Here is a 110,389-nt window from a genome sequence, read left to right on the forward strand (position 1 = left end):
CCGGCCGCCCACGTGATCGAGAAGGCCGACCGCTCTCCACATCGCTCATCCACCGAGAGGATCATCATGAGCTCTATCGCTGCTTCGCCCGGTATTTCCGGGACCGCGTCCGCACTGCGGCGGCTGTACTTCGTCCGGTTTGCCTTCGCCATCGTCTGGGCTCTCGCGATGTTCACGACCGCCTCGGCCCTGGGTCCGCTCGCGGTCGGTCTGCTCGTGCTCTACCCGCTGTTCGACGTGGCCGCCGCCATCGTCGACGCCCGCGCCTCGCGCGCCGCCGGATCACCTGCCCTGCTGTACGTGAACATCGCGGTCAGCCTGGTCACCGCCGTCGGCGTGGCCATCGCCTGCGCGTCCGGCATCCCGGCGGTGCTGCGCGTGTGGGGCGCCTGGGCGGTCGTGGCCGGGCTGGTCCAGCTGATCGTGGGCGTCACCCGCCGCAAGATGGGCGGCCAGTGGCCGATGATCATCAGCGGCGGCATCTCCGTGCTCGCCGGTGCGTCCTTCATCGTCGGCGCCTCGGCGGACAGCCCGACGCTGACCAACGCGGCCGGCTACGCCATCCCCGGCGGCATCTTCTTCCTCATCTCCGCCTTCCGCCTCGGCCGCGCCGCGAAGGGGAACTGACATGGACGGCAACACGTACGACGTCGTCGTCATCGGGGCCGGCCCGGTCGGGGAGAACGTCGCCGACCGGGTGGTGCGGGGCGGGCTCAGCGCCGCCGTCGTCGAGCGCGAGCTCGTCGGCGGGGAATGCTCCTACTGGGCCTGCATGCCGACCAAGGCGTTGCTGCGCAGCGCGGCGGCGTTGCGGGCGGCTCGTCAGGTGCCGGGAGCGCGCGAGGCGGTGACCGGCGGTCTCGACGCGGCCGCGGTGCTGGGCCGCCGGGATTCCTTCGCCGCGCATTGGAAGGATGACGGTCAGGTCGGCTGGCTCGATTCGGCTGGAATCGCTCTGCACCGGGGGCAGGGCCGGATCGTGTCGGCGCGCGCGGTCGAGGTGACCGGCGACGACGGCGTCCCGGGCACGTTGACGGCCCGGCATGCGGTGGTCATCGCGACCGGAAGCGGCGCACTGCTGCCGGACGTCCCCGGTTTGCGCGAGGCCGCGCCGTGGACCAGCCGGGAGGCGGCTGCCGCGAGCGCGGTCCCCGGCCGGCTCGCGATCATCGGTGGTGGCGTGGTGGCGTCGGAGATGGCGACCGCCTTCGCCGCCCTGGGGTCCGCGGTGACGATGCTGGTGCGTGACGGTGTGCTGCCGCTGGCCGAGCCGTTCGCCGGCGAGCGGGTCACCGAGTCGTTGCGGGAGGCCGGTGTGTCGGTACGCCTCGGTGCGGAGGCCGCATCGGTGCACCGCGACGAGGCCGGGACGGCGCACATCACGACGACCGACGGCGAGCAGCTCGAGGCCGACGAGGTTCTGGTGGCGATCGGCCGGATGCCGAACACCCAGGACCTCGGTCTCGGCGCCGTCGGCCTGATGCCGGGTGCCTGGCTCACGGTGGACGACACGCTGCGGGTGCTCGGGCAGGACGGGGCGCCGATCGGTGACGGGTGGCTGTACGCCGCCGGTGACGTCAACCGGCGGGTGCTGCTGACCCACCAGGGCAAGTACCAGGCCCGCGCGGTCGGCGACGTCATCGTGGCGCGCGCGAAGGGCGAGGCGGTCGAGGACGGCCGCTGGGGCCGCCACGTCGCCACGGCCGACGAGCGCGCGGTGCCCCAGGTGATCTTCACCGAACCGGAGATCGCGTCGGTGGGGCTGACCGCGGCCGCGGCGGAGGCCGCCGGGGTACGGATCCGCGTCGTCGACCACGACCTGGGCGCCGTCGCCGGATCCGCCCTGCACGCCGACGGATACCGGGGGCAGGCCCGCATGGTCGTCGACGAGGACCGGGAAGTGATCGTCGGCTTCACGCTCGCCGGCCCGGACGTCGCAGAACTGCTGCACGCCGCGACGATCGCGGTCGTCGGCGAGGTTCCGCTGGACCGCCTGTGGCACGCGGTTCCGGCGTTCCCCACGGTCACCGAGGTGTGGCTGCGGCTGCTGGAGGCGTACGGCCGCTGACCGCCGGGCCCCCGGCGTCACGCAGCCATACGAAGAATCAAGGGGTGACGCTCGGCCGCGCAGAGCGCCTTCGGTGATGCTGATCGCCTATGGACCGATCAGCCCTGCGCGGTTATGTTGCGAGGGCGTCAGGCAAGCTGTCAGGCCGACGCCAGGGAGCACCATGACATCATCTGAGAGGACCCGCGCATGTGCGGCATCGCAGGATGGGTGGACTTCGAACGCGACCTGACCGGCGAGCGCGCCACCGCCCTCGCCATGACCGAGACCATGAGCTGCCGGGGCCCCGACGACCAGGGCCTCCACCTCGGCCCGCACGCCGCGCTCGGCAACCGCAGGCTGGCCGTCATCGACATCGAGGGCGGCCACATGCCCATGACGGCAGAGGGGCCGGCCGTCATCACCTACAGCGGCGAGGTCTACAACTTCGGTGAGCTGCGCGCCGAACTGGCCGCCAAAGGCCACCGCTTCCGCACCAGGAGCGACACCGAGGTCGTGCTGCACGGCTACCTGGAGTGGGGCGAGGCCGTCGCCGACCGGCTCAACGGCATGTACGCCTTCGCTCTGTGGGACGAGCGCACCCAGGAGCTCCTCCTGATCCGCGACCGTATGGGCATCAAGCCCCTCTACTACTACCCCCTGCCCAACGGCGTGCTGTTCGGCTCGGAGCCCAAGGCGATCCTGGCCAATCCGCTGGCCCCGCCCGTCGTGGACCTCGACGGTCTGCGCCAGCTCCTCAGCCTGGGGAGCGTCCGGCAACGCCCCGTCTACAAGGGCATGTACGAACTGCCTCCGGGCCACCTGCTGCGCGTCAGCAGGCAGGGCACCCGGCTGCGCCGTTACTGGGGGCTGGACGCCCGCGAGCACACCGACGACCTCGACACCACCGTACGCACGGTGCGTGAGCTGCTCGAAGACATCGTCAGCAGGCAGCTCGTCTCCGATGTCCCGCTGTGCAGCCTGCTGTCCGGCGGCCTTGACTCCAGCATCATCACCGCGCTGGCCGGCAAGCACGGCCGGATCCGCTCGTTCGCCGTGGACTACGCGGGTTACGCGGACAACTTCCAGGCCGACGAGCTGCGCGGCGACCCGGACGCGCCGTTCGTGCGGATGCTGGCCGAGCACGTCGGCTCCGATCACACCGACATCGTCCTCGGGCCGGACGAGCTGGCCGACCCGAGGCTGCGCGCCGCCGTCGTGCGCGCCTGGGACGTGCCCCACTTCGTCGGCGACATGAACTCGTCGCTCTACATGCTGTTCCGCGCGATCCGCGAACACTCCACGGTGGCGCTGTCGGGCGAGTCCGCCGACGAGGTGTTCGGCGGGTACGCCTGGTTCCACCTGCCGCAGGCGGTCGAGGCCGACACCTTCCCATGGCTGGCCATGGTGATGCGTGAGCAGCAGCCGACCGACATCCTGGACAGGTCGCTGAAACAGCGGCTCGACATGGACGCCTACACGGCCGACGGCTACCGTACGGCGCTCGGCGAGGTGCCCCACGTGGACGGGCAGGACGACCGCGAGCGGCGCATGCGCGAGATCTGCTACCTGCACCTGACCCGCTTCCTGCCCTTCCTGCTCGACCGCAAGGACCGGATGAGCATGGCCGTCGGGCTGGAGGTGCGGGTGCCGTTCTGCGACCACCGCCTGGTCGAGTACGTCTTCAACACCCCGTGGTCGATGAAGACGTTCGACGGCAGGGAGAAGAGCCTGCTGCGCGCGGCCGGGGCCGACCTGTTGCCCGAGCCGATCCGGCGCCGCGTCAAGGCCCCGTACCCGGTGACCCAGGACCTGGGCTACGAGCAGGCGCTCCGCGCGGCGCTGCGCGAGGTCGTCAGTGACAAGGAGGCCCCGGTACTGCCGCTGCTCGACCCGGCGGCCGTCAGCGAGGCTGTCACGGCCCCGCCCGAGAAGGTCACCACCACGATGACCCGGTTCGGCCTGGAGCTGGCACTGGACCTGAACGTCTGGCTGAGCGCCTACGGCGTCCGCCTGGATCTGTAGGGGCGGACGGGCCGGACGACATCCAGCGATCACCTGCCGCCTTTGGCGACTCGCCGCAGGTCAGAACGTATCTCAGGCGGGTACGTTCGTCCTGTCCGCTGTTTCACCGCTCGCGAGGACCCGTCATGCAGGCCATCACCGTTCGAGACCGCGCCGCCGGCCTGGCCGGGCTTTCCCTGACGGAAGAGCCATATCCGCACGCCGCCGAGAACGACGTCGTCGTCCGGGTGCATGCCGCAGGGTTCACCCCCGGAGAGCTCGACTGGCCGGGAACGTGGTCCGACCGCGCGGGCCGTGACCGGACGCCGAGCGTGCCCGGGCACGAGGTGTCGGGTGTCGTCGCCGAGTTGGGGTACGGAACCACCGGCCTGACCGTCGGTCAGCGGGTGTTCGGGCTGACCGACTGGGCACGCAACGGCTCGCTGGCCGAGTACGTGGCGGTGGAGGCCCGCAACCTCGCGCCGCTGCCGGCCGACGTCGACCACACCGTGGCCGCCGCACTGCCGATCTCAGGTCTGACCGCGTGGCAGGGACTGTTCGACCACGGCCGCCTCGCCGCCGGTCAGACCGTCCTGATCCACGGCGCCGCAGGCGGGGTGGGTTCCATCGCGGTGCAACTCGCGCGCGAGGCGGGAGCCCGGGTGATCGGCACCGGCAGGGCCACCGCCAGGGACACGGCACTCGAGCTCGGCGCGGATGCCTTCCTGGACCTGCAGGCCGACCCCCTGGAAGATGCCGGCGAGGTCGACGTGGTGTTCGACGTGATCGGCGGTGAGCTCCTGGACCGCTCGGCCGCGCTGGTACGCGCCGGCGGCACCCTCGTCTCCATCGCCTCGCCACCCACGGTCCGGCCCCCGGACAGGAGGATGATCTTCTTCGTCGTCGAGCCCGATCGCGCCCGACTCGCGGACCTGGCCCAGCGGCTCCGGGACGGACGGCTCCGCCCGATCGTCGGGGCCGTGCTGACGCTCGCCGAGGCGCCCTCGGCGTTCGCGCCCGCCCAGCGCGTCCCCGGCAAGACGATCATCCGGGTCGCGGCAGCCGAATAGCCGGCTACGTGCGCGGCCGCCGGGTAGCCGGTCTCTGCCCACGCCGCGCTGCCGGCCCGGCCACACGGCAGGGTCGGCCGCGCAGTTCGGCGCGGCGCGGCCTCGGGCGGCTCGACCTGCGCCTGAACAGACCATCGCCAAGGCTTGAATTCGCCCTCGATAGGCATCGAATCGCTTGGGCAGCGTACTCGAGCAAGTCCACTCCGCCTGGCCGGGACGCCACGCCGAGGCAAGCGGCTGTCCGCGGTGGTGTGGCGCGTCGGAGCGGCGAGCCCTCAGGGCCGGAGGCTGGGAGGCCTCGGGATCGTCCTGTCGGCCTCAAGGTCCCAGCGGGATAGGAGAGACGTCATGATCCGACGACGGTTCACCGGTGGCATCCTGGCTGCCGGCATGGTGGCCACGGCCGCCGCGTGTGCTCCCGCAGCGGAGCACGCGACCGGCAAGGCGCAGGGTGCGGCCGAGGTGCCGGTCGCCGTCACGGTTTCGCAGCCGCCGTCCGAGACGCTCTCGATTCTGTCGGAACAGGCGCTTCCCAATGTCAAGGGCAAGACGTTCACCTCGGCGATCGCGGCCTTCCCACCAGGTGCGCGTGCGGTGCCGCACCGGCACGGCGACAGTTTCGTGTACGCCTACGTGCTCGCAGGCACCTTTCGCAGCCAGATCGGTGGGGAGCCGGTGCGAACCTTCCATGAGGGCGAGCATTGGGTCGAGCCTCCGGGTGCCCACCATGTGCTCACGGAGAACACCAGCCAGACGAAACCGGCGAAGCTGCTGGTCATCTTCATCTCCGACACAGGAGACAAGATCAAAATCGATGACCCGCCGGGATAGTCCACCGCACGACTGGTCTCAGCCCGACAACCGACGGAGCCCGCCGCGCGAGCACCGGAGTGTCCGATGTCGTACGACAACCTGCTGATCGTGCTGGCGGTAGCCGCCGGCGTCCCGTTTCTCCTCGCCATGGTGCCCCGCCTGCCCGTACCCGGCCCGGTCCTCGAGATCGTGGCCGGTGTCGTCCTTGGCCCGGCAGTGTTGAACGTGGTGGCGGCGGACACCACCGTCCAGTCATTGTCGATCATCGGCCTGGGCTTCCTTCTGTTCCTGGCCGGACTTGAAATCGACCTCCGGCGACTGCGCGGGCCGCAGGCCCGGCTGGTCGGCGCCGGCCTGGCCGGCACGGTCGCGCTGGCCGCGATCGTCGGCTTGTCCCTGTACGTAGCGGGGCTGGCCGAGAGCCCCCTGCTGATCGGCACTGCTCTGGTGGCCACGTCCCTTGGATTGCTGGTTCCCATCTTGAAGGACGCGGGCGCGATCGACCGGCCGGTCGGCCAGCTCACCATCGGCGGAGCCTCGGCCGGTGAGATCAGCGCTGTGGTGCTGCTGTCGCTGTTCTTCTCCGAGCATTCGTCGAACCCCGGATCCAGGCTGCTGCTGCTCCTCAGCCTTTTGGGGCTGGCGGTGCTCATCGTGCTGGCGTCGATGCAGGCGGAGCGCTCCATGTGGCTGTCCCGAGCCGTGGAGATGCTGGCCGACACGAGCGCGCAAATCCGGGTCCGCCTGTCGATGCTCCTCGTCGTCGGGCTGTCCGCGATGGCCTTGCACCTGGGGTTCGAGGCCATCCTCGGCGCCTTCGTCGCGGGAGCCGTGCTCCGGTTGATCGACCCCGACGCGGAACGGTCCCATCCCCAGTTTCACATCAAGCTCGAGGGTTTGGGCTACGGATTTCTCGTCCCGGTGTTCTTCGTGACGAGCGGCATCCAGTTCGATCTCGGCGCCCTGTTCGCCGATGCCGGGACGGTGGCGCTGGTGCCGATGTTCCTGGCCGCGCTGCTCCTGGTTCGCGGGCTTCCGGCACTGGTCTACCGCGCTGCCGGTCTCTCGCACGCGGAGGTCATGGCCAGCGGACTCCTGCAGGCCACCTCGCTGCCGGTGATCGTGGCCGCGGCGACGATCGGCCTGAAGCTGGACGCCATCCGTCCGGCGAATGCCGCCGCGCTGGTGGCAGCGGGCCTCCTGTCGGTGGTGGCGTTCCCCTTAATGGCGTTGCGGCTGCTGAGCCGTTCCGACCACCCATCCCCTTAGATGAGCAGGCCCTGCTCACGTCCTTCCCCACCGTTCTTCATCTATTGAGTGAGCGGACGAGCTGTAGAGGAGCTGAGCAGGCAGTTGCCGCCGGCGCAGCAGAGCTGGGTGCAGCACATCACGGCCTCGGGCCAGGGGTCGGTGGCGCAGGGAGTGATATTCGGTCGCTCTGTCCGCGGATGAACACGTGGAGCCGGCCGTTGTACGCGATCGCCGTCGGTGCGAACGGCGTCCGCCAGCCGCCGGGAATGGGCCTCCAGTGTGCGACCCTGCTCCCAGGCGTGGCGGACCACCAGAGCGTGCCGGCCCCCACGGAGGAGGCGCTCCTGATTTCCGGCGGCTGGCCGCGACGGATCCCGTCGCGAACCGGCCAGACCTGGCGCTGGGGCTCATGGGCCATGCCGCCGTGCGCGCGTCCGCCGGTCTGGAGACCGGCTGCATGCCCTCGGGTTGTGGGGGGCTAGCACCAGTGGGCCGAGCTCCTGGACGAGGTCGGCCGCCACGACGACGCGGCCGGGCTGCGCCGGCAGCTCGACAGCAGCGGCGCGAGGCCGGGCTGCCCCCGCAGATCGACTAGCAGCGGCGCGAGGCCGAACGCCTCCTGGACTCATGACCGGAGCGCCAGGTAGCGGCCGGTACGAATGCACGATCCAAGCGGTGCGGGCCCCGGCGACTCCATGCCGCTGGGGCCCGCGAACGAGGACGACGGCGCTCGTTCTCAGGTCAGAAGCCAGGCTTTCTCCGGACGGAATGCTCCTCCGCCCGGAGAACAGCGCACGTTACGCCTGAGGAATGCCTACGTCTGGGAAACTCAGCCGCGAACCGTGACGCGGTCTCCCTTGGGAGGGCTGACCGGCGAGTGATCGGCGAAGTACGACGCCAGCGCACCCCGGTCGTCGGGCCCGTTGTGCGCCACGCTGTTGTTGGGCCACTTCCACTGCGGGAACCCCTCCCAGCCGCCGGCCAGGATGTAGTTCGCGGCGACCTTGATCACCTGAGTATCGGTCACCGGCGCGCCGTTCAGCGTGATCTCCGTGATCTTCCCGTCCGTCAGGGTGTAGCGCAGCCCGGCGGACGGGGTCAGCACCCCCCGCTCCTTGCTCGCGTGCCCCAGCAGCCACTTGAGCTGGGAGCCGTTCATGGACCAGGTGTCGACGTGGAGCCCGTTCGGCTGCGTGGCATACAGCTGCCCGTACGTGACGGGCCCCTTCTTGATCTCGGCGTTGGGCGAGCGGACCGCGTACTTGCTGACCAGGGCGATCTGCGCGCCGGACACGGGCTGGACCGATTCGAGCATGGCATCGGCCACCAGCTCGGCCAGCGGGCCGCCGCCCCAGCTGTCGCGCTTGATGTCGCCGGCGGCGTCGCCGATCCGAGCGCTCTCCTTCGGCCCGGCGCACTCGAAGTAGTAGATGATGTTGGTCTTGAGCTTGCCGGCCTGGTTGAACTCGATCTGCACCGAGTACGTGGTCGACTCCTGGTCCCAGCTCAGCGTCTCGAGCACGGCGTTGTAGACGGGGCCGTGGTCGGCCGGCACGTTGAGCGTCTTCCAGTCCTTGGCGCCGACGAGGCGGTACTGGATCGACTGCGCACCCGCGGGGATCCCCTCAAGCCGGCCGTGGAGCTTGAAGGTCAGCGGGCACTTCGACGCGGTGGTGCGCTCGAAGGCGATGCGGGCCTTCTGCACCAGATTCGGGAGCGGGGTCCCGGTCGGAGTCGGAGTCGGGGACGGGCTCGAGGTCGGGCTCGGGCTCGACGTGGGCGTCGGCGTGGCGTCGGACGTGACGTACTCGACGGAGGTGTTCACGCTGTCGAAGACGTCGCCGGTGCTCTCGTCGCCACCGTCGCAGGTGACGGCGAACGACGCCTTCTTGGAGGTCTTCGTCGCCGGGCTGACCACACGCACGGCACCCCAGCCGGTGGCATCGCCATCGACCTTGAGCGACGTGGACAGGCGGATGGTTTTGACGCCCTTGCCGCCGATCCGGTACGTCTTGGTCTTGCTCTTGTCGCCGTCGCTGAAGGTCCACTGGTACTTCAGCGCAACAGGCGCCTTCACCTTCACCGTGGTGGACAGCGTCACGGTCACCGGGCAGGTGCCCGTGTGTCTTTTCGGCGACGCGGAAGCGGCCCCGAAAACTATCGATTGCGGTGCGGCCTGTGCACCCGATGCGAACGCGCCGGAAGCCAGGGCGACAACGGCCACCAGTGCACTGATCCGGCGCCCGGCCCTAGTTAACAGTCTCACAGGATTCCTCTCATTGATCTTGGCCGAAGAATCCTGGCAGAGTTTTATCACCGTAGAATAACAATATTGTGCGCCGCAAAAAGGAAATGGGCGTTTCCGCAATGGCCCGTAAAGGCGTGCCATCGGCGGACGGGCGGCCGCGCGGTCGTCGTCACCCGCGCCGAAGACCAGAACCCCCGCGAGTCACGGCGCAATCTCCCGCATGCTGTTCAGACTTTCGGCCCTTCCAGGCCTGATCATAGGGGATGGTGGCCGCCCTCACGGCATGCACCGTGGCGCCCGTCTCCTCGCCCTCCGCTACCCCCAGCGTCCGGCAGGCGGCTCAGCCGACCCCCTCCCCCTCAGAGGTCAGCCTTTCACCCGGGGTGCACCGATACCACGCCACCGAACTGAGGCCGGGCGACTGCATCGATCCCTTACCTGACGACTTCATGGTGACGGTCGTTCCATGCGATCGGCCGCATGTGGCGGAGTTCGCCACCATCTATGTCATCCCCGATGGGCCGTTTCCGGGGATGGGGGATATGCAGCGCCTGACCGAGAACGGGTGCACGCCGAGAATGCGGCTGGTGGAGAAGCGGAAGGACGAGGTCATCGTGAGCGGCCTGGTGCCTTCGGCGAAAGACCGGCCTCGGTATAGGACGATTTACTGTCTCGCGATCGCCGCCGACCAAGGATCGTCGCTGGTCGGGCGGGTCGTTCAGTAGTGCGACATGCTGCGTTGGCCACAACCCAGGACAACGATTGCACTGGCCTGCGCCTGCTGCTTCATTCGAACCGGCGGTGCTCACCATCGAGAGCGTCCTGACCCACCGGGCTATCGTCGGCCGCGGCTCACGTCTCCTGCCGACGCCTGTTCCGGCTTCGACGCCGGAGCCTGTGGCTGCACCGGCTACGGCCTGGACGCAACCGTGCCCACGCTGCCGCTCAGCATGAAGAACACGCGCGGTCGCCCGGCCCCGAGTTGGCCGCCGGCGCGACCGGGCCGGCCATCCGGCCCGGTCGCGGAGGTGGATCAGCCGGGCGGCACGGCTCCGTTCTTGGAGACGGGGACGGCCAGTTGCGCGGCGCCGGTGAGCCTGAGCTCCTCGGGGGGCAGGTTCCCCAGCACCGGGTTCAGGTGTCTCAGGGTCAGCGGCACCGGAGAGATGGCCGGGCTGCCGATGTCGAACTTCTCCAGGTCGATCCAGCGTACGACGCCGAGCACGTCCGGCGGGATCTCGTCACGGGCCTTCTGCACCGGGACGCAGAGCTGGCGGGCGGCGGCGACCTGGACGGTGCTGGTGGGGATCTGGTTGACCAGCACGGGGTTGAGCTGGGTGAGGGTCAGGGGCATGTTCATGGGCGGGTTCGGCTGGTGCCCGTAACACAGCAGGTCGATGTGCGAGATGACCCGCAGGATGTCCGGGGCGGGGACCATGCCGTTCTTGGCGACCGGCACGCACAGATGCTGGGGCGCGTTCAGCGTGACGCTGATGCCCGGCACGTTCTGCAGGACCGGGTTCAGGTGGCGCAGCCCCAGATTCCGGTTGATCGAGGGCCCGGTCACCCGGTAGCACGACAGGTCGACGAACCTGATGTAGTCGAGAACATTCGGCGGTGGGATGACGTTGTTCTTGGCCACCGGGACGCAGAGTTGCTCGCGCTGGCCCAGCGTGACCTGCACGGTCGGCAGGTTGCCGAGCACGGGGTTGAGGTGGCGCAGCACCAATGTGGTGGCCGGCGGCTGGTACGAGGTGGTCTTGAAGCACTCAAGGTCGAGGTTCGACACGAATTCCTTCGGCGTCGGCAGGGCCAGGGCCGCTGCGGGCGGCGCGACGAGGAATGCGGCGGCGAATATCGCGAGGCCAGCGGATAAGAGACGCCTTATTGCGATTCTGCCGCGGGGATTTGGTGTGCCCTTTTCGTCCATACGCCCTCCAGAGCCGGATTGTTTGCTTCGACTGTGCGCGCGTACATCCAGCTTGACAAGGCTTGTGTCCGCAACGTGCCACGGTTTTGAAAGCACGCATGTTCGGCAATTTAGAGCGGCCTATAATTTCAGTCGAGCACCGTGCCAATTCCTCGTTCCGCCCGCTATTGTTCGCCGCTCGGCCCATTCAGCCCGCGCGCTGTCGGACCCGTACGGGGACCAGCCGCCGGTCGTGCGGCGGGTGAGCCGGTTCAGGGCCAGAGGAAAGAGGCGGAACGGGACTTAGAGAAGGGCGCGGATACCGCTGGGGCCGGCCCACCGAGATCTTGTTGCGCTCGATGGTCCAGCAGTCGTTCGCGTTCTCGAAACCGACCCCACTGATTCAGATCGGCGAGCCGGCCGGGAGCTCACCTTCGCCGCAGCGATCCGCGACCTGTCCCGAAGTCAGCGGGGCCATCTCGGCCGAGGAGTGGCCGACCTCCGGCCTGGCCACTACCGTGCCTCTTCAGTCAGCGTAGGTGCGGGCGTCATCGGAGGACGGCTGGAACGGGCCGTACCCACCGGAAACCGCGGTCAGCCGGCCGACGGTGGTGACCCAGGGCGAACGCCGGCCGGCGGGATAGTCCGTCCCTCAGTGGTGGGGCAATTGCGGGTACACCACGAGGAAGAAGACGACGAGGGCCACGACGGCGAGGATGACCTGCGTCCCGAAGCTCAGGTCGTCATCGCCGCTGTCACGGCGGGCACGCCAGTCTTCGCGATCGCGTCTACGCGATGACTCGTCGGTGGAACGCCGGACCATTTCACGCTGTTGGTCTATCCGCCGCGAGCTCTCCCGCTGATAGTCATCGAAAGGCATCTGCTCACTCCTCCTGAGTTGCACCGCCTGGACGGACCGACACGGAACGTCATCACTTGGTAACGATAGGGCTGAAAGTCGCCGAGGTGTAGCCCCCGATTCGACAGACTCGCCCTTCGAAAGCGACCGTCTTCACATCGTTGCCATCAACGACCGGCCACCCCAGCCTTCGGAGGCACGCTCTGATCGCGGCCGTATATCCGCAGACGGAAGCTCCACTGTCCGGAGTTGTCGGACAGATCGGGGTCGTGACCCCGAACAGCAGCCGGACGGGCAGGGCGTCGGCCCAGAGCATGCATCCTCCGAGGGCCGTCGCCTGCACGGGATCGCCCACCCAGCCGGCCGGGTTGTTGTTGAAGCGCAGCACGGCCGGGTACTGGGCCAGGCCGGGGAAGGGCCATCCCCGCGGCGCGGCCTGCCCGTTGCCGCCGGGGCCGAGGCTGCCGCCCTCCCAGTCATCGGGATCCACTCGTGAACTCATGTCCGGGACGATCTGGAACACGTCACCCGGCTCGATGAAGTTGCCCGGGTTGCGGCCGACGGGAACCCCGCCTCCGCCGTTGCCCCAGACGAGCAGGTGCGGGATGTCGTGGTTCGCGACCTGACCCTCGGCACACCGGCGCATCGCATGGGCGGGGCCGGCGTGGGCGGGCACCGCCGTCACCGCCGTCAGCGTGGCGGTGACGAGCAGCACGGCCTGAAGTGGCAGTTCACGGCGGGTGGACTGGTGTAGGAGGACGGCGCAGGAGCAAGGCCCGACCGAATATGGTTCGTCCCGGCCGTTGGACGACAGCTAGGGTGTCTGCCATGCGGGACGAGGTCTACCACTACAACGAGGAACGCTGGCAAGCCCTTGTGGAGGCGGAGGCGTTGTTCACCCGTCCTATGCTCGACCTGGACGCGGAGAAGGCTCAGGCCTATCTGGGCCTGGAGAGGCTGGGCATCCCCGGCGATCTGGCGGGCCGGAAGGTGCTCTGCCTGGCGGGAGGAGGCGGGCAGCAGTCTGCGGCCTTCGCTCTGCTCGGAGCGGACGTGACGGTTCTCGACATCTCGTCCGGGCAGCTGGAGCGGGACCGCTTGGCCGCCGAGCACTACAACGTCGGCATCCGCACGATCCAGGGAGACATGCGAGACCTGTCGGCCCTCGACGACTCCTCGTTCGATCTGGTCTGGCATCCGTACTCGCTGACCTTCGTCCCGGACTCCCGGATCGTTTTCCGCGAGGTCGCGAGAGTGGTCGACGAAGGTGGCTACTACTACCTGATGTGCGCCAACCCGTTCTTCTCCGGGCTCACTCACCACTCGTGGAACGGGGAGGGCTACACGCTGAAGCACCCCTACACGGACGAGGCCGTGACCTGCTATCCCGACCAGGACTGGGTCTATAGCCGCAAGCCGGCCGGTCGCCACATTCGCGAACCCATGGAGTACAGGCAGACGCTGAGCCGGATAGTCAACAGCCTGATCCGGGAAGGCTTCATGCTGACGCTCCTTTCTGAGGTCCGAGGTGACTACCCGGGTGCGGAACCGGGCAGCTGGGCGCACTTCACGGGGGTGGCTCCGCCGTGGCTGGAATTCGTCTGGCAGTATTGCCCGGCATCCTCGGAAGGTGAGGGCGTCCGGGGGCACGGGTGACCGCGAACCACGAGGCGGACTTGTCGCGCCCCTTGCAGGGCACGCGCACATCACATGCTCACCGGCTCGGACTGTCCCGAATGCCCGCACGTCGGTCGGCTGGACACGCCCGGGTGCCGTCGACCAATGTGGCGCCGGCGGCCCGAACAGGCCCTGCGCCGCGCCGGACGAGACGCCCCTCCCCTCCCCTGCCCCGCGCCGCGCCGGACGAGACGCCCCTCCCCTGCCCCGCGCCGCGCCGGACGAGACGGCTCTCCCCTGCCCCGCCGCTCTCACCGCTTGAGCTTGAGCCTCTTCCCCGACGCACCCGGGAACACGGCGACCAGGTGCTGCTCCTCTCCCGAATCGTCGACCCGTACGTAGACACGGAGCCGGTAGCGGCCCTTCCCCGCGATCGCCAGGTTCGGCATCGGGGCACCCGCGCCCACCTCTCCACCCTCGCCCATCTCCGGCACGGTGAGCCGGCCGCTGCGGCTGACGATCGACACCTCGTTGACCTGATCCCACCCGGCCGTCCGCTGTGGCGGCGCGGTGCGGAAGGCCTTCACAATCAGGCACAGATCAACGACGTCTTCGAGGTGCCCGACGAGCACCGCGCTGCCGGCCACCCCGATGAGGGTGCTGTCGTCGTAGACCTTGTCCATCGCCTGCTCCGCCGCCTCGTCGGCCGCTTCGTCCTCTGGGTCGTGAACCAGATAGCCGGGATCGCCGTCGACGAACAGGAAGTATTTGGCCGTGGCCTGGACGACCCCCTTCGTCCGGGGCCACGGTCGCGGCACTTCGCGTTCTCCTCGGCGATGTAGGCGTCGTTCGCCGCCTCCGCCTCCGTGGTCGACCGCAGCAACTCGGGACGGGTTGCGCCGACGATCTCCGGGCACACGTAGACGAGGTCCCACGGGTCCGCGCCCCAGGCGGGCCGCGCGCTCCCGGCCCGCGTCAGAACCGCCTCCTGCTCGTCGCGCTCCTCTGTACGGCACAGCTGCCGCCCGTACGCGAGGATCGCCTGGTCCGACAGGCTGTCCGGGAACATGGGCGGGACCCCGCCCTCCGTGCTCCGCGCCCGGCACAGGAACGCGGCGTCGCGTTCGGCAGGTTTCAGGTCGCCGAAGCCGGGCCGGTCATAGCAGTCAGTCGACCAGCCGGTGTAGGTGAGGTGCGCGGTCTGCTCCGGCTGGATCATTGCGATGATCGGCAACACGGCCACTGCCGCGACCGCGACGCGGATCACGCGCCGCCGCGCGGGCGCAACGTCCGCCGGGCGGCCCTCCGCGGGCATTTCGCGGGCGGTCGCCGCGATCCACACGGTGCTGACGAGCCCCACCGGCGCCTGCGCCTGCGCCTGCGCCTGGCCGACTCGACAGGCCGGCTCTGGGTGATGAGCGACAATCGCCACATCGCTCTGGACTCTCGCGCGCACCGCGCTGACCCGGGAAAGGGCACCATCGCGGTCTACGACGTCAGCGGTGTGGTGAGTCAGCCTGGTCGATGAGGGGTGGCTCGCGCCTTGGGCCCACGCGTGATCGATGTCCTCACTCTGCGTCCGACTCAGGAAATCCTCAGGTCACGGCACACCCGGGCGTAGCCGTGATCAATAGCGCATGCGACCGTAGCGCTGCAACAGCGCGCTGCCGAGCCGGAATGAATGACGGAATGGACTGGCGGCCGGCGCCGCCTTCAGCGGCGTGACCGGCCGGCGGCCGCGCGGCCGCGCCGATCCGGGCCAGCCACTCGCCCTCGTCTCGTTCGCCGACGTCGCCGGACGGCCTCGGCCGGCTGCGCGAAACCGTGGGCCTGCTTACCGACGGCCTGCCGTCCCACCTGTCGTACAAGGAGCGCGAACCCTTCCAGCCCCTGGCCGGGCACGGCCTCTAGGACCGGCGGGCGGGGAACGCGCGACGGCGCGCCGCGACCACGACCGCCAGGGCCGCCGCCACCAGAGGCAGCGAGGTCCACGGCAGCGCGCCCGCCCCGGCGCCCTCCAGCACCAGCCCGCCGGCCAGCGACCCGGCCGCGATCCCCGCGTTGTACACGGTCGTCTGCATGGACGTGGCCGCATCCGCGTTCCCCGCCCCGGAGGCGTCCACCAGCGCCGACTGTAGCAACGTCGGCACGCCGCCGAAGGCCGCCCCCCACAGCGCGACCGCGCCCAACGGCGCCCACCCCGGCCCTCCTGAGACGGCCAGCACCGTCATGGCCCCCGCCACCACGGCCAGCACCACCACGAGCGTCACCCGCGGGAACCGGTCGATCGCCACCCCGGTGACCCAGATGCCCACCACCGTCCCGACCCCGAACACGAGCAGCACGACACTCGTCCGCCCCATCCCGGCGAAGGCCACGAACGGCGCCAGGTACGTGTACATCGCCTGATGCCCGACCAGCACCAGCACCGTGACCCCCAGGATCGTCCGGACGCCGGGCAGCACCGCGACCCGCCGCAGCGGGACCCGCACCGTGGCCGCCTCGCCGGGAAAGTCCGGCACCTTCCACAGCACCCACCCCACCAGCGCGACCGCCACGACCGCCAGGCCCAGGAAGGCCGTCCGCCACCCGAACGCCGAGGCCAGCGCCGCGCCCGCCGGGATCCCCGCGCACAGCGCCACCGTGATCCCCGCCGAGACGATCGCGATGGCCCTCCCCCGCCGCTCCACCGGCACCATCCGCGCCGCGTACCCGACCAGCATCGCCCACAGGATCCCGCCCATGACGCCGGCCAGCACCCGCGCCCCGAAGGTCACCGCGTAGGACGACGAGACCGCCGTCACCGTGTTGAACAGGGCGAACCCCGCCAGCGTCCCCACCAGTACGGGCCGGCGCGGCAGCCCGCGCAGCAACGCCGTCAGCGGGATCGCCGACAGGGTCGAGGCCACCGCGTGCCGTCACCAGGAACCCGGCCCGCCCCTCCGGCACCCCCAGCGCCGCGCCGAGCTGCGGCAGCAGCCCCGCCGGAAGCAGCTCCGTCATCACCGCCGTGAACGCCGCCGAGAACAGCGCCAGCAGTCCCGACCAGGGCATTCTCCCGACGCGGACGGCGTCGGTGATCGTCGCACCAGACATGTCGACTATGCTGAAACGTTCACATCAATGTGAAGGCAAGCCGGGAGGAGCCACCGTGAGAATCGGCGAACTGTCGCGACTGACGGGCGTGCCGACCCGCATGCTGCGCTACTACGAGGAGCAGGATCTCCTCAGCCCCGAGCGCGCCGACAACGGCTACCGCCATTATCCGGAGTCGGCCGTCTACCGGGTACAGCAGATCCGCGGCCTGCTCGACTCCGGCCTCACCACGGAGATCATCCGTCGCATCCTGCCGTTCCTGAACAAGCCCGACGAGATCCACCTGCATCCGCAGTGCCTCACCCCGGAACTGGCCGACCTCCTGGAGGCCGAGGCTAACCGCATCCAGCAGCGCATCGACTGCCTCTCCCGCAACCGCGACGCGATCCACGCCTACCTGGCGGCCGTGCGATCCTCCTGAGTCCAGCGCCTTTACAATGTAGATCATAAGCTGATCGACGGCGGCTCGTTGATCGAAAACGCGGTGTGGCGCTGCGCCCATCCCCCAAGATCGCTACGTATAGTGATCTCCGATGTCACTTCGTGATTACAGGGGGAGATCATGAGGAAAAGCCTCATCGCCGTCGGCGGTGCCCTGCTCACCGCGACCGCGCTGTACGGCGGCGCCGCGCCCGCCACGGCCGACTCGGACTGGAAGCACCACAACTCGAAGCACTGCGGCCTCGGGGTGGACGACGACATTACCTATCACCACGTCACCGACCACGGCGTGTACGCCGGCACTCGCGACACCAAGGCCTGCAAGGGCGGCGGCGGCTGGAACTGGTCGTGGGACCCCCACTGGAAGCACCGCAACTGGCCCACCAGCGGCAACGGCAACTGGGTCGGCAGCTGGCCCCGGCACGGCTTCCATCACGACGACTGATCAAACCCCGCATCACGCGCTCGTCCCGGTGCCCACCACACAGGCAACGGGACGAGCGCGTTCAGCCTCCCTCGCCGGCACGTCGCCGTCCGGCATCGCCGCCGTGCCCGCCCCGGCCGGTTCGGCGTTGCGGGGACGTTGCCGCCATGCTGGGACGATGGATGATCCACTGAGCTGGCTGGCACAGGACGCCGAATCAGGGCCTCTCGCCGTCCGCGAGGGGCAGTTCCACCGGGTCGTGATCGGCTCGGACCGGGTCTTCTGCCTGCCCCGCACCGAGGCGGCGGCCGCCCGGCTGCCCCAGCGTGCGGCCATGCTGCGCGTGCTCGCCGGGCTCGGTCTCGGCTTCCGCATTCCCCGGCCGCTGTTCGAGGGCCCGGGCGAGGCTCCCCGACCGCTGTTCGAGGGCCCGGACGAGATACCCCGGCCGCCGTTCAAGAACGCGAGCGAAACTCCCCGGCCGCTGGTCGACGGCGCGGGCGAGATACCCCGGCCGCCGTTCGAGGGCGCGGGTGAGGCGCCGTACCTGGTGCTGAGCCGGGTTCCGGGTGCGCCGCTGGAGGACGGCGTGCTCGACGATCCGGCGGTGGCCGCGGCGGTGGGGGAGCAGTACGCCGAGCTGCTCGCCGAGCTGGCGCGGGCGGGGGCCGACGAGCGGGCGCGGACGGGGCTGCCGTGGAGGCCGGAGGACCGGTGGCGGCGGTTCGAGGCGGATGTCCGCGCCGAGTTGTTCGGGCTCATGTCGGATGGGGGACGCCGTCGGGCCGAGCGGGAGCTCGCCGCGGCCGCGGACCTCCCCCACGTCGCCACGGCGGTCGCGCACGGCGACCTCGGCGCCGAGAACGTCCTGTGGGAGATCGACGGCGGGCGGCCCCGGCTCAGCGGCGTGATCGACTGGGACGAGGCCGCCATCGGCGACCCCGCCGAGGACCTCGCCGCCATCGCGGCCGGCCACGGCGACGCGTTCCTGGACCGGGTGCTCACGCTGGGCGGCTGGGCCGACGACGGGACGGTGGCCCGCATCGCCGCCATCCGCGGCACGTTCGCCCTGCAACAGGCGCTCGACGCGCATCGGGACGGCGACGCGGAGGAGCTGGCGGACGGCCTGACCGCCTACCGGTGAGCCCCGCCCACGGGTGGGAGGGGTCAGGTTCGCAGGCGGGACGAAGGGGTGGCGGAGGAGGTGGGGCGGCCGACCCGGGCCAGGTGGAGGAGGGTCCGCGGGTCTGCGACGCCCAGCCGGTCCGCGAGGGTCCGCCTGGTCGGCTCGCAGTCGATGATCTGGCTCAGCGGATGTGTGGCATAGCCGTGGGCGGACAGGGTGAGCCAGTGCCGCATCAGCACGCGTCCCAGCTCCAGCTCGTCCTCGACCGCCCCCACCAGCACCAGGACGTCCCCGTCGTAGTCCAGCAGGTCACGCGAGGCCCCGGCCAGCACCCTCGGGAGGCCCAGCGGGCGCAGGGCCGGGTAGAGGGCGAGCGAGGCGCGCAGGCCGATGGCCTCCGCCCTGCTGAGGGACAGGGCCCGGTCGGTGAGGCCGTCGAGCAGGTAGCGGCGGTGGCGGCGGGTGAGCCGCAGCCAGGCGCGCAGCTCCCGCGTCACCTCCCGGTCGCCGAACTGGCGCAGGTCGGCCGCGTGCAGCAGGTCCGCGAGGTCGCCGCAGGCCAGCCGCCGCATCCCGGCGAGCTCGGCGACCAGGGAGTCCGGCAGGCGTCCCGGGTGGTACTCGCCGCGGTTGGCCCCGCGCGCCCGCACGTCCGCCGTCGTGAAGGGCGTCCGGTACGGCTGCGCGGCGGCGTACAGGACGCCCACCCGCCGCGGCCCCGGATCGGGACGGAAGCCGACCGACAGGCCGGCGTCGGCGCAGACGATCAGGCAGCACTCCACGAACGCGCCCAGGCTCAGGCGCAGGTCGCGGCCCGTGGGGTCGCTGATGGGCAGGGCGCGGGACGGGTCCCAGCCGATCTCGGCCCCGTCGGCCGTGTAGGTGAGGGTCCAGGGCTGGGTGTTGTGGGCGCTGGGGGCGCGCCAGAAGTCCGGCTCCAGCGGCCGCAGCCGGTCTTTCACGCCGTCAGGCCCTTCTCGTAGAAGGTGTAGCCGTGCAGGGGGCGGCCGCCCATCGCGGTGTACTGGGCGGCGGAGCCGGGGTTCGTCCGCTCGACGTACGTGCTGCGCAGCGCCCGGTAGCCGCCCCGGCGCAGCCCCTCGTGCAGCTCCCGGGACAGCAGCCGCATGTAGCCGTGGCCCTGCTCCCCGGGGACCGTGCCCTTGATGATGAGCACGGCCTCGCTGCGGTAGCGGGAGCGGGTGGCCAGCAGGCGGAGCTGGTGCAGGAGGTGGAGATTGCCCCGGATTTTCGCGATAAATCGCGAAATGTCGGGCAAGCACAGCACGAACGCGACCGGCCGCTCCCCCTTCGTCAGGTACAGCAGCAACGACTCGTCCAGCAGGTACGCCAGCCCGTCCGTCTGCGCCGCGAGCTGCTCCGCCGAGATCTCCGTGTAGTAGCCGAGCTGCGCGAAGCTGGCGTTCAGCATCTCCCGCAGGATCGGCAGCTGCTCCGCCACGCGCCGCCGGTCGCCCCGGTGCACGCGCAGCCCCTCGGCCGCGATCCGCCCGTCGTCGAACGCGAACACCGGCTCGTCCGGCACCGGACAGATCCAGGTGTCGGACTCGAAGCGGCGGGCGAAGCCGTGCGTCTCGTACGCGATGGGGTAGTACGGGTGGTTCCAGGCGCTGTCGATGAAGCCGCGCTCGTCGAAGCCGGAGGTGATGACGCCGCCCGACTGGTTGGGCAGCAGCGACACCGGCCCGAACACCGCATCCTTCCCGGCGGCGCGCCCGGCCGCGAGGATGCCGTCGAACAGCTCCTCCGCCGCCTCCTCCGCGAACTCGGTGAGCCCGAACAGCTGCGTGGCCCGGCCCAGCTTGGCGTCCAGCGCGGCGTCGGTGTGCAGCGTGGTCCGCGCGACCACCCGCCCGCGCCGCCTGAGCAGGAACAGCTTTACCCCTTGCCGGTGCCACGTGCGTACCTGCGCGTGCAGCGGCGGGATGAAGCGCGGCTCGCCCGCGTAGACGCGGTCGGTCAGGGAGAGGAAGTCGCGCAGGTCGCGGCGGCTCTCGACGGGATGCAGCGTCACCCGCGCCTCACCCGGGGACCCTCGCCGTCACCCGCGGACAGCTCCGTGGACAGCGGGGTGAACGTCTCGATGTGCGCCATCGGCCCGCCCTCCGCGCGCCAGATCCCGTTGCTGTAGCCCTCCGGCTCGGCGTTGTAGAGCCGGATGTAGCCGCCGGTGGCGTTCCTGGTGCCGTCCGTCACCCACTGCATGAGCTTGCGGTGGTGCCGGCTGCGGGCGAAGCGCAGCAGCGCGTCGCGGTCCTCGAAGAACGCGAGCGTGCCCAGCGTGAACGGGAACTCCCAGTAGACCTTGTGCCAGCAGTAGCCGCGCATCCGCTTCATGTCCCGCACCATGCGGAACCACGTCAGGGTGAGCGTGAATATCGACAGCGGGCCCCGGTAGCGGGTCGCGCCGACGAACATCGCCGTCGCCCGCCCCTGCGGCGGCGCCTTGCTGAAGTCCGTGGTCCTCATGCGTCCTTCACCAGGTAGACGTTCTTCATCTTCGTGAAGCCGGCGAACGGCCCCTCGCCCGGGTCGAAGACCTTGACGCGCAGGTCGGCGGCCGTCGGGTCCTCCTTGAGCGACTCGGCGAAGTCGCGCGAGACGGCGCCGAGGTGGGCGACCACGCCCTTGCGGCAGATCTCGGCGAGCTCGTCCCGGTCGGCAGCGCCTGGGCCGCGCAGCTCGATGTTGATCACCGGGCGGTACTCCAGGCCCGGCAGCTCCTCCAGCGACAGGCAGAACCGGTTGATCGCGGCCGCGTACGGGTTGCCCTGGTAGAGGCCGTACTCGACGTCCTGCGGATACAGGTTGGCCCCCATGTAGGAGATCGTCGAGTCCTTGCGCCCGAACAGGAACAGCAGCGGCAGGTTCATCCGCTCGTCGGTCCAGGCGCGCTCGTACTCGTCGGCGCCGAGCGCCCGCCTGACGTCGGCGAGGGTGTGCAACCTGGCCTCGTCGCCGACGTTGTAGCGGAGCTTGGGCTGCAGGCAGCTCTTGGTGTTGATGGTGCACAGCAGCTCGCCCTGGCCGTTGACCTCCAGGAACGTCTCCAGCGGGTTGTAGTGGAAGATCATCGGCAGCCGCTGTTCCCCCGGCCCGAGTAACAGCTCGCGCAGCCGCTGGTCGCCGGCCAGGCGCTTGCGCAGCCACACGCTGAACCCGCTCTCCGCGCCCATCCCGATCGTCAGGTCGCTGGCGCCGTAGCCGGAGCGGACCTCCTCGAAGCGCTCCTCCAGGTAGTCGCGCAGCGCCTCGGTCATGCCCTCGCCGCCGACCATGCCGCGGATGCGGTAGTCCCGCCACGGGAAGCCGCTCTCGTCCAGGCGGTCGCGCAGGTGCTTGAGGAACGGCGGGTACGCCGCCACCACGTAGTCGTAGCCGGGCCCGAAGTGCTCCAGCGTGTCGGCGATCTTCTCCAGGTCGGGGCCGGTGTTCTTGACCATCGCCACGCGCGCCATGGCCGTGCCGGTGGTGGTGCCGGTGGCCCAGGCGCCCATCGAGTACGCGTTGATCACGAACAGCCGCTCGCCGGGGAAGACCAGCTCGATGTAGCCGGCCGCGTTGCGGTAGATGCCCTTGAGCTCGCGCGGCCCGCGTACCCAGTTGTACGGCTTGCCGCTGGACCCCGATGACTCGTCCACGATCACGCCGGGCCGGTGCAGCCTGCCCTCCTGGCAGCGGCTCTCCTCGTCATAGACGGCGGCGTAGTTCTGCTTGCTGGTCTCGGGGAAGTCCGCCAGCCTCCTGGCGTGCTCGGCGCCGTTCGCCCGCAGGAAGTGCCGGTAGGCGGGTACGTCCACGGCGGCGAACTGGCAGGCCAGTCTGGCGTGCCGGGCCGCCAGCCAGTCGAAGGCGGGGTGGTAGCTCCGGGCGACGAGCCGCCAGATGGCGGGGTGCATCGCGCCCAGCCGGTACGCGCCGGTCAGGGACCAGGAGTAGGCCTGGAGGCGGGCCCTCCGCCAGCGCTGGCGGAGGGTGAGCGGCCCGAGAGCCGGGCTGAGGCGGGTCATGAACGGTGAGACTAGTGGGCCGGATAGAAGATCGCTTTACGCCCACTTTCATCGGTTTTCTACCTTCCCTATTCTTCCCTATTCTGTGCCATCATAGGGAGCGATATGGAGCATTACACCGTGGAACAGGTGGCGACCCTGCTGGGGTTGCACGTCAAGACCGTGCGCAACTACGTGCGCGACGGGCGGCTGCCGGCCGTGCGGATCGGCAAGCAGTACCGGATCGCCAAGGAGGACCTGGCGGCCTTCACCGGCACGCCGCTCGGCGCGCCCCGCCGCGCGGAGGTGTCGAGCATCGTGCAGATCGACGGCATCGCCAGGGGCGACATGGACCGGGTCAGCACGATGGTCATGGCGGCGCTGGCGAGCCGGCCCCATGGCCTGCGCGTGGAGTTCGTCTACGACGAGGAGCGCGAGCACCTGAAGGTCATCGTGCTGGGCGGGCTGGAGGAGAGCGCCCAGGTCCTGAGGATCATCGACGCGCTGGTGCGGGAGTGAGGCCCATGGGCGGGATCCACACCTCGCCGGAGGGCGCGCGGGCCGTCGAGCGGCGCTACCGGGAGCTGCTCGAGCGCTGGCCGGTGCCGTACGAGCACGTGCGGGTGCCGACCGGACACGGGGAGACGTTCGTGGTGGTGTGCGGCCCCGCCGGCGCGCCGCCGCTGCTGCTCCTGCACGGGTCGGGCACCAACAGCGCCATGTGGCTGGCGGACGTCGCCACGTGGGCACGGCGGTTCCGGGTCCACGCGGTCGACCTCATCGGCGAGCCGGGGCTGAGCGCGCCGTCACGCCCGCCGCTGGAGCCCGGCCTCTACGCCGGCTGGCTGGCGGAGGTGCTGGCCGGGCTGGGCGTCGAGCGGGTCTCGATCGCCGCGGTGTCGCTGGGCGGCTGGATGGCGCTCGACTTCGCCACCCGGTGGCCCGGCCGGGTCGAGCGGCTCGCGCTGATGTGCCCGAGCGGCGTCGGCCGGCAGCGGTGGCTGCCGCTGCTGGGGGCGCTGCCGCTGCTGGTCTTCGGCGGGGAACGGGGCCGCCGCCGGGCGATGCGCCTCGTCCTCGGCCCCGCCGCCGGTCCCCCGCCTCCTGACGACGACTTCGCCGAGTTCGCGCTGCTGATCCACCGCAGTTTCCGGCCGCGCCGCGGCAAGCTGCCGATCTTCCCCGACGCGGCCCTGGGCCGCCTCACGATGCCGCTGCTGATGATCGCCGGAGGCCGCGACCGGATGCTCGACTCGTACGGCACCCGCCGCCGCCTGCTGCGTGCCGCGCCCAACGCCGACGTACGGCTCCTGCCCGGCACCGGCCACCTGCTCCCCGCCCACACCCGAGAGATCATGGACTTCCTGGAGACCGCACATGCTTGACGACCGCGTATACGTCTGCGACCCGCACGGCGAGCCGCTGCGCGAGACCCGCGACGCGCTCGACCTCCTCGGCGAGGCTTTCGGCAGGGGCGCCACCTGGGTGGCCGTCCCCGCCGAGCGGCTGCACGAGGACTTCTTCGCGCTGCGCACGGGCGTGGCGGGCGAGATCGCGCAGAAGTTCGTCAACTACCGCGTCGGCCTGGCCGTCGTGGGGGACATCTCCCGCTTCACCGCCGCCAGCTCGGCGCTGCGCGACTGGGTGTACGAGTCGAACGAGGGCGGGCACATCTGGTTCGTCGGCGACCTGGAGGAGCTGGCGGCGCGGCTGCCCTGAGGCGGCTCCTTCACCGGCGGCGGGCGGCCACCGCGGCGAGCATCTCCCAGGCCGCCTCGGGGCGCAGCGTCTCGTCCGGGTCCCCGTGGAACGGGTCGAGGACGACCGTCTCCGCGCCGAGCAGCCGCAGCTCCTCCAGGTCGGCCATGACCTGCTCGATCGTGCCCTCGCCGGCGCGCCGCTCCGCCGGCGGCGCGTCGGTGATCCGCAGCAGGATCCTGGGCGTCAGGGCGGGCACCGGCCGGCCCTCCTCGGCGGCGATCTCCTTCAGGCGCGACCAGTTCTCGCGCAGCCAGGGAAGGGTGCTCCTGAGCGGGTGCCAGCCGTCGCCGTAGCGCACCGCCCTGCGCAGCCCCGCCTCGCTGCCGCCGCCGACCCAGATCGGCACGCCGCCGGAGCGGTAGTCGCCCTCGTCGGCCCAGGCGGCGCGGACGGCGGCGAGGTACTCGTCGGTCACCTTGCCGCGCCGCTCGTACGCCGCCCCCAGCGCCTCGAACTCCTGCCGCGCCCACCCGATCCCCACGCCCAGCACCAGCCGCCCGCCGCTGAGATCGTTGAGGTTGGCCGCCATCCGGGCCATGAGCAGCGGGTGGCGGTACGGCACGATGAGCACCGTGGTGCCGAGCCCGATCCCGGTGGTGGAGCCGGCGAGCCAGGCCAGCGTCGTGAACGGTTCGTAGAACGGAGCGGGATACTGCTTGGCGACGTCGGAGGTGATCGCCACATGGTCGGAGACCATGAGCAGGTCGTATCCGAGCCCCTCGACCGTCCGCGCCCAGCTGCGCAGCACGTCGGGGTTGGTGCCGGGGCCGAAATTGGGGACATTCACACCTATGCGCACCGGGTCAGGTTATCCCAGCGATCATCGCGTCAGCCGCAAGCGGCTCGTACGTCCGCAAGGAGGCCCGCCGCGGCGTTGATCGTACGGGCGATCTCCTCCGGGGTGCGCCCCACCTCCGCCAGCAGCGCCTGGGCCCGCTCGCCGAAGCCGGGCGGGGCGGAGGGGAGCCGGGCGGCCGAGGCGACCATGCCCTTCTCGTTGATCAGCCAGGCGCCGTCGGCGGCGTGCAGGGCGTGGCAGGCGACGCCGACGGCGCGGAAGAGCGCGCCGGCCGCGTACGCCGGGTCCTGGCCCTTGGCGCCGTAGCCGCCGATCGTCAGGGCGAAGTCCGCCTCCCACAGCCCCCTGATCAGGGCCTGGCGCAGCGCGGGCGGATATTCGTCCGCGACGTCCCGCCGCAGGGCGGCGAGCTCGCCGGCGGGGTCGGCGAGGACCCGGCACAGGGCGACCTCGCCGGCGTAGGCGTGGGAGTAGAAGCCGAGGGGGTGCCCGACCTGGAAGCCGATCTCGTAGCGTCCCTGGCGGCAGTCGTCCCAGACGCGGTGGACGCGGTCGAGGTCGCGGTAGATCCAGTCGACCCGCCGGCCGTCCACGGTGAGCCAGCCGCCGCCGTCCACCCACGGCCCCCAGCCGCCCGGCTCGGTCACCTCGGTCGGCTCGCCCGTCACCTCCCGCGCCAGCGCGCGCAGGCCGGCCACGTCGAGCGGGCCCCGGTAGTAGAGGCCGAGGTCGATGTCGGAGTCCGGCCGGTGCGTGCCGCGCGCCCGGCTGCCACCCAGGACGACGGCCACCACGCCGCGCACCTCGGCCAGTCGGGCGGCTATGGCGTGAATGTCCGGTTCCTGCACGCGTCGATCTTAGAGCTTCTCGATCCGAGGGCGTCAAAAGTCGTCCGGCGTCGCCCATTCGCCCGACTCCACGAACCCCTCACACCCGTCGTGCTCGAACCGGACACGACCGTCGAACGGGGAGGCCGCACTCGCGCAGACACCGTAGTCGAGGCCCAGCTCCCCGGCCAGCGGGAACCAGAACCGGCAGCCTCCGCACTGCTCGGCATACCAGGACTCCCGATAGCCGGGATCCTCGGTCCGCCGGTTGCGGTCCCTCACCCACCGTTCGTGGATCCTTCCCTGCTCGTCCTCGTCGCTGCCCGCGTGGCCGGGAATTCGCATCGTCTCCCCATCTGCGTGCGCCCCGCCGGCGGCGCGCTAGGCTTCTAACCTCGCACAGAACGGCCGTCACCGGCGTCCTGTGGCCTTGAGCCGGGGCGTCCATGCTGTTCGGCCGACCGATCGCGCGAATGGCGAGGGACCCATGAAGTACATGCTGATGATCTACACCAACCCCGCCGCCCAGGAGGCGATCGCCGGTGGCGTCGACGAGGTGATGGCGGAGGTCGACGCGCTGATGAAGGAGCTGCGCGAGAGCGGCGAGCTGGCCGGCGGGATGGCGCTCGACGGCCCGGCCGCCGCCAGGACCGTGAAGGTGCGCGACGGGGCGCCCGCGATCACCGACGGGCCCTTCCTGGAGGCCAAGGAGCACCTGGCCGGCTACCTGATCGTCGACTGCGCCGATGCCGAGCGGGCCACGGAGATCGCCGCCCGCTGGCCGGACGCGCGGCTGTGCGCGATGGAGGTGTGGCCGGTCATCGACGAGTTGGCCTGACCGGCGGGAAGACGGGTGTGCGGGGCGGCGGGAGATGAGCGGGCCGGGCGTCGGGGGGCGGGTGTGAGCGAGGTCGAGGGGCTGCTGCGGGAGCTGGCGCCGCAGGTGCTGGGCGTGATCGTACGGCGGTACGAACAGTTCGACCTGGCCGAGGACGCCGTGCAGGAGGCCCTGCTCGACGCGGCCGTGCAGTGGCCCGAGCAGGGGCTGCCCGGCAACCCGCGGGCCTGGCTGATCACGGTCGCCGCGCGCCGGCTCATCGACCAGGTCCGCAGCGAGCACGCGCGCCGGAGCAGGGAGGAGAGCGTCGCGGTCAGCGTTCCGGCCGACGAGTTCACGGCCGCGGCGCCCGGCGAGGAGCGGCCCGGCGATCACGACGACACGCTGACGCTGCTGTTCCTGTGCTGCCACCCGTCGCTGTCGCAGGCCTCGCAGCTGGCGCTCACGCTGCGGGCCGTGGGCGGGCTGACGACGGCGCAGATCGCCAGCGCGTTCCTGGTGCCGGAGGCGACGATGGCGCAGCGCATCAGCCGGGCCAAGCAGCGCGTCAAGGCGACCGGCGTGCCGTTCCGGCTCCCGCCCGAGGGCGAGCGGGAGGAGCGGCTGCGCGTGGTGCTGCACGTGCTCTACCTGATCTTCAACGAGGGCTACACCGCCACCTCGGGGCCGCAACTGCTCCGGGCCGAGCTGACCGGTGAGGCGATCAGGCTCGCCAGGGCCGTGCGCCGGCTGCTGCCCGGCGACGGGGAGGTCGCGGGGCTGCTGGCGCTCATGCTGCTCACCGAGGCGCGCCGGCCCGCGCGCACCGGCCCCGGCGGCGAGCTGGTCCCGCTCGCCGAGCAGGACCGGAGCCTGTGGGACCACGGGCTCATCGAGGAGGGCGTCAAGCTGGTCAGCACCGCCCTGTCCACCAGCGCGCTCGGCCCCTACCAGCTGCAGGCGGCCATCGCCGCCGTGCACGACGAGGCGCCCAGCGCCGAGGAGACGGACTGGCCGCAGATCCTGGCGCTGTACGGGGTGCTGTCCGGCCTCGACGACAACCCGGTGGTCAAGCTGAACCACGCGGTGGCCGTGGCCATGGTGCGCGGGCCGCGGGCCGGGCTCGACCTGCTCGACCGCCTGGCCGCCGACGAGCGCATGGCCGGGCACCACCGGCCGGCCGCGGTACGCGCGCACCTGCTGGAGATGGCGGGCGACGTGGCGGCGGCGGTGGAGGCCTACCGCGAGGCGGCCCGGCGCGCCACCAGCCTGCCCGAGCAGCGGTACCTGGAGAGCCGAGCCTCCCGCTTGTCCTGACGACGATGGCGAAGGAGCGCTGAGCGGGTCGATCGGGCGAGCAGTGGGCAGGGGGCGGTCGTGAGAGTCGTCGTGCTGTCGGACACGCACGCGCCCAGGCGCTGGCGTTCCTGCCCGCCCCGCGTCGCCGAGCACCTGCGCGGCGCGGACGTCATCCTGCACGCGGGTGACGTGTGCGTGGCCTCCGTGCTGGACGAACTGGCCGCGTACGCCCCCGTCCACGTCGTGAAGGGCAACAACGACGGCCCGGACGTGGTGGCGCCGGAGACGCTGGAGCTGACCCTGGACGGGCTGCGGATCGGCATGATCCACGACAGCGGCCCGGCCAAGGGGCGGCCGGCCCGCCTGCGGCGCCGCTTTCCCCAGGCGGACCTGGTCGTCTTCGGCCACTCGCACATCCCGCTGGACGAGTCGGGCGACGACCTGCGCATCTTCAACCCCGGCTCCCCCACCGACCGCCGCCGCCAGCCGCACGGCACGCTGGGCCTGCTCACCATCGAGGACGGCGTCCTGACCGGCGCCGAGATCGTGCCCGTCACCTGACGACGTCGTCACGGGCCCGCCCCTGGTGGGTCCCCGGATCAGCCCGGCCGTACGACCGGCGGTGTAGTACGGGTGGCGGCGGCCCGCCGGATCGTACGTCCCGCGGCGTACCCGAGACGGAGACGGCGGGCGGATTCTGTCGCCCCCGCTTGCGAGGATCCTCGGGACTTAAGGGCCGCGGTAAGTCCACGGGAACGAAGCCGTAAGCGCCCTCCCGCACAGTGATCTCAGATCGCAGGAGAGAAGGGCCGAGAGATGAGCCAGCCGTACACCATCCAGGACGAGATCACGCTCCCCGGGTTCGCCGGGACCGTCCACCTGCCGGGCGAGGCCGGGTACGAGGAGCTGCGCCGCTCGCTCAACCCGCGCGTGGACGCCCGCCCGGCGCTGGTGGCCGAGGCGTACGGCGTGGCAGACCTGCGCGGCGCGCTGCTGGCGGCGCGGCAGCACGGGGTGCCGTTCGCGGTGCAGGCGACCGGGCACGGCACGCACGAGGCGTGCGACGGCGGCGTCCTGGTCAGGACCTCCCCGATGGCCTCGGTCCTGGTGGACCCGGACCGGCGGATCGCCCGGGTGGGGCCGGGGGCGCGCTGGGGCGAGGTGGTCGCGGCCGCCGCGCCGTTCGGGCTGGCGCCGCTGTCGGGGTCGTCGCCGTCGGTCGGCGTCACCGGCTACACGCTCGGCGGCGGGCTCGGGTGGCTGGCGCGCAAGCACGGGTTCGCGGCCGACAGCGTGGTGCGCGCCGAGGTGCTGCTGGCCGACGGCCGGCACGTCGTGGCGAGCGCGGACAGCCACCCCGAGCTGTTCTGGGCGCTGCGCGGCGGCGGTGGCGGGTTCGGCGTCGTCACCTCGCTGGAGTTCCGCCTCCACCCGGTCGAGCGGGTGTTCTCGGGGTTCGCCTACTTCCCGATCGAGGCGGCGGCCGAGACGCTGACCGCGTACCGGAGCTGGATCGAGGACGCCCCCGACGAGATCAGCACGGCGGTGGTGCTCAGGCGGATGCCCGAGGACGCGCCGGAGCCGGTGCGCGGCAGGCACGTCGTCATGATCAAGGTGGTGCACGCCGGCGCGGCCGAGGAGGCCAGGCGGCTGCTCGCGCCGCTGTGGCGGGCGGCCGGCAGCGCGACAGGCGGGGCGCTGCTGGACGAGACGCGCCCCAGCACGTACGCGGCCACCTCCATGGGCGGCACGCCCAACCGGCACATGGACATGTTCGAGACGGTGCCCGACGAGGTGATCGGCACGCTGGTGCGGGCCGCGCAGCACGCGCAGACCATCGAGATCCGCCACTGGGGCGGCGCCATGGCCCGCCCGGGTCAGGACGCCGGCCCGGTCGGCCACCGCGGCACCAAGCTGTCGGTCATCGTGGACACCGTCGTGCCGGGGCTGGCGGAGGAGCTGCGCCCCCACGCCGGCGGCGGGACGTTCCTCAACTTCCTGGCCGACCCCGCGAGGACGGCGGCGGCGTTCACGACCGGCGACTTCCGGCGGCTGCGCGAGGTCAAGCGGGCCTACGACCCGGACGGCTTCTTCCGCGTCGGCCACGTCACCCGTTGAGCGAGCGGTACGCGGCTCCCGGTGCCCGGGCGGCAGGCGGTGGACACCGCGCCCGTCTCGTCCGCCCAGCGCTCGATCTCGTCAGCCACCCGGTCACCCGGCTCATCGAGAAGCGCTGGGCCAGGTGCGCACGAACGGGCCGAACGGGGACAGATCCAGGGCAAGATCGTGCCCCATGCGACCGGCCGGGTGTGCCGAGGCCGGGCCTGCCTCTAGCATTTCGCAGATGACCACCTACGACGATCCTGACGCGTTCGAATACCTGGACTTCTCGGCTCTGCCGCCGCGCCAGCAGCGGATCCTGGCCATGATCCGGGACTGGGTGGTCAGGTACGGATATCCCCCGGGCACTCGCGAGATCGGCCAGGCGGTCGGGCTGCGCTCGTCCTCCTCGGTGTCCAAGCACTTGAAGAGCCTGGAGGAGAAGGGGTTCCTGCGCCGGGGCGCGACGATGACCAAGCCGATCGACGTGCGCCTGTTCCTGCGGGCCTCGTCGCCGGAGCCCGCCGGCGACGTGGTGAGCGTGCCCGTGGTCGGCGACATCGCCGCGGGCACCCCCATCCTGGCCGACGAGCATGTGGACGACACGCTGACCCTGCCCCGCGACCTCACCGGGCGCGGCACCGTGTTCGCCCTGCGCGTGCGGGGCGACTCGATGATCGACGCCGCGATCTGCGACGGCGACATCGTCGTGGTCCGGCAGCAGCCCGAGGCCCACGCGGGCCAGATCGTCGCCGCGATGATCGACGGCGAGGCCACGGTCAAGGTGTTCCGCCGCCGGGGCGGGCACGTCTTCCTCGAACCGCGCAACCCCGCCTACGACGTCATCGACGGCGACGGCGCCGTGGTGCTGGGCATCGTGGTCTCGGTCCTGCGCAGCGTGTGAGCGCCCCGTCAGGCGAGGACGGCAGGCTTGAGCACCTCCTCGCACCACTGGCGGAAGGTGGTGGGGGTGCTCGCCCGAGGCGTGCGGACGACGCCGTTGTCGAGGCCGGCGTCCTTGGCCCGCGCCATGTCGAGCATCCCCTGGGCCATGGCTTCGGACATCCCCGACTCCACCAGCCCGGCCTTGAACGCCTCGCCCGACAGCTGCTCGAAGCGGATCGGGCGGCCCAGCACCTCGGACATGATCTGCGCCATGTCCTCGAAGGAAAGGTCCTCGGGGCCGAGCACCGGGACCTCCTCGACGCCGCTCCAGGTGTCGTCGAGCAGCAGCCCGGCGGCGACCGCGGCGATGTCGCGGGTGGCGCAGCTCGGAGCCTTGTGGTCGCCGGAGATGGGCGAGGTGAACATGGACCGGTTCCTGATCAGCTCGATCTGGCGCAGCAGGTTGTCCATGAACGACGGCATCGCCAGCGCCCGGTAGCTCACGCCCGTGCCGGCGATCAGGTCGTCCATGGCGAGGGAGGCCGTCACGTACCCGGCGCTCCCTGCCACCGCCGTCCCGCGGCCCAGGGCCGAGACCCCGACCACCCGCTCGACCCCCTGGGCCACGATGGCCTCGCACGCGGGGCGGCTGAAGCCGGCGTAGGCGGCATCGACGCTCGCGGAGCGACGGTCCGACGGCACCAGCCAGAAGACGGTGCGGGCGCCGGCGAACGCCTTGGTGACCACGTCGAGGTCGCGGTGCGAGCCCTCGACGACCTCGGCGTACGCGCGCACCGCGGCGGGCAGCCGGGCGGGGTCGCGCGCGATCACCCTGGTGGGTGCGCCGGCCGCCATGAGGCGGTCGAGGACCTGGCGGCCGATCTTGCCGGTGGGCGTGGTGACGACGATCATGAAAGCCCCCTGGAGGGAAGTATTGACGGGAAGGACGGGAGCCCAGTCAACCCGGCGCCGCGGCAGACCTGAAGGACCGATCCGATCACCATTGATACTGTCGAGGTATGAATGACCTGGAGGTCCGGCAGCTCCGCTACTTCGTGGCCGTCGCCGAGGAGCTGCACTTCGGGCGCGCGGCCGAGCGGCTCGGCATGGCGCAGCCGCCGCTGTCGCGCGCGATCCGGGCCCTGGAGCGGCAGCTGGGCGTGCCGCTGCTGGTGCGCACCACGCGCCATGTCGCGCTCACCCGCGCCGGCGAGACCCTGCTGCGCGACGCCCGGATCGCGCTCGACGCGGTGACGGCGGCCGCGCGGCGGGCCCGGCACGCCGGCCGCTCCGACCCCGGGCTGCGCCTGGCGCTCAAGGCCGACTACGACGGCGGGCTGCTGCCGCAGATCCTCGCCGCGTACCAGCGCGAGGCGGCCGCCCTCCCGGTGGAGCTCGTGCTGGGCGGGAAGGGGGAGCAGCTGGCGGCGTTGCTCGACGGCCGCGCGGACGTCGCCCTGGTGCCCGCCGCTGTTGACGAACCCCTTGACGTACGTGGCCTGGACGTCGAACCGCTGCTGACCGAGCCCCGGCTGGTCGCGCTGGCGGCCTCCGATCCGCTGGCCGCCCGCTCGTGCCTGCACCTGGCCGACCTGGCCGGCAGGATCCTCCCCGACGGGACGCCCGCCGACGGCCGGGAAGCCTGTCCGGCGACGGCCGGGATCCGGCCGAGACGCCTGGACCTGGCAGAGATCTTCAACCTGGTCGAGGTGGGCAGCATCGTCTGGTTTCCGCCGGCCTCGGTCGCGCCGCGCCACCCCCGGCCCGGCATCGCGTACCGCACGGTCAGCGACCTGCCGCCGCTCACCCTCACCGTGGCCTGGCCGCACCACTCCCGCTCACCGGCCGTCGCCGCCTTCGTCCGCACCGCCACAGCCGCAGCCGCAGCCGCAGCCGCGGCCGCGGCCACAGCCACGGCCACGGCTCAGGGACGGCCGTAGCTGCTCCCCTACGCGGCCGGGCGGAGGCGGGCGGCGGCCGTGACGCTCAGCAGGGTGCGGGCCAGGGCATCCGTCTGGCGCAGCAGCGGGGCATCGGCGCCTGGGCGGGCGAAGCCGTCGATGCCGGGGCCGCCCGCCGTCCACGGGCCGAGGGCGAAGCAGCGGGGGTGGACGGCGCCGGTGCGGGCGACGAGGCGGCGGTCCGGGAGGCGGACGTCGAGGAGGCCGGCCGCCTCTCGGCACTCGCCCCGGGCGAAGAGCGCGCCGAGCAGCGGGTCGGTGCTGCGGGCCACGGTCGGCTCCGGCAGCCGGGCCTCCACCAGCGCCCGCGCCTCCACCGCGCCGGGCACGCTCGTGCTGACCGCCCGCCAGACCCCCGCCCGCTCGTCCCGCCCGATCCGGATGCCCTCGCCCAGGAACGTGACCACGCCGGCCCGCGCCAGCGCCCGCAGCTCGGCCAGCCGGGGCGCGGGCGGGCCGCTGGCGAGGTGGTTGTACAGGCCCTGGAACCAGGGATCCGCCGGCACCACCGCGCGCAGCGCGTTCAGGCCGTGGATCAGGGCCAGGTCCGCGCTGTGCGCCGGGTCGGCCCGCCGCTCCAGGTCGGCCGTCAGGTAGCCGGCCATCCAGCGCCCCAGCCCGGCCAGGTCGCCGAAGCGCATGCCGCGCAGCGGCCGTTCCAGCCGGTCCAGGTGCAGCCGGTCGGCGAAGCGGGGCACGGATCTGGTGATGAGCGCGCGCAGCTCCTTCCCGCCCCACTCGGCCTGCGCGAAGGCCGGCTCGAACGCGTCCCAGCCCGTCCGCGTGCGTGCCGGGTGCCCGTTGAACAGCTCGAAGTAGTACGCGTACGCCAGCTCCTTGGCCACCGCCCGCCGCAGCTCCCCAGCGGGCGTGCCCGGGGTGACGAACCTGGGCAGGCCGGGCGGCGGTGCGGCGAGCCGGTAGCCGGCCTTGGCGTGGTGCGGCACTCCCCTGCGCGACCCCACGTACAGCCGCGGCTCCGACCCGCCGGGCACGTAGCGCAGCTCGCCACCGTGTTCGGTGAAGCGCCCGCCGCGTCCCGCCGTGAGCAGCGCCATCAGGTCGACGAACGCCAGCCCGGCGCCCCGTACGAGCACCGGCTCCCCCGCCGGGATCGCGCCCGGGTCGAGGTCGGCGGCGTACCCGGTGGGCAGGTAGGCCAGGCCGTGCCGGGCGGCGAAGTCGAGCTCCTGCGCCTCCGGCGGCGAGGGCAGCGCGCCCTGGTGGCCCTGCGCGAGCACCACCGCGTCCACCTCCAGCGCTCCCCCGCCGGACAGCTCCACCCGCTGGCCGCCGCGCACGTCGGTCAGCCCGACCGCCGTGGCCCGGTGCAGGCGCACCCGTACGTTGTGCGGTGCGGTCCGCACCACCTGCCCGAAGGCGAAGGAGAGATAGCGGCTGAGGACCGGGCGCGGCGCGAAGTGCCCCGGCTCGCTCCCGAGCCACTCGGCCAGCGACGGCCCGGGACGGAGCGGGCCCTCGCAGCGCACCTACCGGTCGATGGAGGCCGTGATGTCGGCGGCCGCCGAGTTGGCCCACAGCAGATCGGGCTGGCCCGCGCGCCAGACGCGGCCCGCGCCGTGCGGGTGGGGGTCCACCACGTGCACGTCCAGCACGTGGTCCCCGAGCAGCTCGGGGGCGTTGGCGCAGATCCGCTCCACGATGGACGTCCCCGTGGGTCCGGCCCCGATCACCGCGACAGCGCTCACCCCGGCCCCGCCCCGCTCTCCCGTGATCACGCGCCGCACCGCCCCTCCCGCCCGGACCGGGGTCCGCCTCCTTCGGCGGAGCGCTAATACCTATCATAACAGTAGGTATTACAGGAAAGATCGTCAACCCGGCGGCGGGCGGACCGTTTCGTGCGGGATCAGGCGAGCCAGCTGCCTGGCGTTGACCTGTGCGTTGTCGCGGTAGCAGTTGTTCATGAGAATGTGTGTCGTGTCGGCGTCATCGGCCAGTCGCCCTAGCCGGGGCGCCCATTCCCGCAGTTCTTCCTCGCTGTAGAGATAGCCGAACCGCTCGTGGACGTCGTGGCTGGTCCATTTCTCCGAATGGCCGTGGAAGCGCACCACGGCCAGATCCGCCGTGGCGGCGAGCACGGGCGGGATGGAGTCGGGGTACCCCTGAGGCATGTCCACACTCACGTACGCGAGCCCGTAGGAGGTGAGGAAATCCAGCGTCTCAGCCTGGTTCGCCTCGCTCATCCAGGTGTGGTTGCGAAATTCGACGGAGATCCGCAACGGGGCGCAGCGTGCCTTGCACTCCAGGATGTACTGCTTGTTGCGCTTGCCGATCGGGAACCACCGCGGAAACTGGAAAAGGATGGCTCCCAGCCTGCCCGAGTCGTGCAGCGGCGCCAAGGCCGTCAGGAACCTGTCCCACAGCTGTTCGACGGCACGTGGGTCCAGGTCGCGGAGGTAGAGGTTCTTCTTGGTGTCGCCAAGGCGGTCCCGGAGGTCTTTGGGGAGCGCCGTCGGCTTGGCCGGATGCTGGGTCAGCAGCGAGAACGCCTTGATGTCGAAGACGAATCCCGCCGGCGTGCGGTCGCGCCAGAGGGAGACCGTGCTCTGTGGGGGTGGCGCGTAGTAGGACGAATCCACCTCGACCACGGGGAACCGATGGGCATAGTAGGCCAGCCGCTCCTGCGCGGAGGTGACGTCGCCGGGATACCACCCCGACTCCAGCAGCGTCTTGTCGGTCCACGAAGCGGTGCCGACCAGGATACGGCCCATACCCAGCCCGTACCCGGACGTTCCCCATTCGAGACGCGATGACCGGCCGCGCCCTGCCGCACAAGTGATCCCGTTCGGCTACGAGCCGTAACAGAATGGAAGGCGCGCCAGAGCCCTGCGCGCGGTGTTCGGCGAACGAAGGGACCCCATGGATCCACTGGCTCCAGGCGATCCACGTCAGATCGGACGGTACCGGCTGGGCGGCAGGCTCGGCGCCGGCGGAATGGGGGAGGTCTTCTGGGGGCTGTCACCGTCCGGCCGCGCTGTCGCCGTCAAGCTCGTACGGCATGAGCTGGGACGCGACCTCGAGTTTCGGCGACGGTTCGCGCAGGAGGTCGAAGCGGCCAAGCGCGTCAGCGGCTTCCACACCGCCCCTGTGGTGGACGCCGACCCTGACGCCGTCCCCCCGTGGCTGGTCACCGCATACGTGCCGGGCCCTTCCCTCAGCGCCGTCCTACGCCTTCACCACGCGCTGCCCGAAAGCTCTTTGCGCATCCTCGCGGCCGGCCTGGCGGAGGCGTTGGAGGCCATTCATCGCGCCGGAGTCGTTCACCGCGATCTGAAACCCGCGAACATCCTGCTGGCACACGACGGCCCGCGCGTCATCGACTTCGGCATCGCTCGCGCGCTGGACGCGACCTCCCCCACCCAGGCGAGCGCGGTGATCGGCACTCCCGGCTTCATGGCCCCGGAACAGGTGACGGGCGGCGCCATCACTCCCGCCGCCGATGTCTTCGCCTTCGGCCTGGTGCTGTGCCACGCGGCGGGCGGCCTCCCCTACGGCGCCGGCCATCCGGCCGCGCTCCTTCACCGTGTGGTGACGCAGGAACCCGACGTCTCCGCGTTACCGCCCTCCCTGCGTGACGTGGCCGCGCGATGCCTGCATCGAGACCCGGACCGGCGGCCGAGCCCTCACCAGATCCTCGACCTGCTCGGAGACAGCGCCCCCGTGCGGGACTGGTTGCCGGCGCCTGTCGGCGATCTGCTCTCCCAGCACGCCCTGCCCCAGCTCCGAGCGAGCCCGTCCCCCACCCTGATGGCACCCCCGGCCGTGCCGGATCCCCAGCCCGGACGCGGGAAGGTGGGCACCTGGATCGCCGTGCTCGGCCTGCTCGTGGCCTTCTTCGCCCTGATCAACCCCTCGGTGCGCGATCAGCTCCTGGCCTTGATCAACGGACTGGCCGGGCCCTGACCCCTGCCGCTTCCGCGGTCTCTCAGGGGCGCTCGTCCGGCGGCAGGCAGACCGTGAGCGCGCCCGCGGCGGCCTTGGCCTTGATCCGGGTGGTGGCCTCGCGCTCCCCGCCGTCGAGCTCGTACGTCAGCGGAACCCCGAAGCGGGCCGACACCTTCCTGGCCCGCGTGATCCGCACGAACGGCGAGTCGTCGGAGCGTCCCGCGGCCATCCTGCCGATCACCCGTCCCCATTCGAGCGGCCCCTTGGCGGTCGAGACGCCGACCTCCAGCCAGCCGTCGTCCGGCCGCGCGTCGTCGAACGCCTTGACGCCGCCGGCGATCGTGCTCACGTTGCCCAGCAGCAGGCAGCTCGCCCGGCCCTCGAACCAGGTCGTCCCGTCGATCTTGATCTTCATCGGCACGAGCGGCTCGCCGACGTGCCGGACGGCCGCCTTGACGTAGCTCAGCTTGCCGAGGCGCTTCTTGGCCCGCCCGCCGGCGTCGGCGATCATTTCGGCCTCGAACCCGGCCCCCGCCATCACCGCGAAGTGCTCGCCGTTGAGCACCCCCAGGTCCAGCTTCTCCCGGCGCCCGTGGAAGCCGATCCGTACCGCCTCGTCGAGGTCGGCGGGGATGCCGAGGTTGGCGGCGAACAGGTTCGCCGTGCCCGCGGGGAGCACGGCCATCGGAACGCCGGAGCCGGCCATCACGTCGGCGCAGCGCTGCACCATGCCGTCTCCGCCCCAGACGAACACCAGCTCGGCGCCCTGATCGAGGGCTTGCCGGACCTTCTTGGGCGCCTTCTTGCTCTTGGACACCTCGTACCACAGGAGGTCGCCGACGCCCTCCTCGGTGATCAGCAGGCGTAAGCGATCCAGGCCCGCGCCGAGGATCTTCTTGCGGTGCGCGACGACGGCCACGATGGGGGACATGCGTTCCGGACTACCCCGGGCACCGGATTTCAGACAGAGGAATCGATCCCGCCTGCCGGGGTAGCCGTGCGCGAATGAGCATCCATGGCGACCGCGTACTGGGATTGCGACTGACGCTCGCCGGCCTGGCGGTGGCGCTCGTCATGATCCCGTTCACCCTGCTGCTCATCGTGGCCAAGATGCCGGTCGACGGACTGGACGCCGAGGCCGCGCGGCAGCTGCACGAGTACGCACTGGCCCATCCAGAAGTGACCAGATTCCTCATGGTGTGGACGGATCTGTTCGGACCGTGGCCGTGGCGGATCGCGGTCATCGCGTACGCCGTCTGGCTGCTGCACAAGGGCGCGCCGAGGCTGGCGGCCTGGGCGGTCACCACCATCACGGTGGGCGGGCTGCTCGGCCTGGCAGTCAAGATCGTCGTGGCCCGGGCCAGGCCGCACCTTCCGGACCCCGTCGCGCTGGCGCCGGGCGACTCCTTCCCGTCGGGCCACGCGATGAACGCGACGCTCGGCGCGGGAGTGATCGTCCTGCTCCTCCTGCCCATGCTGCCTCGATGGGGGCGGGTGGTGGCGTGGGCCGTCGCCTGCTTCCTGGCGCTGTCCGTCGGCTACACGAGGATCGCGCTCGGCGTGCACTGGGTGAGCGACGTGGTCGCCGGGATCGTGCTGGGCGTGGCCGTGATCGCCGCGACGGCGGCGGCATTCGAGACCTGGCGGCGCGAGCAGGGACGCGTGCCTGTCTCGCCGCCCGTCGAGGGAGTGGAACCCGAGTTCGTGAGAGCGAGCGATGAGCAGAACTGAGCAGGCGAAGCACTACGCGTTATCGATCTTGCTGCCGATGATCGTGATGGCCGCGGTGACGTACGGCGTGGGCAAGGCGATCCTGGCCTGGCCCACCGGCGAGGCGTCGGTGAGCCGGAGCCTGGCCGCGGGCCGGACCCCGCTGTGGAACACGCTCACCGACTTCGGCAGCAGCCTGTCGGACACCCCGTACATCGTGGCGCTCACCGCGATCGCCGCGATCGTCTTCAGGCTGGTGTACCGGCGCTGGCGCGAATCGATCTTCCTCGTCGCGGCCGTCTGGAGCCAGTCCCTCATCTTCCTGGCCACCACCGAGGTCGTCGGCCGGCACCGGCCGCCCGTGCGGCACATCGACCCGGCCCCGCCCACCTCCAGCTTCCCGTCGGGACACGTCAGCGCCGCCGTCGCGTTCTACTGCGGGGTGGCGCTGATCCTGACCGCGCACGTCCGCAACAGGGCCCTCCAGGTGCTGATCTGGGTGCTCGGCATCGCCGCTCCGCTCGCCGTCGCTCTGTCGCGCCTGTACCGCGGCATGCACTTCCTCACCGATGTGCTCTGGGGCGTGCTGCTCGGCGTGGGCTGCGTCGTCATGGCCGCCCGGGCGATCCTGTACGCGCGCGAGCGGCGCCGGCGCTCAGAACTCGTTCGATCGGCGTAAGCGCGGGGGCCGCCCGTCGGGGTCCACGACGACCCGGTAGAGCGGCATGGCCAGCGCCCGGCGGACGCGGCCCAGCCCGGGGCTCGGATGCCGGCGCAGCCGTCCCGGCGGGCGGGGACCCCGGCAGCCGCCCTCGTGCCAGGCCTCGAGCCGCGCGGCGGACTCGGCGAACGCCTCGAACGCGCTTTCCGGGTCGAGCAGATCGTCCAGGTCGCCGGGGTCGCGGTCCAGGTGCTCGGCGGCGAGCGTGAGCCGCAGCTCCCTGGCGAACCTGCGGGCTCCCGAGGGCGGACGCGGATCCGGCTCAGCGTCAAGCACGGCGCAGCTCAGCTCGGAGTCGAACGTCCACGAGCGCAGGTTCACGTTGTCGGAGCCGACGCTCGCCCACACGTCGTCGACCACGCAGACCTTGGCGTGCACGTACACCGGCGTGCTCCGGTGGTTCTCCAGATCGTAGATCGCGACCCGGCCGTCGCCCGCGCGCATCAGCCTGGCCAGCGCCTCCGACCTGCCGATCAAGCTGGCCGGACCGGCCAGCCAGCCGTCCTGGTCGGGATGGCGGGGCACCACGATGATCATGCGCAGGCCCGGCTCGCGCTCCAGCGCCTCGGCGAACGGCTCGACCACCTCCGTGGACCACAGGTACTGGTCCTCCAGGTAGACCAGCGATCTCGCCCGCGCCAGCACCTTGCGGTACGCCCTGGCCACGCTGCGCTCGCCCTCCGGCGCGAACGGGTAGGCGTGGCGCAGGTGCGGATAGGTCCTCAGCAGCTGCACGGCATGCGTCCCGGCCGCCGCCGGCGGGGGGCCGGGCTCTGGCAGCGGCGGCACGTCGGCCATCCGGGTCATGCGGTCCCGCAGCCGCCTGAACGGCTGGCGGGTCTCCGGCGCCGGGTCCTCCCAGCGCTCGCAGAAGACCTTCTCCACCTCGGCCACGGCCGGGCCGCTGATCGCCACCTGGACGTCGTGCCACGGCGGGCGTTCGCCGTACGCGGTGGGCATCGGCGCCGCCTGGGGATCGCCCAGGTGCTCGGCGTCGTCGCGCCGGCTGTGGCACAGGTCGATGCCGCCGACGAACGCCACGTCCCGGTCCGGGCCGCGGTCATGGCGCAGGACGACGAACTTCTGGTGATGCGAGCCCCCGCGCCGCACCCGGGTGTCGAGCAGCGCCTGCCCGCCGGCCGCCTCGATGTCCTCGCCGAGGTGCCGGTTCTCGGCCGAGCTGAAGCGCAGGAAGTCCAGGTGCGAGCGCCAGATCAGCCCCCGGACCAGGGCTCCCCGCTCGGCCGCCCGCGCCATCGCGGTCGCCACCCCGGGGCCGTCCGGCGTGAGCCGCTCGTCGGGGTCGCCGCGCCAGTCGGAGAACAGCAGCAGGTCGTCCTTGCCGAGACCGTTGACGCACGCGGCGAGCTCGGCGAAGTAGGTGGCGCCATGCACGAGCGGGCGCACCAGGTTGCCCTCCGTCCAGGGCGCGAGCCTGGTCGCGTCGTTCCCGCGTTCGGGGCCGGTGAGGAACCAGTCGTCCAGCCTCATGTACGCCGCCAGCGGGCCTCTCCGAAGCAGTATCCGGCGAACAGCAGCAGCCCGAGGGCCACCACCGCCAGCAGCCAGGGCCCGGCCGGCGTGTCGGCGAACGCCCTGAGCGTGGCGTCGATGCCCCCGGCCTTGTCCGGGTCGAAGGTGATGGCCGCCTGGACCACGAAGACACCGGCCAGCCCGGCGATCAGGCCGCGCGCGAGGTAGCCGGCCAGCCCGAGCCGGTCCATCACCGAGCCGGCCCGGCTCGGCATCGGCCTGAGCTCCTTGCGGAACTCCTTCTTGACGCCGAACCGGATCCAATAGACGCCGAGCGCGACGACGCCGAGCCCGATCGCCCCCACGATGACCTGCCCCGCGGGCAACGCGAGCAGCTTGCCCGTGAGGTCCTGGGTCCGCTGGTCGTCGGAGCCGGCCTTGTGCTTCAGCAGCATGGTCAGCAGCGCGGCGCACACGAACACGTAGACCGCGACCCGGCCGGCCGGCTCGACCCGGTCCTTGAGCCGGTGGGCGCCGAAGACGGCCTCTGACGCCTGCCACAGGGCCAGAGCGGCGAATCCCACGGCCATGATCCAGAGGATCACGGCCCCGAACGGCAACGACGCGACCGTACTGATCGCCCCGCTCTTGTCGGCCTGCCGCCCGCCGCTCCCAAACGCGATCTGCACGGCCAGCACGCCGATCAGCCCGTACAGCACGCCGCGGCAGACCAGCCCGACCCGCGCCAGCTTGTCCATGGCGGGGCTGTTCGCCGCCTGTCTCGCCTTCGCTTCGGCTTCGGTCATGACTCCTCCCAAGAGCTCGCCCGAAACCGGCGAACTGCCCTGAATTCCGCGCCCTAGACCTTCACCCGGCGCGACCGGCCACGGGACTGATCGAGATCGCTCGTCCAGCCGGCGTCGGCCGCGGAGTACCGTTGATCGACGGGCCGAGCGGCCTCGAACGGGGGTGACGTTGACCGAGAGCGAGCTCGAACGGCACTTACGCGCGCACCCGGCGGTGACCGAGTGCGTCGTGGTCGAGGGCGAGCAGATGATCGCCTACGTCGTGGCCGGTGAGACGGACGGGGAACGCGTCAAGGAGTTCCTGGCGGAGTTGGTGCCGCGGCGGCGGCTGCCCGAGGTGGTCGCGGTGGTGCCCGCGTTGCCGCGCACGCCTGAGGGCGAGATCGACCTCGCGGCGCTGCCCCTGCCGGTGGCGGAGGAGCAGCGGCCCGCGGGCGGCAAGGGCGGCTTCGCCACGGCTGGGAGCGGTTCGGGGCTGGTCGGGGGCACGCTCCTGTTCGGCTTCTTCGCCTTTGGGACCACCAACATCTTCTGGCCCTATTCCACCGACCTGTCCGATGTGCCGCTGCCTTGGGCGGCGCTGTTCTTCGGGCTCTACCTTTTCGAGTGGCTCTCGTTCGGGCTGGGCGTGATGGTCCTGCTGCGGGGCCGCTCGGCGCTGGCCCGGCTGGGCCGTTCCGCACCGCTGACCACGGCGGCCTGGCTGGCGCTCGCCTGGCTGCTGCTGGCGTGGTGGCCGCAGGACAACTCCTACCGCCTGGCCGCCAAGACCGACTGGCCGCAACAGGCCGCCCTGGTCTACGGGTTCAACATCACCCTGATGGTCGCCGCGGCGGTGCTCGTCCTCTTCTTCGCCGGACGGCGGCGATGAGCACGCGGCCGGGGCCGGGTCAGACGAACATGGCGCCGAGCGCCTCGTTCGCGGTCCGCACGGCCCGCTCGGCCTCGTCGAGTTCCCGGACCGTCCGGGCGGCGAGCGCGATCCCCAGATAGGGAATGGGGTCGAACGCGGCGGTCGGGACGGTGACCACGAAGATCGCACCGAGCTCCCGGCAGCGCGCGGCCAGCCGCGTGACGTGCTCGCGCAGCGCGGTCGGCGGCAGCCGGGCGGCCAGCGGCAGGCAGTCCAGGGTGCGCACCAGGTGCCCGGTGCCGTGCAGGCCGTCCAGCGCGCTCTGAATGGTGAAGGCCGCGCTGGGACCGGTGAGCCGCAGATTGATCTCGGTAGGCGCCAGCAGGCCCGCCCGGTCGGCCACGTAGTCCACGTCGTACCAGCCGCGGTAGCCGTGGCCGGCCAGCGCCGCGCCCACGGCGGCGCCGAACGCGGCCGCGGTCCGCGCCTGCGCGGCGGGCAGCGTGCCGGGGCCGACGGTGACGCCCTGGTAGCGGGTTCCGTCGATCGCCATCGCCCCCGTGCCGACCGGGTGCACCTGCCCGTCGGCGGCGATGACGGCGTCGAACGTGGGGTTGGCCACGCCCGCGACGTACTCCTCCAGCAGCAGGCCGCGCACCCTGCGGGGCGGCGGGGACGTGGTCACGACCTGGGTGCCCGTTCCGCCCACCCCATACTCTTTTTTCAGCACATAGGGCATGGCCGCCCCTCTCAGCTCCCGGCGCGCGGCGATCCGGCGCTGCGCCGCGATCCGGATCCCGCGATGGTCCGCAGCCAACGTGCGGAAGAGCTCGTGGGAGCCACGTTTGGACTCGAAGCGGCGGATGCACTCCAGCACCCCGGCAGGAGCGGGCCGGATCCGGTCGAGCGCGGGCGTGTGGCCCCACGACAGCACCGCCACCTCGGGCGAGACGAGCTCGGGCAGGTCCGCGAGCGCCGCCGACACCCGCCCGTCCGCCGCGATCCCGCCGTGTACCCGCACCTCGCCCCAGCCCAGCGTCTCGGCCAGGTGCCGGCCCCACCACTCCGGTACGGGCAGCGGCAGCACGATGAGGGCCGGCCGCGGACTGGCGAAGGCCGCCAGGCAGGAGTAGTGGTCACGACCGGCCGGCATCCCGCCGAAGGCGGCGTTGAATTCGGCGGCGTTGCCGACATGAACGGCGGGCAGCCCACCCGTCCGGGCCTTCACCCACGACGGCTCGGCGCTCATCCGGTCAGGAAATCCCATGGATCACCTGATGTGCAAGGCTCGGCGGCTACCGGACACCATGGGAAAGGTCGTCAACCCGGCTGCGGACGCGGGCCTCGGCGGTCCTGGCCAGCGCCGCGCGGGCCTCGGGCCGCCTGCCCGCGGGCGGCAGGGGCGGTACGGGGGCGAAGAGGGTCACTTCGACGACCAGCTCGCGGGTCGCCGCCACCCGGACGATCGAGGCGAGCAGCGAGTCGTCACCGACGTAGGAGGCGCGGGTCGAGGTCGCCGTCCCTTCGCGGTAGCGCAGCGTGGCCGGGCGGACCGCGGCGCCCGTGTCGACGGCCGCCTGGAACACCGCGGGCCGGAAGCGTCCCATCCCCCGCCCGCACCACGTGGTGCCCTCAGGGAAGGCGACGACGGTGTCGCCCTCCCTGAGCGCGTCCGCGACCGCCGCGACGGCCGAGGGCAGCGCGGAGAGCCGTTCCCGGTCGATGAACAGCGCCCCCGAGCCCCTGGCCAGCGTGCGGATGACCGGCCACTCGCCGATCTCGCGCTTGGCCAGCGGCCGCGACGGCAGCGTGGCCGCGAGGACCAGCGGGTCGAGCCAGGACACGTGGTTGGCCACGACCAGGGCGCCCCCGCCCGAGACCGGCGGGGCGCCGGTGACCTCGATCCGGATCCCGAGCGCGCCCAGGAGCAGCCGCGCCCAGGCCATGGTCAGCTTCGCCCGCCACGCCGCCCGTGCCCGCCCCATGAGGGACACCGGCACCCCGGCGAGCACCACGACGAGCGCGGCGCAGAGCCGGGCGGCCAGGAGGAAGGCCCCGGTCGCGCGGGCGGCGGACGCCAGGCAGGCCTGCGCGGTGCACGGGCCGGACGGGCGCCAGGGGTCGAGGGCGGCCGCCGGAGCCGGCCCCAGGACGTCGGCGACCGGGTTCACAGCGGCTCTCCCAGGAAGTGGCGCAGGTAGCGGGTGTTCACGCTGGCCATCGAGAGCAGGACGAAGAAGTCGGCGGTGCCGAAGTCCCGGTCGTGCGCGGGCGCCCCGCACACCCACGACCCCAGCCGCAGGTAGCCGCGCAGGAGGGCGGGCGGCACGAACCGGTCGGAGCGCACCGCGTCCCGGGGACGCCACGGCGCGCGCGGCGTGACCCGGTACTCCTCCGGCCCGAGCGGCACCCGCTCCACCACGGCGGCGGCCACCGCGCCCCCGTCGTCCAGCGGCACCGAGCAGCAGCCCGCCAGCCACTGGTGACCGCCGGAGACCATGTAGCGCGCGATGCCCGCCCACATCAGCGCGACGACCGCGCCGCCCCGGTGGTCGGGGCGCACGCAGGTCCGGCCGGCCTCGACCAGTCCCTTCCTGATGGGCGCGAGCCTGGCCAGGTCGAACTCGCCGTCGGAGTAGAGCCGTTCCGTGCGCCCCGGAGGAAGCAGCCGGTAGGTGCCGACGACCTCGCGGCCGTCGCGCACGAGGAGGTGGTCGCAGTAGGCGTCGAACCTGTCCACGTCGAGGCCGGAGACCGGGCTGTCGAGCCGCGCCCCCATCTCCTCGGCGAAGACCTCGTGCCGCAGCCGCTGCGCGGCCTGGACGTCGGCGGCGCCGGCGGCCATGCCGATCGTGTAGCGACCGGTGTCAAGAGAGATCGTCATGGGCGCGGGTCCTTCCCTGAAAGCGTCTCACGCCTATGTCGACATGCGGAAATGACGGCTGAGCCGCACAGCGGGGTCAGCGAGGCGACCGCGTGGTGAACCTCGCACGCGCGCGACAAATCGCTTTCTTCGCCGGCCCCCGGTTCACTACACTCGCCACTGATCATCGACGAGGGAGAGGAGTACGGCCGTGCGCCACAGCACCGCTGCCGTCGTTCCCCCGTCGCGCCACGAGGTGATCCTGGTGTCTCCGTCGTCCCGGTGCCGGCTGCGCGGCCGCCACTGGACGACGCCCTGACGACACCCGCCTCCTGGCCTTTCGTCAGGGGAATCGCGCCGTCCTGCTGAAGAATCTCCCGAAAGGGTCTTGGGCCGTGCGTCCCCGAATACCTGACAACTCCCTTGCCATCGTCCGCAATCTCGGCATCCTCGCCCACGTCGACGCCGGCAAGACCACCGTCACCGAGCGCATGCTGTACCTGGCCGGCGCCACGTACAAGCGCGGCGAGGTGCACGACGGCACGACCGTCACCGACTTCGACCCCCAGGAGCGCGACCGCGGCATCACGATCTTCGCCGCCGCGGTGAGCTGCTCGTGGGACGGGCACCGCGTCAACCTGATCGACACCCCCGGCCACGTCGACTTCTCCGACGAGGTGGAGCGCTCGCTGCGGGTGCTCGACGGGGCGATCGCGGTGTTCGACGCCGTCGCGGGCGTCGAACCGCAGACCGAGTCCGTGTGGCGGCTGGCCGACCGGTACGACGTGCCGCGCATCGCGTTCGTCAACAAGCTCGACCGGGCCGGCGCCGACCTGGACACCGCCGTCGAGTCGATCCGCCGCCGGCTGCACAAGGCCCCGCTGGTGGTCCAGCTGCCGATCGGGCAGGAGGACCGGTTCACCGGGGTCGTCGACCTGGTGCGGATGCGTTCGCTGGCGTGGGCGGACGGGGCCTGCTCCGCAGGGCCGGTGCCGGAGGACCTGCTGGCGCAGGCGCGGCGGCGGCGCCGGGTGCTCGAGGAGTCGGTGGCCGAGCTGCACGCCGGCGCGCTGGAGGAGTTCTGCGCGCGGCCGTCGATCTCCGACGAGACGCTGGCCGGCGCGCTGCGCGACCTCACCCACAGCGGCGCGGGCCTGGTGGTGCTCTGCGGGGCGGCCTACCGCGACCGCGGGATCGAGCCGCTGCTCGACGCCGTGGTGGCGTACCTGCCGTCGCCGCTGGACGTGCCGCCGGTGCGCGGCGTGGACGGCGCGGAACGGGCCGCCGACCCGGGGGCGCCGCTGGTGGCGCTGGCGTTCAAGGTGAACGCCACCGCCACCGGACGGTTGACCTACGTGCGGGTCTACTCGGGAACGATGCGGAAGGGGGACACGATACTGGTCACCGGGCTGGACACCGGCGCGGGGCGCACCGAGCGCGTCAGCCGCATCCTGCGCGTGCAGGCCGACCGGCACACCGAGGTGGACCGGGCGGTGGCCGGGGACATCGTCGCGGTCGTCGGACTCAAGTCGGCCCGCCTCGGCGCCACGCTGTGCGCGCCCGGCGCGCCGCTGGTGCTCGAACCGCCGGGCACGGCCGAGCCGGTGGTGTCCGTGGCGATCGAGGCCCGCAGGAGCACCGACGCCGACCGGCTGGCCTCCGGGCTGGCGCGGCTGACCGAGGAGGATCCGTCGCTGGCGGTCCGCACGGACGCCGAGACCGGGCAGACGCTGCTGTCCGGGATGGGCGAGCTGCACCTGGAGGTCGCGGTGGACAAGCTCCGGCGCGAGCACGTCCTGGACGTCGCCGTGGGCCGGCCGCAGGTGGCCCACCGGGAGAGGGTCGTGCGCGGCGTGTCCGGGCTGCTGTACCGGCACGTCAGGCAGGACGGCGGCGCCGGGCAGTTCGCCCACGTCGTGCTGGACGTGGAGCCGCTGGACGACGGTTTCGAGTTCGGCTCGACCGTCGTCGGCGGCCGGGTGCCGCGCGAGTATGTGCGGGCGGTGGCGGCCGGGTGCCGGGACGCGCTGGCCGACGGCCCGCTCGGCGGCCACCCGGTGACCGGCCTGCGGGTCACGCTGACCGACGGGGCCACCCATCCGAAGGACTCCTCGGACCTGGCGTTCCGCACGGCCGGGCGGCTCGCGCTGCGCGAGGCGCTGCGGGCCGCCGCCATGGAGCTGCTGGAGCCGGTGGTGGAGGTCACGGTCACCGTGCCCGACGACGCGGCCGGGGGTGTGCTGGGCGACCTGGCCGCCAGGCGCGGCCGGATCTCGGGCTCGTCGGCGCGGGCCGGTGCGGTGGTGATCACCGCCGTGGTGCCGCTGGCGGAGGTGTTCGGGTACGCGACCCGGCTGCGCAGCCGTACGCAGGGCCGTGGCACGTTCACCACCAGGCCCGCCGGTTACGCCGCGGCCAGGTAGCGGGTGGCCCCGTCCGTACGCGGGCGGGGCCACCCGCCTCGAACGAGATCCACACGTCGGGCGGCAGGCCGGGCCGGCACCCGCCTGGCCTCCTCGGTCCAGTCGTCGCCGGCGAGCTCGGTGGCCACCGCCGCCAGAAGGCCACGGCGCCCGCGTTGGCGTCCTGGAAGGCGACCTCCCAGGGGCCGGGGTACCGGGCGACGACCTCGCGCGCCGCCCGCAGGCCGATCCCGGACCTGCGGGGCGCTCGTCGCTCGTGATCAGGTACGCGGCCCAGCCGGGGTCGTGGAAGGCGGAGTGGAGGCGGTCGCTCCTGAAGGTGCCGTCGGGGTGGGGCAACTGGCCCCAGAACTCCGACATGTCATGACGGAACATCAGCCAGAGGCGCCCCATGGCGGCTCGGTCGGATCGGCCATAGTGGGACGCATGAGGTTGCTGGCCGGGGTCGACGTGGGGACCACGCATGTCAAGGTGGGCTTCTTCGACGAGCGGGGCGGCTGCGTCGCGGCCGTGCGGCAGCCGACCCCGCGCGAGCTGCCCGCCCTCCTCGCCGCGGTGACGCGGGCGCTCGGCGAGTGCGCCGAGCGCGCCGGGCGGGGGCCGGACGCGATCGGGATCGCGGGCATGGCCGAGACCGGCGTGCCCCTCGCCCGCGCGGGGCGGCCGCTCACCCCGCTGCTGTGGTGGAACGACCCGCGGGCCGCGCGGGAGGCCGCCGAGCTGGGCCGGGACGCGGCGGCGCTGTACGCGCTGACCGGCCGCCGCGCCGACCCCAAGGCGCCGCTGGCCAAGTGGCTCTGGCTGCGGGCCCACTCGCCCGAGGTGCTGGAGTCGATGCGGTGGTGGGCGCACGTGCCGGACGCCGTGGCGTACGCGCTCACGGGGTGCCTGCGGACGCACGAGACGCTGGCCGCCCGCACCCTGGCCTACGACCTGGAGGCCGGGGGCTACGACCCGGAGCTCCTCGCGCGGGCCGGGCTGCGTACCGGGCAGCTGCCGGCTCCGGCCGGGGCCGTGGAAGCGGCCGGGCCGCTGACCGCGCAGGTGAGCGGGGTGGCGGCCGGGGTTCCCGTGGTGATCGCGGGCCATGACCACGCGGTGGGCTCGTGGGCGGCGGGGGCGCGCCGTCCCGGCGACGTGGCCGACTCCCTCGGCACGGCGGAGGCGGTGATGGTGCTGTCGGACTCCCGCCCGGACGCGCGTACGGGACTGGCCCTCGGCATCACGACCGACCCGTCGCTGGACGGGGCCCGCAAGGTGGTGGTCGGCGGCCTGCCCACCAGCGGCGCCATGCTCGACTGGATGCTCTCGCTCGTGGGGAACGGCGCGGGCGGGTACGCGGCGCTGCCCGGGCTGCTGGGTGCGGTGCGGTTGCCGACGGGGATCGTGGTGGAGCCGTACCTGCGGGGCCGGGTCGCGCCCGCGCCCGACCCCGCCCGGCGCGTGACGGTGGCGGGGCTGGGGCCCGAGCACACCCCGGGCGACCTGCTGGCGGCGGCCGTCGAGGGCACCTGCCTGCACGCCCGCTGGATGCTCGATGAGCTCACCGCCGTCACCGGCACCGCTCCCGAGCGCCTCGTGGTCCTCGGCGGGCAGGTCAGGATCCCGCTGTGGATGCGGGTCAAGGCCGCGCTCTCGCCCGCCCCGGTCGAGGTGGTGCGGTCCGGCGACGCGGTCTGCGCGGGCGCGGCGCTCATCGCCGGGCAGGCGGGCGGGTCGCTCGACGACGTGCCCGTGCTCCCCCGCGATCGACAGCCGCCCGAACCCGATCTCGCCGCCGCCTACGTGCCCCTCTACGAGCGCTTCCTGGCCTCGGCCCGCGACCGCGGAGTCGTCGAGAGCGACCGGCGCGTTGCCCACGATCGCGCTGACGACCGGGGCCTCAGGTGACGCGCAGGACGATCCGGCCGCCGGCCGCGCCTGCCGCCTGGCGCCTCCAGGCCGATCCCGCCTCCGCCAGCGGCACCACCTCGTGGGCCACCGACAGCCGCCCCCGCGCCGCGTGTTCCGCGATCAGGGTGATGGCCTCGGCGCGCTGCTCCCGGGTCAGCTCGTTGTTGGTGTAGCCGAGCACCCGCAGCGACCGGCCGCGCAGGGTGGAGGAGTCGAGCGGGCACGTCTCGGAGGCCGAGCCGCCGAGGTTGACGAGCCTGCCGCCCGGCCGGAGGGTGCGGGCCGCCGCTGCGGCCGGAGCGCCGAAGAGCGGGTCGAGCACCAGGTCCACCGGCCCGTCGCAGGCGGCCGAGAGGCGGGCGGCGAGGTCGGCCACGTCCTGCGTGCCGAGCGCCACCACCGCGTCCGCGCCCGCCTGCTCCGCCCGTTCCCGGGCTTCGGGAGAGCGGGCGGCCGCGACGACCCGGCGCGCTCCGGCGAGGCGGGCGAGCCGCACGGCCGCCTGGCCCACCACGCCGCCCGCGCCCAGCACCACCACCTGCTCTCCCGCCGCCAGCTCGCCGCGCCAGGTCAGCGCCATGTGGGCGGCCACGGCCGACAGCCCGAGCGCGGCGACGGCGTACGGGTCGGCGCCGGCGGGCAGCTCCACCAGGTCCTCCGACGGCACCACCGCCAGCCCCGCCATGCTCCCGTCGCCGGGCGCCATCCCGGCCGTGGTCGGGAACCACACGGCCCTCTCCCCGGCGGTGCCGACGCCCTGGACGCCGGGCACGTAGGGGACGGCGGGCGTGCCGAAGTAGGAGGCGCCACCCGCGCACAGCAGGTCCAGCGGCGTGACCGGGGCGGCACGCACGCGCACCAGGCTCTCCCCCGGCCCGGCCACCGGCACGGGGACGTCGCCGACCACCGGCGGCCGGCCGCACGTCTCGATCCGGGCCGCGCGCATCCGGCCGCGGTCGCCGGTCTCGGTGGCGGTCATCAGGTCGCGATGTCCGGGTACGGGAGCCGGAAGCCCGCCAGCCGCCGCGCGTACTCCGTCTGGAAGCCCAGCGGCGGGTGGTCGCGCTCGAACATCGCGATGAACAGGGTCAGCGTGAGGAACGGGTGCGCCCCCAGCTCGAACAGCTTCGGGTAGTCGTGCGCGGCCAGCGCCTCGCGCTCGGCGTCGTCGAGGCGCAACCAGGTGGACGACTCGCCAGTGTGGCAGCCGAGGATGCGGTTGGCGTACTCGGACTCCCACCACTCGACGGTGGCGCGCGGCTCCTCGCGGTAACGCTCGACCAGCTCCGGATCGCGGTCGACGGTGAAGAGGAACTTGTTCAGCAGGTACTTGCTCATGAAGCGCCTCCGCTCGGATACCAGGTGAAGTACGCCTCCATGGTGTGGAACAGGTCGTACGTGTCCACGTAGTCCGCTTTGCGGCCCTCCCCCGCCACCCCCATCATCAGCATGAAGTCCATGAACCCGTGAGTGGCGTTCCCCGGCCGGTGGAGGCTGTCCAGGGTGACCTCCGACAGGCAGCCCTCGAGGTCCCCGGTGGAGATCCACTCGACGGCCTTGCGGTCGAACTCCGGGTCGGGCCCGTGCGGCCCGAACTGGCGCGGCCCGCCGAGCTCCAGCGACAGGTGCCCGGTGCCGATGACCGCCACCCGCCGGTCCGCCGGCCAGGACTCCACGAGCTGCCGGATCGTCCGCCCGAGCTGCACGAACCGCTGGGGACGCGGCAGCGGCGGGGCGAAGATGTTGGTGTAGACGGGCACGATCGGCAGGTCGGCCTCGGGGCGCAGGGTGATGATCGGGCACGTGATCGAGTGGTCGATGCGCAGCTCGTTGCTGAAGGCGAGGTCGAAGCCGGCGTCCAGGCCCTCGCGCAGGATGTACGCCGACAGGTCCTCCTGGCCCTTCAGCACCATCCGCGGCAACCCGAACTCGCGTTCCTCGTTGTAGAAGTTCGCGTCGTAGAAGGGCGCCTTGCCGACCAGGAACTGCGGCATGTTGTCCAGCCACAGCTGGTGGAAGTGGTCGGAGCCGACCATCACCAGCACGTCGGGCCGCGCCCTCGTGAGGGTCTGCCTGAACGCCTCCACCTTGCGCACCCACTCGTCGGCGAACGGCGGGCGGTCCTCGCCGGTGGAGGTGCTGGCGCGGTAGTAGAAGGGGTGGTGGGTGGATGCGATGACCGCGACGAGTTCAGCCATGCGTACCTCCGTTGGCGGCATACGGCTCGGGCGGGACGGGACGGTTGTTGAGGTCCACCGAGAGGAAGATGTCGTTGGCCACGGGACGGCGCAGCTCCTCGGCCAGCTGCCCGATCAGCCCGGCCGTCCTGGCCAGCAGCGCGAAGCCGCGCAGCAGCTCCAGCGGCAGCCCCAGGTCGGCCAGCGCCGCGCCGCACGCGCCCGCCCCGTTGAGCGGCAGCCTGCGGCCCAGGACCTGGGGGTGCACGCGGCCGACGGCGGCGAACAGCGACAGGTGCGGCCCGGACAGGCCCTCCTCGGCCGCGATCTCGAACAGCCGCGCCGTGCGCGGGTCGCCGTCCTTGTGCACGTGGTGTCCGAGGCCGGGGATGCGCCCGCCCGCCGCGCGCCGGGCGCGCACGGTCTCCAGCGCCAGGGCGTCCCAGCCGGCGTCGTCGGCCGGGAGGGGGTCCGTGGCCCGCAGCACGTCGGCGAGGAAGCGGCCGCAGTCCTCGGTGACGCCGAGGAAGCGGGAGCCGCCGCCGAGCAGCCCGGCGGCCAGCGCTCCCTGGACGGAGTCGGGCGCCGACAGGTACGTCAGCCGCGTCACGATCGCGGTGGGCGTGAACCCGTGGTCGGCCAGCGCGGCCAGCACGGCCTCGAACACGCGCACCTCGCCGCGGGCCGGGCGGCGCTGCGTGGCCAGCCAGAACGCCAGCTCCCCGAAGCCCACCTCGCCCATGACGTCGGCGGCCAGGTCGTGCCCGAGCAGCGTGATCGTCTCCGGGGAGGACGCCCCGAGCGCGGTCGGATACTCCTTCGGCTCCCCGCCACGGCCGCCACCCTTCTCGACCGCCTCATTCGCGTTCCCGCCGCTCACGAGCGCGCCTCTCCGGCGGGGCGCGCGGGGGCGCTCTCGGGGGCCGGGCCGGAAGCGCCGGAAGGGCTCGCGGCCGGCTCGGTGAGCCACTTGCGCAGCTCCGTGCCGTGCTCGTCGAGCTCCGGCGGCGGCAGCCGGTAACCCGCGGGCGTCCGCGAGAACCGGATCGGATGCCGCGTCGTCGGCACGGCCCGCTCCCCCTCACCCACCACGACCACCGGTTCGAGCCCGAACCGCTCGGCCACCGCGAACCCGCCGTCGATCGTGTTGATCGGCCCGCTCGGCACCCCCGCCTCCACCAGTAGGTCGAACCACTCCTCCGCCCGCCGCGTCACGAGCCGCTCCACGAGGATCGGCTTCAGCTCCTCCCGCCGCGCCGTCCGGTCGGCGTTGCGGGCGAAGCGCGGGTCGTCGGCCACCTCGGGGATGCCCAGCACCTCGCACAGCTTGCGGAACTGCCCGTCGTTCGCGGCCGCGACGATCAGCTCGTGGTCCGCCGTCGGCAGCGGCTCGTACGGGAACACGCTCGGATGCGCGTTGCCCATCCGGTACGGCACCACGCCCCCGGCCACGTACGCCGAACTCTGGTTGACCAGCCCCGTCAGCGCCGACGACAGCAGGTTGACCTCGACGTGCTGCCCCTGCCCGGTGGCCTCCCTGTGCCGCAGCGCCGCGAGGACGCCGATGACGGCGTGGTTGCCCGCCATCACGTCGAACACCGAGATCCCGGCCCGGTACGGCGGCCCGCCGGGATCGCCGGTCAGGCTCATCAGCCCCGACATGGCCTGCACCATCAGGTCGTACCCCGGCACCCGCGCGCCCGCCCCGGCGCCGAACCCGCTGATGGAGGCGTACACGACGCCGGGGTTGCGGGCGTGCACGGCCGGGAAGTCCAGCCCGTACTTCGCGAGCCCACCCGGCCGGAAGTTCTCCACCAGCACGTCCGCGCGCCGGGCCAGCTCCCTGGCCGCCTCCGCGTCGGCGGGTTCACGCAGGTCGAGGGCGATCGACCGCTTCCCCCGGTTGACCCCGAGGTAGTACGTGGACACCTCGCCCCGCGCGGGCGGCGTCCACGACCGGGTGTCGTCCCCGCCGGGCGACTCGACCTTGACGACGTCGGCCCCCAGGTCGGCCAGGAGCATCGTGGCGTACGGCCCCGCCAGGACCCTGGAGAAGTCGGCCACCAGCAGTCCGGACAGCGGCCCCTCAGGCACGATGAAACTCCCCTTCCCGCGTCCGTTCAACGGACAAATGTCCGTTGAGCCGAATCCCATCACCGACGCGAGCCCGCGTCAACCGTCTTGACACGTACACCAACGCTCATCACAGTGGCTGTGACCGTATAGCGGACAATCGTTCGCAAGGAGCGTGCGCCATGAACGAGTTCGAGGCCGGACGGCCCGTGATGCTGCGCGGCGGCACCGTGCTGCCCATGTCGCCCGGTGGGAGCAGGCGGGCGCTGCCCGGCACGGACGTCCTCATCGCCGGGGACCGGATCGCCGCCGTCGGCCCCGAGCTGGAGGTGCCCGAGGACGCGGTCGTGATCGACGCGTCCGGCGGCCTGGTCATGCCGGGCATGATCGACACCCACCGGCACATGTGGCAGACGGCGCTGCGCGGATACGGCGCCGACTGGACCCTGACCCAGTACTTCGTCTGGTTCTACCTGGAGCACGGCAAGCTGTTCCGGCCCGAGGACATCCACGCGGGCAACACCCTGGCCGCGATCGAGGCGCTGGACGCCGGCGTCACCACGGTCGTGGACTGGTCGCACGGCCTGCGGACCATCGACCACGCCGACGCCGCCGCCGACGCGCTGGAGTCCGTGCCCGGCCGGCACGTGCTCGCCTACGGCAACATCCAGCAGCCGCCCGCCGAGTGGACGGCCGCGCCCGAGTTCCGCGACTTCGTGCGCCGGCGCGTCACCGGCGGCGACATGCTCGGCTTCCAGATCGCCTTCGACGTGCTCGGCGACCCCTCCTTCCCGGAGCGGCCCGCGTTCGAGGTGGCCCGCGAGCTCGGCGCCGCCGTCACCACGCACGCCGGCGTGTGGGGCGCCACCAGCGACGACGGCATCCGCCTGATGCACGAGCACGGTTTCATGACGCCGGAGACGATCTACGTGCACGCCGCCTCGCTGTCGGCCGACTCCTACCACCGCATCGCGGCCACCGGCGGCTCGATCTCGGTCTCCACGGAGAGCGAGCAGAGCGCCGGCCAGGGCTACCCGCCCACCTGGGCCGTCCGCGCCCACGGCATCCCCGTGTCGCTGTCCATGGACACCAGCGTGTGGTGGAGCGGCGACCTGTTCTCGGCCATGCGCGCCACGCTCGGCGCCGACCGCTCGCGCGAGCACCTGGAGGCGCACGCCAAGGGCGAGACGGTCACGCACTGCGGCCTGCGCGCCGACCAGGTCGTGGAGTGGGCGACCCGGGGCGGCGCCCGGGCGCTGGGCCGCGACGACCTGGGCGTCATCGAGCCCGGCAAGAAGGCCGACCTCGTGCTCATCAAGAACGAGCACTCGCCGGTGTCGTTCCCGATCCTCAACCCGTTCGGGCACGTCGCGTTCCAGGCCCAGCGCGGCGACGTGCACACCGTGATCGTCGACGGCCGAGTGGTCAAGCACGAGCACCGCCTGCTCGGCGTCGACCTCGCCGGGGCCCGCGCGCAGGTCGAGCGCACGGTCGAGCACCTGCGCTCGACGATGGGCGACGAGGCCTGGGAGAAGGGCATGAACCCGGACATCCCCTCGGCGAAGGTGCTCGACAACCCGTACACGTACACGGACTACCGCAGCAACGCCACCCACCGCCTGTGATCGGCCGCTCTGCGGACGGGCGACCGTCTAGAGTCGGAGCAACGGATTCCGAGCGAGCGAGGGCGTACATGGCACGTGGTGACACCGGACCTGACTTCATCGAGGCGCTGGCCCGCGGCCTCGATGTCATCAGGGCGTTCCAGCCGGGGCGCCCGGTCATGTCCCTGACGGAGGTGGCGACGGCCGCCGGCCTGGCCCGGCCGACGGCCCGCCGCATCCTGCTCACCCTGCAGGAGCTGGGGTACGCCAGGGCGGAGCAGGGCGGGTTCGCGCTCACGCCGCGGGTGCTGGAGCTGGGCGTCACCTACGTCCGCTCGATGGGGCTGTGGGAGGTGGCCAGGCCGCACCTGGAGCGGCTCGTCACCCAGACCAACGAGTCGTCCTCGATCGCCCAGCTCGACGGCTCCGACATCGTCTACGTCGCCCGGGTCGCGGTGCCGAAGATCGTGTCGCTCCAGGTGCAGATCGGCACCCGCTTCCCCGCGCTCCAGACGTCCCTGGGCAAGGTGCTGCTGGCCGCGCTCCCGCCGGCCGAGGTGGAGCGGGTGCTGGCCGAGCCGGGCCGCTCGGGCATCGAGCCGCGCTGGCGCCCGGACGCCAAGGAGCGCGAGGCGGCGCTGCGCGCCGTCCGCGCCAAGGGATGGGCCGCGACGGACGAGCAGCTGGCGCTGGGGATCCGGTCGGTGGCGGCGCCGCTCAGGGACGGGCTCGGCAACGTCATCGCGGCCGTGAACGTCAACGCCCACGCCGCCGAGACGTCCATGGAGAAGCTGACCGGGGAATACCTGCCGCTGCTGCTGACGACGGCCGGCGCGATCAGCGCCGACTGGGCGCTCTACCAGGCGGTCCCGCACGTGACGGCCTCCTGACGCGTGCCCCGCTCCGGCTGGGTCTTGCCGGTTGGGGCAAGTCCGCTTTGAATGTGCCCCATACGGATGATCCAGGAGGGGCCGATGCGTGGTTTACGGGCGTCCGCAGTCGTTCTGTCGATCGTGCTCACGACGTTCGTGGCCGCGGAGCCGTCCGTCCCGGCGGTCGCCGGGCCGAGCGACCCTGAGCCGGCCTCGCTGGTCACGCTCTCCGTCCCCGACCGCGCCGCGATGGAGCGGCTGGTGGCCGCGGGCGCCGACCTCACCGAGCGGGTGCGCCCGCAGGCGGACGGCAGCGTCCAGGTGGACGCGGTGGCCACGGCCGGCCAGCTCGCCGCCTACGCCGCGCTCGGCGCGACCCTGGCCCCGGGCACGCCGCCCCAGGCGAAGGCCAAGACCACCGCCGCCCAGGACCAGCTCGTGATCGAGCGGGCCGTCTGGATGAAGTCCCGCGACGGCTACTTCCTGTCGGTGGAGGCCTCCAGCAGCGCGGGCGAGGCGGCCACGCTCACCGTGACGTGGAAGGGCAGGGGCGGCTCGACCGGCCAGGCGCCGATGGTCGCGTACGTGGACGCGGGCGCGTACCTGGGCCACCAGTTCAGCACCCCGGTGCCCGCCGACGGCCGGCCGCAGTGGGTCACCGTCACCTCCGCCGGCGGCGGCACGGCCGAGGCCAAGGTCAGGGAGTGGCCCGACGGCGAGCGGCCGGACCGCGCCGGTCCCGGCTACCAGAAGGACTTCGTCACCCAGTACATGCCGCCGGCGCAGCTCAACGAGCGCATCAAGGCGCTGCACCGGCGCTACCCCAAGCTCACCGAGCTGATCACGCTGCCGTACCCGACCAACGGCTACCGGCGCCACGCCCAGGCCCTGATCGGCACGCCGCCCGCCGCCGCCGTCGTGATCACCTCGGTTGCGTACGGCTCCGAGGGCGGCAATGACCTGGCCGTCGAGCTGGTGAACCCCGGCGCGCCCGGCCGCCCCCCGCAGGTCACCGTGAACGGCAAGCTCATCACGGTCAGCCTGGCCACCGACGCCACGGGCACTCCCACCAGCACCGCCGCGCAGGTCACCGCCGCGATCAACGCCACCGCCGGCACCGGCGTCAAGGCCACCACGTACCGCGCCGACGCGGGCGACGGCGTCATGGCGCCCGCGCCCCTCACCCAGCTCAGCGACTTCCTCAACGCGCCCGCGAGCGTCTCCCGCGCGCCCGCCCGGGTGCTGGCCCTGCGGATCGGCGCGCACCGCGACGGCAGCCGCACCGGCGTGCTGGCCTACGCCCAGGAGCATGCCCGCGAGTGGGTGGCGCCCCTCGTCGTGGTGGAGGCGGCCGAGCGGCTGCTGCGCAACCACGCCCGCGACCAGGCCACCCGCAGGCTGCTGGAGCGCACCGACGTCTTCATCGTGCCGACCGTCAACCCGGACGGCGCCAACTACAGCTTCTACGACTTCAACAGCCAGCGGAAGAACATGACGAACCACTGCCCGCCACAGCAGTCCGACCCGGCGCTGCGCAACACCTGGGGCGTGGACGTCAACCGCAACTACGCCGTCGGCTCGCTGTCCGACGGGTACTTCGGCGCCTCGGCCAACTGCCAGAGCGGCACGTACGCGGGCCCCGCCGAGCACTCCGAGCCCGAGAGCCGCAACGTCATGTGGCTGGCGCAGCAGCACCGCAACATCAGGTTCGCCATGAACGTGCACAGCTACGGCGGCTACTTCATGTGGCCGCCCGGGGCGTACAAGCTCGACGGCCGCGTCACCCTGCCCAGGCCCACGGACCGGCAGGAGGCGTACTTCCTGCGCTCGGCCCGCACGATCGAGCAGGCCATCGCCGCCGAGCGCGGCACCGTCATCTGGCCGCAGCAGACCGGGCCCGTGACGGACGTGCTCTACTCCGCGGCCGGCAACTCCGCCGACGAGCTCTGGTACGAACACGGCGTCTACGGGTGGGACTTCGAGGTGGGCGCCGACCTGTGGGACCCCGCGACGCGGACGTGGCAGGCCGTGGGCTTCCAGCCGCCGTTCGCGGAGGGGCACGCGGAGGCGCTGGAGTTCGCGTCCGGGCTGATCTCGCTGGTGGGGGTCGCCGCCGACCACCGGGAACCCTGATCCGCACTCTCTGGAGGACTCCCTTGCGCCTGCCCCCTGCCCTGCTCGCCGCGCTCTTGCTGATCCCGCTCGTCCCGCAGGCGGTGTCGGCCGGCCCGGTCGCGCCCCCTTCCCCCGCCGTGCGCGACTTCGGCAACGGCCCGGAGCGGAACGAGGTCGCCGCCGACGTGCCCGAACGGGCCGACGCCCTGGCGGCCACCCAGTCCGAGCAGGCCGAGCGGCCCGGCACCCTGTCGCACGAGCGGGGCTACCCACGCCGGACCCGGCTGCCGGTACCCCCGGAGAACCCGGCCGACGCCTCGATCAAGCTGGGCCTGGTGCCCCACCACGGCATCGCGCCCCGGCTGAACGACCTCCAGCAGCGCGGCGACCGGGTCAGCGCGCAGGTCATCGGCCACTCGTACGGTGGCCGTGACCTCTACCTGGTGACCGTCACCGCGCCGGAGAGCGCCGCCGAGACGCGCGAGCAGGAGCGCATCCGCGAGCGCATCGAGAACGACCCGGCCGCCGCCGCCCGCGACCGGAAGCTGGTCAAGAGGTACAAGGCGCCGGTCTTCGTCAACGCCAACATTCACGGCAACGAGTGGGAGGGCACCGACGCCGCCCTGCGCGTCATCGAGGAGCTCGCCACCAGCAAGGACCCCAGGATCGCCGACCTGCTGGCGCGCACCCGCCTCTACTTCAACATCACCGCCAACCCCGACGGCCGCGTCAACGGCGTGCGCCAGAACGGCGCGGGCTTCGACCTGAACCGCGACTTCGTCACCGCCTCCCAGCCGGAGGTGCGGGCGATGCGCCAGATCATGATCGACGCCCAGCCGGTCACCATGATCGACCTGCACGGCTACGTCAACGGCACGCTCATCGAGCCGACCACGCCGCCGCACGGCGCGAACTACGAGTACGACCTGTTCATCCAGAACACCTACGCCAACGGCCTCGGCATGGAGGCCGCCGTGAACGGGCTGGGCTACACCGCCGAGAAGGACGGCGTGTACCCGGCGCAGATCCCGTTCCGCGACTCAGCCGAGGGCTGGGACGACTGGCCGCCGATCTTCACGCCGCAGTACGCGCCCTTCCACGGCGCGGTGGCCGCGCACACCGTCGAGATCCCGTTGCGGGTCAACGGCTCCGACTACACCCAGCAGCCGGTCGAGGAGCTGCGCCGCCGCTCCGCGATCAACACCGACGTGGCCGCCGCCGCCATCCGGGCCACCTACGCCTTCGTGCGCGACCGGCACGACCGGCTGATCGCCGACCAGATCGAGGTGTTCCGGCGGGGCGCGGCCGGGGAGCCGTCCAGGACGGTGCCGCTCGGCATCGTGCCGGGGTTCGGGCCGGAGGACGTCTACACCACCACCTTCCCCCGGGCGTACGTCATCACCGGCCGGCGCTCGCAGGCGGCCGCCGCGCGCCTGGTCGACCACCTGATCGCGAACGACGTGCGGGTCGAGCGGGCCAGGCACGCGTTCCGGGCGGACGGCAGGACGTATCCGGCCGGGTCGTACGTGGTGGACATGCGCCAGCCGAAGCGCGGGCTGGCCAACGTGATGCTGGAGGCGGGCGCGGACATCTCGCCCAGGGTGGACGCCATGTACGACATCTCCGGCTGGAGCCACGGCCTGCTGTGGGGAGCCGGCGTGGACGGCGTCACGTCCCTGCGCGTGCAGGCCGACCCGGTCAAGACCGCCGCGCCGACCGGGTCCGTGCCCCGTACGCCCGGGGCGCTCGCGCTCAAGGTGAGCGACGCCAAGGACGTCCTCGCCCTGAACGACCTGCTCGCCCAGGGCACGGCGGTGACCTGGGCGGACGGCGCGGCCGTCGTGCCCGCCTCGGCGCGGGCGGCCGCCCGCGCGGTCTCCGAGCGCTACGGCGTCGTCCTCACCCCGGCGGGCACAGCGTCCGGCGTGCCGCTCTCGCGGGTCAGGATCGCCGCGGCCGCCTCGGCCGACGAGCTGTTCACGCTGCGCGAGCTGGGCTTCGCCGTCACCCCCGTCTCCACGGCGGTCCTCAACGCGGGCTACGACTGGAGCGGCACCGACGTGCTGTTCGTCTCCAGCGGGCTGAGCTACACCGCGCTCAACCCGGCGGCCAAGGCGGCGCTCGACGCGTTCCTGACCACCGGCGGCGTGATCACCCGTGGCGGCACCGGCGCCACCTTCAACGCCGCCGCCGGGCTGCTCACCGCGACCGCCGTCGCGGGCCGCGGCGACGCCAACGGCGTCGTACGCGTGCTCTCCACGGGCGGTCAGGTGGGCGGCGGGTCGCCGGACCACTCGTTCGTGTACTCGCCGCGCTGGTTCACCGGCCTCGGGCCGGAGGTCACGGTCGAGCAGTCGTACGCGGCCGAGGGCCCGCTGGTCTCCGGCCACTGGCGGCCCGACGCCGACGGCACCGGCGGCCAGGACGCCGCCAGGGGGCAGGCGGCCGTGGTCAGCGGCAGGGACGAGCGGGGCGCGGCCGTGGTGCTGTTCGGCACGGAGCCGATGTTCCGCAACCACCCCAAGGGGCTGTTCCCGCAGGTGGCCAGGGCCCTGTACTGGGCCTCCTCGGTCACCGGCGCGGCCGTCAAGGGGTAGTGACCCGGTCCAGGAGCTCCAGGAGGTGGTGGTACGGCTTGCCGGTGGCGCGCGTCAGGCCGAGCTCGCACGTGCGGTTGACCGAGGCGTGGGCGGCGAAGTCCTCCCGCGCCACGGCCGCGGCCTCCGCCCGGGTGGCGGAGGCGGTCAGCTCGGGGTGGAGCAGGCCGCGGTCGCCGGCGAAGGCGCAGCACTGCCAGCCGTCGGGCACGACGACCCGTTCGGCGACGGTCTCGGAGACGCGGGTGATGGCGGCGTCGAGACCGAGCCGGGTCGAGGAGCAGGTCGGGTGGAGGGCCAGCGAGGGCAGGCGGCGGGCCGCGGGCAGGCGCGGAAGGAGGTGCTCGGCGGTGAAGGCCACCGCGTCGAGCACCCGCACGGCGGGCGAGGCCGCGGCGGTGAGGCGTTCGAAGCCCTCGGTGCAGGAGGCGGCGTCGCTGACGACCGGGATCCGGCCGCCGTCCGTGGCCGTCGCCAGCGCGTCCCGCACCCGGCGGCGCATCACCTCGTAGCCGTCGGTGAGGCCCTTCGACGACCAGGGCGTGCCGCAGCACAGGCTCCCGATCCCGTCGGGCACGTGCAGCCGCACGCCCGCCCGCTCAGCCAGGCTCAGCAGCGCGGCCATCGCGCCGGGGCCGCCCTCGGCCGGGGCGAACAGGGTGTTCAGGCAGGACGGGACGAAGACGGCGTCGGCGTCCTCGGCAGGGGCCGGGCGGCGGGGCGTCCCGCCCCGGGGCAGGTCGCGGCTCCACTGCGGGACGGCGTCCTGGCCCGCCACGGCGCGGGCGGCCTTGCCGGCGCCCTCGGCGAGCGAGGCCGGCGCCGCGGCGGCGGCGTCGAGGGCCAGGTCGAGGGCGCGGGTCACGCCGTTCCAGTGCTTGGCGGCGGACTTCCAGCCTGCGCGGGCGGCACGGCCGTGGCGCTCTTCGCGCAGGCGTTTCGTCAGGTCACCGGTGTTGATCAGGACGGGGCAGGCGGTGGCGCACATGCCGTCCACGGCGCAGGTGTCCACGGCGTCGTAGCCGTACTCCTCCTCCAGCCGTTCGGCGAGCGCGTGGTCCCCGGCGGCGCGGGCGGCGGCCAGCTCGCGGCGCAGCACGATGCGCTGGCGCGGCGTGGTGGTGAGGTCGCGGCTGGGGCAGACGGGCTCGCAGTAGCCGCACTCCACGCACCGGTCGACCTCGGGCTCGACGGTGACGACGGACTTGAGGTCGCGCAGGTGGGCGTGCGGGTCGTCGGTGAGGACGACGCCGGGGTTGAGCGTGTCGCCGGGGTCGCACAGCCGCTTGACCTCGCGCATCACCTCGAACAGCTCGTCGCCGTACTGGCGGCGGACGAAGGGGGCCATGACGCGGCCGGTGCCGTGCTCGGCCTTGAGCGTGCCGCCCCGGTCGAGGACGGCGGCGACCATGTCCTCGGTGAAGTCGGCGTAGCGTTCCAGGTCGGTGTCGAAGCGCTCGTTGAGCATGAAGTGCAGGTTGCCGTCCTTGGCGTGGCCGAAGATGACGCTGCGCTCGTAGCGGTGCTTGGCGAACAGGTCGGCCAGGTCGTCGCACAGGTCGGCCAGGACGGGCACCGGGACGGCGACGTCCTCCAGGAGCGCGGTGGTGCCGCTGGGGCGGGCGCCGGCGACGGTGGCGTACAGGCCCTTGCGGATGTGCCAGAGCGCGGCCCGGCCGCCCGCGTCCCTGCTCAGCCGGGCCGGGGCGGCCAGGTCGAGCGTGGCGAACAGCCGCTCGGCCGTGCGCTCGTGCTCGGCGAGCGGTTCGGGGTCCGACTCCTGCCACTCGACCAGGAGCGCGGCGTGGTCCCGCACGGTCAGCGTGCGCAGCACGTCGTCGGCCTTGGGGTCGCGCTGGGCCACCCGCAGGGACTCGGCGTCCAGCAGTTCGACGGCGGCGGGGCCGGCGGCGACGAGCTGCGGCATCGCCGCCATCGCCCGGCGCAGCGTGGGGAAGACGAGCAGGCCGGTCGTGGCCAGGCGGTGCGCCGGGACCGTGCGCAGGACCGCCTGGGCGACGAAGCCCAGGGTCCCCTCGCTGCCGACCGCGAGGTGGGCGAGGATCTGCGCGGGCGTGTCGTGGTCGAGGAAGCTGTTGAGCCCGTACCCCATGGTGTTCTTCAGGGAGAACTGGGCGGTGACGCGCCGCACCGACTCGGGGTTGCCGCGGACGCGGTCGCGCAGGCGTTCCAGGCCCTGCGCCAGCTCGGGCTCCAGGGCGCGCAGCCGCGCGTCGGCGTCGGGCGCGGCGGTGTCGACGACCGTGCCGCTGGGCAGCACGAGGACCAGCGACTCCAGCGTCCGGTACGTGTTGGCGTGGGTGCCGCAGGTCATGCCGCTGGAGTTGTTGGCGACGACGCCGCCGATCGTGCAGGCCGACTCGCTGGCGGGGTCCGGCCCGAGCTTGCGGCCGTGGGCGGCCAGCCGGGCGTTGATCTGGCGCAGCACGGCGCCCGGCTGCACGCGGACCCGGGCGCCGCCGTCGAGCACCTCGACGCCGCGGAAGTGCCGGCGGGTGTCGACCAGCAGGTGCTCGCTCACGCCCTGCCCGCTCAGGCTGGTGCCGCCGGAGCGGAACGTCAGCGGCAGCCCGGTCCGCATGAGCGCCGCCACCTGCTCGGCGCTCTCCGGCACCAGGACCGCCTGCGGGGTGAGCAGGTAGTGGGAGGCGTCATGGGCCATGCCGAGCCGGTCGGTGGCCCGCGTACGGGTGATCCCGGGCACGGCGGCCTCGACCGCCGCCAGGACGGCGGGGTCCGGGGTGGCCAGCCGCCGCTTCTCGGAACGGGTGACGCTCATATCTGTCCTTACCGGGGGCCCAGGACCTGCTGGCGCTGCGCGCCCAGGCGGTCGATGCCCAGTTCGATGACGTCGCCGGGCTGCAGCCAGATCGGCGGCTTGAAGCCCATGCCGACGCCCGGCGGGGTGCCGGTGTTGATCAGGTCGCCCGGCTCCAGCACCATGAACTGGCTCAGGTGGTGCACGATGAAGTACGGGTCGAAGATCATCGTCTTGGTGGAGCCGGTCTGCCGGCGCACGCCGTTGACGTCGAGCCACATGCCCAGGTTCTTGACGTCGGGGATCTCGTCGCCGGTGACCAGCCAGGGGCCGGCCGGGTTGAAGGTCTCGGCGGACTTGCCCTTGGACCACTGGCCGCCGCGCTCCATCTGGAAGGCGCGCTCGCTGACGTCGTTGACCACGCAGTAGCCGGCGATGGCGCCGGCGGCCTCCTCGACCGAGTCCAGGTAGGAGGTGCGCCTGCCGATCACGATGCCGAGCTCGACCTCCCAGTCGGGCTTGGTGGAGCCGCGGGGGATGCGCACCTCGTCGTACGGGCCGATGAGGGTGTTGGGCGACTTGGTGAACAGGATCGGCTCGGCCGGGACGGCCTGGCCGGTCTCGGCGGCGTGGTCGCTGTAGTTCAGGCCGATGCACAGGATCTGGTGCGGGCGGGCGATCGGCGCGCCGACGCGCTCGTCCCCGAACGCGCGCACCTGTCCGCGCGCGATCCGGTCGGCGACCGGATCGCTCAGCAGGGCGGCGCCGCCGGAGCCGAAGAACTTCTCGTCGAAGTCCGGGGTGAGGTCGCTGACGTCGACGTAGTGGGTGTCGTCCACGCGGACGACGGGCTTCTCGGCGCCGGGCGCGCCGATGCGCATCAGGTACAACGCTTTCTCCGTGTTCGGATCGGGACGGTACGGGCGAGGTTCACGGGCTCTTTCACGGCGTCTCCCGCCCGGCGACGATGCCGCGGATGGCGGGCAGGTCGTCGACGAGCGACTTCAGCGGCGTCCGGTAGGCCAGCCCGCTGACGCTGACGGCGCCGCTGGGCACGGTGGGCGAGGTCAGGTAGGCCAGGACCGCCACGCAGTTGACACCCGGCTCGTTCTCCTGGTCGTCGGCGGCGTAGCCCAGCTCGCGGATGCGCACGAGCTCGTCGTGCAGCTGCTCCACCGTACCGATCGAGCGCTCGGTCGGCTTTGCCAGCCGCCGGTCCCCCACCCACTGGCGCACCGCGTCCTCGGTGCGCAGGGCGTCGGCCAGCAGCACCTTGCCGACGGCGGTACAGTGGGCCGGGTTGCGGCCCCCGACGACGGAGGTCAGCCGGACGGCCCCGTCGGACGGGTCGAGCTTCGACCGGTAGACGACCGACGTCCCCTCCAGCACCGCGTAGTGCACGGTCTCGCCGTAGCGTTCGCACAGGGCCTGGAGGATCGGCGTGACCCGTACGTGGTCCGGCCGGGCCTCGTGGTGGGCGAAGGCCATCCGCAGGAACTCGTCGCCGAGCACGTACCGCCCGTGGCCGTGCTGCGCCGCGAACCCGGCACGGCGCAGCGACGCCAGGGCACGGTGCACCGTCGGCTTGGGGCTGGCCACCGCTCGGGCCATCTCCTCCAGGCCGATCCCGTCGGGGTGGCGAGCCAGCTCGGCCAGAACCGCCAGCACGCGGTCGGATCCGACGAGCTTGGACTCGGCAGCCATCTCGGACATGTTCCGAAGGTTAGACTATCGTTCCGAAAAGTGAAAGTTGGCCGCCTTTCTCGGGGCCCGGCCCCATGTCAGCTTGCCCCCGCTCCCGGGCTCGCTCCGCCCCAGTAACCCGCCCATCGCCGGGCGGGAGGCTCCTCATCATCTCGGAACACCCTCGGCATGCCGCCCAACCTTCAGGCCGCCTGAAGCTTGCGCTAAGCTTCAGCCACACTGAAGGTTGGAGGTAGAGGAATGCTGGAGCACGTCCTGCTGTCGGTGCACGTCCTGGCCGGCATCGTGTTCGTGGGCGGCTCGGCCGTGGCGACGAGCCTGTTCCCCCGCTACGCGCCGGTCGCGGCCGGCGGGCAGGGCGAGCCGCCCGATCCGGGCGAGCGCAACCGGGCGGTGGCGGTCGCGCTGCACCGCATCACCGGCGGTTACGCCGCCTTCGGGCTCATCGTGCCCTTGGCCGGGATGATCCTGGCGAGCGTGCAGGGCCGGATGGGCGAGATCTGGATCATCATCTCCATGATCCTCACGGCCGTCGCGGGCGGCCTGCTGACCACGCAGATCTACCCGCGCCAGCGCGCCGCGCTCAGCGAGCCCGGCGGCGAACGGCCGCTGCGCGCGCTGTCCATGCTGGCCGGCTTCTACAACCTGGCCTGGGCGATCGTCGTGGTCCTGATGATCGTACGGCCCGGCGCGGGAGACTGACCCGCCATGCGCCGGCTCGCGTTCGTCTCCGGGGCCGGCGGCTGCTCGTCCTGCGACCCGTGCGCGCCCGCGCCGGAGGCCGGACGCCCAGGCGGGGCTTCACACCGAAGAGGCTCCGTTGACCGTCACCACTCCGTCGGCGTACCGCTCGATCAGGCCGAGGTCGTGAGAGGCGAAGACCACGGCCGTGCCGCGCGTCTCCCGCAGGCGGGCCAGCAGCTCCATGACCGAGCGCGCGGTGCCGCCGTCCAGGGCGGAGGTGATCTCGTCGCACACGAGCACGTCCGGTTCGGCGGCCAGCGCGCGGGCGAGGGAGACCCGCTGCCGCTGGCCCCCCGACAGCTCGTGCGGGTACCGATGCGCGTGCTCGACGCCCAGCCCGACCTGTTCCAGCAGCTCGGCCACCCGGCCTGGCACGGCGGAGCGGGCACACCTGCGGTGCAGGCGTAGCGGGCGGGCCAGGGCGGCGGACACGGTCGCCGAGGGGTTCAGCGCGCCCATCGGGTTCTGTGGCACGAACTGCACCCTGCGCCGCTGGTCTCGGCCGCGCCTGCGGACGTCGGGGTGGAGGGCCAGGCCGTCCAGGGTGAGCGAGCCGCCCGACCGGGGATGCAGGCCGACCAGGGCGCGCAGCAACGTGGTCTTGCCCGAACCCGACGGGCCCACGACGCCGACCGCGGTCCCCTCGGCCACGTCCAGGTCGACGCCGCGCAGCACCGGCAGGCGGGCGGCACCCACGTCCGCGTCCAGACCACGGGCCCGCAGCCCCGCATCCGCGTCCAGGCCACGGGCCGGCGCTCCCGTATCTCCGCTCAAACCACGGGCCGCCACTGCCGCATCTCCGTTCGGACCACGGGCCGGCGCTCCCGTGTCCGTCACAGGCGTCCGGCAGGGCTGGACGGAGGCCCGGGCCGCCGGCGGCGGGACGGCGGCTCCTTCCGGCAGTTCCAGCACGTCGTCGGCCACCCGCTCGACCAGGTCCCGGTCATGGCAGGACAGCACCACCGCGACGTCCTGCTCGCGGGCCAGGCGGCGCAGCAGCGCGCCGATCTCGTCGCGCAGCGCGGGGTCGAGCCCGGCGGTGGGCTCGTCCAGGAGCAACAAGCCGGGTCGCCGGGCCAGGGCCCTGGCCAGGGCGACGCGGCGCTGCTGGCCTCCCGACAGCTCGCCGGCTCTGCGGCCGAGCAGGCCGGGCACGCCCGACAGCCCGACCTCGGCGAGCAGGGCGGCGATGTCGGCGCGAGTGAGGTTCGTACCGGTCTCGGCGACCAGCGCGGCCACCCGCATGCGCGGGTTGAGCGCCGAGCCGGGGTCCTGCCCCACGAAGGCCAGGCGCCTGCGCCGCAACTCGCGCAGCTCGGCCGGGCCGCAACCGAAGACGTCCACGCCGAGCACCCGCACGGTGCCGGCGCGGCGGGCCGCGCCCGGCGGCAGGGCGCCGAGCAGGGCGCGCAGCAGCGTGGTCTTGCCCGACCCGGAGGCACCCACCAGGGCCAGCACGCGCCCAGGACTGGCGGTCAGGCCGACGCCGGACAGCAGCTCAGGTCCGCCCCGCACGGCCACGGTCAGATCGGTCACGACGGCGTGCGCGGTCACAGGGCCTCCACATCCGTACGCCGGCCAGCGGAGCCGCCAGGGGTCACGGGTCCTCCCGGGTCAGTGCGCCGGCCGCCAGGTTGACGCTCATCGCCAGCAACGCGATCGCGATGCCGGGGGCCAGCACCGCCCACGGGTTGAGGACGATCCCGGCGCCGTTCTCGCGGATCATCAACGCCCAGTCGGCCGCCGGCGGTTGCGGGCCGACCTGCAGGAACGCCGCGGTGGAGACCACGTAGACAGCCGCCACGAAGCGCAGGCCGAACAGGGCGAGCACGGTGGAGCGCAGGTTCGGCAGCACCTCGCGGACGACCAGGTGCCAGGTGCGCTCGCCGCCGGCGACGGCCGCCTCCACGTACCCGGCGGCCACGACGGGCGCCGCCGCGGCGGCCATGAACCGCACCGCGTACGGCGTGCCGAGCGCCACCGCCGCGGCCACCAGCGCGATCCGGCCACCGCCCGGCCAGGCCTGCGTGACCAGCAGGATGCCCAGCACGGCGGGCAGCAGCATGAACACGTCGGCCGCCCGCTCGACGACCCGGCCGAGCGCCGGCCGCAGCGTCCCGGCCACGCCGAGGACGGCCGCGATCGCGGTCACCAGCACTGCCACGACCAGGGAGGCGAGGACCAGGTCGCGCCCGCCGTGCAGAAGCCTGCTCAGCACGTCGCGGCCCAGCTGGTCGCCGCCGAGCAGCGCGCCGTCCGCCCCGGCCGGGCCGTACGGGATCGTGATCGGCTGGTCCATGGGGTGCGGCGCCAGCAGCGGCCCGGCGAGGGCGAGCAGCGCCGGCAGCAGGGCGGGCAGGAGGCGCTTCACCGGCGCTCTCCCGCCGCCCACGAGCGGATCAGGTCGGCGGCGAGCAGTACGCACGTGATCACCACGCCGGTCAGCGCGACGACGCCGGCGATGAGCGGGGTGTCCCGGTCGGCCACCGCGCCCGCGAGCAGCGCGCCCACGCCCGGGTAGTTGAAGATCGTCTCCACCGCCACGGCGCCGCCGAGCAGCATGCCGGTGGAGGTGGCCACGCCCGCGGCGATGGCGGGCAGCGCGCCCGGCAGCAGATGGCGGGCCAGGACGCGCGTCGGCGGCAGGCCGTCGAGCACGGCCGCCGTCACGTGCGGAGCCCTGGCCTCGTCGCCGAGGGCACCGCGCACGATCCTGGCGTTCCATCCGATCTGGGGGATCGCCAGCGCCAGCACCGGCAGGACCAGCATGGTCCACGAGGCGGGGGCGCCGTCCGGGCCGGCCAGCGTCGCGGCGGGCAGCAGGCCCGACCACAGCGCGAAGACCAGCACCAGCGCCACCGCGATGACGAACTCCGGCAGCGCGAGCACCGCGGTGGCCGACGCGGAGATGACCCGGTCGGCCGCCGATCCCGGCCGCATCGCCGCCCAGGATCCGAGCGCGAGCGAGGCGACGACAGTGATCGCCAGGGCCAGGCCGCCCAGCAGCAGCGTGTTGGGCAGGGGGCCGGCGAGGAGCCCCCACACCGGCTCGCCGCGGGCCGACACCCCGAGATCGCCGGTCGGCAGTCCCGCCATCCACTTCAGGAAGCGCACGACGACCGGCTGGTCCAGGCCGAGGATGACGCGCCGCCGGGCGATGTCGGCGGCGCTCTCACCGCGATCGGCGGTAGCGTCCGCGGCGTCGCCGGGAAGCGCCTCGACGACGAGGAAGACCAGCGCCAGCAGCGCGGCGAGCAGGGCGATCCGCCGGGCGAGCAGCCCGCCCAGACGCAGCGCCGTCAGCGCGCCAGCCATACCCGCTCGAGCTGCACTCGTCCGTATCCGGGCAAGGTGGGCAGGTCGCGCACCTTCGGGCCGGCCAGGTCGATGCCGTCGGCCATGCCCCAGAGCACGTAACCGGAGCGCTCGTGCTGGATCTCCTGGATCCTGCGCAGCGACCGCGCCCGCGCGGCATCGTCCAGCGTTCCCACGGCCTGCTTGTAGGCCTGGTCAAACTCGCTGTCGCTCCACGCCGACTCGTTCTGCCCGGCACCGGTCAGCAGCAGCTTGCTGGCGTAGAAGAGCACCGAGTCGTTGGTGCCCCAGTACGTGGTGTAGAGGTCGCCCTTGAGCCAGGTCTTGTCCCAGAAGGCGCCGGAGTCCTCCTTGACGACCTCGATCCGCACGCCGGCCTCGCGCACCTGCGTGGCGAACAGGGCGGCGGACTCGGCCAGGCCGGAGATGTCCTCAGTGGTGCGCAGCTGGTAGGTCTTCGACAGGTCGAACCCGGCCTCCTGGAGCAGTTGCTTGGCCCGGTTCAGGTCGCGGGCGCGCTGCGGCAGGTCCTTGACGTAGGCGGGGTCGCCGGTGCCGAGCACGTCGTTGGCGACCTTGCCGTAGCCGCTGAGCACCTGCTTGACCATGGCCTCGCGGTCGACGGCCAGCCGGAGCGCCTCGCGGACCCTGGGATCGGCGAACGGGCTGCCCTCGGCGGTGCGCATGACGATGGGCATCGCCATGTCGTCGGGCCGGCGCAGGACCTGGACGTCCGGCCGGGTGGCCGCCGTCCTGGCGGCGACCGCGCCGACGTTGGACGCCAGGTCGATCTGGCCGCCCAGCAGGGCGTTCGCCATGGCCTGCGGGCTTTCGAAGATCTTCACCTCGATCGCGTCGAGATGGGGTTTTCCGGCGTGCCAGGCGTCGTTGCGCACCAGCCTGGCGTTGCCGTCGCGGTACCACTCCAGCTTGAACGGCCCGCTGCCCGGCGCGCCGGCCACCTCCTTGGTGTCCTTCTTCAGCACGAACGTGGTCAGCCGCAGCATCAGCGGCAGGTCGGCGTTCGGGTAGTCGGAGGTCAGGACCACGGTGCCGTCTTCGGCCCGGATGTTGTCGGCCTTGACGCCGGGCAGCCGGGCCGCGCCGGCCGGGGTCTCGCGCAGCCGGCGCAGCGACCAGACGACGTCCTCGGCGGTGACCGGCGTGCCGTCGTGGAACGTCGCGCCCTGCGCCAGCGTGAAGCGCCAGGTCTTGACGTCGGCGTCGGCCTTCCAGCCGGCGGCCAGCCGGGGCGCGGTGTTCTCGGCGGCACCGGGGACGGTCAGCGTGTCGTAGATCAGGCTGATGATCAGGTAGTCGCTCTCGTTGGCCTGGGTGCCGTGGGGGTCCCGGGTGATGGCGCCGGCCCGGCCCAGCGCTCCGATGCGCAGTGTGCCGCCGCTGACGGGCTGTTCCTGAGCCTTCGTCGCCGCGGGGCCGGCGCCCGTTCCGGCACCTCCGCAGGCGGCGAGCAACGCCATCAGGCTTGCGCCTCCGGCGGTCGAGAGAAGCCGGCGTCGACTCAGGTCCACTTTGTCCCCATCCATCATGCACTTGTGCTTAGGTTTGCCTATCCTAAAATGGAGCGGTCGCGCAACGTGACGGCCATCACTGAGCACCCGCCCGGGGACGCCGGGTGACACCGCCGGTCAAGGCCGCGCCACCCGGAGGTTGAACTCGCCCTTATCCGGCCCTCTTTATCGTTCCACCATGGGGTCGAACAGCGCGAGGTTCCCGGTGCCGGTCTCCGTGGCGCTCCTCGTTCTCGGTACGGTGATGGGCTTCGCCGCCCGCACGCCCGCGTGGACCGCCGTGGACACCGCCGTGAGCGACGGGGTGCAGTCGGTCCGGGGCCCGTGGGCGACCGCGGTGGCGCAGGTCCTGAACGTGGGGTTCGGCACGGTCATGGGCCCGCTCCTCGCCGCCGCCCTCGTCGTGGGAGTGGCCGTCTGGGGCCGCACGCGGGCCGCCGGACGCGTGCTGGTGGTGATCGCGGCCGGGTGGGGCGTCAGCTGGGTGCTCAAGACGGTCGTCGCCCGTTCCCGGCCCCCGGTCTCCGACGCCCTGGTGTTCGGCCTCGGCCCCGGCAGCTTCCCCAGCGGTCACGTGTGCCTGACCCTGTCGATCGTGATCGCCGTCGCGATCCTGGTCAGGCACACTCGCTTCCACCGGCCGGTGCTGGCCGCGGGCTTCGTGCTCGTGGCCGGCCAGATGCTGGCGCGGATCTACCTGGGAGCGCATTACGCCACCGACACGCTGGGCTCGCTCATTGTGGCCCCCGCCGCGATCCACGTGGCGTTGAACGCGCGCCGGCTGGGACTGTTCGACCACTCGCGGAAGCGCTAGAGAGCGCGGGCCACCCGGCTCATGATCAGGCGTCGAGTTCCCAGCGCTCGCCCGTCGGCAGGTCCACCACCCGCAGCTCCGGGCCCGCCAGGGCCGCCGCGTCGGAGGCGGTGCCGCCGGTGCGGAACAGCCGCGACAGCGGGTCGTGCCCGTGGGCGTCGTGCACGGGGACCAGGACCTCGGCGCCGAGCGCGCACGCCCCCGCGACGGCCTGTTCCGGCCCCATCACCAGGCGGGGCCCGAAGACGGGACGCAGCCCGTTGACGGGCAGCAGGGCCAGGTCGGCGCGGCATCGCTCCAGCGGGCCGACCTCGCCCATCTCCCCGCCGAAGAAGACGACCCGGCCGCCCGCCGTGGTGAAGACGTAGGCGTTGTTGGGCCACACGAGGGTTCGCCCGGACGGCACGACCGTCATGGACAGGCCGGGCGCGAGGTCGAGGGTCCGCCCCCACCTCAGGTGCTCCGCCCGCCGGAATCCCAGGGCTCGGGCCCGGCGGGCCATCCCGCGCGTGGGCACGTACAGCTGTGTGGAGTCTTGTGCCGGGAGGTGGCGCAGCGCGCGCAGGTCCCAGTGGTTGGTGGCCAGATTGGTGACGACGACGGCGGTGAGCGGGGGAAGGTCCTGGACGCGCAGGCCCAGCGGCTCGCCCCGGCGCAGCCACCACCGTTCGGTGAACCAGGGGTCGGTGAGGACGGCGTGGCCGTCGAGTTCGAGCAGGACGCAGGAGTTGACCACCCGCGTCATCGCAACGGTCGGCTTGATCATGCCGAAACCGTGCCGGTTAATGTACACATGAAGTCAAGCGAGGGGATGCCCATCGGAGAGCTGGCGGAGCGGTTCGGCCTGGAAACGCATGTCCTGCGCCATTGGGAGAGCGTGGGCCTGCTGGAACCCGCGCGGCGCGCGGGTGGTCAGCGTGCCTACGATCAGGCCGACCTCGAGCGGGTGGCGCTGATCCTGATGGGCAAGGAGGCCGGCTTCACGCTGGGCGAGTTGCGCGTGCTGCTGTCGGCCGCCGATCCGATGGACCACCGGGACCTGCTGCGCCACCACGTCCAGGAGCTGGAACGGCGCATCTCTCGGGCCCAGGCCGCCAAGGAGCTCGTCGAGCACGCCCTCGCCTGCCCGCACAGCTTCGCCGAGTGCGAGCACGCCCGTGAACAGATCGCCGGCCGCATCCCGGAAAACATGGATAAGAGATCATCATGACCAGACTCCCCGAACACGTCCTCGTGACCGGAGCCGCCGGAAACATCGGCCAGGCGCTGCGGCGCACGCTGCTGCCGAAGATCGCGCGGGTACGCCTGTCCGACCTCCGCGACGTCGGGCCCCTGGCCGCGCACGAGGAATTCGTCCCGGCCGATCTCCTGGACCTCGACCAGGTGCGCGCCGCCGTGCGGGGCACCGAGGCGGTGATCCACCTGGGAGGCGTCTCCGACGAGGCCGGCTTCGACTCGATCAAGGGCCCCAACCTGGAGGGCGTCTACAACGTCTTCGAGGCGTGCCGCAGGGAAGGCGTCCGGCTCGTCGTCAACACCAGCTCCAATCGCATCACCGGCTTCCATCCCGCGGGCACGGCCCTCGACGGGCAGGAGGCCGTGCGGCCCGACGGCCTGTACGGCGCGGCCAAGGCGTTCGGCGAGGCCCTGGGCAGCCTGTACGCCGACCGCTTCGGCCTCGACGTGATCTCCGTACGCGTCGGCTCCTTCGAGGAGCGCCCCAGCGAACCGCGCCACCTGCACACCTGGCTGAGCCACGACGACGCGGCACGGCTCTACGACGCCTGCCTGACCGCGCCGCCCGGCACGGGCCACGTGATCGTCTACGGCGTCTCGCGCAACACGCGGTCGTGGTGGACGCAGAACGCCGCGGCGAGCGCCCTCGGCTACCGGCCGATGGACGACGCGGAGGACTTCGCGGCCGAGCTGGGCGCCTACACCGAGCCCCACCAGGGAGGCCGGTACACGCGCTACGAGTACGGAGGATGGGCCACGCGGCCCGGCGACACCCGCTGACTGGAGTCGTTCCGCGATACGCGCTAGCCTTCCATAAAGCGGAACAGGGAGGCGAGGGCAGTGGCCGACGGGCAGTCCCCGGTGGGAAGCGTCGATCGCGCGCTGCTGATCTTGCAGGAGATCGGCAAACACAGCAGAGGCGTTACGCTCGACGAGCTCGCCACCAGGCTCGGCCTGCCCAAGAGCTCGCTGCACCGGCTGCTCGGCGCCCTGAAGCACCGGGGGTTCGCCGCGCAGCCGGAGCCCAGCGGGCCGTACTTCCTCGGCACCGAGATGCTGGCCACGGCCTTCAGGTTCTACGAGACGATGGACCTGCGCAGCCTGGTGCGGCCGCTGCTCCTGCGGTTGAGCGAGGAGTTCGCCGAGACGGTGCACATGGCCATGCTGGACGGCGGCGAGGTCGTCTACCTGGACAAGGTGGAGGCGGTGCGGACGATCACCATGACGTCTGTGGTGGGCGGCCGCAACGCCGCCCACTGCACGGGCGTCGGCAAGGCGCTGCTGGCCTGGACGTACCCGACGGACGAGGCCATCAAGGCGTGGACCGCCCAGTACGGCCCGCTGGCCACCAGGACCCGTAACACCATGACCAACCCCGCCAAGCTGGCCACCCACCTCGACCAGGTGCGCCGGCGCGGCTACGCGCTCGACCTGGAGGAGAACGAGCCGGGCGTGCGCTGCGTGGCGGTCCCCGTCTTCCTGGGCAGGACCGCGCCGGTCGCGGCGGTGAGCGTGACGGCGCTCAAGGACCGGATGCCGCCGGCCAGGATGGAGGAGATCGGCCACAAGCTGCGGCAGGCGGTCGCCGAGCAGGTCTGACGCACGCGCGTGGGCGACGGCGCCATGGCGTCGCAGAGCTATGGAATCACATTCCGCCATACGGACAGGAGTAAGGGATGAGGCTGGAGGCGGTGCCGGTCCCCCGGGCCCGGCTGGGCGAGGGTCCGCGGTGGGACGCGAGCACGGGGACGCTGTTGTGGGTGGACATCCCGGCGGGGCTGGTGCACCGGCTCGATCCGGCCGGCGACGAGCAGGAGACGATCGATGTGGGGCAGCCGGTGGGCGTGGCGGTGCCCCGGGTGCCCGGCGGGCTGGCGCTGGCGGTGCGCGACGGCTTCGCCGTCCTGGACGGCGGAGAGCTCGAGGTGGTGGCGGCGGTGACCGCCGGCGAGCGGCCGGGAAACCGGATGAACGACGGCGCGTGCGACCGCGCCGGGCGCTTCTTCGCCGGGACGAAGGCCGAGGACGACACCCCGGGGGCGGGCAACCTGTACCGGATGGATCCCGATCGCCAGTGGGAACGCCTCCTCGACGGGGTGACGATCTCCAACGGCATCGGCTGGAGCCCCGACGAGCGGCTGCTCTACTACGTCGACACCCCCGCCGGCCGGGTGGACGTGTTCGACTACGACCCGGCGACCGGAGGGGTGGCCGACCGCCGGACGTTCGCCGAGCTCCCGCAGCCCGACGGGCTCACCGTGGACGCCGCCGGGCACGTGTGGGTCGCGCTGTGGGGCGGGGGCGCGGTCGTGCGGCTGCGGCCCGACGGCGGCCACGACCTGACCGTGGAGGTGCCGGCCACCGATGTGACGAGTTGCGCCTTCGGCGGGCCCGACCTCGACGTGCTCTTCGTGACCACCGCGTGGGACGGCAGGACGGGCGGGGAGCTGTGGCGGTGCCGTACCGCCTTCACCGGGCTCCCCGCCAACCCGTACCGCGACCTCAGCCCTTGACCGCGCCGGTCAGCGCCTGGACGAAACGGCGCTGACCGAACAGGAACACGGCCAGCACCGGCAGCGTGGTCAGCACCGTGCCCGCCATGATGGCCGGCCAGTCGGCCCGGTGCTGGCCCTGGAAGGTCGTCAGCCCCGCCTGCACCGTGTAGTTGGCCTCGGAGTTGATCGCCACCAGCGGCCAGAACAGGTCGTTCCAGGCCGTGATGAACGTGATCACGGCCAGCGCGGCCATCGCCGGTCTGGCCACCGGCAGCACGACCCGGAAGAACACGCCGAAGCGCGAGCAGCCGTCGATCCGCGCGGCCTCCTCCAGTTCCTTGGGAAACGACTGGAAGAACGAGGTCATCAGGTAGATGCCCACGGCGGAGGCCAGCGACGGCACGATCAGCGCGCCGAGCGTGTCGGTCAGCCCGGCCTCGCTGAAGATCAGGAACGTCGGGATGACCGTCAGCTGGAACGGGATCAGCGCGGTGGCGATGACCAGGATCAGCAGCGTCTTGGAGCCGGCGAACCTGATCCTGGCGAAGGCGTACCCGGCCATGCTGCACAGCACGAGCTGGGCCGCCACGATGGCGCCCGAGACGATCACGCTGTTGAGGAACCAGCGCGGGAAGTTCGAGCGCTCGACGACCGTGCGGTAGCCGCCCAGGTCCACGGCCTCGGGCCAGATCGCCGGCGGGAACCGGTTGAGCTCGGCCTGGGTCATGACGGAGCTGAGCAGCAGCCACACGAACGGCAGCACGACCACCGCCGACATCGGCACCAGCACCAGGTGCCACTTGCTGGGCGGTCTCATCCGGTGGCTCCCCTCCGCCGGGCGATCAGCAGGCCCGTGACGATCAGCACCAGGGTGCCGGCGAACAGCACGTACGCCACGGCCGCGCCGTACCCGGCGGTGTTGAAGGTGAAGGCGAGCTGCCAGACGTAGTAGACGATGGTCACGGTCGCGTTGGCCGGGCCGCCCTTGGTGGTGGTCATGACCAGGTCGAAGAACTGCAGCGCGTCGATCATGCCCCAGACCGTCAGGAAGATCGTCATCGGCCGTACCGACGGGACGATGACGTGCCTGAAGGTGGCCCACGACCCGGCTCCGTCGATCGAGGCGGCCTCCAGCACCTCCTTGCTGATCTCCTGGATGGCCGCCAGGTAGATCACCACGGCGAATCCGAACCGCGTCCAGAAGAAGATCAGGGTGAGCACCAGCATGGCCTGCGACGGGTCGCTCAGCAGCCCCTGCACCGGCAGCCCGAGCTTGACGAGCAGGCCGTTCATCAACCCGAAGTCCCGATCGAAGATGTAGCCCATGAGCAGCCCGGTGGCGGTGGCCGAGACGATGTACGGCACCAGGAAGCAGGTCCGGTAGAACCCGATCCCGCGCACCTTCCTGTTCAGCAGCACGGCCACGACCAGCCCGGTGACCAGGGAGGCCGGGATGTAGAGCACCAGCAGCAGCCCGGTGTTGGCCACCGCCTGGAGGAACACGGCGTCGTCGAGCAGCGCCCGGTAGTTGGCCAGGCCCACGTTCGTGCCCGGCGTCATCAGGTCGGAGTCGGTGAACGACAACGCCAGCGCCCAGGCCATGGGCACGAGCGAGAACCCGAGGATGACCAGCGACGCGGGCCCCGAGAACGACCAGCCGGCGACGTTGTCGCCGAGCCTGCGCCGGTCGCGGGGCTGCCGGTGCCCGGTGCGGGCGGCGCCGAGCGCGGTGCTGCTCATGATCCCGGTACGGCCAGCGCGGCGTCCGCCTTGCCGGCCGCCTGGTCCAGGGCGGTCTTGGCGTCGCTCTTGCCGAGCAGCGCCTGGGCGATGGCCTCGGCCACGAACGCGGACACCCGGGGGTATCGGGTGGTCGGGGGCCGGACCCGTTTGGCGTTGGCCAGGTTCGCCGAGATCACCTCAATGCCCGGATATTTCGCGACATAGTCCTTATAACCAGGCAGCTTGGTGATCGACTGGCGGATCGGCAGCGAGCCCGTGTCGTTCATCCACTCCAGCTGCTGCTCGGCCGCCGTCAGCCAGGCCAGGAACGTGGCCGCGGCCTTGACCCGGCGCTCGTCGTGCTCGAACACCACCCAGTTGTCGGGCCCCGAGATCGTCTCGTGGTTGCCGTTGGTGCCGGGCAGCTGTGCGACGCCGTAGTCGACCTTGGCCGCCTGCAGGTCGGGCAGCACCCAGGGACCGGTCATGAACATGCCGAGCCGCCCCGACTCGAACAGCTTCTGCCCCTTCTCCGCCGGGCTGGAGTCGAGATAGACCGACTTGTCGTCCACGGCCATGTCCCGCAGCCTGCCGAGCGCCTGCTGGCCGGCGGCGGAGTTGAAGGCGGCCTTCTTGTGGTCGGGCGTGAGGATGTCGCCGCCGGCCTGCCAGAGCATCGGCCACAGGCCCCAGACCGCCTCCTCGCCGCCGCTGATCGCCCAGGTGGCGCCGAAGACTCCGTCCTCGGCGCTGGTGACCTGCTTGGCCCTGGCCCGGAAGTCGTCCCAGGTCCAGTCCGGCCCGGGCGCCTCGACACCGGCCTTGGCCAGCAGTTTCCTGTTGTAGAGGACCACCATGTTGTCGACCACGGCGGGGAAGGCGATGACCTTGCCGTTGACGGTGACGGACTCCCGCTCGCCGGCCCAGAAGTCCTGCCAGTCGATCGCCGGGTCCTTGACGATCTCGGTGAGGTCGGCCGTCTTGGGGTTCCTGGCGATGTTGGGGGTCCAGGAGCCGTACAGGTAGGCGATGTCGGGATAGGCGTCGGAGGCGAGCGCCGCGGTGAGCTTGGGCAGCATCCCGTCGGCCGTGGCCCCGCCGGACTCGGTCTTCACCTTGATGCCGGGGTGGCCCTGGTTGAACCGCGCGACCAGCTTCTCGATCGACTTGGCGGAGGTGTCCTCCTGGCCGTGCCAGATCGTGATCTCCACGGGGCCGCCGGCCGCCTGCTCCTGGCCGCCGCCCGAGCAGCCGGTGACCACCAGGGCGAGGAGCAGGGCGGCGACCGGCGCGCGCCTCATCGGACGCCCTCGGGGAGCAGGTCGCCGTGGGCGGCGATCATGTCGTCGACGAGGTCGTGGATCTGCTGGAGCGTCAGCGTGGCCGAGGCGTTCGGATCGAGCATGACGGCGTGGTAGACGTGATCGCGGCGGCCCTCCAGCGCCGCGCGCACGGTCAGCTCGCCGACGTTGAGGAACGTCCGGTTCAGCGCGGCGAGCTGGGGCGGCAGCGCGCCGATGCGGGTCGGGCGCATCCCGGCCCGGTCCACCAGGCACGGCACCTCGACGCAGGCGTCCTCGGGCAGGTTGGAGATCAGGCCGCCGTTGCGCACGTTGCCGTGCACGACCCTCGGGGTGCCGGTCTCGATGGAGTGGATGACCTCCGAGGCCAGCTCCCCGGCGGGCTCGATCTCGACGCCCTCCCCGGCGGCCAGCCGCCGCCTGGTCTCCTCGTACGTGCCGAGGTTCTCCTGCGACCACTGCAGGTAGATCTCGACGGGGATGCGGAAGTGCTCCACCTGGTCGTCGTGGTGCAGGAACCAGGGCAGGTACTCCGAGCCGTGCTCGCTGCTCTCGGTGGGGAAGTGACCGAATCGGCGGTACATCTCCACCCGCACGGTACGGCGCAGCTCCGGGTCGCGGGCGATGACCTCGTCGAGCACCGGATACAGGTCCCTGCCCTTGTGCTCGAACTTCAGCACGAACGCCTGGTGGTTGGCCCCGGCGGTGACGAACGACACCTCCTTCTCCGGCACCCCGACGAGCGAGGCGAGCCGGGCCTGGGTGTCGCGTACGGAGTGGCAGAGCCCGACGACGTTCCTGAACGCGGTCCCCTCGTAGACGGCGCGGGGGATCATCGCCATCGGGTTGGTGTAGTTGAGCAGCAGCGCGTCCGGGGCCAGTTCGGCCAGGTCCGTGCCCAGGGCCACCATCACCGGGATCGTCCGCAGCGCGCGGAAGACGCCGCCGACGCCGAGGGTGTCGGCGATCGTCTGCCGCAGCCCGTAGCGGCGGGGGATCTCGAAGTCGATGCGGGTGGCCGCGTGGCCGCCGACCGCGATCTCGTTGATCACGTAGTCGGCGCCGTCCACGGCGGCCCGCCGGTCGAGGTGCGCCTCCACCTTGGCGCCCAGGCCCAGCTCGGCGACCATCCAGTTCGCCATGGCCTCGGCCGTGGCCAGCCGCTCGGCGTCGATGTCGTGCAGGACCAGGGTGGACTCCCCCAGCTCGGGGAAGGTCAGGAGGTCGGAGAGGACGTTCTTGGTGAACTCGACGCTGCCCGCGCCGATGAACACGATGCGTGCCATGGGGCTGTTTCCCTCCATTGAGCACGGCGGGCATGGGCCCGCTGCGTGCGGGTGAGTATAACCACGCATCCACCATGCAGACCAGGATTCCATCATCCGGAAAACGATGGTTTGGCGGATATCGCTGGCAAGGTGCCTGCTCTTATGGGATTCTCAACATCAAGATCGAATCGATCACCTCGTCAACCGTGCGTTTCCCTCGTCGCGGAATAGCATTCCGCATTACGGAAGGAGTCATGCATTGAACCTCCGGACTCTCTTAACCCGGTTCGCCGTCGCCACGGCCCTGATACCGGCCTCCACGACGCTCCTCGCGACCCCCGCCCAGGCGGCGGAGTCGGCGGCGATCTGGCGTCCGCCGGTGGACAGCCGCTGGCAGTACCAGCTCCAGGGCAGCAAGGCCTACGCCGCCACCGGCGGCGTCAACGTCGACATCTGCGGGGTCCCGCAGAGCGGCGGGGCCTGCGTGCGGCCGAGCGTCTTCGACATCGACCTGTACGCCGCCGAGGAGGTCGCCGGTGACAACAGGACCCTCAACACGGCGGCCGTCAAGGCCATCCACGCCCGCGGGGCCAAGGCGATCTGCTACATCGACGCCGGCTCGATCGAGGACTTCCGGCCCGACTACCAGCAGTTCGTGGACTTTCACAAGAAGAGCGGCAACTCCCTGCTGGGCAAGCCGTTCAGCGACGAGTTCCCGAACGAGCGCTGGGCGAACATCAACAACGACAAGGGCCAGCGCGACTTCCTGCTGAAGATGATGGCGGCCCGCGTGGACAAGTGCGTCCAGGCGGGGTTCGACGGGGTCGAGTTCGACGTCGTCAACGCCCACGAGGAGGGCAGGTCGGTCACCGGCTGGACCGTCTCCCCCGCCACCCAGCTCACCTACAACCGGGCCCTGGCCGGCCTGGCCCACGACCGCGGCCTGTCGGTGGCGCTGAAGAACGATCTCAGCCAGGCCGAGGAGCTGGTCTCGTCCTTCGACTACGCGGTCAACGAGGAGTGCTTCCAGTTCGACGAGTGCTCGGAGCTGAACGTCTTCGTCAAGGCGGGCAAGCCCGTCTTCCACGTGGAGTACGAGATCTCGCCGGCGAGCTTCTGCGCCAAGTCGAAGACGCTGAAGTTCAACTCCCTGAAGAAGCCCGAGGACTACTCGCTGTACGACAAGCCGTACAAGCCGTGCAGGTAACGACGGCCTACCGGCGGATTCCGGGACACGCGCCGCAACGGCGGCCCGCGGCCCCCGTCCCGGCCCGCCCGGCACAGCGACCGCCAGCGGCCCCGGGCCCCCACGCAACATAGCGGCGGCCCGCAGCGCCCGGCCCGCCCCGTCGGCGGCCACGGCACACGGCCGCGCCGACGATCGGCCGGCCACCGCACCGCACCACCGGCAGCCGACCGCGCGGGCCGGCCGCCAACCGCAGCCCGGCCGCCCGCCATCGCCCGGTCGCCCGCCGGAGCCCGGCCACCCCTCGCAACCCGGCTCAGGGGCGCGCGCCCCACCGAGGCGCCGGAAGGCGGCGGCGTGACGTTCCAGGTCCGCCGCCGGCCCGTCGAGCCGGAGGCCGGGCGCCTCCGGCCGGGGCCGCCGCCCCCACGGGTCGCCGACTCTCATGCCTACTCCTCGTTCTGTGATACGGAATGTAGTTCCGAATCCGTGCCAGAACACCAGGAAGCAAGACCGCTGTCAAGAGCGACTTCTATTCCATATCTCGGAACGCTGGTGCACGATTCGGAATGGATGCTATTTTTGGGGAAATCTTCCGAAGGGGCGGTCCACCGATGTACCCCGAACTCGACACTCCGGCGCTCGTCATCGACCTCGACGCGGTCAGGGCCAACATCATGGAGATGGCCAAGTCGGCCGCCAAGCACGGCGTCAGGCTGCGCCCTCACATCAAGACGCACAAGATGCCCGAGCTGGCGCGGATGCAGCTCGACGCCGGGGCCGGCGGCATCACCTGCGCCAAGCTGGGCGAGGCCGAGGTGATGGCGGACGCCGGGATCGACGACATCCTGCTGGCCTTTCCCGTCTGGGGCGAGCCCAAGCTGCGCCGCCTGGCCGCACTGCGCGAGCGCGCCAGGATACGGGTCAGCCTCGACTCCCCCGAGGTGGCCGCCGGGCTCGGCCGGCTGGGCGGCCCGCCGGTGGAGGTGCTGGTGGAGGTGGACACCGGTCAGCACCGGCTGGGCCGCCCGCCCGGCCGTCCCACCGCCGACCTGGTCGCCGAGATCGCCGCCGTCCCCGGCGTCGAGGTGGTGGGGCTGCTCACGCTGGCCGGCCACGCCTACCACGCGCGTACGCCGGCCGAGCTCGCCGAGACCGCCCGCCGCGAGGGCGCCGACCTGGTCGCGACCGCCGAGCTGTGCGCCCGCGACGGCATCGAGCTGCGGGAGATCAGCGTCGGCTGCACCCCCACCGCCCGGCACGCGGCCGGCGTGGCCGGTGTGACCGAGATCCGGCCCGGCACCTACATCTTCAACGACACCGCGATGATGCGCCTGGGCGTGGCCACCGAGCAGAGCGCCGCGGCCCGCGTGCTGGCCACCGTCATCGCCAGGCCGGCACCGGAACGGGTCGTCTTCGACGCGGGCACCAAGTGCCTGACCTCCGACGGGAGCGGCACGCCCGACTGGATCAGGGCCGCGGGCCTGCCGTACCTGCACATGGAGTTCCTCAACGAGGAGCACGCGGTCGCCCACCTGGAGCCGGGGCACCACCACGAGCTGCCGGTCGGCACGCGGGCGCAGCTCATCCCCGGCCACGCCTGCTCGGCCGTCAACCTCTTCGACCTCGCCTACGGCGTCGAGAACGGGCAGGTCACCACCGAACTCCGCGTCGCGGCTCGCGGCGCGGTCCGCTGAGGAAAGGGACATCATGCGGGGACTGGCCGGCAAGCGGGTGCTGATCAGCGGGGGCAGCAGCGGCATCGGCGCCGCGACGGCCCGCAGGTTCCTGGAGGAAGGCGCCAGGGTGCTGCTGGGCGGGCTCGAACAGGCCGAGGTGGACGACGCGGTGGCGGAGCTGTCCGCGCTGGGCGAGGTGGGCGGGCTGGCCGGCGACGTCAGCGCGGAGGCCGACGTGACCCGGCTGGTGGAGGGCGCCATCGCGGCGCTGGGCGGCCTCGACGTCCTGATCAACAACGCCGGTACGGCCTGGCGCGAGCCGTTCCTGGAGATCACTCCCGGCCACTGGGACCGGATCATCGCGGTCAACCTGCGCGGCATGTTCCTCGTCGCCCAGGCCGTGGCCCGTCACCTGGTGGAGCAGGGCACGGGCGGGGTCATCCTCAACATGTCCTCCACCAACGGGCTGGGCGGCGAGGCCGACTACGCCCACTACAACGCCTCCAAGGGCGGCGTGCTGCTGCTCACCAGGACGATGGCCGTGGAGCTGGGCAGGCACCGCATCCGCGTCAACGCGCTGTGCCCCGGCTACATCCAGACCCCGCTCAACGCCTCCATCTCGGCCGGGCTCTCGGGCGACTTCGTCACGTCGTACGAACGCGACCACATCCCCCTCGGCAGGGCGGGGCTGCCGGAGGAGGTCGCGGCCGGCTACGCCTTCCTGGCCTCCGACGACGCCGCCTTCATCCACGGCACGGAACTGGTCATCGACGGAGGGCAGCTCGCGATCATGTGACTCGCCCCACGTCCTGGTCGCCGCCAAGGCGTAGCCGGCCCGCCGCACGGATGACGACGCCCCGGCGGCACGCCTACGGGCCCGTCAGCGCAGTCGAAGCGTGGCGGCGGCGTGCTCGACCCAGGCGGCGAGGAACCGCTCCGGGTCGAGACCGCCCGGCGTGTGGCCGATCATGGCCCGCAGCAGCGGATAGTAGGTCAGGGACGCCAGCAGCACGGCCCCGGCCGCCTCCGGATCGTCGACGTCGGCCTTGCCCAGCGCCTTCTGGGCGGCGATCCAGGCGGCCCCTTGGGCGTACACGCTTGCCAGCACCCCCTCCCACATGCGCTCGAACAGATCGGGGAACCCGTCGTACTCGCGCAGCATGATGCGGATGAGATCGCGGTCGCCCTCCAGCGACTCCCAGACCACCCGTGCCATGCGCTCCAGCGCCGCGCGCCCGTCCTCGTCCGCCGGCCGCCCGGCCGTGGCCGCGGCGGCGCGCCGGGCGACGGCCTCCATGTTCTGCCGCACGGCCTCCTCCAGCAGCGCCCGTTTCGACGGGAAGTGCTTGTAGAGCGCGCCCGAGCCGGTGGTCAGCCCGCACGCCGCCTGGATGTCGGCGACCGAGGTCGCGGCGTATCCGCGGGTGGAGAACAGCCGCACCGCCTCGTCGATGAGCCGCTGCCGGGTGACCCCCGGTGTCGTCCTCGCCATAGTGAGAGAGTACTCTCTTTCCATGCGAGTGTTCGTCACGGGCGGCACCGGCGCGATCGGCCGCCACACGGTCCCTGCCCTGCTCGCCGCGGGGCACACGGTGAGCGCCCTTGCCCGCACGCCGGACAGGGCGGCCGCCCTCAGCAGCCAGGGCGCCACCCCCGTCGCGGTGTCGCTGTTCGACCGCGAGGCGCTGACCTCGGCCTTCGCCGGGCACGACGCGGTGGTCAACCTGGCCAGCGCGATCCCGCCGATGAGCAAGTTCATGAGCGCCGGAGCGCAGCGCCGGAACAACCGGGTGCGGACCGAGGGCTCGGCCGCCATCGTGGACGCCGCGCTGGCCGCCGGCGTCGGCCGGGTCGTCCAGGAGTCGGTCAGCATGGTCTACCGCGACCAGGGCGCGCGCTGGATCGACGAGGACGCGCCCGTCGATCACTACCCGATGACCCGCGGCAACTTCGCCGCCGAGTCGAGCGCGCGCCGGTTCGGCCGGGAGGGCGGCGGCGCGGGCGTGGTGCTGCGGTTCGGCTGGTTCTACGGACCGGGGGCCGCGCACAGCGAGCAGATGTACGCCCAGGCCCGCCACCATGTCGGCATGGTGCTCGGCCATCCGGACGGCTACGTGTCCTCCATCCACGTGACCGACGCCGCCGAAGCCGTCGTCGCCGCGCTCGGGGCGCCCGCGGGCACGTACAACGTGGTCGACGACGAGCCGCTGACCAAGCGGGAGTATGCCCGCGCCCTCGCCCGCGCCGCCGCCACCCGCCTGTGGGTCAGCGTGCCCGGCCGCGCCGCCTACCTCTTCGGCGACCGCCTCACCTCGCTGACCCGCTCACTACGGGTCGGCAACGCCCGCTTCCGCGCGGCCACCGGCTGGGCCCCGCGCTACCCCAGCGCCCGCGAGGGCTGGCGGGCCACCGCCGCCGTCCTCGCCTCATGACGCCGCATCCCGCACGTCCTTGTTCCCGGCGATCGCACCCTGTCGCCCGCTCGCCGGCCTGGCGCGGTCGTCCAGCCGCCAGGCTCCCGCTGACGTCGCCGCGCTCGGCGTGACCAGCCGGCTCCCGGTCGCCTCGGGCCTGCCGGATCCGCGGCTGCGCCCTTGCCATCGTCCGCAGGGCCGGTGCCGGCGGGTCCGGCCGTATGGTCAAGGCCCCACCGTCTGGAGATACGTCAGCGGGCCGGGGTGCGGGGACGGTTCCACCAGAGGGACAGGGACAGGGCCGCGGTGATGAGGACGGCGCCACCGGCGGCGAAGGCGGCGGCGGTGTCGACCCGCTGGTGGATGACGGTGAAGCTGCCGGGAAGGGCGTTGAGGGCGCTCTGGAGCTGGTCGGCGTTCTCGGCGCGGTGGTAGGAGCCGCCGGTGGTCTGGGCGATCTGCTTGAGCGCGGGCTCGTCGATCAAGCGGACGTTGCGGCCCCGGTCGAAGCCGCCACGGCCGCCGAACCCACCGCCCCAGCCGCCGAAGCCGCCGTCGAACTGTGAGTTGTCGCAGACCATCGGGGCCGGGTTCGTGGTGCCGAAGCCGATGGTGAAGACGCGGACGCGGCGCAGGGCCGCCTCCTGGGCGGCGGTCCGCGGGTCGACGCCCTGAGTGTTGGCGCCGTCGGTGAGCACGACGATCGCGGCCCCGGCGTACCCTCCCGCGCCGCCGTCGCCGGGGTTCGCCCCGGTGGGGGCGACCGACGGGTCGACCTCGGCGATCGCGTCGATCGAGGTGAGCATGGCCTGCCCGATCGCGGTGCCGCGGGACACGGTGAGGCCGTCCAGCGCCTCGATCAGCGAGTCGGTGTCGTCGGTGGGAGGGACGAGCAGCCCCGCGGTGCCCGCGAAGGTGACCAGGCCGATGCGCGGCCCGCCCCGCTGCGACTCGATGAAGTCCGCGGCGGCCTTCTTGGCGGCGGTGATGCGGTTGGGGTCGACGTCCGTGGAACACATGGAGCCGGAGGTGTCGAGCGCGAGCAGGATCGTCGCCGACGTCATCGGCACCGGCACCGACGCCTGCGGTCGCGCGGCCCCGACCGCGAGCAGCGCGAGCCCGGCGATGAACAGTGCCGCGGGGATCCTCCGCGTCCACCGCGTACCGCCGGGCAGGGCGCTGCGTACGAGCGCGATCGAGGTGACCCGCACGGCGGCCCGCCGGCGGCGCCGCCGCGCCCACCAGCGGACGGCGAAAATCAGCGGGATGATCAGGACGGACAGCAGCGCCCACGGCCATGACAACGACATTCAGATCACCCGTCCAGACCGGAGCACGGTGAGCGCCGCTCCCCCGGTGAGCAATGCGAGGGCGAGCCCGATCAGGGGGCCGGCGAGAGGCAGCGGCTCGTCGGAGACGGTGAGCCGCAGATCGATCGTGTCGGCGATCCCGTCGAGCCGCGCGGTGTCGGAGGCGGGGTGGTAGGCGCCACCGGTGGTCTGCGCGATCGAGGTGAGGGTGTCCTCGTCCAGCGAGGTCTGCAGGCGGTAGCCGTCGACCTGCACCGTCGCCCCGGCCGTGGTGCCGACCCCGACGGTGTGGATGTGGACGCCCGCCTTCTGGGCCACTTCGGCGGCCGGTTCGACGGCCGGTTCTGCGTTCCCGCCCCGGTTCTGGCCGTCGGAGAACATCACGATCGTCGCCGACGGCCAGTAGCCGATGTCGGGTGCGGCGCCGTCGCGGCCGATGGTCACCTGCTTGCCGGTGATGGCCGCCAGCGAGGCCATGATGGCCGTCCCCAGCGAGGTGCTGCCGGCGATCTTCAGCCGGTCGATGGCCTTGAGCGCGATGGAGTGGTCGGCATCGGGGCGCGCGGTGGTGAGCCCGCCCTGTGCGAACGCGACGACTCCGACGTCGACGCTGTCGGGCTGCGCCGCCACGAACGCGCGGGCCGCCCGCTGCGCGGCCGCCAGCCGGGTGGGCGCGACGTCGTCGGCGCCCATGCTGTTGGAGACGTCGATGGCGAGGATGACGGTGCCCGCGCTCCGCGGGACCGGCACCATGGCCGCCGGCCCGGCGGTGGCGATCGCGAGCACGGCGACGCCGGCGATCGTCAGGCCGCTACCGAGGTACGCCCGGCGCCCGCCCGGCACGGCGACGCCGGCCGCGGCGAGCGCCGCCGTCCGCCGGCGCGCCGAGACGACGCTCGCCCAGACGAGCGCCGCCGTGACGAGCAGTCCGACAGCCAGCAGCAGCGGGGAGGACAGGGTCATGAGCCTCCTCCGTGTCCCTTGATGACCTCGGCGAGCTCGGTCATGGCGACCGGTCCCGGGTCCGGGCGACGACCTCGACGAGCGCCTCGGCCAGATCGCGGTCGGTGTCGATGCGGTGGACGGGCACCCCTGCCCGGCGCATGCCCGCCGCGAGCCGGGCGTCGCGGGCGTCGACGGCCTCGCGGAAGCGGACCCGCAACAGCGGGTCGGCGGAGTCCACGACGAGCTGCTCGCCGGTCTCGGCGTCCTCGACCACGATCAGCCCGGCTTCGGGCAGCACGTCGTCGGCGGTGTCCACGATCCGCAGGGCGACCACCTCGTGCCGCCGGGCCAGGCGCTGGAGCGAGCGCTCCCAGTCGCCGTCGCCGATGAAGTCCGACAGCACGACGACGAGCGCCCGGCGGCGCGCGAGCCGTCCGGCCGCGTCGAGCATCTCCGCCAGGTCGGTGGTGGCGCCACCGCGCGCCGTTGCGGCGGTGCGTTCCAGCTCGGCGCCGATCCGCAGCGCGTGCCGCCGGGACGTGCCGGGCGGCACGACGCGCAGCATCCCGGTGTCGAACAGCAGCGCGCCGACGCGGTTACCGCCCCGTCCGAACAGCCGGGCCAGGACGAGCGCGAGCTCGGCGAGCACGTCATGCTTGCCACGCCCCGGCCGGCCCGCCAGCATCGACGCCGACCGGTCGAGCACGAGCCACACCGTCAGCTCGCGGTCCTCGGTGAACACCCGCAGGTGCGGCTCGTCCAGCCGTGCGGTCACGTTCCAGTCGATGTGGCGGGCGTCGTCGCCGTCGCCGTAGGCGCGCAACCCGGTGAAGTCGATCCCGGAGCCGCGGTGCGCGGTGCGGTGGGCGCCCTGGAGCCGGCCGTCCAGCCTGCGGACGACCTTCCACTCCAGGCGGAGCAGGAGCTTTTCGGGGGCGCTGGCCATGGCTCAGCGGTTCTGCAGGACGACGTCGGGCGCCCGGACCGCGCCGAGCACCCTGGTGATGATCGTGTCGGCGTCGACGTCGTCCGCCAGGGCCTCGTAGGACAGCACGAGGCGGTGGCGCAGCACGTCGAGCGCGAGCTCGGACAGGTCGTGCGGCAGGACGTAGTCGCGCCCGCGCAGGAACGCCAGCGCCCGGGCGCCCGTGACGAGCGCGATGGACGCCCGCGGGCTGGCCCCGTACGTGACGTACCGTTCCAGCTCGCCGAGCCCGGCCGTCGCCGGGGAGCGCGTCACGGAGACCAGCCGTACGGCGTAGCCGACGATCGCCGGATCGACGTACACCTGCTGCGCGCGGGCCCGCATCGCGATCAGGTCCTCGGCCGTCACCATCGGCTGCGGCGGCTCGGGCGGGCGCAGCGACCGTTCGACGATCGCCTGCTCCTCGGACTGCGTCGGATAGTCGACGACCACCTTCATCATGAAACGGTCGACCTGCGCCTCCGGCAGCGGGTAGGTGCCCTCCGACTCGATCGGGTTCTCCGTCGCCATGACCAGGAACGGCTCGGGCACCCGGAACGTCTCACGCCCGATCGTCACCTGATGCTCCTGCATCACCTCCAGCAGGGCGCTCTGCACCTTGGCGGGGGCACGGTTGATCTCATCAGCCAGCAGCAGGTTCGCGAACACCGGGCCCAGCTCGGTCTTGAACTCCCCGGAATGCTGGTGGTAGACCCGCGTACCCACGAGATCGGCCGGCACCAGGTCGGGGGTGAACTGGACGCGCTGAAAGCTCCCGGCGATCGCCGCGGCCAGCGATCTCACCGCGAGCGTCTTGGCCAGCCCCGGGACACCTTCCACCAGCAGGTGACCGTCGGCGATCAACGCGACGGCCATGCGCTCCAGCAGCACGTCCTGCCCGACGATCGTGCGCTTGACCTCGAACAGCACCTGTTCGAGCGGGTGAGCGGACTCGGGGGACTTGGTCGAGGTCATGGTCTTCCTTCTCCAGACGCATCGGTCGGTCAAATACCAGGTCCCGGCGGGCCGTCGCCTTCATCACCGCCCAGGGCCAAGCCGATCGGCACCGCGAACGCGATGCCCGCGAACGCCTCGTCGCCTCCCGGATCGGCGATCGAGACAACGATCCCGATGACCAGGCCACGAGCGTCCAGAAGGGGACCGCCGGAGCTGCCCGGGTTGACGGAGGCGTCGAACTGGATGAGCCCACCCAGGTCGCGATCTCCTTCTTCGGTGGTCCGGTTCAGGCCCGACACCACGCCGGTGGAGACGCTGTAGGTCAGGCCCAGCGGATTGCCGATCGCCACCACGGGCGCGCCCACGGCCACGGCGCCGCCGAGCGTCGCCGGGACGACGATCTCCGGCAGCTTCGCGGGCTTGAGCGCCGCGACGTCGCGCTTGGGGTTCGACGACACGACGACGGCCTTCGCCTTGGTGCCGTCCGCGAACGTCACCCTGACGTCCTCGGCGTCTTTCCCCTTGGTGCCTCTGACGACGTGGTACGCCGTCAGAATCGTCCCGTCCTCGGCCGCGATCACCCCGGTTCCGAGCGACTTCCCGGCCTGGATGACCACCACCGACGGCCCGGCCCTCTTGAAGACCTCGGCCGTCGCGAGCGTCGCGCTGGGCGTCGGCGTCGCGCTCGGCGAGGGCGCGGCCCTTTCGCCGTTCCCACCGCTGCTTCCCAGCCAGTACGCCAGCACCGCCACGACGACAAGCACGCCGCCCCCGGCGACAAACCACCGAGCCCTCCCGGCCCCGGCTCGCCGAGCCTCGGCCGCACCGACCTCCTGCGGCACGTGCTCCATCGCCCCATATTCATAAAACTCAGCTCAAAGTGCCACAAAATCCACCTGAGAACTCCATGAGAACCGGCCCCGCAGCCCAACGCGCGCACGAGACTCGCGGCGCCAACCGCCCCTCAGAGAGCCGGGCCGATCGCCAGGCTGCAGCGGGTGCCCCACGTCCAGAGGGCGACGCCGGTGCGACCAACGCAGGCGCCCCACCGGCTGCCGCGAGCCGCCGCTGCGCATTTGCCGGGTGAGCGCCGGCTTTCTGGGCCCAGTGGCCTAGGGCGAGGCTGAGGGCCAGGTCGGCCACGATCTTGCCGGGGTCGTGGACCGCGCGGGAGGAGCGCCAGCGTTGCAGGCCGGCGGACAGGGCCGTGTCCAGGCCGGTGACACGCAGCGTCTGCAGGAGCAGCAGGCCACCCGCGTGGGAGAGGAGCCCGGCAGCGTCGGCGGATGCGGTGATCTTGCCGCGCGAAGCGATAGTCTTCACTTGGAAAGTGCCTTCTGATTTGGTGTGGACAGGACTCTCGACAAGCCCCATCCTCCCAGCTCAAAGGCACTTTTCTTATGTGAACGATCAAGCGTGGTGAAATTCACCGTGAAAGCCCGAGGCTAGTGCCGATGGGAGGGATGATCATCGGCCATGACGGTCGCGGGCGTTGCGGCGTGTCGGGACGGAGGAGGCGTTCCTGGCGCTCGGCCTGCTCGGACTTACGCGGGGGTGTGATGCGCCCTGACCGGCGTCTTGGCGTTGAGGAACGGTGTAGTCAGGCGCGGCGGCCTCGGCGCTGCTGCGTTCAACGCTCCGACCTGGGGCCTCTTATGGCTTGCGTGCGATCCCGCACCACTGCTCGACCTCGACCGGCAGGCTGCCGTCGTACTCTGGCTCAGGGCGCCACCGTGAGCACGAGACCCAGCCTGGTTCCACCACCTCAAGGCCGTCGAAGAACTCAGCGATTCGTTCCGGGGTCCGCAGCTTGAGTTTCGGCTGAGCGTCGATATTCCATACGCGGACCGCTTCGGCGGTGGCCTCGCCGTTGACCGCTGTGGTGGTGTTGGCCACTGCCACGTAGCTTCCGGTCGGCACGGCGGTCAGTAGCCGATCGATGATGTGCTGCAGTTCGTCGTCGTCGCTGACGCCTCGACCCCCATCCGTCAGGTATCCGCTTATCCAAGCCGGATCCACTACCCGGGGGCGCCGCTGCCCCGCTGGTGGCAGATCGAGGACGGCAAGGTCGACATCGGCGGCTACCCACCGGACCGTTCACACTTCGCGACGCTGCTGCTCATCGACCTCATCATGAACCAGTCCGACGACTGGTTCAGCTTCCCCATCGAGGCCCTCGCCGGTCACATCATCACACTCTCCGATGTCACCGTGATCGACTCCTTCGACGAAAAGTGGCAGCTGTCCCCGCCCGCCGACGGCTGGAGTCTGTTCGCCACGGAGGGCCTTGGCCCGCAATCACTGGCGGTGTGGGCAACAGCCGCAGCCCCCCTGGCCGGACCAGTCCTCGACGAAGTGACGCTTGGCATCGATGAGGACGCCAACCTCGTCTGGGCCGTCGAACAGCGCATCCGCGGCCGGGACATGCCAACTTCCGACGACCCGCACCCAGCACCGCCCGTAATCGTGAACGCGACCGGGCGGCCAAGCTTCACCTACCAAGTGGCCACACGAATTCCGCCGCGCTGGCACCCGTATCCTATTGAGGAGATCGCGGACCGTCGACGATTCGTCCAAGGCCGGGCCGCCAACCTGTCTACCGAGCACACCCCGCTGCCCGAGCCGGAGAGCGATCTGCTGCGCGTGTCCGACGTCCATCGGATCCACCAGATCGAGCCCGCCGCCATCCCGACCGATGGCGTGCGGCTGGAGCGGCGCGCGATGCTGGCCCGGCGCACCGACGGAACGCCCCTGTTGTGGACCCAGCGCCGCCGTGTCCCGCTGCTGACGCCTCCGGCCCTTAGGCTCCGCTATGACGTACTCGAACCCGAGCCTCCCGTGACGACATGACGGGACCAGCCTCCCACGTCGGCAAGGATCGACTCTACGGCTGCGCGACGTATCGCCTAGCCGCCAGGAGCCGAGTGGCGCTTCCTACCCCTACCCGACCGACCGCCTGGAGCAGGGACGGCGCCAGTTCACTCACCAAGGGCTCGATCAAGCTCTGAAGAGCGTTTCCCAGTGAGGCCGTCGAGCCAGAAACCCTGGTTGATCGGATTCCTCTGACGATCTAAGCCTTGTTGATCTCGGCCTTGGCTCGTGCCCGTGAGCTTTGTCCCTGGGGCGTCCGGTGTTGTCTGGTCTGCCCTTTTGATCACGGGGTGGTGGGGACGGATGACGCGGGCGGGCCAGGTGTATCTGGGCGTAGGCCAGCGCCACCAGCCAACTCCACCGACTCGCCTGGGCCGGAGACAGCGGGGTGTGGGCCGTCCAGGAAAGATCTCGCTTTCCGAACCGGAAATGGTGCTCGGTGGTGAAGCGGTGCCCGTACGCCCCGGCCAGCAGGGCCAGGTCGAAGGCGCCGGAGTGACCGGCCCACCACAGCCACCAGGTCTGCACGTGCGACGCTGGGGTGGGCCCGTTCGCGGCGGATCAAGGTGCCCTCCACGATGCCAGTGCCCTCCCATGTGCGGCGGGGCCGCGGCTCGGGGTGCTTGCGATGCCAGCGGCTGCCGTCCGGGGCGCCGATGCGCAACTGCTCATCGGGCTCGCCCCAGGTGCCGGGCTCGTCCAGGGCCAAGCGCGGGCCATGCTTCTTCGGCGCCACCCCGCCCCGCATCCCAGGCAAGGGCGGCGCGCCGAAGAAGGGGTGCCACCGGAATACGGCTGGCATGGGCCGCCGAGCGGCAGGGACATCTCGGACACAGGTTTTCGGACGGCGTTCGCGCAGGTGAGCTCGCCGTCCGAGAACGTACACGTTTTCTGGACAGTGAGCGGATAGCCTTGCAACACCGCAGGTCAGAGGCTCGGACGCCCGGATCTGCCGTATTCCGGCGGCACCCGTTGAACGCGTTAGTGAGAGAGGCGCTCGTGCGAAATCCGGGCCGCGTTCGGGTTCCATTTAGAGGACTGGTCCAACCGCAGCGTGTGGGGCCAAGCCTTCCGGACCCCTCGAAGAGGAAGGAGGCGGGGGCTCTCTGAGGGGTTCTTGGCGGGAGGGTCAGCGCCCCCGGCCTTCCTCTGGCGCTCAGCCTCCGACAGCTCCGCGTCGATCTCGTAGACTCGGTCACGGTCGGCGGCCGACAGCGACCGGAACTCCTCACTCTGCAGGAACTCCTGTTGGATCTCCGGCTTGAGTTTCCTCAGCAACGCGACCGCGGCGCGGTCCAGATTTCCGTCCATCACGTTCTCCTCTTGCAGGCCGGAGGATCTTGTACGTGAATCAGTGCGGACTTACTGGCATACGGGTCAGGGCCTCAGCGGCTGACGTCGTCGAGGAAACGCCGGGGGGTCATAGGTCGTGAAGGATCGTGTCGGCGGGGTCGCCGAAGAGCGGGCCGGGTGTGGCGAGCATCTGGTCGACTGCCTCGGTACGGGTGGCGGCGCGGTGCACGGCCACGCGCCCGTCGGGAGCCAGGGCCTGCCAGTGGCGGCCGGAGCGGTAGACGCGGCCCAGCTCGGTGTCGTCGAAGCCGTCGTCGATGTGCACGCGATAGGAGCCGTCAGGCAGGCGCGGCAGGTTGTCGGCCAGCGCTGCGGCGGCGAACTGCGCCGGGGTGAAGGGGCAGATCTGCCGCTCGTGCGAAGAGCGAGCGCGCGGCCTGCGGGCAGTGCGGGCCTCGGGCCCGAGGTCGGGCAGGGGTGCGGGGGCGACAAAGGGCGGCCAGCAGCGCGGTGACGACCTGCACGCGGTTGGTGCTGGCCGGTCCGGGCACCGGGCCGTCGATCGTGCAGGCGACGTCGCGGCCGCTATGGTCGCGCTGGAGCCAGCCGACGCAGCGGCTTCGCACGATGACGTCGACGGGCCTCCAGGGGCGCAGATCATTGTGACATTACGAACTGCATATGAATGATCACTTAGGGTAAGTTAAGGTGGTGGGGTGGCTTACGAACCCCCCGCCGGCCCGCTCACCCCGGGCGATTTCGACACCTCGCGCGACGTCGCCGCCGGCCTGCCGCTGTTGCTCGTCGAGCAGTGGCGCGCCTCCGCCCGCACCGACGGTGACGCGCGCCGCCTGCTGAGCCGCCACGCGACGCGCGGATACTCCGTGGTGTCCGACTCGGCGGGGCTCACCCGGCTCAGCCAGCGGCTCGGGCTGCTGGAGGTGCTGGCGCTCCTCGACCGGCCGAAGCGGATTCTGCACGCGTGCGCCAGGGCCGCCGGGGGGCGCGCGGTGGGGGTGTGGGCGGCCGACAACGCGCAACTGTTCCATCCGGAGACAGTGGAGGCATCCACGCTGCTGTCCGCCCTGCTGACGGCGCAGGACGAGATCCGGTGCCACTGCGAGGTCCGCATCGGGATCGGCGCGCACCTCGGCTCCTACTACGAGCTGTCGGGCGGGCTGTACGGGGCGGAGGCCGACGCGGTCGAGGAGTTCGCCGAGAACGACACCGAGGGTGGGGAGATCGCGGTGACGCAGGCCGTGGTGGACCGGATGCCGCACGGGCATCCCTTCGAGCTGCGGCCCAAGGACGGCGTCGGCGGCCTGGTCGGGCCCGTCCACCAGGTGCTCGACGGTCCCCGCCTCGACATTCCCGGGCTGGGCGAGGCGGGGACTGCTGAGGGGTGGCCGGGCGAGTCGGGGGTCACCGGCCAGGAGCAGCATTACCCCATCCCCTACTCCGGCGCCTTCTACGCCGATCTGCTGCTGCTCGACGCCCACCCCGGCGACGCCGAACTGGCCGGCCGGCTCGCCGCCGAGCACCTGCGCGAGCGCACGGTCGTCCTGGTCGAGCGGAGCGCCGTCCCGACCGACACGCCCGAGGTGGAGCTGCTGAGAGGACTGTCGCTGTCGGCGGCGATGCGCGACGTGGGCTTGAGCCTCCTGCCGCCCGAGGGAGCCGTCGAGATCAAGGTCGCCGGGCCGCTGGGCATCTACCTGTTCGAGGAGCCCGCCCCGGCCGTGCACTTCGCGCTGGGGATGCGCACGGGGCTCGCCGAGCGGGAGATCGTGGGCCGGATCGGGGTGGCCGCCGGGCCGGTGCTCGCCGGCCGCACCCCCAGCGGCGGCTGGGACGTCGCCGGGGCCCCGGTCAATCTCGCCTCCAAGATGGCCCAGGATCTCGGCACGCCCGGCCGCGTCCACCTGAGCGAGGCCGTGCGCGATGCCTTGGGCGATCGCGTCGACCTGCCGGGCTTCGAGACGGTGCGGCGCACGGTGTCAGGGGTGGAGATGACGTACTACGTGGGTTGAGGTCCACCTGGTCCAGGGGAGGCGGGGGACGGGCTGTTCCTCAGCTACCTCACCGTGCACGGGTCGGGCGTCAACCGGGCGGACGAGGCCCGTACGACCCTGCTCATCCAGCACTGCGACCGCGAGGATCCGACCGCGGACGACGTGCACCGCTCCCGGGGGCAGGAGATGGTGCTGCGCAGGGCCGATCAGGCCCGCCACGCCTGGAGCCGCCGTCGCCCGGTCAGGCAGGCTTCTCACACAGGATCGAATGCCGGGTGATGTGCCACGCCTCCCGGCGGATGTGGTGCCGCGCAGCCCGTCCAGGCGGGCGCCACCGGAATACGGCAGATCCGGGCGTCCGAGCCTCTGACCTGCGATGTTGCAAGGCTATCCGCTCACTGTCCAGAAAACGTGTACGTTCCCGGACGGCGAGCTCACCTGCGCGAACGCCGTCCGAAAACCTGTGTCCGAGATGTCCCTGCCGCTCGGCGGCCCATGCCAGCCGTATTCCGGTGGCACCCCGACTGAGGACGGCGCAGGCCGGCTGCAACAGATAGCGATCTTGCCGGGTGATCGGGTGACGCGTCAGGGGCGTCAGCGGTGCAAAGGTGTCCAGGTGCCCTGCGGTGCCGTCCGCAGAAGCGAGGACAGGCCGGCTTCGTGGAAGGCCAGTTCCAGGTCGGCCAGTCCCTCGGAGAAGTGGGCCCAGCCGTCGTAGTGGGCCGGAATCACGAGATCCGGGTCCAGGACGGCCGCGGCGGCCGCGGCCCGCCGGCTGTCGAACGTGAGGGGGCGCCCGCCGAACTTCGCGGGTACGCGGGCCGCCCCGGCGTGGAGCAGGGCTACGTCGATGTCCGGCAGGCGGCGGGAAATCTCCGCCACGGTACGGATGGAGGCGTTGTCGCCGCTGATGTAGATCGTGGGGAGTCCCGGGCCGGACAGGACGAACCCGGTGACCTCACAGTTGACGTTGCCGTCGGCATCGCGATCGCCGTCTTCGGGGCCGTGGACGGCGGGGACCGCCTGGACGATGAGATGGCCCGCGCCGTCGCCGCGGAGCACGCGGTAGCTGTTCCAGCCGGCGAGGCCGATCGCGGGGGGACCAAGTCGTGCCGCGGAGAGCGGGCCGGTGATGACCAGCGGGGCAGTTCTGGCGAACACGCGTCCCCGCTCGTCGAAGTTGTCCGGGTGGCCGTCGTGGCTGACCAGTACCAGGTCGATCGCGCCCAGGGCGTCCTCGGCGACGGCGGGACCCGCCGTTTTCGTCAGGTATCCATGCGGCCCGGCCTCGTCGAAGGTCGGGTCGCTGACGATGCGCAGGCCCCCGATGTCGATGACAGCCGTCGGCCCGCCCAGGACGGTGATCGCACATTCCTGCCGGGGCAGCCTGGTCGTGGTCATCCGATCAGCTCGAACGGTCGCAGGCCGGTGACAGCACGGTGGGCACGCGCGCTCACGACGGGAGCTCGCTTCCGGCCTGCTCGCGCACCATGTAGTCGGCGTACCAGGCCGGCCAGTTCGGGTCCTCGGCGCCGGTGCGTGCCTCGTGCTCGCCGTGCGCGGCCGCGGCGCGGCGCAGCGCGTTCGCCAGGTCCGAGGCGGAGGCGTACGTGGTGGCCGACGGGTCCACCCGTCCCGGGAGCCGGGTGGTGACCTCCTGCAGGACCCAGCCGTTGCCGTCCGGGTCGCTGAACGACAGGAACGAGCCGTAGCTGCGGTGCTGCGGATCCGGGCCGGGCACCCGGGCGTCGGTCCCGGCGTGATGGAAGACGCCGCCGGCGTCGTGGAAGATCTCGCCCGGGCCGGCGCCGAGCCGCTTGAGCTCGTCGTACGCGGCGGCGATGTCGTCCACGATCAGGTGCAGGCCCTGCGCCGAGCCCGGCGTCTGGGACGTGACCGACGTGCCGAAGATGATCGAGGCCGGCGAGCCGGGCGGAGTCACCTGCACCACCCGGAAGTCCTCGCCGGTGGCGACGTCGGCGTCGAGCCGCCAGCCCAGCGCCGTGTAAAAGTCCTTGGCCCGGTCGACATCCGAGACCGGCACCACGACGACTTCGAGTTTCATGTCCATGACCTGCGCCTCCTGCGCTCGTGCCCAAGGCCGGCACGACGAGATCCGTGCATTCTGCGCCTAGGTGATCCAAGGAAAACTCCCTGGCCACCCAAGGTCACCATGCGTCTCGGAAGCCGGTGGAGCGTCGGCTTCATGCGTGCGCCCCCTCGAATGCGGCGGTGAGCTCTCCGGTGGTGGTGATGGCGTGGGCGAAGGTGGGACCGTTCAGCTCGTGGGCGGCGTGCATCATCTCGGGGAGGAACGCCGCGGTGGCGTCGCGCACCAGCGTGACGTGGTAGCCGAGTTCCATGGCGAATCGGCCGGTGGACTCGATGCAGGTGTTCGCCAGCAGGCCGACGAGCACGACATGGGTGATGCCGTGCTGCTTGAGCTGGAAGTCGAGGTCGGTGTTGGCGAACCCGCTCTGTGCCCAGTGCTCCCGGGCCACGACGTCGCCGGGCTGCGGCTGGAAGTCGGGGTGGAACTCCCCGCCCCAGGTTCCGCGGGCGAAGCTGTGCCGCTCCATGATGGCGCGCTGGGTCGGGTTGGGATGATCCCATGTCTCGTAGTCGCCCGGCTCCCAGCGACGGTGCGGAACGATCATCACCCGTACGCCTGCCTCCCGGGCGGATGCGATCACGGAGCGCAGATGGTCCAGCAGTCCGACCTGCTGTGCCACGGACGCCACGCGCGGCCAGATCTTGCCGCCCTCGGACAGGAAGTCGTTGTAGGGATCGACCAGCAGCACGGCCGTGTGGCGGGGGTCATACGCCTGGGGCATGGCTCCTGCTCCTCGCTCTGAACGACAGAACACCCAGGCTAAGGATCATTCTCATCATCCACAGAATCAAGAAAGCCCTGGTCAAATACCACTTTGCGCAGATATGGATGATGCTCATCATCCCGTTGCCCGGTGATTCCACTGCGCCGCTGCGCGACCCGCGGAGGCCGGGCTCACGCACGGTGGCTTCTACAAACACTTCGACTCGCGTGACGATCTGATCGCCCAGGCCGCGGCCGCCGCGCTCGCCGAAGGCTCGGCGAGGACGGAGCGGGCCACGCGAAACAACGATCAGAATCCGCGGGCCGGCCTCAGGCATATGAGAAGCAGGTCCGCGCGTACCTGGAACTCATCGCGGACCCGGACGACGGCGTCGAGGACGCCCTGGCCGAGGCGATGCTCACCCTCAGCGCCCTGGTCGGTGCGGTGCTCATGCCCCGGGCCGTGGCCGACGAGGACTTCTTCGACGAGCTCCTGCGGACAGTCACCCGGCAGCTCGAGCGATCCGCGCCAGGAACTGTCCCCACCGCTTGGCACCTCCGCGGGCGCCCGGGTCCCCGATCAGGTCCAGGTGACGGATCAGGGTCCGGACGGCGCGCCGACCGGGTCCGACAGCGCGGCCTTGACGCTCCGGCTCTGCTCGTCGGCCAGAACCTCGAACTGGTCATGGATCAGGGCGTCCATGGTCAGCTCGGCCACGGTGCCGGCGCTGATCTTCGGGGCATCGGTCCAGGCGCTGAGATCCGTGTCCACGAAACCCGCATGCACCCCGACCACCAGGGTTCCCTGTTCGCCCAGCGCCTTGCGCAGGGCATCCGTCAGCGACCACTGCGCGGCCTTGGAAGCGGCATACCCGGGGAACTGCGGCTGACCGACCCAGCACGCCACCGAGAGCATGTTGACCAGGGCTCCGCCACCGTTTCGGGCCAGGATGGGAGCGAAGGCGCGGGACACCGCCCAGGTGCCGAAATAGTTGACCTCCATCGCCTGGCGCGCACCGTCGAATGCACTCTCCATCAGCTTGGTGCTCGCACCGCCGATCCCCGCGTTGTTGATCACGATGGAGACGTCGCCCGCGGCAGCCGCGACGCTCTCCTCGTCGGTGACGTCCAGGCGCACGGGAACGACATCGGCATCCGGCACGCTCGCCGGGTCGCGGACGCCGACGTAGAGCTTCGCCGCACCGTGGTCGATGAGCGCGCGGGCGAACGCGCGGCCGATTCCGCGATTTCCGCCCGTGACCAGGGCGACCGATACTCACGAAGTCGTCTACGTCGAGATCCTGTCCACACCGGGCGGCCCGGACTTCCCGTCACGGGTGGGCGGGCGCCTTCCGGCCACGGCGACCGGGGTGGGCAATGCCATCCTCGCGTTCTCGCCCCCGGCCGTCGTGCGGGCCGTACTGGAGCGGGGGCTGCCCCGCCTCAGCGAGCGGAGCGTCACCGCGCCCGGCGTCCTGGCCCGCGAGCTGGACCGGGTACGCGGTGAGAGGGTCGCGTTCGATCGCGAGGAGTCCGGAGCCGGAATCGTCTGCGCCGCCGCTCCCGTGCTCGCCCCGGACGGCACGGCGTTGGGTGCGCTGTCGGTCTCGGGCTGGAGTTCGCGCAGGCGGATGCAGCAGGTCGCGCCTGCCGTGCACACCGCCGCCCTCGCCCTGTCCAGAGCCCTCCGTACCGCCCGGCCTTAGGCAGAGGGCACGAAGCTCGCCCTGCGCTCTCGTACCGCCGGTCAAGGCGCGTTGGCAGGAAGGCCGCGGGAGGTCCAGCCGTTGGAGGTCACTGGACGCTCCAGTCCTCCTTCCGCGGCGGGTAGGCGAAGGTTTGCGTATCGGCCCAGTCCTCTCCGACGACGCGGTAGTCGTGCGCGGCTTCGCTCGCGGGGTGGCCGCGGCCGATGTCGACCGTGTCGGCAGTCGACCAGACGCCGTTGACCTGGTGCTCCACGGTGTAGAGAAACTCGTTGAAGCCCGAGGAGGACACGCACGTGTTGACGATGGTGAGCGAGCGGCGCCCCGCCGTCAGATCCGGTGGGATGGTGACGATCTGGTCTCTCCACTTGTAGATGCTGTCCTCGAGCAGCGGCCGCCATCTTGCCGCCGGGGCTCCGTTGACCGTGATGGTGGCATGTTGCAGACCGACGCCTGCGTCCAGCCGGCGGATCAGCCGCACGCCGGTGTTGGCCGGGTTGACGGTCACGGTGAACCGGCTCGACCCGCCACGAGGGAACGCACGGCCGTCGTCACTGACGATGTGGGCGAGATTCACGACGTGGTCAGGCGCCCCTGCGGAGGCGCCACGTTGCGGTGTTGCGCTCTGGGCGATGACGACGCTCAGGGTCACCGCGGCCGCCGGCACGGCCACCGCCGCGAGCAGGGCGGCTCGGCGCCAACGCCGGCCGGTGGCACGGGGCGTCCCCGGGTCGCCGGGTGCGGTCATGACCTGGGCAGCGAGCGGCGTGTCATGGGACGACTCGACGCTGCGATTCTCGCTGAACCCAGCGGGCATCTGATTGACACGCACCCGTTCCCACGCCCGCTCCCACTCCGGGAGCTGATGGCCGGGGACGCGGCAGCCCTGGAGGAACGCCACCATCACCGCCTTCTTGGGAAAGCGCCGACCGGCCAGCATGTCGGCGCAGGTGCTGCGTGGCAGCCGCGTCCCGCCGGCCCTGTCCGCTCGTGTCTCAAGCTCTCGCAGTGACACATCGGCTCGCGCGAACTGCTCGGCCAGCAGTTTCACCAGCTCCTCGTGGCAGGTCACCGACTCGAGCCCACCCTCGGTCGCCTCTCCTGAAGGCCGAGGGTCTTGGTCGCATTGGGGGGCCTCGCTCATGCCAATCAGTGTACGAGCGATTACCGAACGTGTCCGAATCCGGCGGTGGCTGCGTCGACGCCGAGATCGCGCTGCCCGGCCGGGCCCGCAGCCGCGTGGGACTGTCACAAACGGGGAGGCCGTCTTGTCCTCACTCTGGACAATCCCTGTTCGGACGGAGGAACGCATGAGCGCTGAGCACGCACACCTGCCCCCAGGCGTAGAGGTGATCGCGACCCTGCCGGAGGCGGCGTCCCGGATCCCGGCCGGTGCCGAGGCCAGGACCATCCGGGTCACCCTGCCGCCCGGTGACCCCGGCGCGCCGCCGCACCGGCACCCCGGGCCGCTCTTCGGGTACGTGACCCAGGGCGAGATCCTCTTCGAGCTGGAGGGGCAGCCGCCCCGGGTGCTCAAGGCCGGTGACGCCCTGTTCGAGCCCGGCGGCGACGTGATCCACCTCCAGGGCGCCAACAACCTCCCGGACGCGCAGTCGCAGCTGGTGGTGACCATGTTCGCGCCGCCGGGCACCCCGATCCTGACCCTGGTCAGCGCGGAGGAGCTGGCCGAACGACGACACCTACGGGTCACCCGGCCATGATGAGCCCCGATGAAGGTCGCCCTGTCGAACCGGGTCTCGGTGAGGTGAGCCTCCGTGAGGTCGAGGTCTGAGGGTGACGCTGGTCAGGTCGATGCGCCGGCCGCGACGCGGCGGTCGTAGCGGCCCGAGGTCCGGGACGGGTGGTGCCGGTCGGGCACGCGTCCGCTCGCTGCCCCCACTGGCGAAGATCGTGGCGGGTGGCCCGTTCAGCGGCTTCGCCGCCATCGGTGAGCTGGTCGAGCACACGCTCGCCCTGGCCACCCAGCAGGCCATCACCGCCACCTCTTTGGGCCTGATGGCCGCCGCCGCCGGCTCGGCGCTGCGCCTCACCTCCACGCTGGTGGCCGGCTGCCGCCACCGGGACCTGATGGCGTCCTGCCGTACACCCTGCAGCTCCAGTCCCATGCCCTTCTGCTGAGCGGCCGCAACGCCGAAGCGCTCAGGCAGGCCACCGAGGGGCTCAAGCTCGCCGGTGACCTCGGCCAGACCCACCGGGCCGGCCCGCGGACCGTCGGCTACCACCTCTACCGCGCCTTCCCCAAGCTGGGCATCACCTCTCGGATCGAGCTGGCGGGTCTGCTGTAGCTGCCGCCGGCCGGCTGTCGCCGATCTCAGGTCACCAGGCCGTTGCGGTAGGCGTAGACCACCGCCTGCACGCGGTCACGCAGGTCGAGCTTGGCGAGGATGCGCGACACGTACGTCTTGACGGTCTCCTGGCTGATCACCAGCGTCGCCGCGATCTCGCTGTTGGACCGGCCGTCGGCGATGAGGCGTAGTACCTCCAGCTCGCGTGGGGTCAGCGCGACGCCGTTCGGCGTGTCCTCGGCGGGGCGGATCCGCGACGCGTACCTGCCGACGAGCTGCCGCGTCACCTCGGGTGCCAGCAGCGCGGCGCCGGTCGCGACGGTGCGGATGCCGTGCAGCAGCTGCGCCGGTGGGGCGTCCTTGAGCAGGAACCCGCTCGCCCCCGCGCGCAGCGCCTCGTACACGTACTCGTCCAGGTTGAACGTCGTCACCACGAGCACCTTGACGGGATCGGCCACCCCGGCGCCGGCCAGCAGGCGGGTCGCCCCGATGCCGTCGAGCACCGGCATCCGCACGTCCATCACCACGATGTCCGGCTTCAGCCGGCGGGCGAGGTCGACCGCGGCGCGGCCGTCCCCGCACTCGCCCACCACCTCGAGGTCGGGCTGCGAGCCGATGATCGTCGCGAACCCGGTGCGGATCAGCGCCTGGTCGTCGCAGATCAGGACCTTGACCGGCGCGTTCACGACGGGCTCCCCGCAGGGATGCGGGCCCGTACGACGAAGCCGCCGCCCGCCTGCCGGTCGGCGCCGAACTCGCCGCCCAGGGCCTCGACCCGCTCCCGGAGCCCGGCGAGGCCGCGCCCGCTCCCGCCCGGAGAGCCGACCCGCGAGCCGGCCCGCGAGCCGGAGCCGTCGGTGCTGACCTCCACGGTGATCTCCTTCTCGCCATAGCGCACGCGGACGGCGGTGCGGCTGCCGTGGGCGTATTTGAGGGCGTTCGTCAGGGACTCCTGCACGACCCTATAGGCAACGAACTCGGCGCTGCCGGCCGATTCCGCCGGCCTGCCCTCCTCGGTGAACTCCACCGGCTGCCCGGCCCGGCGCGTCTGCTCCACGAGCGCGTGCAGCTCGCCGACGGACGGCGTCCTGATGTCGGGGTCGTTGCCGGGGTTGAGCAGGTCGAGCATGTGCCGCAGGTCGGCGATGGCCCGCCGTCCGGTGTCGGTGACGGCGCTCAGCGTCGCGTCGAGGCGGTCGGGCGCGCCGGTCAGGTAGCGTGCCGCCTCGGCCTGTACGACCATGGCCGTCACATGGTGGGTCACGACGTCGTGGAGCTCTCGGGCGATGCGGGTGCGTTCGGCGGCGCGGGTGGCCTCGGCGATGCGCAGGCGGCGTTCGGCCTCGGCGGCCCGGGTGGAGCGCAGCCAGGACCCGATGCCCCACGCGAGGACCAACGCCAGGTAGAACAGCACGTATCCTTCCACCGGCTCGGTTGCGCCGAGCCGGTGGAGCGCGACCGCCAGCGGCAGGTACGCCGCGGAGAGGAGCACCACGGTGACGCGCCGGTGACGTTCCAGATGGGCGCCCGCGCTCACCAAAGCGATGGGGAGTGCGGTGCCTCCCAGCGCGTGGTACGCGTGGAGTTGGTCGAGGGTGAAGCCGAGTGACACCAGGACGAGGCAGACGGCCGGCCACCGCCGGCGCACGGCGAGCGGAAGGCACTGGAGGGCGACCGCCACGACGGCCAGCGCGTCGAAGGGACGGGCCGGCAGCTCGCCGATCTCCGTCCCCTTGCCCTGGAACGCCGGCAGGAGCGACGCGACGGCCAGCAGCAGCGCGAGCGGAAAATCCCGGACCGTGACGTCACACCGCTGCCACAGGTCCGGGACCCGCCGGAGATCGATCACCGGGGAAGCGTAGCGGTCGTGCCTCCCCGCGCGCTGCGCCGGAGAGGGACCACGTTGCCGCGCCGGCGGGCCAGCCACATGAACACGATCGTCAGCAGCACGCCGAACACGACCGCGTACGGGCTCGCCTCCGGCCCGAACGCGCCGCCGGTGAGCAGGGCCGGGCCCGACGTGACGCCGTGCAGCAGCCCCTCCGGCGCTCCGTTGCCGGAGACCTCGGTGCCGAAGATGCCGGCCGCGGCGAAGTTCCAGCCGAAGTGCAGGCCGATCGGCACCCACAGGGTGCGGGTGGCGGCGTAGGCGGCGGCGAGCATGCCGCCGGCCTCGATCGCGATGGCGATCGCGCCCCACAGGTTGGCGTGCGGGTTGAACAGGTGCGACAGGCCGAACAGCAGGCCGGTCAGAGCCAGCGCCGTCCACGTGCCGGTGCGTTCCTCGACGATCCGGAAAAGGATGCCGCGAAAGAGCAGCTCTTCCGTCACGGCGGCGGCGGCCATGAAGCCGAACAGCCCGGCCGCCCCCGCCACCGAGCCCAGCCCCTCGATCCGGTAGCCGCCCATGAAGGCGATGTTCACGATGACGGCCACGAACAACCCGACGCCGATCAGCACTCCCCGGCCAATCGCCGCGGCGGCGCCTTCCGCGGCCACTTCCACCGGCGCGCGACGCTCCGACCACCGCACCACCGCGGCGTACACGAACACCGCGAGCACGGCTGTGGCGGCACCGAGGATCAGGGTGAGAACACTGTTTCCCTGGACGGCGCCCACGCCCATGCTGCCGGCGAAGGCGACCGCCGCGACGGCCACCAACTGCTTCAACAGTCGCATGACGACTCCCTTGCCGAATCCCGCGGCCGAGCGCCGCGGCTACGCCGAGAACGCTAGAGATTCGACGGCCTGGAATCGTCACCGCGCGGTGGACACTCGCGGGTAGCTCGCACGGGGGACATGGACGGGCCTGGGCGGTCGAGGCCGGTGCGGCGGAGGCCGTCGCGGGGAGGGCGGTGAGGAGCATCGCGCGGACGACAGTGGCGCCGCGCACGGGGTCCGGCAGAAAAATGTACAGCTGTTGAGATTTGCCGCCTGCCCGCCTAGCCTGAGGGCGACCGTCATCGCGGACGACAGGGGATCTCGGCATGATGAAAGTCATCGGCGCGGGCCTTCCACGCACGGGCACCACGTCCATGAAGGCCGCTCTGGAGCGGCTGGGCTTCGCTCCCTGCTACCACATGGTCGAGGTGATGACCCATCCCGGCCACGTCGATCACTGGCTGGAGGCGGCGGCCGGGAAGATCACGACTCGCGAGGACTGGGACCGGGTCTTCGAGGACGGCTACCAGGCGGAGGTCGACTGGCCCGCCAGCCACTACTGGCGGGAGCTGGCCGAGGCCTACCCTGAGGCGAAGGTCATCCTCACCGTACGGGACCCGCACAAGTGGTACCCGAGCATCCGGATGCTGCTCTCCGGCGAGAACCGTCCGGAACCTTCGGACGAGATGCCCGAGCAGATCCGCCAGCTGTTCACGACCATGCAGCGAATGCGGCCTGCTCTGGACCAGATGGGACGCGCCCACTTCGGCCCCGACTGGACCTTCGGGGCCGACCTGACCGACGAGGAGCTGGTCGTGGCAGCCTTCGACCGGCACGTGGAGACGGTGAAGCAGAGCATTCCCGCGGAGCGGCTGCTGGTGTTCGACGTGCGGGAGGGGTGGGAGCCGCTGTGCGCCTTCCTCGGCGTGGACGTCCCGGCCGGCGAGCCGTTCCCCCATCTGAACGACGCCGAGTCGATGCGGCAGGCGTTCGAGCGGATGAAGGCGGGCGACATGTCGGGCTTCCCGCTGGGCCGCCCCGGTAGCTGACAGGCCGTAGTCGATAGCATCGGCCTGCGCGGGAAGAGGTGACCAGCAGTGACCGATGTCATCGAGCAGGCCGGCAGCAGTGGGCGCAAGGGCGAGCGCACCCGCCGCCGCATCCTGGAGGCGGGGCGGCGGGTGTTCGGCGAGGTGGGTTACGACCGCGCCACCATCCGGGCCATCGCCGCCGAGGCGCAGGTGGACAAGTCCTCGGTGATCCAGTATTTCGGCACCAAGGAACAGCTCTTCCGCGAGGCCCTCGACCTGCGCATCAACGTGGACGCGCTCACCGTGGACGGCGACCCGGCGGCCTCGGCGGAAAGCTACCTGCGCGCCATGCTCGAACGCTGGGCCGCCGCCCCCGACACCCCCATGGCCGTGCTCCTGCGTACCAGCCTGACCAGCGAGGAGGCCGCCGACCTGCTGCGCAGGCACATCACCGCCGAGGCCATCGACCGCATCGCCTTCCATCTGGAGGGGCCGGACTCGCGGCTGCGGGCGGCGCTGGCCGGGGCCGTCATGTTCGGCATCACCTTCCACCGCCACCTGCTGCGCACCCCGGACCTGGCCGGCGCCCCGCTGGACGACGTCCTGCGCCTGGCCGTCCCGCTCATCCGCGAGCTGCTCGCGACGCCGCCCGCCGTGCGAGACTCCTGACGACCCGCTCGGATCGGGCCGGCTGCCCGGGTCAGGTCGTGCGGGTGGTGTCCGGGGACAGGGTGGTGTCGCCGATGTCCGGGGCCTGGGCCGGTGCTCGTCGCGCGCTGATCGTCATCACGACGAGTCCGGCCAGGACGATGGCGGCGCCGACGTACAGCGGGGCGGTGTAGCCGAAGCCGGCGGTGATGGCCAGGCCGCCGAGCCAGGCGCCAAGCGCGTTCCCGACGTTGGAGGCCGACACGTTGGCGCTGGCGGCCAGCGGGACGCCGTTCGCGTGGTCGGTGACGCGGGTGATCATGCCGGGGACGCCGGCGAACCCGAAGAAGCCCAGCAGGAAGACCAGGATCACCGATGCGACGGGGCTGCCGGCCAGCAGGCCGAACGCGGTGAGCGTGACGGTGAGGCCGGCCAGGGAGACGATCAGGGTGCGGTCGCGGTCGACGTCGGCGGCCCGGCCGCCGGCCAGGTTCCCGATCACCAGGCCGCTGCCGTACACGACGAGCAGCCAGGCGACGTCGGCGCTGGTGAAGCCGGTGATCCGGGTGAAGGTGTAGGCGATGTAGCTGAAAGCGCCGAACATCCCGCCGTAACCGAGTGCGGTGGCCGCCAGCGTCAGCCACACCTGCCAGGAGCGGAACGCGCGGAGCTGGACGCGCAGCCCGTCCGGGCCGGAAGCGGTCGCGGGATGCGTGCGGTCCACCGCGCCGGCCCAGCCCGGCACCAGCGCCGCGATGGCGATCAGGGCGATCACGCCGATCACGGTGATCGCCCAGAACGTGGCGCGCCAGCCCCAGCGTTCGCCGACCAGGGCGCCGAACGGCACACCCAGGACGTTCGCGAGCGTCAGCCCGGCGAACATCACCGCCACCGCCCTCGACGCCCGCTCCGGCGCGACCATGCGCCGGGCGACGAGCGAGCCGATGCCGAAGAACGAGCCGTGGCACAGGGCGGCGACGACGCGTCCGACCAGCATCAGCGGATAGCCGGATGCGACGGCGGAGAGGAGGTTGCCGGCAACGAACAGAGCCACCAACCCGATGAGCACCGACTTGCGGGACAGTCCGCCGGTGGCGGCGGTCACCACGATCGCGCCGACCGCGACGCTCAGCGCGTATCCGGAGATCAACCATCCCGCCGCGGCTTCGGACACGGCCAGGCTCAGGCTCACCTGCGGAAGCAGGCCCGCGATCACGAACTCGGTCAGGCCGATCCCGAAACTGCCGAGGGTCAGCGCGATGAGTCCGGCGGGCATGCGCCGGCCGCCTTTTGCCTGAATTGTCACCCGAACATCATCCACCGGGACCCGATCCCGGTCAGATCGGGGACCGGCCGTCGTGCTCGGCGGCACGGCGCACCCGCTGCGGCCGGAGGTGGTGGACTCCCCCAGCCAAAGGTTCTCAGACCGGCCTCTCGTCCTCCTCGAAGCAGAGCGTGCCACCGATCTGGGCGCCCAGCTCCAGTTGGTCGTAGTAGATGCGGTGGCTGACGATGAGATCGTCCTCCACGGTCGAGACGCTGCACGCGCGCACGAGGATGGGGCGGCCGGTCGGCTCGGCCACGCCCCCTCCGGGCATCAGGTAGGCGCCCTTGTACGTGCCGCTCAGGGTGTACTCCGCCACCAGGGTGTCGCCCAGGATCGTGAGCGACTGAATCGTGCATCTCGAGTCCGGGAACGCCTCGATGAACGCGCCGTAATAGGAGGCGATCTCGTCCCGGTCCTGGCCCACCCCGTCCGGAGCGACGAGGACCGCACCGCGGCTGAAGGTGTCCGCGAGGCTGTCCGGATCGTGACGGTTGAAGGCCCTGCGCAGCCGGTCCAGCGGGCGTCGGGGATCAGACATCGACTCATTTTAATGGCCAAATGAGCAATTATTGGACCAACCCTCAGTACAGAACCCACATTCCAGCTAAAGCCTCAAAAAGGCTGAAATTCGTCAGGTGGGTTGTCCGGAATATCGGGCAGTGTCACAACTTGCCGAGCTGTCCTGTCAGAGAGTGTGGCCGGCCTGGTGCCGGCCTCGCCCGGCAACCCGCCGACGACTACGATCTCGGCCAGTTCGGAAAACGAGGAGTTACCTGCCCGGTGAAAGTCGAGACCGCCTGATGCAGGCCTTCCTCCACGCGGTGGCGATATCGGCCGGCTGCGCCCTGGCCCTGGCCCCGGCCCTGCTACCCGCCGCACGGCCCGCCAGGAGGTGGCCGCACGTCGTCATGGCGCTCGGCATGGCGGTGGGGCACCTGGGCGGCTGGTTCCTGTCCGTGGCGGTGCTCGCGCTGCTGACCGCCGGCTGGCTCTGCGGCTCCCCCTGCCGCCGCGCCGAGACCGGTCATCACATCCAGGACTTCGTGGTCATGTCCATCCTCCTGGTGCTGACGGCGTTCGGCTCGCCCCCGCTCGCCGGCGCTGCGTACGGGCACCCGCACGGAGGCGGTTCGATGGCCACGGTGGCCCTGGCCATCGGGCTGGCCTGGACCTGCGCCCGGCTCATCCGCGTCCTGCCCGGGCGGAGCGCGGATCGCACGATGCTCAGCCAGGACGTGTGCTCGGCCGGGATGGCGGCCAGCATGGCCTTCATGGCCGCGCTGGCCCTCTGACGGGTCGGAGTGTTTGTCACATATCAAGGCGCTGTCCGGTCTGAGCTGGTGCACGGCCGGACCGAGCCGGCCACCGTCCCGTGAAAGGGAGCCTGATGAGCACCGACCACGCGCACGCCCACCACCTCGACAATCCCGACAAGAGCGGGCCGCCGCCGAAGATCGACATGGTCGCCACCGTGCCGGGAGCGCCGCCCGCGCCGGAGGGGGCCGAGGCGATGACGATCCTGGTCACGTTGCCGCCGAACAGCCCGGGCGCGCCGCCGCACCGGCACTCCGGGCCCGCGTACGGGTACGTGGTCAAGGGCGCCGTCAACTTCGAGCTCGAAGGCGAGCCCGTACGGGTCGTCCGGGCCGGCGAGGCGTTCTGGGAGCCCGGCGGGGACGTGATCCACTACCAGGACGGCAACCACCTCGCCGACGAGGAGTCGGCGTTCGTGGTGACGATGTTCTGCGCGCCGGGGCAGCCGATGCTGGTGCCGGTCAGCGCGGAGGAGCTGGAAGCCCGGCGGGACCGTCGCGCGCCGCGGCCATGACCAAGGCCACACCCCACGTGCCGCACGGGCGGGTGCGGGACGCTGAGGGAGAAGAAGGCGGGAGCCGGCGCCCGGT

General features: G+C 72.0%; 110 protein-coding genes and 1 pseudogene. 52 read left to right on the plus strand and 59 right to left on the minus strand.

Annotated features, from left to right (window positions below; all coding sequences use genetic code 11):
- Positions 1-66 precede the first annotated feature (66 nt).
- From ACFKCF_RS19410 to ACFKCF_RS19435, 6 genes are all read left to right on the plus strand, one after another.
- On the plus strand, positions 67-627 hold the full coding sequence (locus tag ACFKCF_RS19410) for a hypothetical protein (RefSeq protein WP_394495362.1): 561 nt from the start codon (positions 67-69) through the stop codon (positions 625-627).
- Between the two features lies 1 nt (position 628).
- Entirely contained in the window at positions 629-2,068 is a 1,440-nt protein-coding gene (locus tag ACFKCF_RS19415) for a dihydrolipoyl dehydrogenase family protein (protein WP_394495364.1), read from the plus strand.
- A 189-nt stretch (positions 2,069-2,257) separates the two neighbouring features.
- Entirely contained in the window at positions 2,258-4,072 is a 1,815-nt protein-coding gene (gene asnB, locus ACFKCF_RS19420) for an asparagine synthase (glutamine-hydrolyzing) (RefSeq protein ID WP_394495366.1), read from the plus strand.
- Positions 4,073-4,197: 125 nt separating this feature from the next.
- Positions 4,198-5,121, plus strand: coding sequence for an NADP-dependent oxidoreductase (locus ACFKCF_RS19425; protein WP_394495368.1), 924 nt, complete (start codon positions 4,198-4,200; stop codon positions 5,119-5,121).
- A 348-nt stretch (positions 5,122-5,469) separates the two neighbouring features.
- Positions 5,470-5,952, plus strand: coding sequence for a cupin domain-containing protein (locus ACFKCF_RS19430; protein ID WP_394495369.1), 483 nt, complete (start codon positions 5,470-5,472; stop codon positions 5,950-5,952).
- A gap of 90 nt (positions 5,953-6,042) precedes the next feature.
- A complete protein-coding gene (locus ACFKCF_RS19435; RefSeq protein WP_394495371.1) occupies positions 6,043-7,203 on the plus strand; it encodes a cation:proton antiporter in 1,161 nt (386 codons plus the stop codon).
- An 811-nt stretch (positions 7,204-8,014) separates the two neighbouring features.
- Here ACFKCF_RS19435 and ACFKCF_RS19440 read toward each other — a convergent pair.
- The gene (locus tag ACFKCF_RS19440) at positions 8,015-9,262 is read right to left on the minus strand and encodes a 5'-nucleotidase (RefSeq protein ID WP_394495372.1); all 1,248 of its coding nucleotides are present in this window, start codon (positions 9,260-9,262) and stop codon (positions 8,015-8,017) included.
- A 10-nt stretch (positions 9,263-9,272) separates the two neighbouring features.
- On the opposite strand from ACFKCF_RS19440, the gene ACFKCF_RS19445 reads away from it, so the two are divergent.
- On the plus strand, positions 9,273-9,512 hold the full coding sequence (locus ACFKCF_RS19445) for a hypothetical protein (protein WP_394495373.1): 240 nt from the start codon (positions 9,273-9,275) through the stop codon (positions 9,510-9,512).
- Between the two features lie 304 nt (positions 9,513-9,816).
- Positions 9,817-10,158 carry a hypothetical protein gene (locus tag ACFKCF_RS19450; protein WP_394495375.1) on the plus strand — a complete coding sequence of 114 codons (342 nt, stop codon included), beginning with the start codon at positions 9,817-9,819 and terminating at the stop codon, positions 10,156-10,158.
- A 308-nt stretch (positions 10,159-10,466) separates the two neighbouring features.
- Here the strand turns inward: ACFKCF_RS19450 and ACFKCF_RS19455 are convergent, their stop codons facing one another.
- The 3 genes from ACFKCF_RS19455 to ACFKCF_RS19465 form a co-directional block, all read right to left on the minus strand.
- Positions 10,467-11,222 carry a hypothetical protein gene (locus ACFKCF_RS19455; protein WP_394495377.1) on the minus strand — a complete coding sequence of 252 codons (756 nt, stop codon included), beginning with the start codon at positions 11,220-11,222 and terminating at the stop codon, positions 10,467-10,469.
- Positions 11,223-11,994: 772 nt separating this feature from the next.
- Entirely contained in the window at positions 11,995-12,222 is a 228-nt protein-coding gene (locus ACFKCF_RS19460; protein WP_394495378.1) for a hypothetical protein, read from the minus strand.
- Between the two features lie 52 nt (positions 12,223-12,274).
- Positions 12,275-12,916: a hypothetical protein gene (locus ACFKCF_RS19465; protein ID WP_394495380.1), complete on the minus strand. Its 642-nt coding sequence runs from the start codon at positions 12,914-12,916 to the stop codon at positions 12,275-12,277.
- 113 nt (positions 12,917-13,029) lie between these two features.
- On the opposite strand from ACFKCF_RS19465, the gene ACFKCF_RS19470 reads away from it, so the two are divergent.
- The gene (locus tag ACFKCF_RS19470) at positions 13,030-13,857 is read left to right on the plus strand and encodes a class I SAM-dependent methyltransferase (protein WP_394495382.1); all 828 of its coding nucleotides are present in this window, start codon (positions 13,030-13,032) and stop codon (positions 13,855-13,857) included.
- Between the two features lie 272 nt (positions 13,858-14,129).
- Here ACFKCF_RS19470 and ACFKCF_RS19475 read toward each other — a convergent pair whose 3' ends face one another.
- Positions 14,130-14,636: a hypothetical protein gene (locus ACFKCF_RS19475; protein WP_394495384.1), complete on the minus strand. Its 507-nt coding sequence runs from the start codon at positions 14,634-14,636 to the stop codon at positions 14,130-14,132.
- Between the two features lie 374 nt (positions 14,637-15,010).
- Between ACFKCF_RS19475 and ACFKCF_RS19480 the strand changes: the two genes are divergently transcribed.
- Positions 15,011-15,346, plus strand: coding sequence for a hypothetical protein (locus ACFKCF_RS19480; protein ID WP_394495385.1), 336 nt, complete (start codon positions 15,011-15,013; stop codon positions 15,344-15,346).
- Between the two features lie 379 nt (positions 15,347-15,725).
- Here the strand turns inward: ACFKCF_RS19480 and ACFKCF_RS19485 are convergent, their stop codons facing one another.
- Positions 15,726-16,727: an MFS transporter gene (locus ACFKCF_RS19485; protein ID WP_394495387.1), complete on the minus strand. Its 1,002-nt coding sequence runs from the start codon at positions 16,725-16,727 to the stop codon at positions 15,726-15,728.
- A gap of 101 nt (positions 16,728-16,828) precedes the next feature.
- Here ACFKCF_RS19485 and ACFKCF_RS19490 point away from each other — a divergent pair, with 101 nt between their 5' ends.
- The 3 genes from ACFKCF_RS19490 (at position 16,829) to ACFKCF_RS19500 (ending at position 18,923) form a co-directional block, all read left to right on the plus strand.
- On the plus strand, positions 16,829-17,335 hold the full coding sequence (locus ACFKCF_RS19490) for a MerR family transcriptional regulator (protein WP_394495388.1): 507 nt from the start codon (positions 16,829-16,831) through the stop codon (positions 17,333-17,335).
- Between the two features lie 141 nt (positions 17,336-17,476).
- Positions 17,477-17,800: a hypothetical protein gene (locus ACFKCF_RS19495; protein WP_394495390.1), complete on the plus strand. Its 324-nt coding sequence runs from the start codon at positions 17,477-17,479 to the stop codon at positions 17,798-17,800.
- 157 nt (positions 17,801-17,957) lie between these two features.
- A complete protein-coding gene (locus tag ACFKCF_RS19500) occupies positions 17,958-18,923 on the plus strand; it encodes a phosphotransferase family protein (protein ID WP_394495392.1) in 966 nt (321 codons plus the stop codon).
- Between the two features lie 23 nt (positions 18,924-18,946).
- Here ACFKCF_RS19500 and ACFKCF_RS19505 read toward each other — a convergent pair whose 3' ends face one another.
- Genes ACFKCF_RS19505 through ACFKCF_RS19520 form a run of 4 tightly spaced genes read right to left on the minus strand, consistent with a single transcriptional unit; the run spans position 18,947 to position 22,936 of the window.
- Complete coding sequence (locus tag ACFKCF_RS19505; protein ID WP_394495394.1) at positions 18,947-19,867, minus strand: hypothetical protein; 921 nt, start codon at positions 19,865-19,867, stop codon at positions 18,947-18,949.
- Positions 19,864-20,940 carry a hypothetical protein gene (locus ACFKCF_RS19510; RefSeq protein WP_394495395.1) on the minus strand — a complete coding sequence of 359 codons (1,077 nt, stop codon included), beginning with the start codon at positions 20,938-20,940 and terminating at the stop codon, positions 19,864-19,866. Before ACFKCF_RS19510 ends, ACFKCF_RS19505 begins: the two co-directional genes overlap by 4 nt.
- Entirely contained in the window at positions 20,937-21,395 is a 459-nt protein-coding gene (locus ACFKCF_RS19515) for a DUF4188 domain-containing protein (protein ID WP_394495397.1), read from the minus strand. Before ACFKCF_RS19515 ends, ACFKCF_RS19510 begins: the two co-directional genes overlap by 4 nt.
- The gene (locus ACFKCF_RS19520; protein ID WP_394495399.1) at positions 21,392-22,936 is read right to left on the minus strand and encodes a phenylacetate--CoA ligase family protein; all 1,545 of its coding nucleotides are present in this window, start codon (positions 22,934-22,936) and stop codon (positions 21,392-21,394) included. The genes ACFKCF_RS19515 and ACFKCF_RS19520 overlap by 4 nt, the downstream gene beginning before the upstream one ends.
- 105 nt (positions 22,937-23,041) lie before the next feature.
- On the opposite strand from ACFKCF_RS19520, the gene ACFKCF_RS19525 reads away from it, so the two are divergent.
- Genes ACFKCF_RS19525 through ACFKCF_RS19535 form a run of 3 tightly spaced genes read left to right on the plus strand, consistent with a single transcriptional unit; the run spans position 23,042 to position 24,634 of the window.
- Positions 23,042-23,434 (plus strand): helix-turn-helix domain-containing protein, encoded by a 393-nt coding sequence (locus tag ACFKCF_RS19525; protein ID WP_394495401.1) that lies wholly within the window; start codon positions 23,042-23,044, stop codon positions 23,432-23,434.
- A gap of 5 nt (positions 23,435-23,439) precedes the next feature.
- Entirely contained in the window at positions 23,440-24,300 is an 861-nt protein-coding gene (locus ACFKCF_RS19530) for an alpha/beta fold hydrolase (RefSeq protein ID WP_394495403.1), read from the plus strand.
- Entirely contained in the window at positions 24,293-24,634 is a 342-nt protein-coding gene (locus ACFKCF_RS19535; protein ID WP_394495404.1) for a DUF4180 domain-containing protein, read from the plus strand. Before ACFKCF_RS19530 ends, ACFKCF_RS19535 begins: the two co-directional genes overlap by 8 nt.
- A gap of 10 nt (positions 24,635-24,644) precedes the next feature.
- On the opposite strand, the gene ACFKCF_RS19540 is transcribed toward ACFKCF_RS19535, so the two are convergent.
- The 3 genes from ACFKCF_RS19540 to ACFKCF_RS19550 are packed head-to-tail and all read right to left on the minus strand — an operon-like array spanning position 24,645 to position 26,647.
- Positions 24,645-25,475 (minus strand): LLM class flavin-dependent oxidoreductase, encoded by an 831-nt coding sequence (locus ACFKCF_RS19540; RefSeq protein ID WP_394495406.1) that lies wholly within the window; start codon positions 25,473-25,475, stop codon positions 24,645-24,647.
- A 29-nt stretch (positions 25,476-25,504) separates the two neighbouring features.
- A complete protein-coding gene (locus ACFKCF_RS19545; protein WP_394495407.1) occupies positions 25,505-26,323 on the minus strand; it encodes a nucleotidyltransferase domain-containing protein in 819 nt (272 codons plus the stop codon).
- Between the two features lie 33 nt (positions 26,324-26,356).
- Positions 26,357-26,647 carry a DUF3027 domain-containing protein gene (locus tag ACFKCF_RS19550; RefSeq protein ID WP_394495409.1) on the minus strand — a complete coding sequence of 97 codons (291 nt, stop codon included), beginning with the start codon at positions 26,645-26,647 and terminating at the stop codon, positions 26,357-26,359.
- Between the two features lie 142 nt (positions 26,648-26,789).
- Between ACFKCF_RS19550 and ACFKCF_RS19555 the strand changes: the two genes are divergently transcribed.
- The 5 genes from ACFKCF_RS19555 to lexA all read left to right on the plus strand — a co-directional run bounded on the left by ACFKCF_RS19555 (position 26,790) and on the right by lexA (position 31,422).
- Positions 26,790-27,140 carry a YciI family protein gene (locus ACFKCF_RS19555; protein ID WP_394495411.1) on the plus strand — a complete coding sequence of 117 codons (351 nt, stop codon included), beginning with the start codon at positions 26,790-26,792 and terminating at the stop codon, positions 27,138-27,140.
- Between the two features lie 63 nt (positions 27,141-27,203).
- Entirely contained in the window at positions 27,204-28,436 is a 1,233-nt protein-coding gene (locus ACFKCF_RS19560; protein WP_394495413.1) for an RNA polymerase sigma factor, read from the plus strand.
- A 60-nt stretch (positions 28,437-28,496) separates the two neighbouring features.
- Positions 28,497-28,979: a metallophosphoesterase family protein gene (locus ACFKCF_RS19565; protein WP_394495415.1), complete on the plus strand. Its 483-nt coding sequence runs from the start codon at positions 28,497-28,499 to the stop codon at positions 28,977-28,979.
- A gap of 255 nt (positions 28,980-29,234) precedes the next feature.
- Positions 29,235-30,536 (plus strand): FAD-binding oxidoreductase, encoded by a 1,302-nt coding sequence (locus tag ACFKCF_RS19570; protein WP_394495417.1) that lies wholly within the window; start codon positions 29,235-29,237, stop codon positions 30,534-30,536.
- 226 nt (positions 30,537-30,762) lie between these two features.
- Positions 30,763-31,422 (plus strand): transcriptional repressor LexA, encoded by a 660-nt coding sequence (lexA, locus tag ACFKCF_RS19575; RefSeq protein WP_394495418.1) that lies wholly within the window; start codon positions 30,763-30,765, stop codon positions 31,420-31,422.
- A gap of 8 nt (positions 31,423-31,430) precedes the next feature.
- On the opposite strand, the gene ACFKCF_RS19580 is transcribed toward lexA, so the two are convergent.
- On the minus strand, positions 31,431-32,315 hold the full coding sequence (locus tag ACFKCF_RS19580) for an NAD(P)H-binding protein (protein WP_394495420.1): 885 nt from the start codon (positions 32,313-32,315) through the stop codon (positions 31,431-31,433).
- A gap of 107 nt (positions 32,316-32,422) precedes the next feature.
- Here ACFKCF_RS19580 and ACFKCF_RS19585 point away from each other — a divergent pair, with 107 nt between their 5' ends.
- The gene (locus ACFKCF_RS19585) at positions 32,423-33,343 is read left to right on the plus strand and encodes a LysR family transcriptional regulator (protein ID WP_394495422.1); all 921 of its coding nucleotides are present in this window, start codon (positions 32,423-32,425) and stop codon (positions 33,341-33,343) included.
- Positions 33,344-33,351: 8 nt separating this feature from the next.
- Here ACFKCF_RS19585 and ACFKCF_RS19590 read toward each other — a convergent pair.
- Positions 33,352-35,112 (minus strand): annotated as a pseudogene (locus tag ACFKCF_RS19590) (FAD/NAD(P)-binding protein).
- Between the two features lie 84 nt (positions 35,113-35,196).
- Positions 35,197-36,096, minus strand: a complete 900-nt coding sequence (locus tag ACFKCF_RS19595; RefSeq protein WP_394495424.1) for a DUF72 domain-containing protein — start codon at positions 36,094-36,096, stop codon at positions 35,197-35,199.
- Positions 36,097-36,244: 148 nt separating this feature from the next.
- Here ACFKCF_RS19595 and ACFKCF_RS19600 point away from each other — a divergent pair, with 148 nt between their 5' ends.
- Positions 36,245-37,288 (plus strand): serine/threonine-protein kinase, encoded by a 1,044-nt coding sequence (locus ACFKCF_RS19600; protein WP_394495425.1) that lies wholly within the window; start codon positions 36,245-36,247, stop codon positions 37,286-37,288.
- Positions 37,289-37,310: 22 nt separating this feature from the next.
- Here the strand turns inward: ACFKCF_RS19600 and ACFKCF_RS19605 are convergent, their stop codons facing one another.
- A complete protein-coding gene (locus ACFKCF_RS19605) occupies positions 37,311-38,201 on the minus strand; it encodes a diacylglycerol/lipid kinase family protein (protein WP_394495426.1) in 891 nt (296 codons plus the stop codon).
- Positions 38,202-38,275: 74 nt separating this feature from the next.
- Between ACFKCF_RS19605 and ACFKCF_RS19610 the strand changes: the two genes are divergently transcribed.
- On the plus strand, positions 38,276-39,001 hold the full coding sequence (locus ACFKCF_RS19610; RefSeq protein ID WP_394495428.1) for a phosphatase PAP2 family protein: 726 nt from the start codon (positions 38,276-38,278) through the stop codon (positions 38,999-39,001).
- A complete protein-coding gene (locus ACFKCF_RS19615) occupies positions 38,988-39,659 on the plus strand; it encodes a phosphatase PAP2 family protein (RefSeq protein WP_394495430.1) in 672 nt (223 codons plus the stop codon). Before ACFKCF_RS19610 ends, ACFKCF_RS19615 begins: the two co-directional genes overlap by 14 nt.
- Here the strand turns inward: ACFKCF_RS19615 and ACFKCF_RS19620 are convergent.
- Together ACFKCF_RS19620 and ACFKCF_RS19625 are read right to left on the minus strand one after the other, a co-directional pair.
- Positions 39,636-41,192, minus strand: coding sequence for a phospholipase D family protein (locus ACFKCF_RS19620; RefSeq protein ID WP_394495431.1), 1,557 nt, complete (start codon positions 41,190-41,192; stop codon positions 39,636-39,638). The two genes, ACFKCF_RS19615 and ACFKCF_RS19620, sit on opposite strands and share 24 nt — an antisense overlap.
- Positions 41,189-41,980, minus strand: a complete 792-nt coding sequence (locus ACFKCF_RS19625) for a DUF1206 domain-containing protein (RefSeq protein ID WP_394495432.1) — start codon at positions 41,978-41,980, stop codon at positions 41,189-41,191. The genes ACFKCF_RS19620 and ACFKCF_RS19625 overlap by 4 nt, the downstream gene beginning before the upstream one ends.
- Before the next feature lie 169 nt (positions 41,981-42,149).
- Here ACFKCF_RS19625 and ACFKCF_RS19630 point away from each other — a divergent pair, with 169 nt between their 5' ends.
- Positions 42,150-42,851 carry a hypothetical protein gene (locus tag ACFKCF_RS19630; protein ID WP_394495434.1) on the plus strand — a complete coding sequence of 234 codons (702 nt, stop codon included), beginning with the start codon at positions 42,150-42,152 and terminating at the stop codon, positions 42,849-42,851.
- 19 nt (positions 42,852-42,870) lie between these two features.
- On the opposite strand, the gene ACFKCF_RS19635 is transcribed toward ACFKCF_RS19630, so the two are convergent.
- From ACFKCF_RS19635 to ACFKCF_RS19645, 3 genes are read right to left on the minus strand one after another with little or no spacing between them, the layout of a single operon-like run.
- Positions 42,871-44,100 carry a hypothetical protein gene (locus ACFKCF_RS19635; protein WP_394495436.1) on the minus strand — a complete coding sequence of 410 codons (1,230 nt, stop codon included), beginning with the start codon at positions 44,098-44,100 and terminating at the stop codon, positions 42,871-42,873.
- Positions 44,101-44,128: 28 nt separating this feature from the next.
- Positions 44,129-45,004, minus strand: a complete 876-nt coding sequence (locus tag ACFKCF_RS19640; RefSeq protein WP_394495437.1) for a lysophospholipid acyltransferase family protein — start codon at positions 45,002-45,004, stop codon at positions 44,129-44,131.
- The gene (locus tag ACFKCF_RS19645; RefSeq protein WP_394495438.1) at positions 45,001-45,717 is read right to left on the minus strand and encodes a GNAT family N-acetyltransferase; all 717 of its coding nucleotides are present in this window, start codon (positions 45,715-45,717) and stop codon (positions 45,001-45,003) included. The genes ACFKCF_RS19640 and ACFKCF_RS19645 overlap by 4 nt, the downstream gene beginning before the upstream one ends.
- Before the next feature lie 374 nt (positions 45,718-46,091).
- On the opposite strand from ACFKCF_RS19645, the gene fusA reads away from it, so the two are divergent.
- Positions 46,092-48,119 carry an elongation factor G gene (fusA, locus tag ACFKCF_RS19650; RefSeq protein ID WP_394495440.1) on the plus strand — a complete coding sequence of 676 codons (2,028 nt, stop codon included), beginning with the start codon at positions 46,092-46,094 and terminating at the stop codon, positions 48,117-48,119.
- Here the strand turns inward: fusA and ACFKCF_RS19655 are convergent.
- Positions 48,101-48,247 (minus strand): hypothetical protein, encoded by a 147-nt coding sequence (locus ACFKCF_RS19655; RefSeq protein WP_394495442.1) that lies wholly within the window; start codon positions 48,245-48,247, stop codon positions 48,101-48,103. The genes fusA and ACFKCF_RS19655 overlap by 19 nt on opposite strands.
- 298 nt (positions 48,248-48,545) lie before the next feature.
- On the opposite strand from ACFKCF_RS19655, the gene ACFKCF_RS19660 reads away from it, so the two are divergent.
- Positions 48,546-50,009, plus strand: a complete 1,464-nt coding sequence (locus ACFKCF_RS19660) for an L-fuculokinase (protein WP_394495444.1) — start codon at positions 48,546-48,548, stop codon at positions 50,007-50,009.
- On the opposite strand, the gene ACFKCF_RS19665 is transcribed toward ACFKCF_RS19660, so the two are convergent.
- From ACFKCF_RS19665 to ACFKCF_RS19685, 5 genes are read right to left on the minus strand one after another with little or no spacing between them, the layout of a single operon-like run.
- On the minus strand, positions 50,002-50,991 hold the full coding sequence (locus ACFKCF_RS19665; protein WP_394495445.1) for a zinc-binding alcohol dehydrogenase family protein: 990 nt from the start codon (positions 50,989-50,991) through the stop codon (positions 50,002-50,004). The two genes, ACFKCF_RS19660 and ACFKCF_RS19665, sit on opposite strands and share 8 nt — an antisense overlap.
- Positions 50,991-51,350 (minus strand): hypothetical protein, encoded by a 360-nt coding sequence (locus ACFKCF_RS19670; RefSeq protein WP_387569378.1) that lies wholly within the window; start codon positions 51,348-51,350, stop codon positions 50,991-50,993. Before ACFKCF_RS19670 ends, ACFKCF_RS19665 begins: the two co-directional genes overlap by 1 nt.
- Positions 51,347-52,210, minus strand: a complete 864-nt coding sequence (locus tag ACFKCF_RS19675; RefSeq protein WP_394495446.1) for an extradiol ring-cleavage dioxygenase — start codon at positions 52,208-52,210, stop codon at positions 51,347-51,349. Before ACFKCF_RS19675 ends, ACFKCF_RS19670 begins: the two co-directional genes overlap by 4 nt.
- Positions 52,203-53,069: a citryl-CoA lyase gene (locus ACFKCF_RS19680; protein ID WP_394495448.1), complete on the minus strand. Its 867-nt coding sequence runs from the start codon at positions 53,067-53,069 to the stop codon at positions 52,203-52,205. Before ACFKCF_RS19680 ends, ACFKCF_RS19675 begins: the two co-directional genes overlap by 8 nt.
- Positions 53,066-54,283, minus strand: a complete 1,218-nt coding sequence (locus ACFKCF_RS19685) for a CaiB/BaiF CoA transferase family protein (protein ID WP_394495449.1) — start codon at positions 54,281-54,283, stop codon at positions 53,066-53,068. The genes ACFKCF_RS19680 and ACFKCF_RS19685 overlap by 4 nt, the downstream gene beginning before the upstream one ends.
- Before the next feature lie 161 nt (positions 54,284-54,444).
- On the opposite strand from ACFKCF_RS19685, the gene ACFKCF_RS19690 reads away from it, so the two are divergent.
- The 4 genes from ACFKCF_RS19690 (at position 54,445) to ACFKCF_RS19705 (ending at position 61,450) form a co-directional block, all read left to right on the plus strand.
- On the plus strand, positions 54,445-55,887 hold the full coding sequence (locus ACFKCF_RS19690) for an amidohydrolase family protein (protein ID WP_394495451.1): 1,443 nt from the start codon (positions 54,445-54,447) through the stop codon (positions 55,885-55,887).
- 68 nt (positions 55,888-55,955) lie between these two features.
- On the plus strand, positions 55,956-56,756 hold the full coding sequence (locus ACFKCF_RS19695) for an IclR family transcriptional regulator C-terminal domain-containing protein (RefSeq protein ID WP_319716901.1): 801 nt from the start codon (positions 55,956-55,958) through the stop codon (positions 56,754-56,756).
- A gap of 84 nt (positions 56,757-56,840) precedes the next feature.
- Positions 56,841-58,871, plus strand: coding sequence for a M14 family zinc carboxypeptidase (locus tag ACFKCF_RS19700; protein WP_394495453.1), 2,031 nt, complete (start codon positions 56,841-56,843; stop codon positions 58,869-58,871).
- 23 nt (positions 58,872-58,894) lie between these two features.
- Positions 58,895-61,450: a M14 family zinc carboxypeptidase gene (locus ACFKCF_RS19705; RefSeq protein WP_394495454.1), complete on the plus strand. Its 2,556-nt coding sequence runs from the start codon at positions 58,895-58,897 to the stop codon at positions 61,448-61,450.
- On the opposite strand, the gene ACFKCF_RS19710 is transcribed toward ACFKCF_RS19705, so the two are convergent.
- The 3 genes from ACFKCF_RS19710 to ACFKCF_RS19720 all read right to left on the minus strand — a co-directional run bounded on the left by ACFKCF_RS19710 (position 61,440) and on the right by ACFKCF_RS19720 (position 65,942).
- The gene (locus tag ACFKCF_RS19710; protein ID WP_394495456.1) at positions 61,440-64,250 is read right to left on the minus strand and encodes an FAD-binding and (Fe-S)-binding domain-containing protein; all 2,811 of its coding nucleotides are present in this window, start codon (positions 64,248-64,250) and stop codon (positions 61,440-61,442) included. The genes ACFKCF_RS19705 and ACFKCF_RS19710 overlap by 11 nt on opposite strands.
- A gap of 8 nt (positions 64,251-64,258) precedes the next feature.
- Positions 64,259-65,110, minus strand: coding sequence for a fumarylacetoacetate hydrolase family protein (locus ACFKCF_RS19715; protein ID WP_394495590.1), 852 nt, complete (start codon positions 65,108-65,110; stop codon positions 64,259-64,261).
- A 61-nt stretch (positions 65,111-65,171) separates the two neighbouring features.
- Positions 65,172-65,942 (minus strand): IclR family transcriptional regulator, encoded by a 771-nt coding sequence (locus tag ACFKCF_RS19720; protein WP_394495458.1) that lies wholly within the window; start codon positions 65,940-65,942, stop codon positions 65,172-65,174.
- A 231-nt stretch (positions 65,943-66,173) separates the two neighbouring features.
- Here ACFKCF_RS19720 and ACFKCF_RS19725 point away from each other — a divergent pair, with 231 nt between their 5' ends.
- Positions 66,174-66,635, plus strand: a complete 462-nt coding sequence (locus tag ACFKCF_RS19725) for a hypothetical protein (RefSeq protein WP_394495460.1) — start codon at positions 66,174-66,176, stop codon at positions 66,633-66,635.
- Between the two features lie 99 nt (positions 66,636-66,734).
- On the opposite strand, the gene ACFKCF_RS19730 is transcribed toward ACFKCF_RS19725, so the two are convergent.
- The 4 genes from ACFKCF_RS19730 to ACFKCF_RS19745 are packed head-to-tail and all read right to left on the minus strand — an operon-like array spanning position 66,735 to position 71,473.
- On the minus strand, positions 66,735-68,231 hold the full coding sequence (locus ACFKCF_RS19730; protein WP_394495462.1) for an ABC transporter ATP-binding protein: 1,497 nt from the start codon (positions 68,229-68,231) through the stop codon (positions 66,735-66,737).
- Between the two features lie 43 nt (positions 68,232-68,274).
- Positions 68,275-69,048 carry an ABC transporter permease gene (locus ACFKCF_RS19735; protein WP_394495464.1) on the minus strand — a complete coding sequence of 258 codons (774 nt, stop codon included), beginning with the start codon at positions 69,046-69,048 and terminating at the stop codon, positions 68,275-68,277.
- Positions 69,045-69,992: an ABC transporter permease gene (locus ACFKCF_RS19740; protein ID WP_394495465.1), complete on the minus strand. Its 948-nt coding sequence runs from the start codon at positions 69,990-69,992 to the stop codon at positions 69,045-69,047. The genes ACFKCF_RS19735 and ACFKCF_RS19740 overlap by 4 nt, the downstream gene beginning before the upstream one ends.
- Positions 69,977-71,473: an ABC transporter substrate-binding protein gene (locus tag ACFKCF_RS19745; RefSeq protein WP_394495467.1), complete on the minus strand. Its 1,497-nt coding sequence runs from the start codon at positions 71,471-71,473 to the stop codon at positions 69,977-69,979. The genes ACFKCF_RS19740 and ACFKCF_RS19745 overlap by 16 nt, the downstream gene beginning before the upstream one ends.
- A gap of 229 nt (positions 71,474-71,702) precedes the next feature.
- Between ACFKCF_RS19745 and ACFKCF_RS19750 the strand changes: the two genes are divergently transcribed.
- Positions 71,703-72,338, plus strand: a complete 636-nt coding sequence (locus ACFKCF_RS19750) for a phosphatase PAP2 family protein (RefSeq protein ID WP_394495469.1) — start codon at positions 71,703-71,705, stop codon at positions 72,336-72,338.
- 25 nt (positions 72,339-72,363) lie between these two features.
- Here ACFKCF_RS19750 and ACFKCF_RS19755 read toward each other — a convergent pair whose 3' ends face one another.
- A complete protein-coding gene (locus ACFKCF_RS19755; protein ID WP_394495470.1) occupies positions 72,364-73,104 on the minus strand; it encodes an MBL fold metallo-hydrolase in 741 nt (246 codons plus the stop codon).
- Between the two features lie 45 nt (positions 73,105-73,149).
- Here ACFKCF_RS19755 and ACFKCF_RS19760 point away from each other — a divergent pair, with 45 nt between their 5' ends.
- The 4 genes from ACFKCF_RS19760 (at position 73,150) to ACFKCF_RS19775 (ending at position 76,087) form a co-directional block, all read left to right on the plus strand.
- A complete protein-coding gene (locus ACFKCF_RS19760; RefSeq protein WP_394495472.1) occupies positions 73,150-73,548 on the plus strand; it encodes a MerR family transcriptional regulator in 399 nt (132 codons plus the stop codon).
- The gene (locus ACFKCF_RS19765; RefSeq protein ID WP_394495474.1) at positions 73,545-74,354 is read left to right on the plus strand and encodes an NAD-dependent epimerase/dehydratase family protein; all 810 of its coding nucleotides are present in this window, start codon (positions 73,545-73,547) and stop codon (positions 74,352-74,354) included. The genes ACFKCF_RS19760 and ACFKCF_RS19765 overlap by 4 nt, the downstream gene beginning before the upstream one ends.
- Before the next feature lie 60 nt (positions 74,355-74,414).
- Positions 74,415-75,173, plus strand: a complete 759-nt coding sequence (locus ACFKCF_RS19770; RefSeq protein ID WP_394495475.1) for an IclR family transcriptional regulator — start codon at positions 74,415-74,417, stop codon at positions 75,171-75,173.
- A 77-nt stretch (positions 75,174-75,250) separates the two neighbouring features.
- Entirely contained in the window at positions 75,251-76,087 is an 837-nt protein-coding gene (locus ACFKCF_RS19775; RefSeq protein ID WP_394495477.1) for an SMP-30/gluconolactonase/LRE family protein, read from the plus strand.
- Here the strand turns inward: ACFKCF_RS19775 and ACFKCF_RS19780 are convergent.
- The 4 genes from ACFKCF_RS19780 to ACFKCF_RS19795 are packed head-to-tail and all read right to left on the minus strand — an operon-like array spanning position 76,077 to position 80,378.
- Entirely contained in the window at positions 76,077-76,886 is an 810-nt protein-coding gene (locus tag ACFKCF_RS19780) for a carbohydrate ABC transporter permease (RefSeq protein WP_394495479.1), read from the minus strand. The two genes, ACFKCF_RS19775 and ACFKCF_RS19780, sit on opposite strands and share 11 nt — an antisense overlap.
- Positions 76,883-77,809 (minus strand): carbohydrate ABC transporter permease, encoded by a 927-nt coding sequence (locus tag ACFKCF_RS19785; RefSeq protein WP_394495481.1) that lies wholly within the window; start codon positions 77,807-77,809, stop codon positions 76,883-76,885. The genes ACFKCF_RS19780 and ACFKCF_RS19785 overlap by 4 nt, the downstream gene beginning before the upstream one ends.
- A complete protein-coding gene (locus ACFKCF_RS19790; RefSeq protein ID WP_394495483.1) occupies positions 77,806-79,092 on the minus strand; it encodes an ABC transporter substrate-binding protein in 1,287 nt (428 codons plus the stop codon). Before ACFKCF_RS19790 ends, ACFKCF_RS19785 begins: the two co-directional genes overlap by 4 nt.
- The gene (locus tag ACFKCF_RS19795; RefSeq protein ID WP_394495485.1) at positions 79,089-80,378 is read right to left on the minus strand and encodes an alpha-glucosidase/alpha-galactosidase; all 1,290 of its coding nucleotides are present in this window, start codon (positions 80,376-80,378) and stop codon (positions 79,089-79,091) included. The genes ACFKCF_RS19790 and ACFKCF_RS19795 overlap by 4 nt, the downstream gene beginning before the upstream one ends.
- 241 nt (positions 80,379-80,619) lie before the next feature.
- Between ACFKCF_RS19795 and ACFKCF_RS19800 the strand changes: the two genes are divergently transcribed.
- The 3 genes from ACFKCF_RS19800 to ACFKCF_RS19810 all read left to right on the plus strand — a co-directional run bounded on the left by ACFKCF_RS19800 (position 80,620) and on the right by ACFKCF_RS19810 (position 84,021).
- Positions 80,620-81,567 (plus strand): endo alpha-1,4 polygalactosaminidase, encoded by a 948-nt coding sequence (locus ACFKCF_RS19800; RefSeq protein WP_394495487.1) that lies wholly within the window; start codon positions 80,620-80,622, stop codon positions 81,565-81,567.
- Between the two features lie 593 nt (positions 81,568-82,160).
- Positions 82,161-83,243, plus strand: a complete 1,083-nt coding sequence (locus tag ACFKCF_RS19805) for an alanine racemase (protein ID WP_394495489.1) — start codon at positions 82,161-82,163, stop codon at positions 83,241-83,243.
- Between the two features lie 13 nt (positions 83,244-83,256).
- On the plus strand, positions 83,257-84,021 hold the full coding sequence (locus tag ACFKCF_RS19810) for an SDR family NAD(P)-dependent oxidoreductase (protein ID WP_394495490.1): 765 nt from the start codon (positions 83,257-83,259) through the stop codon (positions 84,019-84,021).
- An 84-nt stretch (positions 84,022-84,105) separates the two neighbouring features.
- On the opposite strand, the gene ACFKCF_RS19815 is transcribed toward ACFKCF_RS19810, so the two are convergent.
- A complete protein-coding gene (locus ACFKCF_RS19815; protein ID WP_394495491.1) occupies positions 84,106-84,717 on the minus strand; it encodes a TetR/AcrR family transcriptional regulator in 612 nt (203 codons plus the stop codon).
- A 22-nt stretch (positions 84,718-84,739) separates the two neighbouring features.
- On the opposite strand from ACFKCF_RS19815, the gene ACFKCF_RS19820 reads away from it, so the two are divergent.
- The gene (locus ACFKCF_RS19820; RefSeq protein ID WP_394495492.1) at positions 84,740-85,657 is read left to right on the plus strand and encodes an NAD-dependent epimerase/dehydratase family protein; all 918 of its coding nucleotides are present in this window, start codon (positions 84,740-84,742) and stop codon (positions 85,655-85,657) included.
- 233 nt (positions 85,658-85,890) lie between these two features.
- Here the strand turns inward: ACFKCF_RS19820 and ACFKCF_RS19825 are convergent, their stop codons facing one another.
- From ACFKCF_RS19825 to ACFKCF_RS19850, 6 genes are all read right to left on the minus strand, one after another.
- Positions 85,891-86,949, minus strand: a complete 1,059-nt coding sequence (locus ACFKCF_RS19825) for a VWA domain-containing protein (RefSeq protein WP_394495494.1) — start codon at positions 86,947-86,949, stop codon at positions 85,891-85,893.
- Positions 86,950-87,912, minus strand: a complete 963-nt coding sequence (locus tag ACFKCF_RS19830) for a VWA domain-containing protein (protein WP_394495495.1) — start codon at positions 87,910-87,912, stop codon at positions 86,950-86,952.
- A gap of 40 nt (positions 87,913-87,952) precedes the next feature.
- A complete protein-coding gene (locus tag ACFKCF_RS19835; protein ID WP_394495497.1) occupies positions 87,953-88,840 on the minus strand; it encodes a DUF58 domain-containing protein in 888 nt (295 codons plus the stop codon).
- 3 nt (positions 88,841-88,843) lie between these two features.
- On the minus strand, positions 88,844-89,833 hold the full coding sequence (locus ACFKCF_RS19840; RefSeq protein WP_394495498.1) for an AAA family ATPase: 990 nt from the start codon (positions 89,831-89,833) through the stop codon (positions 88,844-88,846).
- A gap of 29 nt (positions 89,834-89,862) precedes the next feature.
- Positions 89,863-90,579, minus strand: a complete 717-nt coding sequence (locus tag ACFKCF_RS19845) for a S1C family serine protease (protein ID WP_394495500.1) — start codon at positions 90,577-90,579, stop codon at positions 89,863-89,865.
- Between the two features lie 889 nt (positions 90,580-91,468).
- A complete protein-coding gene (locus tag ACFKCF_RS19850; RefSeq protein ID WP_394495502.1) occupies positions 91,469-91,834 on the minus strand; it encodes an SAM-dependent methyltransferase in 366 nt (121 codons plus the stop codon).
- On the opposite strand from ACFKCF_RS19850, the gene ACFKCF_RS19855 reads away from it, so the two are divergent.
- On the plus strand, positions 91,760-92,665 hold the full coding sequence (locus ACFKCF_RS19855; RefSeq protein ID WP_394495503.1) for a hypothetical protein: 906 nt from the start codon (positions 91,760-91,762) through the stop codon (positions 92,663-92,665). The genes ACFKCF_RS19850 and ACFKCF_RS19855 overlap by 75 nt on opposite strands.
- A gap of 1,002 nt (positions 92,666-93,667) precedes the next feature.
- Here ACFKCF_RS19855 and ACFKCF_RS19860 read toward each other — a convergent pair.
- Both ACFKCF_RS19860 and ACFKCF_RS19865 read right to left on the minus strand, forming a co-directional pair.
- Positions 93,668-93,997, minus strand: a complete 330-nt coding sequence (locus ACFKCF_RS19860) for a hypothetical protein (protein ID WP_394495505.1) — start codon at positions 93,995-93,997, stop codon at positions 93,668-93,670.
- A gap of 109 nt (positions 93,998-94,106) precedes the next feature.
- Complete coding sequence (locus ACFKCF_RS19865; protein WP_394495507.1) at positions 94,107-94,304, minus strand: hypothetical protein; 198 nt, start codon at positions 94,302-94,304, stop codon at positions 94,107-94,109.
- A gap of 391 nt (positions 94,305-94,695) precedes the next feature.
- Here ACFKCF_RS19865 and ACFKCF_RS19870 point away from each other — a divergent pair, with 391 nt between their 5' ends.
- A complete protein-coding gene (locus ACFKCF_RS19870; RefSeq protein WP_394495509.1) occupies positions 94,696-96,009 on the plus strand; it encodes an adenylate/guanylate cyclase domain-containing protein in 1,314 nt (437 codons plus the stop codon).
- A 54-nt stretch (positions 96,010-96,063) separates the two neighbouring features.
- A complete protein-coding gene (locus tag ACFKCF_RS19875) occupies positions 96,064-96,270 on the plus strand; it encodes a hypothetical protein (RefSeq protein WP_394495511.1) in 207 nt (68 codons plus the stop codon).
- Positions 96,271-96,585: 315 nt separating this feature from the next.
- On the opposite strand, the gene ACFKCF_RS19880 is transcribed toward ACFKCF_RS19875, so the two are convergent.
- The 4 genes from ACFKCF_RS19880 to ACFKCF_RS19895 all read right to left on the minus strand — a co-directional run bounded on the left by ACFKCF_RS19880 (position 96,586) and on the right by ACFKCF_RS19895 (position 100,070).
- Positions 96,586-97,392 (minus strand): MBL fold metallo-hydrolase, encoded by an 807-nt coding sequence (locus ACFKCF_RS19880; RefSeq protein WP_394495513.1) that lies wholly within the window; start codon positions 97,390-97,392, stop codon positions 96,586-96,588.
- Between the two features lie 52 nt (positions 97,393-97,444).
- Positions 97,445-98,056, minus strand: a complete 612-nt coding sequence (locus ACFKCF_RS19885) for a VOC family protein (protein WP_394495514.1) — start codon at positions 98,054-98,056, stop codon at positions 97,445-97,447.
- A 139-nt stretch (positions 98,057-98,195) separates the two neighbouring features.
- On the minus strand, positions 98,196-98,825 hold the full coding sequence (locus tag ACFKCF_RS19890) for a cysteine hydrolase (protein WP_375112180.1): 630 nt from the start codon (positions 98,823-98,825) through the stop codon (positions 98,196-98,198).
- A 579-nt stretch (positions 98,826-99,404) separates the two neighbouring features.
- Positions 99,405-100,070, minus strand: a complete 666-nt coding sequence (locus ACFKCF_RS19895) for an SDR family oxidoreductase (protein WP_394495592.1) — start codon at positions 100,068-100,070, stop codon at positions 99,405-99,407.
- Between ACFKCF_RS19895 and ACFKCF_RS19900 the strand changes: the two genes are divergently transcribed.
- Positions 100,063-100,512 carry an IclR family transcriptional regulator gene (locus ACFKCF_RS19900; RefSeq protein WP_394495516.1) on the plus strand — a complete coding sequence of 150 codons (450 nt, stop codon included), beginning with the start codon at positions 100,063-100,065 and terminating at the stop codon, positions 100,510-100,512. The two genes, ACFKCF_RS19895 and ACFKCF_RS19900, sit on opposite strands and share 8 nt — an antisense overlap.
- A gap of 88 nt (positions 100,513-100,600) precedes the next feature.
- On the opposite strand, the gene ACFKCF_RS19905 is transcribed toward ACFKCF_RS19900, so the two are convergent.
- Positions 100,601-101,656, minus strand: a complete 1,056-nt coding sequence (locus ACFKCF_RS19905; RefSeq protein ID WP_394495518.1) for a hypothetical protein — start codon at positions 101,654-101,656, stop codon at positions 100,601-100,603.
- 166 nt (positions 101,657-101,822) lie between these two features.
- Here ACFKCF_RS19905 and ACFKCF_RS19910 point away from each other — a divergent pair, with 166 nt between their 5' ends.
- Together ACFKCF_RS19910 and ACFKCF_RS19915 are read left to right on the plus strand one after the other, a co-directional pair.
- On the plus strand, positions 101,823-102,233 hold the full coding sequence (locus ACFKCF_RS19910; protein ID WP_394495519.1) for a cupin domain-containing protein: 411 nt from the start codon (positions 101,823-101,825) through the stop codon (positions 102,231-102,233).
- A gap of 190 nt (positions 102,234-102,423) precedes the next feature.
- Positions 102,424-102,651 carry a hypothetical protein gene (locus ACFKCF_RS19915; protein ID WP_394495521.1) on the plus strand — a complete coding sequence of 76 codons (228 nt, stop codon included), beginning with the start codon at positions 102,424-102,426 and terminating at the stop codon, positions 102,649-102,651.
- Between the two features lie 193 nt (positions 102,652-102,844).
- On the opposite strand, the gene ACFKCF_RS19920 is transcribed toward ACFKCF_RS19915, so the two are convergent.
- Genes ACFKCF_RS19920 through ACFKCF_RS19930 form a run of 3 tightly spaced genes read right to left on the minus strand, consistent with a single transcriptional unit; the run spans position 102,845 to position 105,497 of the window.
- Entirely contained in the window at positions 102,845-103,504 is a 660-nt protein-coding gene (locus tag ACFKCF_RS19920; RefSeq protein WP_394495522.1) for a response regulator, read from the minus strand.
- Positions 103,501-104,667, minus strand: coding sequence for a histidine kinase (locus ACFKCF_RS19925; RefSeq protein ID WP_394495524.1), 1,167 nt, complete (start codon positions 104,665-104,667; stop codon positions 103,501-103,503). Before ACFKCF_RS19925 ends, ACFKCF_RS19920 begins: the two co-directional genes overlap by 4 nt.
- Positions 104,664-105,497 carry a CPBP family intramembrane glutamic endopeptidase gene (locus ACFKCF_RS19930; protein WP_394495525.1) on the minus strand — a complete coding sequence of 278 codons (834 nt, stop codon included), beginning with the start codon at positions 105,495-105,497 and terminating at the stop codon, positions 104,664-104,666. Before ACFKCF_RS19930 ends, ACFKCF_RS19925 begins: the two co-directional genes overlap by 4 nt.
- Positions 105,498-105,805: 308 nt before the next feature.
- Here ACFKCF_RS19930 and ACFKCF_RS19935 point away from each other — a divergent pair, with 308 nt between their 5' ends.
- Positions 105,806-106,528 (plus strand): sulfotransferase family protein, encoded by a 723-nt coding sequence (locus ACFKCF_RS19935; protein WP_394495527.1) that lies wholly within the window; start codon positions 105,806-105,808, stop codon positions 106,526-106,528.
- A gap of 48 nt (positions 106,529-106,576) precedes the next feature.
- Positions 106,577-107,179 carry a TetR family transcriptional regulator gene (locus tag ACFKCF_RS19940; protein ID WP_394495528.1) on the plus strand — a complete coding sequence of 201 codons (603 nt, stop codon included), beginning with the start codon at positions 106,577-106,579 and terminating at the stop codon, positions 107,177-107,179.
- Positions 107,180-107,210: 31 nt separating this feature from the next.
- On the opposite strand, the gene ACFKCF_RS19945 is transcribed toward ACFKCF_RS19940, so the two are convergent.
- On the minus strand, positions 107,211-108,434 hold the full coding sequence (locus ACFKCF_RS19945; protein ID WP_394495530.1) for an MFS transporter: 1,224 nt from the start codon (positions 108,432-108,434) through the stop codon (positions 107,211-107,213).
- A 145-nt stretch (positions 108,435-108,579) separates the two neighbouring features.
- A complete protein-coding gene (locus ACFKCF_RS19950; RefSeq protein ID WP_394495531.1) occupies positions 108,580-109,023 on the minus strand; it encodes an ester cyclase in 444 nt (147 codons plus the stop codon).
- A 262-nt stretch (positions 109,024-109,285) separates the two neighbouring features.
- Here ACFKCF_RS19950 and ACFKCF_RS19955 point away from each other — a divergent pair, with 262 nt between their 5' ends.
- Positions 109,286-109,777: a hypothetical protein gene (locus ACFKCF_RS19955; protein ID WP_394495532.1), complete on the plus strand. Its 492-nt coding sequence runs from the start codon at positions 109,286-109,288 to the stop codon at positions 109,775-109,777.
- A gap of 95 nt (positions 109,778-109,872) precedes the next feature.
- Entirely contained in the window at positions 109,873-110,313 is a 441-nt protein-coding gene (locus ACFKCF_RS19960) for a cupin domain-containing protein (RefSeq protein ID WP_394495534.1), read from the plus strand.
- Positions 110,314-110,389: the final 76 nt, after the last annotated feature.

Origin of the sequence: Nonomuraea sp. JJY05 (genome assembly GCF_043496855.1) — a bacterium.
GTDB lineage: Bacteria > Actinomycetota > Actinomycetes > Streptosporangiales > Streptosporangiaceae > Nonomuraea.

Bases quoted from the DNA above. Each gene is read 5' to 3' on its own strand.
- ACFKCF_RS19460 (WP_394495378.1), bottom strand. From the start codon at position 12,222: ATGCCTTTCGATGACTATCAGCGGGAGAGCTCGCGGCGGATAGACCAA.
- ACFKCF_RS19600 (WP_394495425.1), top strand. From the start codon at position 36,245: ATGGATCCACTGGCTCCAGGCGATCCACGTCAGATCGGACGGTACCGG.
- ACFKCF_RS19905 (WP_394495518.1), bottom strand. From the start codon at position 101,656: ATGAGCGAGGCCCCCCAATGCGACCAAGACCCTCGGCCTTCAGGAGAG.
- ACFKCF_RS19780 (WP_394495479.1), bottom strand. From the start codon at position 76,886: ATGAGACCGCCCAGCAAGTGGCACCTGGTGCTGGTGCCGATGTCGGCG.
- asnB (WP_394495366.1), top strand. From the start codon at position 2,258: ATGTGCGGCATCGCAGGATGGGTGGACTTCGAACGCGACCTGACCGGC.
- ACFKCF_RS19430 (WP_394495369.1), top strand. From the start codon at position 5,470: ATGATCCGACGACGGTTCACCGGTGGCATCCTGGCTGCCGGCATGGTG.
- ACFKCF_RS19530 (WP_394495403.1), top strand. From the start codon at position 23,440: ATGGGCGGGATCCACACCTCGCCGGAGGGCGCGCGGGCCGTCGAGCGG.
- ACFKCF_RS19410 (WP_394495362.1), top strand. From the start codon at position 67: ATGAGCTCTATCGCTGCTTCGCCCGGTATTTCCGGGACCGCGTCCGCA.
- ACFKCF_RS19885 (WP_394495514.1), bottom strand. From the start codon at position 98,056: ATGAAACTCGAAGTCGTCGTGGTGCCGGTCTCGGATGTCGACCGGGCC.
- ACFKCF_RS19615 (WP_394495430.1), top strand. From the start codon at position 38,988: ATGAGCAGAACTGAGCAGGCGAAGCACTACGCGTTATCGATCTTGCTG.
- ACFKCF_RS19745 (WP_394495467.1), bottom strand. From the start codon at position 71,473: ATGGCGTTGCTCGCCGCCTGCGGAGGTGCCGGAACGGGCGCCGGCCCC.
- ACFKCF_RS19715 (WP_394495590.1), bottom strand. From the start codon at position 65,110: ATGCGCATCGGCGCGCCCGGCGCCGAGAAGCCCGTCGTCCGCGTGGAC.
- ACFKCF_RS19425 (WP_394495368.1), top strand. From the start codon at position 4,198: ATGCAGGCCATCACCGTTCGAGACCGCGCCGCCGGCCTGGCCGGGCTT.
- ACFKCF_RS19935 (WP_394495527.1), top strand. From the start codon at position 105,806: ATGATGAAAGTCATCGGCGCGGGCCTTCCACGCACGGGCACCACGTCC.
- ACFKCF_RS19665 (WP_394495445.1), bottom strand. From the start codon at position 50,991: ATGACCGCCACCGAGACCGGCGACCGCGGCCGGATGCGCGCGGCCCGG.
- ACFKCF_RS19535 (WP_394495404.1), top strand. From the start codon at position 24,293: ATGCTTGACGACCGCGTATACGTCTGCGACCCGCACGGCGAGCCGCTG.
- lexA (WP_394495418.1), top strand. From the start codon at position 30,763: ATGACCACCTACGACGATCCTGACGCGTTCGAATACCTGGACTTCTCG.
- ACFKCF_RS19795 (WP_394495485.1), bottom strand. From the start codon at position 80,378: ATGGCACGCATCGTGTTCATCGGCGCGGGCAGCGTCGAGTTCACCAAG.
- ACFKCF_RS19805 (WP_394495489.1), top strand. From the start codon at position 82,161: ATGTACCCCGAACTCGACACTCCGGCGCTCGTCATCGACCTCGACGCG.
- ACFKCF_RS19635 (WP_394495436.1), bottom strand. From the start codon at position 44,100: ATGGGATTTCCTGACCGGATGAGCGCCGAGCCGTCGTGGGTGAAGGCC.
- ACFKCF_RS19415 (WP_394495364.1), top strand. From the start codon at position 629: ATGGACGGCAACACGTACGACGTCGTCGTCATCGGGGCCGGCCCGGTC.
- ACFKCF_RS19620 (WP_394495431.1), bottom strand. From the start codon at position 41,192: ATGAGGCTGGACGACTGGTTCCTCACCGGCCCCGAACGCGGGAACGAC.
- ACFKCF_RS19790 (WP_394495483.1), bottom strand. From the start codon at position 79,092: ATGAGGCGCGCGCCGGTCGCCGCCCTGCTCCTCGCCCTGGTGGTCACC.
- ACFKCF_RS19660 (WP_394495444.1), top strand. From the start codon at position 48,546: ATGAGGTTGCTGGCCGGGGTCGACGTGGGGACCACGCATGTCAAGGTG.
- ACFKCF_RS19820 (WP_394495492.1), top strand. From the start codon at position 84,740: ATGCGAGTGTTCGTCACGGGCGGCACCGGCGCGATCGGCCGCCACACG.
- ACFKCF_RS19810 (WP_394495490.1), top strand. From the start codon at position 83,257: ATGCGGGGACTGGCCGGCAAGCGGGTGCTGATCAGCGGGGGCAGCAGC.
- ACFKCF_RS19670 (WP_387569378.1), bottom strand. From the start codon at position 51,350: ATGAGCAAGTACCTGCTGAACAAGTTCCTCTTCACCGTCGACCGCGAT.
- ACFKCF_RS19930 (WP_394495525.1), bottom strand. From the start codon at position 105,497: ATGCGACTGTTGAAGCAGTTGGTGGCCGTCGCGGCGGTCGCCTTCGCC.
- ACFKCF_RS19750 (WP_394495469.1), top strand. From the start codon at position 71,703: ATGGGGTCGAACAGCGCGAGGTTCCCGGTGCCGGTCTCCGTGGCGCTC.
- ACFKCF_RS19515 (WP_394495397.1), bottom strand. From the start codon at position 21,395: ATGAGGACCACGGACTTCAGCAAGGCGCCGCCGCAGGGGCGGGCGACG.
- ACFKCF_RS19470 (WP_394495382.1), top strand. From the start codon at position 13,030: ATGCGGGACGAGGTCTACCACTACAACGAGGAACGCTGGCAAGCCCTT.
- ACFKCF_RS19860 (WP_394495505.1), bottom strand. From the start codon at position 93,997: ATGGACGGAAATCTGGACCGCGCCGCGGTCGCGTTGCTGAGGAAACTC.
- ACFKCF_RS19910 (WP_394495519.1), top strand. From the start codon at position 101,823: ATGAGCGCTGAGCACGCACACCTGCCCCCAGGCGTAGAGGTGATCGCG.
- ACFKCF_RS19580 (WP_394495420.1), bottom strand. From the start codon at position 32,315: ATGATCGTCGTCACCACGCCCACCGGCAAGATCGGCCGCCAGGTCCTC.
- ACFKCF_RS19955 (WP_394495532.1), top strand. From the start codon at position 109,286: ATGCAGGCCTTCCTCCACGCGGTGGCGATATCGGCCGGCTGCGCCCTG.
- ACFKCF_RS19755 (WP_394495470.1), bottom strand. From the start codon at position 73,104: ATGATCAAGCCGACCGTTGCGATGACGCGGGTGGTCAACTCCTGCGTC.
- ACFKCF_RS19525 (WP_394495401.1), top strand. From the start codon at position 23,042: ATGGAGCATTACACCGTGGAACAGGTGGCGACCCTGCTGGGGTTGCAC.
- ACFKCF_RS19950 (WP_394495531.1), bottom strand. From the start codon at position 109,023: ATGTCTGATCCCCGACGCCCGCTGGACCGGCTGCGCAGGGCCTTCAAC.
- ACFKCF_RS19520 (WP_394495399.1), bottom strand. From the start codon at position 22,936: ATGACCCGCCTCAGCCCGGCTCTCGGGCCGCTCACCCTCCGCCAGCGC.
- ACFKCF_RS19700 (WP_394495453.1), top strand. From the start codon at position 56,841: ATGCGTGGTTTACGGGCGTCCGCAGTCGTTCTGTCGATCGTGCTCACG.
- ACFKCF_RS19815 (WP_394495491.1), bottom strand. From the start codon at position 84,717: ATGGCGAGGACGACACCGGGGGTCACCCGGCAGCGGCTCATCGACGAG.
- ACFKCF_RS19595 (WP_394495424.1), bottom strand. From the start codon at position 36,096: ATGGGCCGTATCCTGGTCGGCACCGCTTCGTGGACCGACAAGACGCTG.
- ACFKCF_RS19765 (WP_394495474.1), top strand. From the start codon at position 73,545: ATGACCAGACTCCCCGAACACGTCCTCGTGACCGGAGCCGCCGGAAAC.
- ACFKCF_RS19725 (WP_394495460.1), top strand. From the start codon at position 66,174: ATGCTGGAGCACGTCCTGCTGTCGGTGCACGTCCTGGCCGGCATCGTG.
- ACFKCF_RS19500 (WP_394495392.1), top strand. From the start codon at position 17,958: ATGGATGATCCACTGAGCTGGCTGGCACAGGACGCCGAATCAGGGCCT.
- ACFKCF_RS19585 (WP_394495422.1), top strand. From the start codon at position 32,423: ATGAATGACCTGGAGGTCCGGCAGCTCCGCTACTTCGTGGCCGTCGCC.
- ACFKCF_RS19555 (WP_394495411.1), top strand. From the start codon at position 26,790: ATGAAGTACATGCTGATGATCTACACCAACCCCGCCGCCCAGGAGGCG.
- ACFKCF_RS19830 (WP_394495495.1), bottom strand. From the start codon at position 87,912: ATGACCCTGTCCTCCCCGCTGCTGCTGGCTGTCGGACTGCTCGTCACG.
- ACFKCF_RS19695 (WP_319716901.1), top strand. From the start codon at position 55,956: ATGGCACGTGGTGACACCGGACCTGACTTCATCGAGGCGCTGGCCCGC.
- ACFKCF_RS19785 (WP_394495481.1), bottom strand. From the start codon at position 77,809: ATGAGCAGCACCGCGCTCGGCGCCGCCCGCACCGGGCACCGGCAGCCC.
- ACFKCF_RS19880 (WP_394495513.1), bottom strand. From the start codon at position 97,392: ATGACCACGACCAGGCTGCCCCGGCAGGAATGTGCGATCACCGTCCTG.
- ACFKCF_RS19890 (WP_375112180.1), bottom strand. From the start codon at position 98,825: ATGCCCCAGGCGTATGACCCCCGCCACACGGCCGTGCTGCTGGTCGAT.
- ACFKCF_RS19760 (WP_394495472.1), top strand. From the start codon at position 73,150: ATGCCCATCGGAGAGCTGGCGGAGCGGTTCGGCCTGGAAACGCATGTC.
- ACFKCF_RS19605 (WP_394495426.1), bottom strand. From the start codon at position 38,201: ATGTCCCCCATCGTGGCCGTCGTCGCGCACCGCAAGAAGATCCTCGGC.
- ACFKCF_RS19495 (WP_394495390.1), top strand. From the start codon at position 17,477: ATGAGGAAAAGCCTCATCGCCGTCGGCGGTGCCCTGCTCACCGCGACC.
- ACFKCF_RS19960 (WP_394495534.1), top strand. From the start codon at position 109,873: ATGAGCACCGACCACGCGCACGCCCACCACCTCGACAATCCCGACAAG.
- ACFKCF_RS19740 (WP_394495465.1), bottom strand. From the start codon at position 69,992: ATGGCTGGCGCGCTGACGGCGCTGCGTCTGGGCGGGCTGCTCGCCCGG.
- ACFKCF_RS19825 (WP_394495494.1), bottom strand. From the start codon at position 86,949: ATGTCGTTGTCATGGCCGTGGGCGCTGCTGTCCGTCCTGATCATCCCG.
- ACFKCF_RS19625 (WP_394495432.1), bottom strand. From the start codon at position 41,980: ATGACCGAAGCCGAAGCGAAGGCGAGACAGGCGGCGAACAGCCCCGCC.
- ACFKCF_RS19610 (WP_394495428.1), top strand. From the start codon at position 38,276: ATGAGCATCCATGGCGACCGCGTACTGGGATTGCGACTGACGCTCGCC.
- ACFKCF_RS19720 (WP_394495458.1), bottom strand. From the start codon at position 65,942: ATGTCCGAGATGGCTGCCGAGTCCAAGCTCGTCGGATCCGACCGCGTG.
- ACFKCF_RS19775 (WP_394495477.1), top strand. From the start codon at position 75,251: ATGAGGCTGGAGGCGGTGCCGGTCCCCCGGGCCCGGCTGGGCGAGGGT.
- ACFKCF_RS19550 (WP_394495409.1), bottom strand. From the start codon at position 26,647: ATGCGAATTCCCGGCCACGCGGGCAGCGACGAGGACGAGCAGGGAAGG.
- ACFKCF_RS19945 (WP_394495530.1), bottom strand. From the start codon at position 108,434: ATGCCCGCCGGACTCATCGCGCTGACCCTCGGCAGTTTCGGGATCGGC.
- ACFKCF_RS19710 (WP_394495456.1), bottom strand. From the start codon at position 64,250: ATGAGCGTCACCCGTTCCGAGAAGCGGCGGCTGGCCACCCCGGACCCC.
- ACFKCF_RS19675 (WP_394495446.1), bottom strand. From the start codon at position 52,210: ATGGCTGAACTCGTCGCGGTCATCGCATCCACCCACCACCCCTTCTAC.
- ACFKCF_RS19690 (WP_394495451.1), top strand. From the start codon at position 54,445: ATGAACGAGTTCGAGGCCGGACGGCCCGTGATGCTGCGCGGCGGCACC.
- ACFKCF_RS19835 (WP_394495497.1), bottom strand. From the start codon at position 88,840: ATGGCCAGCGCCCCCGAAAAGCTCCTGCTCCGCCTGGAGTGGAAGGTC.
- ACFKCF_RS19840 (WP_394495498.1), bottom strand. From the start codon at position 89,833: ATGACCTCGACCAAGTCCCCCGAGTCCGCTCACCCGCTCGAACAGGTG.
- ACFKCF_RS19570 (WP_394495417.1), top strand. From the start codon at position 29,235: ATGAGCCAGCCGTACACCATCCAGGACGAGATCACGCTCCCCGGGTTC.
- ACFKCF_RS19645 (WP_394495438.1), bottom strand. From the start codon at position 45,717: ATGACGATCTCTCTTGACACCGGTCGCTACACGATCGGCATGGCCGCC.